At 49.7% G+C, this 115343-nt stretch carries 104 protein-coding genes and 3 pseudogenes; 45 read left to right on the forward strand and 62 right to left on the reverse strand.

Annotated elements, in window-relative coordinates; all coding sequences use genetic code 11:
* Window positions 1-604 precede the first annotated feature (604 nt).
* Window positions 605-817 (forward strand): hypothetical protein, encoded by a 213-nt coding sequence (locus H3001_RS01185; RefSeq protein ID WP_181213848.1) that lies wholly within the window; start codon window positions 605-607, stop codon window positions 815-817.
* A 59-nt stretch (window positions 818-876) separates the two neighbouring features.
* Here the strand turns inward: H3001_RS01185 and H3001_RS01190 are convergent, their stop codons facing one another.
* The 6 genes and pseudogenes from H3001_RS01190 to H3001_RS01210 all read right to left on the reverse strand — a co-directional run bounded on the left by H3001_RS01190 (window position 877) and on the right by H3001_RS01210 (window position 6143).
* A complete protein-coding gene (locus tag H3001_RS01190; RefSeq protein WP_181213849.1) occupies window positions 877-2442 on the reverse strand; it encodes a glycoside hydrolase family 43 protein in 1566 nt (521 codons plus the stop codon).
* A 536-nt stretch (window positions 2443-2978) separates the two neighbouring features.
* Window positions 2979-3548 (reverse strand): annotated as a pseudogene (locus H3001_RS01195) (metallophosphatase domain-containing protein).
* Window positions 3549-3569: 21 nt separating this feature from the next.
* Window positions 3570-3935 (reverse strand): (deoxy)nucleoside triphosphate pyrophosphohydrolase, encoded by a 366-nt coding sequence (locus tag H3001_RS19375; RefSeq protein ID WP_317170743.1) that lies wholly within the window; start codon window positions 3933-3935, stop codon window positions 3570-3572.
* An 18-nt stretch (window positions 3936-3953) separates the two neighbouring features.
* Window positions 3954-4700: pseudogene (locus tag H3001_RS19380) on the reverse strand (MBL fold metallo-hydrolase); the annotation flags it as partial.
* Between the two features lie 108 nt (window positions 4701-4808).
* A complete protein-coding gene (locus H3001_RS01205) occupies window positions 4809-5588 on the reverse strand; it encodes an arginase family protein (RefSeq protein ID WP_246368344.1) in 780 nt (259 codons plus the stop codon).
* Window positions 5589-5717: 129 nt separating this feature from the next.
* The gene (locus H3001_RS01210; RefSeq protein WP_181213850.1) at window positions 5718-6143 is read right to left on the reverse strand and encodes an Hsp20/alpha crystallin family protein; all 426 of its coding nucleotides are present in this window, start codon (window positions 6141-6143) and stop codon (window positions 5718-5720) included.
* Window positions 6144-6525: 382 nt separating this feature from the next.
* Between H3001_RS01210 and H3001_RS01215 the strand changes: the two genes are divergently transcribed.
* From H3001_RS01215 to yihA, 3 genes and pseudogenes are all read left to right on the forward strand, one after another.
* Window positions 6526-7482: an NAD(P)H-dependent flavin oxidoreductase gene (locus H3001_RS01215; RefSeq protein WP_181213851.1), complete on the forward strand. Its 957-nt coding sequence runs from the start codon at window positions 6526-6528 to the stop codon at window positions 7480-7482.
* A 91-nt stretch (window positions 7483-7573) separates the two neighbouring features.
* Window positions 7574-7726: pseudogene (locus H3001_RS01220) on the forward strand (SDR family NAD(P)-dependent oxidoreductase); the annotation flags it as partial.
* A gap of 28 nt (window positions 7727-7754) precedes the next feature.
* Window positions 7755-8369 (forward strand): ribosome biogenesis GTP-binding protein YihA/YsxC, encoded by a 615-nt coding sequence (yihA, locus tag H3001_RS01225; RefSeq protein WP_181213852.1) that lies wholly within the window; start codon window positions 7755-7757, stop codon window positions 8367-8369.
* A gap of 127 nt (window positions 8370-8496) precedes the next feature.
* Here yihA and H3001_RS01230 read toward each other — a convergent pair whose 3' ends face one another.
* Together H3001_RS01230 and H3001_RS01235 are read right to left on the reverse strand one after the other, a co-directional pair.
* Window positions 8497-9108 carry a trimeric intracellular cation channel family protein gene (locus tag H3001_RS01230; RefSeq protein WP_181213853.1) on the reverse strand — a complete coding sequence of 204 codons (612 nt, stop codon included), beginning with the start codon at window positions 9106-9108 and terminating at the stop codon, window positions 8497-8499.
* A gap of 41 nt (window positions 9109-9149) precedes the next feature.
* Window positions 9150-10802, reverse strand: a complete 1653-nt coding sequence (locus tag H3001_RS01235; protein ID WP_246368362.1) for a DUF3078 domain-containing protein — start codon at window positions 10800-10802, stop codon at window positions 9150-9152.
* Window positions 10803-11023: 221 nt separating this feature from the next.
* On the opposite strand from H3001_RS01235, the gene H3001_RS01240 reads away from it, so the two are divergent.
* From H3001_RS01240 to H3001_RS01250, 3 genes are all read left to right on the forward strand, one after another.
* The gene (locus H3001_RS01240) at window positions 11024-12622 is read left to right on the forward strand and encodes a CTP synthase (RefSeq protein WP_181213854.1); all 1599 of its coding nucleotides are present in this window, start codon (window positions 11024-11026) and stop codon (window positions 12620-12622) included.
* Between the two features lie 55 nt (window positions 12623-12677).
* A complete protein-coding gene (gene yidC, locus H3001_RS01245) occupies window positions 12678-14531 on the forward strand; it encodes a membrane protein insertase YidC (RefSeq protein ID WP_181213855.1) in 1854 nt (617 codons plus the stop codon).
* Between the two features lie 305 nt (window positions 14532-14836).
* The gene (locus H3001_RS01250; protein WP_181213856.1) at window positions 14837-16972 is read left to right on the forward strand and encodes a dipeptidyl-peptidase 5; all 2136 of its coding nucleotides are present in this window, start codon (window positions 14837-14839) and stop codon (window positions 16970-16972) included.
* 134 nt (window positions 16973-17106) lie between these two features.
* Here H3001_RS01250 and H3001_RS01255 read toward each other — a convergent pair whose 3' ends face one another.
* The 15 genes from H3001_RS01255 to ftsY all read right to left on the reverse strand — a co-directional run bounded on the left by H3001_RS01255 (window position 17107) and on the right by ftsY (window position 31964).
* Complete coding sequence (locus tag H3001_RS01255; protein ID WP_181213857.1) at window positions 17107-18252, reverse strand: universal stress protein; 1146 nt, start codon at window positions 18250-18252, stop codon at window positions 17107-17109.
* A gap of 89 nt (window positions 18253-18341) precedes the next feature.
* Window positions 18342-18596 carry a DNA-binding protein gene (locus H3001_RS01260; protein WP_181213858.1) on the reverse strand — a complete coding sequence of 85 codons (255 nt, stop codon included), beginning with the start codon at window positions 18594-18596 and terminating at the stop codon, window positions 18342-18344.
* A gap of 96 nt (window positions 18597-18692) precedes the next feature.
* A complete protein-coding gene (locus H3001_RS01265) occupies window positions 18693-19403 on the reverse strand; it encodes a phosphatase PAP2 family protein (protein WP_181213859.1) in 711 nt (236 codons plus the stop codon).
* A gap of 22 nt (window positions 19404-19425) precedes the next feature.
* A complete protein-coding gene (locus tag H3001_RS01270; protein ID WP_394367781.1) occupies window positions 19426-20145 on the reverse strand; it encodes a tetratricopeptide repeat protein in 720 nt (239 codons plus the stop codon).
* 57 nt (window positions 20146-20202) lie between these two features.
* A complete protein-coding gene (locus tag H3001_RS01275) occupies window positions 20203-22041 on the reverse strand; it encodes a BatD family protein (RefSeq protein WP_181213861.1) in 1839 nt (612 codons plus the stop codon).
* Window positions 22042-22104: 63 nt separating this feature from the next.
* On the reverse strand, window positions 22105-22803 hold the full coding sequence (locus tag H3001_RS01280; protein WP_181213862.1) for a tetratricopeptide repeat protein: 699 nt from the start codon (window positions 22801-22803) through the stop codon (window positions 22105-22107).
* Between the two features lie 8 nt (window positions 22804-22811).
* The gene (locus tag H3001_RS01285; RefSeq protein ID WP_181213863.1) at window positions 22812-23831 is read right to left on the reverse strand and encodes a vWA domain-containing protein; all 1020 of its coding nucleotides are present in this window, start codon (window positions 23829-23831) and stop codon (window positions 22812-22814) included.
* Between the two features lie 12 nt (window positions 23832-23843).
* On the reverse strand, window positions 23844-24842 hold the full coding sequence (locus H3001_RS01290) for a vWA domain-containing protein (RefSeq protein ID WP_181213864.1): 999 nt from the start codon (window positions 24840-24842) through the stop codon (window positions 23844-23846).
* Between the two features lie 18 nt (window positions 24843-24860).
* Window positions 24861-25961 carry a BatD family protein gene (locus H3001_RS01295; RefSeq protein WP_181213865.1) on the reverse strand — a complete coding sequence of 367 codons (1101 nt, stop codon included), beginning with the start codon at window positions 25959-25961 and terminating at the stop codon, window positions 24861-24863.
* 7 nt (window positions 25962-25968) lie between these two features.
* Window positions 25969-26838 carry a DUF58 domain-containing protein gene (locus tag H3001_RS01300; RefSeq protein WP_181213866.1) on the reverse strand — a complete coding sequence of 290 codons (870 nt, stop codon included), beginning with the start codon at window positions 26836-26838 and terminating at the stop codon, window positions 25969-25971.
* Between the two features lie 5 nt (window positions 26839-26843).
* Window positions 26844-27839, reverse strand: a complete 996-nt coding sequence (locus H3001_RS01305; protein WP_181213867.1) for an AAA family ATPase — start codon at window positions 27837-27839, stop codon at window positions 26844-26846.
* 172 nt (window positions 27840-28011) lie between these two features.
* Window positions 28012-29406: an HU family DNA-binding protein gene (locus H3001_RS01310; protein ID WP_181213868.1), complete on the reverse strand. Its 1395-nt coding sequence runs from the start codon at window positions 29404-29406 to the stop codon at window positions 28012-28014.
* Window positions 29399-29689, reverse strand: a complete 291-nt coding sequence (locus H3001_RS01315) for an HU family DNA-binding protein (protein WP_181213869.1) — start codon at window positions 29687-29689, stop codon at window positions 29399-29401. Before H3001_RS01315 ends, H3001_RS01310 begins: the two co-directional genes overlap by 8 nt.
* 14 nt (window positions 29690-29703) lie before the next feature.
* Window positions 29704-31002, reverse strand: coding sequence for a 30S ribosomal protein S12 methylthiotransferase RimO (gene rimO / locus H3001_RS01320; protein ID WP_181213870.1), 1299 nt, complete (start codon window positions 31000-31002; stop codon window positions 29704-29706).
* Window positions 30999-31964, reverse strand: a complete 966-nt coding sequence (gene ftsY, locus H3001_RS01325) for a signal recognition particle-docking protein FtsY (RefSeq protein ID WP_181213871.1) — start codon at window positions 31962-31964, stop codon at window positions 30999-31001. Before ftsY ends, rimO begins: the two co-directional genes overlap by 4 nt.
* 201 nt (window positions 31965-32165) lie before the next feature.
* Between ftsY and H3001_RS01330 the strand changes: the two genes are divergently transcribed.
* Complete coding sequence (locus H3001_RS01330) at window positions 32166-32819, forward strand: HD domain-containing protein (RefSeq protein WP_181213872.1); 654 nt, start codon at window positions 32166-32168, stop codon at window positions 32817-32819.
* 544 nt (window positions 32820-33363) lie between these two features.
* Here H3001_RS01330 and H3001_RS01335 read toward each other — a convergent pair.
* From H3001_RS01335 to H3001_RS01365, 7 genes are all read right to left on the reverse strand, one after another.
* Window positions 33364-33519 (reverse strand): DUF4295 domain-containing protein, encoded by a 156-nt coding sequence (locus H3001_RS01335; RefSeq protein ID WP_005841293.1) that lies wholly within the window; start codon window positions 33517-33519, stop codon window positions 33364-33366.
* A gap of 10 nt (window positions 33520-33529) precedes the next feature.
* Window positions 33530-33718 (reverse strand): 50S ribosomal protein L33, encoded by a 189-nt coding sequence (gene rpmG, locus H3001_RS01340; protein ID WP_005841291.1) that lies wholly within the window; start codon window positions 33716-33718, stop codon window positions 33530-33532.
* A gap of 19 nt (window positions 33719-33737) precedes the next feature.
* Window positions 33738-33998 carry a 50S ribosomal protein L28 gene (rpmB, locus tag H3001_RS01345; RefSeq protein WP_007569552.1) on the reverse strand — a complete coding sequence of 87 codons (261 nt, stop codon included), beginning with the start codon at window positions 33996-33998 and terminating at the stop codon, window positions 33738-33740.
* A 105-nt stretch (window positions 33999-34103) separates the two neighbouring features.
* Window positions 34104-34604, reverse strand: a complete 501-nt coding sequence (locus tag H3001_RS01350; protein ID WP_181213873.1) for a CinA family protein — start codon at window positions 34602-34604, stop codon at window positions 34104-34106.
* Between the two features lie 31 nt (window positions 34605-34635).
* Window positions 34636-35658: a tRNA (adenosine(37)-N6)-threonylcarbamoyltransferase complex transferase subunit TsaD gene (gene tsaD / locus H3001_RS01355; protein ID WP_181213874.1), complete on the reverse strand. Its 1023-nt coding sequence runs from the start codon at window positions 35656-35658 to the stop codon at window positions 34636-34638.
* A 39-nt stretch (window positions 35659-35697) separates the two neighbouring features.
* On the reverse strand, window positions 35698-36552 hold the full coding sequence (gene map / locus H3001_RS01360; protein WP_181213875.1) for a type I methionyl aminopeptidase: 855 nt from the start codon (window positions 36550-36552) through the stop codon (window positions 35698-35700).
* Between the two features lie 139 nt (window positions 36553-36691).
* Window positions 36692-37360 carry an MgtC/SapB family protein gene (locus H3001_RS01365; RefSeq protein WP_181213876.1) on the reverse strand — a complete coding sequence of 223 codons (669 nt, stop codon included), beginning with the start codon at window positions 37358-37360 and terminating at the stop codon, window positions 36692-36694.
* 192 nt (window positions 37361-37552) lie between these two features.
* Between H3001_RS01365 and H3001_RS01370 the strand changes: the two genes are divergently transcribed.
* Window positions 37553-38368 (forward strand): Cof-type HAD-IIB family hydrolase, encoded by an 816-nt coding sequence (locus H3001_RS01370; RefSeq protein ID WP_181213877.1) that lies wholly within the window; start codon window positions 37553-37555, stop codon window positions 38366-38368.
* Window positions 38369-38535: 167 nt separating this feature from the next.
* On the opposite strand, the gene H3001_RS01375 is transcribed toward H3001_RS01370, so the two are convergent.
* Complete coding sequence (locus H3001_RS01375) at window positions 38536-39063, reverse strand: ferredoxin domain-containing protein (RefSeq protein ID WP_181213878.1); 528 nt, start codon at window positions 39061-39063, stop codon at window positions 38536-38538.
* A 182-nt stretch (window positions 39064-39245) separates the two neighbouring features.
* Here H3001_RS01375 and H3001_RS01380 point away from each other — a divergent pair, with 182 nt between their 5' ends.
* Entirely contained in the window at window positions 39246-40019 is a 774-nt protein-coding gene (locus tag H3001_RS01380) for a hypothetical protein (protein WP_181213879.1), read from the forward strand.
* 117 nt (window positions 40020-40136) lie between these two features.
* On the opposite strand, the gene spt is transcribed toward H3001_RS01380, so the two are convergent.
* The gene (gene spt, locus H3001_RS01385) at window positions 40137-41321 is read right to left on the reverse strand and encodes a serine palmitoyltransferase (RefSeq protein ID WP_181213880.1); all 1185 of its coding nucleotides are present in this window, start codon (window positions 41319-41321) and stop codon (window positions 40137-40139) included.
* 331 nt (window positions 41322-41652) lie between these two features.
* Here spt and H3001_RS01390 point away from each other — a divergent pair, with 331 nt between their 5' ends.
* Window positions 41653-42687, forward strand: a complete 1035-nt coding sequence (locus tag H3001_RS01390) for a diacylglycerol/lipid kinase family protein (protein WP_181213881.1) — start codon at window positions 41653-41655, stop codon at window positions 42685-42687.
* A 5-nt stretch (window positions 42688-42692) separates the two neighbouring features.
* Here H3001_RS01390 and H3001_RS01395 read toward each other — a convergent pair whose 3' ends face one another.
* Window positions 42693-43397 (reverse strand): tRNA1(Val) (adenine(37)-N6)-methyltransferase, encoded by a 705-nt coding sequence (locus H3001_RS01395; RefSeq protein ID WP_181213882.1) that lies wholly within the window; start codon window positions 43395-43397, stop codon window positions 42693-42695.
* 208 nt (window positions 43398-43605) lie between these two features.
* Here H3001_RS01395 and lon point away from each other — a divergent pair, with 208 nt between their 5' ends.
* From lon to H3001_RS01410, 3 genes are read left to right on the forward strand one after another with little or no spacing between them, the layout of a single operon-like run.
* Window positions 43606-46092 (forward strand): endopeptidase La, encoded by a 2487-nt coding sequence (gene lon / locus H3001_RS01400; protein ID WP_181213883.1) that lies wholly within the window; start codon window positions 43606-43608, stop codon window positions 46090-46092.
* Between the two features lie 58 nt (window positions 46093-46150).
* Complete coding sequence (gene tgt, locus H3001_RS01405; RefSeq protein WP_181213884.1) at window positions 46151-47281, forward strand: tRNA guanosine(34) transglycosylase Tgt; 1131 nt, start codon at window positions 46151-46153, stop codon at window positions 47279-47281.
* Window positions 47282-47297: 16 nt separating this feature from the next.
* The gene (locus H3001_RS01410) at window positions 47298-48407 is read left to right on the forward strand and encodes an LptF/LptG family permease (RefSeq protein WP_181213885.1); all 1110 of its coding nucleotides are present in this window, start codon (window positions 47298-47300) and stop codon (window positions 48405-48407) included.
* A gap of 112 nt (window positions 48408-48519) precedes the next feature.
* On the opposite strand, the gene H3001_RS01415 is transcribed toward H3001_RS01410, so the two are convergent.
* A complete protein-coding gene (locus H3001_RS01415; protein WP_181213886.1) occupies window positions 48520-49848 on the reverse strand; it encodes a cobyrinate a,c-diamide synthase in 1329 nt (442 codons plus the stop codon).
* A 238-nt stretch (window positions 49849-50086) separates the two neighbouring features.
* Between H3001_RS01415 and H3001_RS01420 the strand changes: the two genes are divergently transcribed.
* Complete coding sequence (locus H3001_RS01420; protein ID WP_181213887.1) at window positions 50087-50890, forward strand: MBL fold metallo-hydrolase; 804 nt, start codon at window positions 50087-50089, stop codon at window positions 50888-50890.
* A 265-nt stretch (window positions 50891-51155) separates the two neighbouring features.
* On the opposite strand, the gene dapA is transcribed toward H3001_RS01420, so the two are convergent.
* Window positions 51156-52049: a 4-hydroxy-tetrahydrodipicolinate synthase gene (dapA, locus tag H3001_RS01425; RefSeq protein WP_181213888.1), complete on the reverse strand. Its 894-nt coding sequence runs from the start codon at window positions 52047-52049 to the stop codon at window positions 51156-51158.
* A gap of 127 nt (window positions 52050-52176) precedes the next feature.
* Window positions 52177-54180, reverse strand: a complete 2004-nt coding sequence (gene ligA / locus H3001_RS01430) for an NAD-dependent DNA ligase LigA (protein ID WP_181213889.1) — start codon at window positions 54178-54180, stop codon at window positions 52177-52179.
* 101 nt (window positions 54181-54281) lie between these two features.
* On the opposite strand from ligA, the gene trmD reads away from it, so the two are divergent.
* Window positions 54282-54962 carry a tRNA (guanosine(37)-N1)-methyltransferase TrmD gene (trmD, locus tag H3001_RS01435; RefSeq protein WP_178245522.1) on the forward strand — a complete coding sequence of 227 codons (681 nt, stop codon included), beginning with the start codon at window positions 54282-54284 and terminating at the stop codon, window positions 54960-54962.
* Between the two features lie 214 nt (window positions 54963-55176).
* Here the strand turns inward: trmD and H3001_RS01440 are convergent, their stop codons facing one another.
* The 5 genes from H3001_RS01440 to H3001_RS01460 all read right to left on the reverse strand — a co-directional run bounded on the left by H3001_RS01440 (window position 55177) and on the right by H3001_RS01460 (window position 60202).
* Complete coding sequence (locus tag H3001_RS01440; protein ID WP_178245520.1) at window positions 55177-56088, reverse strand: dihydroorotate dehydrogenase; 912 nt, start codon at window positions 56086-56088, stop codon at window positions 55177-55179.
* On the reverse strand, window positions 56076-56852 hold the full coding sequence (locus tag H3001_RS01445) for a dihydroorotate dehydrogenase electron transfer subunit (protein ID WP_181213890.1): 777 nt from the start codon (window positions 56850-56852) through the stop codon (window positions 56076-56078). The genes H3001_RS01440 and H3001_RS01445 overlap by 13 nt, the downstream gene beginning before the upstream one ends.
* Before the next feature lie 116 nt (window positions 56853-56968).
* A complete protein-coding gene (locus H3001_RS01450; protein WP_178245516.1) occupies window positions 56969-57400 on the reverse strand; it encodes a helix-turn-helix domain-containing protein in 432 nt (143 codons plus the stop codon).
* A gap of 1000 nt (window positions 57401-58400) precedes the next feature.
* Window positions 58401-59417, reverse strand: coding sequence for a DNA polymerase III subunit delta (gene holA, locus H3001_RS01455; protein ID WP_178245514.1), 1017 nt, complete (start codon window positions 59415-59417; stop codon window positions 58401-58403).
* A gap of 8 nt (window positions 59418-59425) precedes the next feature.
* The gene (locus H3001_RS01460; RefSeq protein ID WP_178245512.1) at window positions 59426-60202 is read right to left on the reverse strand and encodes an AMP nucleosidase; all 777 of its coding nucleotides are present in this window, start codon (window positions 60200-60202) and stop codon (window positions 59426-59428) included.
* Window positions 60203-60259: 57 nt separating this feature from the next.
* On the opposite strand from H3001_RS01460, the gene H3001_RS01465 reads away from it, so the two are divergent.
* Window positions 60260-60718 (forward strand): type I restriction enzyme HsdR N-terminal domain-containing protein, encoded by a 459-nt coding sequence (locus H3001_RS01465; RefSeq protein ID WP_181213891.1) that lies wholly within the window; start codon window positions 60260-60262, stop codon window positions 60716-60718.
* A 164-nt stretch (window positions 60719-60882) separates the two neighbouring features.
* On the opposite strand, the gene H3001_RS01470 is transcribed toward H3001_RS01465, so the two are convergent.
* The 12 genes from H3001_RS01470 to kdsB form a co-directional block, all read right to left on the reverse strand.
* Window positions 60883-61674: a zinc ribbon domain-containing protein gene (locus H3001_RS01470; RefSeq protein WP_181213892.1), complete on the reverse strand. Its 792-nt coding sequence runs from the start codon at window positions 61672-61674 to the stop codon at window positions 60883-60885.
* Window positions 61675-61680: 6 nt separating this feature from the next.
* The gene (locus H3001_RS01475) at window positions 61681-62775 is read right to left on the reverse strand and encodes a Nif3-like dinuclear metal center hexameric protein (RefSeq protein ID WP_181213893.1); all 1095 of its coding nucleotides are present in this window, start codon (window positions 62773-62775) and stop codon (window positions 61681-61683) included.
* Between the two features lie 161 nt (window positions 62776-62936).
* The gene (locus H3001_RS01480; RefSeq protein WP_181213894.1) at window positions 62937-63407 is read right to left on the reverse strand and encodes an MATE family efflux transporter; all 471 of its coding nucleotides are present in this window, start codon (window positions 63405-63407) and stop codon (window positions 62937-62939) included.
* Between the two features lie 239 nt (window positions 63408-63646).
* Window positions 63647-66457, reverse strand: a complete 2811-nt coding sequence (locus H3001_RS01485) for a hypothetical protein (protein WP_181213895.1) — start codon at window positions 66455-66457, stop codon at window positions 63647-63649.
* Window positions 66458-66830: 373 nt separating this feature from the next.
* Window positions 66831-67640, reverse strand: a complete 810-nt coding sequence (locus tag H3001_RS01490) for an MBL fold metallo-hydrolase (RefSeq protein WP_181213896.1) — start codon at window positions 67638-67640, stop codon at window positions 66831-66833.
* Between the two features lie 334 nt (window positions 67641-67974).
* Complete coding sequence (gene proS / locus H3001_RS01495) at window positions 67975-69465, reverse strand: proline--tRNA ligase (protein WP_178245498.1); 1491 nt, start codon at window positions 69463-69465, stop codon at window positions 67975-67977.
* Between the two features lie 93 nt (window positions 69466-69558).
* The gene (locus H3001_RS01500; RefSeq protein WP_181213897.1) at window positions 69559-70710 is read right to left on the reverse strand and encodes a DUF6057 family protein; all 1152 of its coding nucleotides are present in this window, start codon (window positions 70708-70710) and stop codon (window positions 69559-69561) included.
* Window positions 70711-70717: 7 nt separating this feature from the next.
* Window positions 70718-72727, reverse strand: coding sequence for an alpha amylase C-terminal domain-containing protein (locus tag H3001_RS01505; protein ID WP_178245494.1), 2010 nt, complete (start codon window positions 72725-72727; stop codon window positions 70718-70720).
* A gap of 15 nt (window positions 72728-72742) precedes the next feature.
* On the reverse strand, window positions 72743-73186 hold the full coding sequence (locus H3001_RS01510) for a YhcH/YjgK/YiaL family protein (protein ID WP_178245492.1): 444 nt from the start codon (window positions 73184-73186) through the stop codon (window positions 72743-72745).
* A 114-nt stretch (window positions 73187-73300) separates the two neighbouring features.
* On the reverse strand, window positions 73301-74425 hold the full coding sequence (locus tag H3001_RS01515; protein ID WP_181213898.1) for a phosphatidylinositol-4-phosphate 5-kinase: 1125 nt from the start codon (window positions 74423-74425) through the stop codon (window positions 73301-73303).
* 65 nt (window positions 74426-74490) lie between these two features.
* Window positions 74491-75777, reverse strand: a complete 1287-nt coding sequence (locus H3001_RS01520; RefSeq protein WP_181213922.1) for a M16 family metallopeptidase — start codon at window positions 75775-75777, stop codon at window positions 74491-74493.
* Window positions 75777-76541, reverse strand: a complete 765-nt coding sequence (gene kdsB, locus H3001_RS01525) for a 3-deoxy-manno-octulosonate cytidylyltransferase (RefSeq protein WP_178245488.1) — start codon at window positions 76539-76541, stop codon at window positions 75777-75779. Before kdsB ends, H3001_RS01520 begins: the two co-directional genes overlap by 1 nt.
* 71 nt (window positions 76542-76612) lie before the next feature.
* Here kdsB and H3001_RS01530 point away from each other — a divergent pair, with 71 nt between their 5' ends.
* Window positions 76613-77026, forward strand: coding sequence for a 2-amino-4-hydroxy-6-hydroxymethyldihydropteridine diphosphokinase (locus H3001_RS01530; RefSeq protein WP_181213899.1), 414 nt, complete (start codon window positions 76613-76615; stop codon window positions 77024-77026).
* Here H3001_RS01530 and H3001_RS01535 read toward each other — a convergent pair.
* Both H3001_RS01535 and H3001_RS01540 read right to left on the reverse strand, forming a co-directional pair.
* Complete coding sequence (locus tag H3001_RS01535) at window positions 77001-77858, reverse strand: exodeoxyribonuclease X C-terminal domain-containing protein (protein ID WP_317170742.1); 858 nt, start codon at window positions 77856-77858, stop codon at window positions 77001-77003. The genes H3001_RS01530 and H3001_RS01535 overlap by 26 nt on opposite strands.
* 120 nt (window positions 77859-77978) lie before the next feature.
* Window positions 77979-80306, reverse strand: coding sequence for a transglycosylase domain-containing protein (locus H3001_RS01540; RefSeq protein ID WP_178245481.1), 2328 nt, complete (start codon window positions 80304-80306; stop codon window positions 77979-77981).
* A 666-nt stretch (window positions 80307-80972) separates the two neighbouring features.
* Between H3001_RS01540 and trpB the strand changes: the two genes are divergently transcribed.
* The 13 genes from trpB to H3001_RS01605 all read left to right on the forward strand — a co-directional run bounded on the left by trpB (window position 80973) and on the right by H3001_RS01605 (window position 92928).
* Window positions 80973-82154 (forward strand): tryptophan synthase subunit beta, encoded by a 1182-nt coding sequence (gene trpB / locus H3001_RS01545; protein WP_178245479.1) that lies wholly within the window; start codon window positions 80973-80975, stop codon window positions 82152-82154.
* A 106-nt stretch (window positions 82155-82260) separates the two neighbouring features.
* Window positions 82261-83670, forward strand: a complete 1410-nt coding sequence (locus tag H3001_RS01550) for an anthranilate synthase component I family protein (RefSeq protein WP_181213900.1) — start codon at window positions 82261-82263, stop codon at window positions 83668-83670.
* A 76-nt stretch (window positions 83671-83746) separates the two neighbouring features.
* Entirely contained in the window at window positions 83747-84310 is a 564-nt protein-coding gene (locus tag H3001_RS01555; protein WP_178245475.1) for an anthranilate synthase component II, read from the forward strand.
* A 75-nt stretch (window positions 84311-84385) separates the two neighbouring features.
* Window positions 84386-85381 (forward strand): anthranilate phosphoribosyltransferase, encoded by a 996-nt coding sequence (gene trpD / locus H3001_RS01560; protein ID WP_181213901.1) that lies wholly within the window; start codon window positions 84386-84388, stop codon window positions 85379-85381.
* 15 nt (window positions 85382-85396) lie between these two features.
* On the forward strand, window positions 85397-86200 hold the full coding sequence (trpC, locus tag H3001_RS01565; RefSeq protein ID WP_178245471.1) for an indole-3-glycerol phosphate synthase TrpC: 804 nt from the start codon (window positions 85397-85399) through the stop codon (window positions 86198-86200).
* A gap of 21 nt (window positions 86201-86221) precedes the next feature.
* Window positions 86222-86848: a phosphoribosylanthranilate isomerase gene (locus H3001_RS01570; protein ID WP_181213902.1), complete on the forward strand. Its 627-nt coding sequence runs from the start codon at window positions 86222-86224 to the stop codon at window positions 86846-86848.
* Window positions 86845-87627: a tryptophan synthase subunit alpha gene (trpA, locus tag H3001_RS01575; RefSeq protein ID WP_181213903.1), complete on the forward strand. Its 783-nt coding sequence runs from the start codon at window positions 86845-86847 to the stop codon at window positions 87625-87627. Before H3001_RS01570 ends, trpA begins: the two co-directional genes overlap by 4 nt.
* A gap of 456 nt (window positions 87628-88083) precedes the next feature.
* Window positions 88084-89025 (forward strand): aspartate carbamoyltransferase, encoded by a 942-nt coding sequence (gene pyrB / locus H3001_RS01580; RefSeq protein WP_178245465.1) that lies wholly within the window; start codon window positions 88084-88086, stop codon window positions 89023-89025.
* 22 nt (window positions 89026-89047) lie between these two features.
* Entirely contained in the window at window positions 89048-89512 is a 465-nt protein-coding gene (gene pyrI / locus H3001_RS01585; RefSeq protein ID WP_181213904.1) for an aspartate carbamoyltransferase regulatory subunit, read from the forward strand.
* 7 nt (window positions 89513-89519) lie between these two features.
* Entirely contained in the window at window positions 89520-90092 is a 573-nt protein-coding gene (locus H3001_RS01590) for a flavin reductase family protein (protein WP_181213905.1), read from the forward strand.
* A 2-nt stretch (window positions 90093-90094) separates the two neighbouring features.
* Window positions 90095-90829: a porin family protein gene (locus tag H3001_RS01595; RefSeq protein ID WP_181213906.1), complete on the forward strand. Its 735-nt coding sequence runs from the start codon at window positions 90095-90097 to the stop codon at window positions 90827-90829.
* Window positions 90830-90857: 28 nt separating this feature from the next.
* The gene (gene glyA, locus H3001_RS01600; RefSeq protein WP_178245457.1) at window positions 90858-92138 is read left to right on the forward strand and encodes a serine hydroxymethyltransferase; all 1281 of its coding nucleotides are present in this window, start codon (window positions 90858-90860) and stop codon (window positions 92136-92138) included.
* A gap of 70 nt (window positions 92139-92208) precedes the next feature.
* Window positions 92209-92928, forward strand: coding sequence for an OmpA family protein (locus H3001_RS01605; RefSeq protein ID WP_178245455.1), 720 nt, complete (start codon window positions 92209-92211; stop codon window positions 92926-92928).
* A 309-nt stretch (window positions 92929-93237) separates the two neighbouring features.
* Here the strand turns inward: H3001_RS01605 and H3001_RS01610 are convergent, their stop codons facing one another.
* Window positions 93238-94023, reverse strand: a complete 786-nt coding sequence (locus H3001_RS01610; RefSeq protein ID WP_181213907.1) for a DUF4738 domain-containing protein — start codon at window positions 94021-94023, stop codon at window positions 93238-93240.
* Window positions 94020-95333 (reverse strand): UDP-glucose dehydrogenase family protein, encoded by a 1314-nt coding sequence (locus H3001_RS01615; protein WP_178245451.1) that lies wholly within the window; start codon window positions 95331-95333, stop codon window positions 94020-94022. Before H3001_RS01615 ends, H3001_RS01610 begins: the two co-directional genes overlap by 4 nt.
* 102 nt (window positions 95334-95435) lie before the next feature.
* On the opposite strand from H3001_RS01615, the gene H3001_RS01620 reads away from it, so the two are divergent.
* The 9 genes from H3001_RS01620 to H3001_RS01660 all read left to right on the forward strand — a co-directional run bounded on the left by H3001_RS01620 (window position 95436) and on the right by H3001_RS01660 (window position 106217).
* Window positions 95436-96590, forward strand: coding sequence for an HU domain-containing protein (locus H3001_RS01620; protein ID WP_178245449.1), 1155 nt, complete (start codon window positions 95436-95438; stop codon window positions 96588-96590).
* Window positions 96591-96613: 23 nt separating this feature from the next.
* The gene (locus tag H3001_RS01625) at window positions 96614-97150 is read left to right on the forward strand and encodes an FHA domain-containing protein (RefSeq protein ID WP_178245446.1); all 537 of its coding nucleotides are present in this window, start codon (window positions 96614-96616) and stop codon (window positions 97148-97150) included.
* A gap of 48 nt (window positions 97151-97198) precedes the next feature.
* The gene (locus H3001_RS01630) at window positions 97199-98674 is read left to right on the forward strand and encodes a 4Fe-4S dicluster domain-containing protein (protein ID WP_178245444.1); all 1476 of its coding nucleotides are present in this window, start codon (window positions 97199-97201) and stop codon (window positions 98672-98674) included.
* A 15-nt stretch (window positions 98675-98689) separates the two neighbouring features.
* Window positions 98690-99736, forward strand: coding sequence for a [FeFe] hydrogenase H-cluster radical SAM maturase HydE (hydE, locus tag H3001_RS01635; protein WP_178245530.1), 1047 nt, complete (start codon window positions 98690-98692; stop codon window positions 99734-99736).
* 2 nt (window positions 99737-99738) lie between these two features.
* Window positions 99739-101157, forward strand: coding sequence for a [FeFe] hydrogenase H-cluster radical SAM maturase HydG (gene hydG / locus H3001_RS01640; protein ID WP_181213908.1), 1419 nt, complete (start codon window positions 99739-99741; stop codon window positions 101155-101157).
* 26 nt (window positions 101158-101183) lie between these two features.
* Window positions 101184-102377 carry a [FeFe] hydrogenase H-cluster maturation GTPase HydF gene (gene hydF, locus H3001_RS01645; protein ID WP_178245440.1) on the forward strand — a complete coding sequence of 398 codons (1194 nt, stop codon included), beginning with the start codon at window positions 101184-101186 and terminating at the stop codon, window positions 102375-102377.
* A 154-nt stretch (window positions 102378-102531) separates the two neighbouring features.
* Entirely contained in the window at window positions 102532-103038 is a 507-nt protein-coding gene (locus H3001_RS01650; protein ID WP_178245438.1) for a 3'-5' exonuclease, read from the forward strand.
* A 115-nt stretch (window positions 103039-103153) separates the two neighbouring features.
* Entirely contained in the window at window positions 103154-103999 is an 846-nt protein-coding gene (locus H3001_RS01655) for a helix-turn-helix domain-containing protein (protein WP_178245436.1), read from the forward strand.
* An 82-nt stretch (window positions 104000-104081) separates the two neighbouring features.
* A complete protein-coding gene (locus tag H3001_RS01660; RefSeq protein WP_181213909.1) occupies window positions 104082-106217 on the forward strand; it encodes a porin family protein in 2136 nt (711 codons plus the stop codon).
* A gap of 112 nt (window positions 106218-106329) precedes the next feature.
* Here H3001_RS01660 and H3001_RS01665 read toward each other — a convergent pair whose 3' ends face one another.
* Window positions 106330-106857 (reverse strand): hypothetical protein, encoded by a 528-nt coding sequence (locus H3001_RS01665; protein WP_178245432.1) that lies wholly within the window; start codon window positions 106855-106857, stop codon window positions 106330-106332.
* A 333-nt stretch (window positions 106858-107190) separates the two neighbouring features.
* Here H3001_RS01665 and H3001_RS01670 point away from each other — a divergent pair, with 333 nt between their 5' ends.
* Window positions 107191-108318: a sensor histidine kinase gene (locus H3001_RS01670; RefSeq protein ID WP_178245430.1), complete on the forward strand. Its 1128-nt coding sequence runs from the start codon at window positions 107191-107193 to the stop codon at window positions 108316-108318.
* Window positions 108315-109028, forward strand: coding sequence for a LytR/AlgR family response regulator transcription factor (locus H3001_RS01675; RefSeq protein ID WP_181213910.1), 714 nt, complete (start codon window positions 108315-108317; stop codon window positions 109026-109028). Before H3001_RS01670 ends, H3001_RS01675 begins: the two co-directional genes overlap by 4 nt.
* 132 nt (window positions 109029-109160) lie before the next feature.
* On the opposite strand, the gene H3001_RS01680 is transcribed toward H3001_RS01675, so the two are convergent.
* The 4 genes from H3001_RS01680 to H3001_RS01695 all read right to left on the reverse strand — a co-directional run bounded on the left by H3001_RS01680 (window position 109161) and on the right by H3001_RS01695 (window position 111827).
* Entirely contained in the window at window positions 109161-109880 is a 720-nt protein-coding gene (locus tag H3001_RS01680) for a DUF5039 family protein (protein ID WP_181213911.1), read from the reverse strand.
* Window positions 109881-110043: 163 nt separating this feature from the next.
* The gene (locus H3001_RS01685) at window positions 110044-110751 is read right to left on the reverse strand and encodes a LytR/AlgR family response regulator transcription factor (protein WP_181213912.1); all 708 of its coding nucleotides are present in this window, start codon (window positions 110749-110751) and stop codon (window positions 110044-110046) included.
* A 12-nt stretch (window positions 110752-110763) separates the two neighbouring features.
* Entirely contained in the window at window positions 110764-110946 is a 183-nt protein-coding gene (locus H3001_RS01690) for a hypothetical protein (RefSeq protein WP_181213913.1), read from the reverse strand.
* Window positions 110925-111827, reverse strand: coding sequence for a sensor histidine kinase (locus tag H3001_RS01695; protein ID WP_181213914.1), 903 nt, complete (start codon window positions 111825-111827; stop codon window positions 110925-110927). Before H3001_RS01695 ends, H3001_RS01690 begins: the two co-directional genes overlap by 22 nt.
* 265 nt (window positions 111828-112092) lie before the next feature.
* On the opposite strand from H3001_RS01695, the gene H3001_RS19385 reads away from it, so the two are divergent.
* Genes H3001_RS19385 through H3001_RS01705 form a run of 3 tightly spaced genes read left to right on the forward strand, consistent with a single transcriptional unit; the run spans window position 112093 to window position 115212 of the window.
* Window positions 112093-112734: a carboxypeptidase-like regulatory domain-containing protein gene (locus H3001_RS19385; protein WP_246368367.1), complete on the forward strand. Its 642-nt coding sequence runs from the start codon at window positions 112093-112095 to the stop codon at window positions 112732-112734.
* A complete protein-coding gene (locus H3001_RS01700) occupies window positions 112709-114892 on the forward strand; it encodes an outer membrane beta-barrel protein (RefSeq protein WP_246368370.1) in 2184 nt (727 codons plus the stop codon). The genes H3001_RS19385 and H3001_RS01700 overlap by 26 nt, the downstream gene beginning before the upstream one ends.
* 8 nt (window positions 114893-114900) lie before the next feature.
* On the forward strand, window positions 114901-115212 hold the full coding sequence (locus tag H3001_RS01705; protein ID WP_178245418.1) for a hypothetical protein: 312 nt from the start codon (window positions 114901-114903) through the stop codon (window positions 115210-115212).
* The last annotated feature ends 131 nt before the right edge of the window (window positions 115213-115343 follow it).

The following is a 115343-nucleotide window of genomic DNA, read 5'->3' on the forward strand; positions in this document are numbered from 1 at the left end:
ATATCAAGGATCTATTTAGCCATGCTGAATACGACATCCTTTACAAAAATGACGGTCAGCTAGAATTGGATTTTACATCATAATGAGCCATATTGAGATGTTTTACATTTTTTAAGAGACACTAGTGACAATATTTATTGATTCGCTGCAAAAATAGGAACAATGATGCAGCCATGCCATTAATTTCATACACGGCGGAGCCCCCTCTTCACCTTCCGAAAGTTCATTCTCCACTTAAGCAGACCGCAGAAACGATCCGTCAACTGAGTTGTTTCCCCAGGTGTATGAAATTAATGGCACAGTTCGGACCGTTCTTCTATCTTTGCAGCAAAGAAAGACGACCGGGGGCCTCATCACAGCTAACACAATATGCTTATAGATTGATAAACAATATACTTATGAAGAAGAATATGAAAAAGATTATCAAGAAGATTTTAATTATCACTTTGTATGCGCTGGTTTTCATCCCGAACTTCATAAAGGGGTTCATAAAAGGATTTGCAAACGGATAAGGGCAGGAAAGCATGACTGTTCATCCTAACCGCTGGACATATCTCACCCGATTTCAGTATTCACATTACGCTCACATTAAATATCGACCATTATGAAATATACAAGAAAATTCTTAGACGGATACATTACGTACGATGAGAACGATGCAATCGTTAACGCCGACTCATTCTTCGGATTTATATTCAAGAGCATCGCGGCATTGATATACGGCACAATACTGGGACTGTTCTATACAGCCGTGCTCGGACTGCTGGCATACGTCGGCTTTGGCGCTTTGGGCTGGCTCTTATGCCTCATCGCCTAAACGGAGAATCATAAAAAAGGCTTTGTCTCGAGACAAAGCCTCCTGAACAATATATCCTTTTATTTCGCCTGATATTCAAGGCAACTGAAATCCGCATAAGCCTTTGATTTTCCGGATACGGACGTTGCATACAGCCCGATGACAACTCCAGTAAATCCACCCGCCGTTTCACTGCTTAAGTATCGGGTATTCATCTTGTCTATTTCCTGATACGCTCCATTGTGAATATAGCCGAAATAATAATGGCCCATATCTGACTTAACAGTCAGTTCAACCTGCTTCTTTTCCTTCAGCAAAATTTCTTTCTCTATGTGTTCCAGTTCTCCAAGTTTATATCTCAGAACGATGGATTGGGTATCATCCTCATTTTGCCGTACAAACAGGTCATAATGTGAATGATAATCCATATAGACAGTGATTCCGGCTTCATCACCCGGCTGCGCATCACGCAAGGTGAAAGAAGTGGCAGCATGCATGTCAAAATCGGTCTGGCGTATTCCGACAAAAGTGGGACTACCAATTTCCGACAATGATACGGGTGTGGCCTTCAGTCGCAGTTTCCCGTTCTTGAACTCATAATTTTCCATCCTGGGATTTTGCAGGAACATCCATTCGGAAGACAGCTTCCCGTTTTCAAAAGAATAGCGTCCTGAACTTTCGGCTATAGGATACAATGGCAGTGTAGGCACATCCATATCCAGCGATATAATGCCATTGCCATTGACCACCGGCCAGGCATTTTTATCCCATCTCACCGGAGAGAGGAATGTCTCTCTTCCCAATGTGTGATGGAAACCCGGCATATTCCGATAGCCCAGACATACCATCCACCACGAACCGTCCGAGGCTTCCACAAAATCGGCATGACCGGTACCTTGTACCGGATTTGTCTCGGCTTCCTGACAGGCATGGGTCAATATGGGATTGGCCGGATTACCCACATAGGGACCGTCTATATACCTGCTTCTTGCTATTGTGACACTATGGGCAACTTCCGTACCCCCTTCTGATATCAAGAGATAATACCATCCGTCTTTTTTATAAATATGAGGTCCTTCCGGATACCTTCCCCCTGTTCCGGTCCAGATTCTCTTCGATGGCGTCAACTGCTCTCCGGTCATCGGGTCTATCTCGCATAGCATGATACATCCTCCCGGATTGCTCACCATATAGCATTTTTCGTCTTCAAAATACAGCGAAGGATCTATTCCTCCCTGCTCCAGCCACACAGGCTCTGACCATTCTCCCCTGGGGTCGGTAGTATGTACCAGAAAATTCTTTCCCCGGTCCGATATGTTAGTGGTAATCATATAAAACACCCCTTTATGATAACGGAGGGTAGGTGCATAAATCCCTGAGACTGATGTCGCACCATCCAGTTTCACCTGTGAACTTCTGGTCAGACAGTTGCCGATTTGCTCCCAATTGACAAGATTACGGCTATAAAACAAGGGAACTCCGGGGAAGTACTGGAAACTGCTGTTTACAAGATAAAAACCGTCGTCGGCCCTACATACACTCGGATCAGGATGAAACCCTTTGATCACAGGATTCTTATATCCTTGGGCGTAGGTTTCAAATACAAAGAGTACAAGAGTTAAGAATAAGAATTTCAAACATTTCATAGTTATCAAATTTATTATGTTTACTACCAAAATCATTTCCGGTTACCCGTCATGCAAAATCACAGGTCTTCATGCTTTCTCATACCCGAAGTACAAGCATCATCTGGGAACATAAAACAGGGGCGGCACAAAGAGCAGGATGAGCAGAAGAGACTGTGCCTGCCTGAAATGTTACAGGAAACACAGGAAGCGGTACACAGCCCCCGCAGCGGTATAAATTGTATTTGTTTTTCATATATTCACGGTATTTTCTGCAAAAATAAACGATATGACTATGCGACTCTGATATTATATTATCACAGTTTTGTCATATTCTAAGAATGTAACGGGTCAACACGGCAGTAACATCTTAGTTCCTACGCCTCCCCTGGCAGTTCATTCCTCCTTGTATGCCCAACCGTAACCGGACCTGCCGTCAAAGTGGATGTGAACATCATCCACTCTTATAAAGACGATACCCATACAGGAAAATCAAGATACAATACGATCCGCAAAGAAAATACAGCTGCCACACCTGCCATAAGCCGACGTCCGGTTCATGACAGCATAAACAACCTGGGGCGACGGCACAATCTGTGGAAGTCATCCAGTAAAGCCGCATTCGAATAAACAGTACCTTCTGCTTTCATTACTCCATATGCATCGTGAGCATGGCCAAACAAATGATAGCGAGGCTTCACCTCACATACCCGCTGCCGGAGTGGAGCATTCCCCCAGTGCGTTCCGGCAGACTTATCCAGTATCATCACCGGAGGCTCATGCGTAATGACCACGTCTGTATCGGCCGGAATCAGACTTTCCGGATGATTATATGCCAGTCCGAAGAATCTGACTCCTTCAATCACGCATCCGCAATCCTGCAGGAAATGTACTCCTTCGGGCAAATTTTCGATGCCTTCCGCATCCCAAAGGCACAAGTCATGGTTTCACGTTACAAAAAGTTTGTGCGGATACGGAAGTCCTGCAAACCAATTCAGAAAGTCCAGCACCTCCTCTTCGGTTCCGTATTCCGTAAAATCCCCACAATGCACAATGACATCTGCTGCCGGAAGTTCCGTCAGTTCCGAATGATGATTATGCGTGTCTGATAATTGAAGTATCTTCATTGGGTCAGTTAGCGAATTTGATTAATCTTTGATTTTCTTCACCACTTCCACATCGGCCGGAAGCCACTTTACGCTGTCCAGTTCTTCCGGTCTCAGCCAGGCGGCATTTTCATGCTCCTTCAGTACCAGATGACCGGAAACAACGGAGCATCGGTAACAATGCATGGTCAGGTGGAACGAAGGATAATCATAGTCCACCGTCACAAGAAAATCATTCACCCGGATATCCGTATCCAGTTCCTCGCGAATCTCACGTACCAGTGCCTCCTCCGGACCCTCACCCGGTTCTATCTTTCCCCCTGGAAATTCCCAGTAGTCCTTAAACTCTCCATACCCGCGCCGCGTGGCGAAATACTTTCCGTCACGGTCAATGACTGCCGCAACCACTTCAATGTGTTTCCTTACTTCCCGGCTTTCTCCTTCCCGGCAAATGCTCCAGAAGGAAACACATTTGGCATCCGCAAACTCCTTCATCCGCCACGCCGATTCAAAGCCGCTGGCCACAAAATGCATGGGTACGAACAAACCCACCTGAAACCGGTCCAGAAACTGACGCGCTCCACGCGTGTAACCGTTGCCGATACGCCCGTCTACAGGAAACATCACCACATCAAAACGGTCCGTAAGTTTACGGATATCCTTCAGTTCGCCCAAGAAACGCTTTTCTTCTTTAGCCGGATCGATGTCAATGCCCCACTCCGGACTGTAAACCAGTCCTCCCTGATAATCATCCGTCAGGAAACGGGCATACCAGTTGTTCAGATCACCCGCATGAAAAAAACGGCTTCCGCCCGTTTCTACCACCCATGAGACACCGCTGTCATTGCTCCCGGTAGCGGTTACACGGATCAATCCGTCTTCCCATACAGCCCCCTTTCCCAACCATACGTCTGCATCTTCCTTCTTTGCCCGACGATGCTTCAAGATGTCTTTCGAGAGGATGTAGCAAAGATTGTCTTTCCGGGCCCGCCAGGAAAATATCTCAGGATTGAAATGATCTTCATGGAAATGACTCGAAAAGACATACATCGGTTTGGACGATTGCAGCAAACGGGGCATGACGTCTGCCGGATCCATCCAATAATCGAATATGAGTATACAGCGGTCTGTTTCCAACGCAAAGCCGCTGTGAAAAATATAGGTCAGTTGCATAACGGGTGCTAATTTAAGGGTTGTCGCAGAAGCCGGTCGCTTCTATCCGCAAAAATACAGATTATTCGGAAAACTTCCATTAAATCTTCCTGCCATTATGCCAAATCCTTACTCATCGCATCTGGCACTGACCAGGCGCAACAGGGCTTTATTGATCCGTCCATCAACCGTCGCATCCTTGAGGTTTTCCGTCAAATCCGAATCAGGAAGGAACTCGCCGCAGACATCTATTCCCAGCACCGGATGATTGCGCAGAATAATGTACAGCAGTTTTTCCAGTTCTTTCAGATCCATCGTACCCTGGTCCCAATTGGTCACCGCATATTCAGGAGACAGCACATCTTTGTCGATGGAGATATATACCGGATCAGCCACAAACTCCCTGGAGAACTTCCTCCAGCTTTCCTCCTTGTTAAGGTCGTTGTCGCTGTAAAAATGCACCTTTTCCTCGTATCCGTGAGGTACCGCCCGGATCAATTCATCCGAAGCACCCACAATTACCACATTGCGACAGTTTGTGTTACTGTCCAGCACGTCCTTTACCCAACTGCCACACGAAAGAATATGATCGAACAGAGAAGGCTGCATGTCCGGATGATGGTCGAATACCACCAGTGAGAACGGTCGGGTAATTCTGTCTGTCCAGAATTTGGTAAGGTAATGATAATTGCCGGAATCAATGAAGTGAACACCTCCTGCGGGGCATTCTCCGATAAGCTTTACCAGCGCATTTTTCCCTTCTTCATCACAATAGCAGTCGGTCCCCGACAAATGCCTGCAGTCCAACCATTTGTACCGGCTATTGTGCGGTAATCCCTCCATATCATATACTCCCGAAAAATTCATTATCACGACATTCCGTGAAAGCAGTCCATTCGTTTCATCCATATTATACAGTGTATTATTCTATCTTATTCTTTCATCTTTTCTTACTCTCATACAAATCTCCGGAGAAAATGTCATAAACATGACAGGGGGCGGTTGAACAACCGTCCCCTGTTTATGATTCAGCTTTGCTTATTTGATTTCAATGGTCTTGCATTCTTTGGCTTTTTCTTCCTGAGTCTTCTTCGGCAGATCAATGGTCAGTACACCGTCATTGACAGAAGCACTGATATGATCTTTCTCCACATCTTCCGGAAGTACCAGTGCCTGCTGGAACTTCGAGTAAGAAAACTCCCGGCGCAGATACTTGCTTTTGTCGTTCTTTGATTCGTTTTTCTTCTCCATCGTAATCACCAACTGATTGTCGTCGGCCAAATGTATGTTGAAGTCTTCCTTAGTCATTCCCGGAGCTGCAACCTCTATCTTATAATCTGTTTCGTTTTCAATTACATTGACGGCAGGTGCAGTAGTATTTGTCTTGAACATCCAGTCATTATCAAAGAAATCATTGAAGATACTTGGTAACCATTCCTGATTGTTTCTTCTAATCGGCATCATAATTGTAACCTCCTATTATTAAGTTTATTATTATCTTTTTTTCTTCATCGCTTTCGCGATTCACTATCAGTATGACAAACGATGTGCCCGACTTTCTCCGAAGACGCTCAGACCCAGATTGTTTAACTTGCATTACACTTTCATGCCGTGATTTTAAACCTATGCAAACATTCGGGTTGACAAACTGCCACCCGGCCGGACATTACGTCACAAAAACGCACATTATGACATACGTACTCTTCCGGACACCCTGAGGCAAGCAACCACCGACATACGGTCTCCCCCCGGCTTTGACAAGAGGTGGCCTATTTACTAGCATATTCCGGTTAAAATCCGTACATTTGTAGAAATTAAAAGTACGCAACCCGAAAACAAGACCGATATGAATAACAGAATTTGTCGTCTTTTCAACATACAATACCCCATCATACAAGGAGGAATGGTATGGTGCAGTGGCTGGAGGCTGGCTGCCGCAGTAAGCAATGCTGGAGGTTTGGGACTGATCGGAGCCGGTTCCATGCATCCGGAAACCCTGCGTGAGCACATACGGAAGTGTCAGGCCGCCACACAAAAGCCCTTTGGTGTGAATGTGCCTCTCATGTATCCGGAAATTGAGACCATCATGCAAATCATCATGGAAGAAGGGGTGAAAATCGTGTTTACATCGGCGGGGAATCCTAAAACCTGGACCGACAGATTGCACCAGCAAGGCATTCTAGTAGCCCATGTGGTTTCCTCTACCCGCTTTGCGGCCAAATGTGAAGAAGCGGGTGTCGATGCCGTCGTGGCCGAGGGATTTGAAGCAGGAGGACATAACGGGCGGGAAGAAACGACCACTTTCTGTCTGATTCCGGCCGTACGAAAACTGTGTGCCTTGCCCCTGATTGCCGCAGGTGGAATTGTAAGCGGCGAGGGCATTCTGGCTGCACAGAGTCTGGGAGCCGACGGCGTACAGTTGGGTACCCGTTTTGCACTGACCGCCGAAAGTTCGGCACACTTCAACTTTAAAGACCGGTGTCTGCAGTTGAATGAAGGAGATACCGTACTGACCCTCAAACAGCTCTCACCCACCCGTCTGGTGAAAAATGAATTCTACCGCCAGGTGGCAGAGGCAGAATCGAGAGGGGCTTCAGAGGACGAGATCAGAGAGTTGCTGGGAAAAGGACGTGCAAAAAAGGGAATCTTTGAAGGCAATCTGGAAGAAGGCGAACTGGAAATCGGCCAGGCTGCCTCCATGGTAAAGCAACTGCAGACAGTCAAGGAGGTCATGAGCGAACTCGTCTCGGACTACAACAGGGCCCTGCGGCGCATGCAGGATCACTTGTCATGGGGTGAATAAAGCTACAGAAAGGTACATACTGGAAGACTCCATTCAAAGCAGTATTCCAGGTTATGTCATCATGAATACTAATTATAAGACCGAATGAGATATGGCAGATAACTATCTTGAACGCCAGCGGGAACAGTACGAAGCCCGTAAGGCTGCCTGGGAAAAGGAAAAGAAACTGGGACGGAGAAAGGGAAATAAAACCTTGTCGGTCCGGAAACCCGCTACGCCGGCAGCAGAGAATGTGACCACAGAAAAAAAATGAATCAAACCAATAGTAAATTATGGAAATAACCAGTGCTGAATTTGTAATAAGTAACTCACGGGCCGATATGTGTCCGAAAGGGAATTTGCCGGAATATGCTTTCATCGGACGTTCCAACGTGGGAAAATCCAGTCTGATCAATATGCTGACCAAGAATCCGAAGTTGGCAATGACTTCTTCTACTCCGGGAAAGACGTTGCTCATCAACCATTTCCTGATCAACAAGGAGTGGTATCTGGTCGACTTGCCGGGATACGGATATGCACAGCGGGGCAAGAAAATGATGGAGAAAATACAGAAGCTGATTGAATATTATGTGCTTGAACGGGAACAGATGACTTGTCTTTTCGTATTGGTCGACAGTCGTCTGGAGCCTCAGAAAATCGATCTGGAATTCATTCAGTGGCTGGGAGAAAACGGCATTCCGTTTGCCATCATCTTTACCAAGGCCGACAAGCAAAGCGCAGGAAAGACAAAGATGAACGTAGCGCATTACCTGGATCGTCTGAAAGAGGAATGGGAAGAACTTCCACCTTATTTCATCTCTTCTTCTGAGAACCGGACCGGCCGGAAAGAGATTCTGGATTATATAGACAGTGTAAACCGCCAACTCAAAGAAGCTGCCACTGTCTGAGGCTTCCGGCTCATTTTTCCACAAGGGGAAAGTTGTGTAATAAAAGAAATCCCGGATCTGACTGATATGAAACAGTCAGATCCGGGATTTCTTTATCTCTCCACAGACAATAAATTATCGGCAGATGTCATTCATCTCCCTTCAATATTGGAAGGGTTATCTTATACTTGACAGCCAGCAGGCGCACAATAAACACTGTGATACCGCCAATCATCTGTGTCTGATAAGCTTCCATATCAAGCAACTGACAGATCCAGCATGCCAGGCCTCCTGCCACACAGGCCATCGCATAGATTTCCTTACGGAATATCAGCGGAATCTCATTGATAAAGACATCACGGATCACACCTCCTGCAGCTCCGGTTATGCTACCCATAATAATGGCTACCCAGAAAGGATATCCCAAAGCTATCGTCTTGCTGAATCCGACCACCGTGAACAATGCCAGTCCGATACTGTCGAAAAAGAAGAACGTATTGTTCAGGTGAATCAGGTATTTTCCGAAGATAATCACAAAAAACATGGCAAATGCCGTACATATCAAATAAATCGGGTCGGTCATCCACACGGGTGTCACATCAAGCAACACGTCCCTGATAGTACCGCCGCCGATGGCAGTAGCCAGTCCCACAATGTAGGCGCCAAACCAGTCGAACTGTTTGGCAGAAGCCAGACGGATACCACTGATTGCAAAGGCAAAGGTTCCTACAAAATCTAATATCTGTACAAAAGAGAGCATTATTCTTTAATATTACAAACCATCAAAATATCTCTATAATCTCACCAGGTATAATTGAATCCAAGACTCAACAGTTCCTGCAACTGGAAGTAACTTTTATCCGGATCACGTACTACTGAATCGTCGAAACGGGTGTGAACAAAGAGCTTGGTCGAAAAATACTTGTTAAAGGTAAACGTAAACGTATTTTCCCATTCCGAAAGCACCTTCTCATAGTTCGTTGTATAAGAGAAGCGGGATTCCCACAACAGGTTCTTGATGATGATCCAGCTTACGGTTGCCTCCAAACGTGAACCCAACTGATTTTTACTCTTGCAACCCGCATCGATATTGAACTTCGTAGGGTCGACCCGGTCACTTGCAATACTATAACGGGTGTAGTTGAACGGATTCACCAGTACAGAAAGGTTGCACACCCCGTCCTTGACGTATTTGTAGTCCATACCCAGACCGACATTCAGTTCGGCCGGAGAGAAGAACGTTGATACCAGATTCTCCGAGTTGGTTTCGTAGCTGGAAGCAAACTGTGTCTTGAATTCAGCCGAAAGAGTATAATACCAGTTCCAGATTGCCTTATAACCTAATTTGGAGCTGATACGGAACAGGTCGTTGTTGGGTTTATACTGATGCACCGTATCCGACGGAGTAGCAATAAAGCCCAGTTTCCATTCTATCCGGTTCTCAAACTGCACTTTCTGCTGGTCATTGTAATTGATCTGCCATACCAGTCCCGACAACAGTGATTTTGTACTTTCACCTCCTTTATACCAGTTTTTTGAAATAAAGTTCTGCGAGAACTGTACATATCCGTTTCCTCCCATTGTCCAGAAATTAGGCTTCACCACCAGCAGTTCGTTTTCATCCACCTGCTGTACCTGCATGGGAGTCCGCGACAGGTAGAAGACCTTCTCCTTGTTCGGACGCTTGATCTTATATTTATCTCCCAGAGGTTCCACTCCCTTCAGGTCACGCTCATTCTTGCGTACCATGTTCGGATAGTCCAGATAGAAACTCAGCAACTGACGGTTGATGTACTGGTCTATCTTTTTCGATTTCGTCAGCTGAGGCAACGGAGGAAGCAGTTTCTCTATCGGATCTTCCTTGACAAATGGAATTACCGGTTTCCAGTCGCTGATTGAGAAAGCCTCCTCAATCGGATCGGAATAATAAGTAGTAGGTATAATCAGTTTATAATAGTCGGCATCCGAACGGATCCATGCCGGAGCTGCAGGCAGGTAAATGTCGTCCCACCGGTCGAGCAGTTCCTTATATTCTCTGTGAAAGTTTCTGACATACAGGTTGAATTTCCACACACAGGGATGAGGAATATATGATTTTTTCATCTTCTCCACTTTCATCAGACTGTCCTGGAGCAGCGAATCACTGCAATAGGCATCCCTTCTTTGCTGTACCAACGTCTTCATCTTCGGATTCTCCGGCAAGGAATCTACCGGTTCCAGGCTCTCATACAATACAGACAGGGAATCTTCTGAAAGAGCAACGGTAGAATCCGCACGGACTCCCCCGATCGTATCTGTCCATATGGTATATGCCGTATCACCGGCTAAGGATAATGAAAGTCCGTTGATTGAAGTAAATATCGTGTCCCGTTGTGTCTGGACCGCTCCGACATGTCCCCCTCCTACCGAATAAAAAAGACCTCCTAAGAGCAAGGTATAAATCAATTTTTTCATCGCTATTATTTTTTCTGCAAAAATACGTTTTTTCTCATAAAATAAAAAAGCTTTCAATTATAACATTATACCTCGGCTTTTGGTTTTCACAATATGCGACTAAAATGCATTCTCGAATGTTTTATTGATGAATATAATGGGATATTTGGCTTTTTTTTATAATTTTGCAAACTTGAAATAAAAGTGTTAGAAACAACAACTATTTTAAAATATTCATAATTGTGGCAGAAACAAAGTACATTTTTGTAACAGGTGGTGTTGCCTCTTCACTGGGTAAAGGCATTATCTCATCATCTATCGGTAAGTTGCTGCAGGCCAGAGGCTACAGCGTAACCATTCAGAAGTTTGACCCGTATATCAATATCGATCCGGGTACATTGAATCCTTATGAACACGGAGAATGTTATGTAACAGTGGACGGCCATGAAGCCGACCTTGACTTGGGGCATTATGAACGCTTCCTGGGTATTCAGACTACCAAGGCCAATAATATTACTACCGGACGTATTTATAAGAGTGTAATCGACAAAGAACGTCGGGGCGACTATCTGGGCAAGACCATCCAGATCATCCCTCACATTACCGATGAAATCAAACGCAACGTAAAACTGCTGGGTAACAAGTACAAATTTGACTTTGTAATTACCGAAATCGGTGGTACAGTGGGCGATATCGAGTCATTGCCTTATCTGGAAAGTATCCGTCAGCTGAAATGGGAACTCGGACGCAACGCACTTTGCGTGCACCTGACTTACGTTCCTTATCTGGCTGCAGCAGGAGAGTTGAAGACAAAGCCTACACAGCATTCTGTAAAGGAACTGCAGTCGGTAGGTATCCAGCCGGATATTCTGGTATTGCGTACAGAACATGAACTGAGCCTGAACCTGAGAAAGAAAGTGGCCTTGTTCTGTAATGTAGATGAGAATGCGGTCATCCAGTCTAAGGACATGCCGACTATCTACGAAGTGCCTCTGCGCATGCAGGAACAGAAACTGGATGTAACCATTCTGGAAAAGATGGGACTTCCGGTAGGAGAAACTCCGACCCTGGGACCGTGGAGAGACTTCCTGAACCGTCGTCATAACGCGACTGAAAAGGTGAAGATCGGTCTGGTAGGCAAATACGACTTGCAGGATGCTTACAAGTCTATCCTCGAAGCATTGTCACAGGCAGCGACATACAACGACCGCAAGGCGGACATCCACTTCATCAACAGCGAGAACCTGAACGATGCCAACGTAGAAGAACAGCTGAAGGATATGGACGGTATCATCATCTGTCCGGGATTCGGCCAGCGTGGCGTGGAAGGTAAGTTCGTTGCACTTAAATACTGCCGTACACACGACGTGCCGACTTTCGGTATCTGTCTGGGTATGCAGTGCATGGCCATTGAATTCGCCCGCAACGTACTGGGATATGCAGATGCAAACAGCCGTGAGATGGATGAAAAGACTCCGCACAATGTGATTGACATCATGGAAGAACAGAAATCAATCACCAACATGGGTGGTACCATGCGTCTGGGAGCCTACGAATGCGTATTGGATGTTCATTCAAAAGCATATCAGGCTTATAAGAGCGAGCACATCCAGGAACGTCACCGTCACCGCTACGAATTCAACAGCGACTACCGCAAGGAATACGAGGCAGCCGGCATGAAATGCGTGGGTGTAAATCCGGATTCAGGTCTGGTGGAAATCGTTGAAATCCCTGAACTGAAATGGTATATCGGTACGCAGTTCCATCCGGAATACAGCAGTACGGTATTGAAACCTCACCCATTGTTCCTGTCATTTATCAAGGCGGCCATCGACAAATAAGCAGCCTGGTAGCAGACGGATGATTAAAATGTATAATAAAAAATTGATATAGTAAATGGATAAAAACACGTTAGTGGGATTTGTCTTGATTGGAGCGGTTATTGTAGGTTTCAGTATCTACAATCGCCCCAGTCAGGAGGAAATGGCACGTGCTCAACATTATCAGGACTCGGTCCGTGCGGAATTGCAGAAGCAGGAGCTGGAGCAGAAGGAACAGGAACTGAATGCTGAAAAAACGGCTCTGACGCTGGATTCGACTTCTCTGTTCTACCAGGCTTCTCAGGGTACGGAACAGTTTACCACGCTGGAAAACGAGCTGGTACAACTGACACTCAGCAACAAGGGAGGACGTATCTGCAAGGCAATGCTGAAGGAATACAAGGACCAGCAGCAGCAGCCTCTGGTACTGTTCGACGGCGAGGATGCCTCATTGAACATCGGACTGGAAGGCAAGAATGAGAACATCATGAGCAGCCAGATGTATTTTGAGACGGTGAATGTAACCGACAGTACCGTAACCATGCGCCTGAACGCCGGAGACGGTTGTCTGGATTTCAATTACAAACTGCTGCCTCATTCTTATATGGTCAACTTTACGGTTGAGGCAAAGGGGTTGCAGAACTTCTTCTCGCCTTCAGCGAAGAGTATGAGCATCGACTGGAAGCAGCGCGCACGCCAGACTGAAAAGGGATATACCTTTGAACAGCGCTATACTTCGCTGACCTACAAGCCGGTCGATGACGATTTCGATTACCTGAGCGAGACCAAGGACGAAAAGGAAAGCATTCCGGAAGTACTCGACTGGGTAGCATTCAAGAACCAGTACTTCTCATGTGTATTCATGGCCGAGAAGAGTTTCGAGAATGCCACACTGGAGTCTAAGATGGAACAGAAAGGCAGCGGTTACATGAAACGCTACCATGCGGACATGACTACCGCCTTCGACCCGACCGGTGCGGAACCTTCAAGATTCCAGTTCTACTTCGGACCGAACCATTTCAAGACCTTGCTGGCAAGCAATGACCTGAGCATCAACCAGAATGATCCGGAACTGGAAGACCTGGTTTACCTGGGATGGCCGATTATCCGCCTGATCAACCGCTGGTTTACCATCAACCTGTTCGACTGGTTGTCAAGCTGGGGACTGAGCATGGGTATCGTACTGTTGCTGATGACCATCATTGTGAAGATTCTGGTACTTCCTACTACCTGGAAGTCGTTCATTTCTTCTGCAAAGATGCGTGCCCTGAAGCCTTACGTAGACAAGATCAATGCCAAATATCCGAAGCAGGAAGATGCGCTGAAGAAACAGCAGGAAACCATGGCGCTTTACAGCCAGTACGGAGTCAGCCCGATGGGTGGCTGTCTGCCGATGCTGATCCAGACCCCGGTATTCATGGCTTTGTTCTTCTTCGTGCCGAATGCAATTGAACTGCGTCAGCAGAGCTTCCTGTGGGCAAACGACCTGTCTTCTTACGATGACCTGATCAGCTGGAGCACCAGCATTCCTTTGCTGGGCAATCACCTGAGCATCTTCTGTCTGCTCTTCAGTATCACGACCGTGCTGAACCAGATTGTCATGATGAAGCAGCAGGATATGGGCAACAATCCTCAGATGGCTGCCATGAAGTGGATGATGTACATCATGCCGGTGATGTTCTTCTTCATCTTCAACGAGTATGCATCGGGATTGAGCTACTACTATTTCATCTCCGGTCTGATCGGTATCCTGACCATGTGGATCATGCGCCGCATGACGGACGAGAAGAAGTTGCTGGCACAGCTGGAAGCCAACAAGAAGGAGGCGAAACCGGGTAAGACCAGCGGACTGATGGCCAAGTTGGAAGCCCTGCAGAAAGAGCAGGAACGTCTTCAGAAGGAACGTCAGGAAAGAATGAACAAGAAATAAGGCTCGGCTTCTCCTACAGGGAGACCCTTCAGAATGACGAGGCGGTCTCAAGAAACCGGGAGCAGTCAGGCATTACCAATAGTGAAAAGAGTTCGGTATTATACCGGACTCTTTTTCTTTTTTCCCGGTCCCGTTATTTGCTCCCCCATTCAATCATCCGTCAGTTGCCCCCACGCCAGCAGATAGCCCATGTTTCACAAATTACGGCGCTGCCCTCACAATCTGTCAAATGCCCTCCGTTTATTCCCTAAGATTTGCTATCTTTGTTTTCAGTTTATTTTCAATTTCATAAAAACAATATAAATATGAACAAAGCAGACTTAATGAGCATGACTGCAGCGATGATGCTCGCCGCTACGGCCTGTGTCAGTCCGGAACAGTCGGCTACGGATGCCGGTACGCCATTCATCGGCAAACAACAGATCGAGATAAAGGATGGCAAGCTGACTCCGGAAGCGTTATGGGCCATGGGACGTATCGGCAGCACGGCGGTATCCCCCGACGGCAAGCAGATTGCCTATACCGTATCGTATTATAGTGTAAAGGAAAACAAGAGCCACCTTACCATCTACGTAATGAACGCTGACGGCAGCAACAACCGCCAGCTGACCACCACTTCCGACAACGAAGGAGAACCGTGCTGGATAAAGGGAGGAACGAAAATCGCCTTCCTGACAGCGGCCGGCGGCAGCAACCAGATCTGGGAAATGAATCCGGACGGAACCGGAAGAAAGCAGTTGTCGCAGTACGAAGGAGACATTGAAGGATTCAAGTTCTCTCCCGACGAAAGCAAGGTACTGTTCATTTCACAAGTGAAATACGGAGAACGTACCGCAGACCAATATCCGGATCTGGACAAAGCCAGCGGTATGGTCATCGACGACCTCATGTACAAGCACTGGGACGAATGGGTACAGTCGGTTCCTCATCCGTTTGTAGCTTCCTTCGACGGAAATCAGGTGGGTCAGGCTACTGATATCCTGGAGGGAGAGCCTTATGAATCACCGATGAAGCCTTTCGGAGGCATCGAGCAGCTGGCATGGAGCAACGATTCGAAACAGATTGCCTATACCTGCCGCAAAAAGACAGGACTGGAGTATTCGGTATCTACGGATTCGGACATTTACCTTTACGACCTGAGCACAGGCCAGACACGCAACCTGTGCAAGGAAGATGCCACCGACAAGAACATGGGCTATGACACCAATCCGAAATTCTCACCCGACGGAAAAAGCATTGCCTGGCAGAGCATGGAACGCGACGGTTACGAAAGCGACCGCAACCGGCTGTGTGTCATGAACCTGGAGAACGGCAAAAAGACCTATGTCACCGAAGCCTTCCAGTCGGGAGTAGATGATTACTGCTGGGCACCCGACGGAAATACGCTGTACTTTACCGGAGTATGGCATGCCACCAGCATGATCCACAGCACCAACCTCCAAGGAGAGGTGAAACAGCTCACCGAGGGCATGTACGACTACGGTACGGTCAGCATGCTCGAAGACGGTAAACTGCTGACCAAGCGTCACGCCATCAGCGAGGCCGACGAACTGTTTACGGTCGACCTGAAGGCTGAGAACAAAGTAACCCGCATCACACAGGAAAACGACCACATCTTCAGCCAGCTGAAGCTCGGTAAGGTAGAGCCGCGCTGGACCCGTACGGTAGACGGCAAGCAGATGTTGTCGTGGGTGGTATATCCTGCCGACTTCGACCCCAACAAGAAGTATCCTACCCTGCTCTTCTGCGAAGGCGGACCGCAGTCACCTGTCAGTCAGTTCTGGAGCTATCGCTGGAACCTGCAGATCATGGCAGCCAACGATTACATCATCATTGCTCCGAACCGTCGCGGACTGCCGGGATTCGGCATGGAATGGCTGGAAGAAATCAGTACGAACTACGGCGGACACTGTATGGACGACTACCTGAGCGCCATCGATGACATCTCTAAGGAAAAATACGTTGATAAAGACCATTTAGGCTGCGTAGGAGCCAGCTTCGGAGGTTATTCGGTATATTGGCTTGCCGGACATCACAACAAGCGTTTCAAGGCCTTTATTGCCCACGACGGATTCTTCAATATGGAACAGCAGTACCTGGAGACCGAAGAGCTCTGGTTTACCAACTGGGATCTGGGTGGCCCGTATTGGGAAAAGAACAATCCGGCTGTCAAGCGCAGCTATGCCAACTCACCTCACCTCTTTGTCGACAAGTGGGATACGCCGATTCTCTGTATCCATGGAGAAAAGGATTACCGCATCCTGGCTTCCCAGGGTATGGCGGCATTCAATGCGGCCAAGCTGAGAGGGGTACCGGCACAGTTGCTGATTTTCCCGGATGAAAATCACTGGGTACTCAAACCGCAGAACGGTATTCTCTGGCAGCGTACGTTCTTTAACTGGCTCGACAAATGGCTGAAGCCGGGAGAGAATAAACAGTAAGCCGTGACTGCACAAGTTGCCCTGTAATAAGAAATCCCCTTATTTTCCGATAGAGATTTTCGGGAAATAAGGGGATTTTTGTTGGTCTGCGGCCGGCGGACCGGAAACAGCGTTACCTGTCACCGCCTGTAGTCTCAACGGATCACCAGAATCGGTGTCTTGGAATGGAACAGCATCTTGCGGGCCACACTCAGGTTGAAGAGGCGGGCAAAAATGTTCCTCCGGTAATTGGCCACACAGATGGCATCGATGTGTTTCTCGGCCACCATCTTATCCACCTCATTCAGCAGGTTCTCATCATCGAGCACGGTATATTCCACCTTCAGGTGCGGATACTGCTTTCTGAAATAGTCCTGCAGGGCCAGCAGCCTCTTTTCATTGCTTTCCCGCTTTTCGGCATGGGAACTGATGTGCACAAAGGTAATCTCAAACTGCTGCTCCTTGAAACTGGTTACCAGGGAATCGAATGCAATCAGGTCGCGCTGGTCGAAGCTGGTAAATACCGCAATGCGTTTCAGTTCTTCCACCGATTTGATCGTGGCAGCCTCGGGGATCACATACACAAAGGCGGAACTCCGTTCCACAATCTCGGCCGTCACACTGCCTATCAGACTCTGTTCCTTCTCGTTCTCTCCTCTTGTGCCCATTACGATGATGAAGGGCTTGTGACTTTTGGCATAGCGCAGAATTTCTTCTTCTGCAACTCCCTCTTTCAGCACACAGGTATATTTCACGTCCGGATATTCGCCTGAGGCAATCTTGGCCGCTACCTTTTCTGCCAGTTCCTTGAACTGCGTATGTACCCGCTGCATCATGTTGCGCACCGAAATCATTTCTTCGGGCATGGCAAACTGGTAAAGTTCCGTATCATAGGAAGTTCCCGGGAAATAAATCGGACTGTAATAGACATGCAGCAGGACCACTTCTGCATGGAACTGGTCGGCCAGCTTGAATCCAAAGTCGCAGGCTCTCTCCGAATAGGCAGAGAAATCGACCGGAATCAGTATCTTGTTTTCCTTCGATTCACTTCCCCATAAGGCAGTGTCGTTTTCGTTCAGCACCTCCGACTGGAGCCATACCGAACTTTCCACCACCTTCAATGCCTGTGGCAGGTCGTGCTCATTGATGCGCACCCTTACTCCCGATGAAATCACCGGCTGGATCAAATTCACGTTCTGAATATAAGACTCTATCCCTTCATTCTCCAGGATTGTCTGTAAAATCTGAGCTTTAGAATAAGTCAGAATCGCCAGGGTTACCAATTTACTGTCATTATTCATAGTTCATGGAATTAAAAGTGAAAAACTCAGATAAACAAAAAGTCCTGATCCGGTCATAACGAACCGATCAGGACTCCTTGAATGATAAATCAATTATTCTGTTCTTTTAAAATCTCAATTGCCTTGTCCAGTACGGTGGTGTCATCCAGCATGACCAAACCTCCATCAGGACCAGCTTCCAAATGAATACCCACGCTCTTTCCATCCTTGAAGTTCTGACCGCCGAAGAAATTACGGACCGTCTCCACACTGATACCTAATTCATCGGCGATGCGATGCATGCTTCCGGTTGGTAAAGAATCTTTTATTTTACGCAATTCGTTAAAGGTTATTGTTCTGTTCATAGTATTCCAATTTTAGCGTTACACCATTGTATTTGTTAAATCACGATATAAATATAGTAAATTTTATAAAACGGAACAATAAAAAGGAATTTATTTTTAGAAATTCAAAATTTTGCAACAAATCATTCCTGCAACCCCTGCATACAAGTAAGTGAGCAACAGGACAAAGTGCAGCATTCTGATTCCTGAGATTTCATAGCCCGACGAAGTATACTGGTTGGATATGAATTGGGAATGTCCTCCCAGATAGCGTTTCTGAATAAAAAGATACAATGCGTAGACAAGGGAAGCAATGATGCATCCGGCCAGCGCACCTCCCAGTACATCTCCGGGATAGTGTACCCCCAGGTACATCCGGGAATAGGAAGGAATGGCTGCCCAAAGGAACATCATTACTGTCAGCGCACGGTGACGGATGAGCAGTGAGACAAACGTAGCCACCGCAAAGGTATTGGAAGCATGGCTGGACAAGAAGCCGTACAGCCCTCCCCGGTAACCGTTCACGATGTGTACGTACTGCATCAGTTCGGGGTCATTCGACGGACGGAAACGGTGGAAGTACGGCTTGCAAAGCCCCGAGGCAAACTGATCGGCCAGGGTTACCACCAATGCAATCATCACCAGAATGACTATCCCGTGCGTTACTTTGGTATTCTTAAAAATGATATACAACAACATGGCAGCCGCAGGAATCCAGATCTTCGTGCCGGACACTGTCCACATGAATCCGTCCCAAAACAACGAATGGCTGCTGTTGATTTCCAGCAACAGTTCTTTATCCAATGCTATCAGTTGTTGTATATCCATAATCAAATTAAAACTAAAATAATCAGATCTTTTCTATTGCATTTGCCGGAAGCCAGCCTTTCTTTCCATCTTCCAGACGGATTTCCTTCCAGCTTTCCATCGAATTGTCGTCAATGTAGACTTTGGTTCCCTCATGGATGACGAACAGGTCCGTTCCGCTCTCATCCGGGGTACTCTTGACCGTAATGCTGGGCGACATCACAATCGCTCCGGTACGTTCCGTCAGTTTTTCTTTCTGCTCAGCTGCAAACAGGTTGGCAAAAACCGTCACAATCAGAAAGACTACCGCACCGATAAAACCGATTTTGCGGATAACCACCCGGCTGCCGAAAATATAGACAGCCAGTCCGGCCAGCAGTAGAAAGAAAGCCATAATACCAATTACCGACCATTCCTTCTCGCTGCAACTGTTGGTCAGTGCCTTTATCCAGGTAACGATGAACACCTCACTGGTCGGAGTAATCTGGTCTACCGACTTGGCCCGTGCCATCTCCAGGTTGAAACGGATATCCGCATCCCCCGGGCTCAGCAGCAAGGCACGCTCGTAGTTCAGTACCGCCTTCGCCACGTTCTTCTCCTTGTAATAGCTGTTTCCCAAATTATAGTATATGTCAGCCGATTCCCCCTGTGTATTCAGTATCTCCTCATACAACTGGATGGCTTTGGCGTAATCATTTGCCTGATAAGCCTGATCCGCTTCTGCCTTTCCGGCTGCAGCCCATATCTGCTGGGCTGCCAGCATGATGAATATCAAAATGAAAGACCATTTTCTCATATTTCGAATCTCCTCTTTCCGCTTTTAATGTTTAATACTATTTTCCATCTTGCTGATTACCTCAATGGAAGCTCCGTATACCTTATCCATTGCTTCGTTTTCATCTCCCGGAGCATAACGGGCAAACTCACACTCATTCAAGGCGTGTATGAATTCCTTTGTCAGTTCTTCCGATACACCGTATCTGGCCAGTTCCGACTCGATGTTATCTTTAGACAACTGTGAAACCGGAATGTTCAGTTTATCGCTGATGTAACCCCACAAAGCCTTCAATACCTCGTCATAGAACTCGTTCTTCTGGTTGGCAGCCAGGAGTTTTCCGGCCTGTTTCATACGTTTCGTAGCTACCTTGTTGGCCTTTTTCGTCTTCATCTTGGCCACATTCGCATTTTCAGCAGCCTGCTTGCGGAAGAAGATGATGGCTGCGACAAACAGTATCAGCGGCAATACATACCACAGGATATAGGCAACCGTTCCGTAGAAGAACTCACCCTTAGGAGACAGACTGGTTTCTCCAAGTTTGATGAAGCGGATGTCCTGTCCCAGCACCTTGATGCTTTCCTTGTTGGTAAAGTCGGAAATCACCTGACTGGCATTGCCTTCTCCCTCTCCTTTGGCCACCTTCAGTTCGTAGGCTTCCGTCTTCAATGTCTTGTAAGAAGAAGTCTTCAGGTCGTAATAAGTGAATTCCACCGGAGGGATGGTAAAGTTGCCGGCATGACGCGGTATCGCCAGGTATTCGATGGTCTGGCTTCCGGTCATTCCCTGACGGGATACCTCAAAGTTGTTGGTTACCTTCGGGTCGTACACCTCAAAGTCCTGAGGGAACTTCACTTCCGGCGTACTGATCAGTTTCATGTTTCCCGATCCGCTGATGGTCAGTTTCACCGTAACCGCATCGTTGGTCTTCAGTTCCTTGGTATTGATGGAAGAGGCAATCGTAAACTCACCGACACCTCCCGAGAATCCCGCAGGCTTCGCCGGCAGCGGCTTCACGTTGATGGTCAGTTTCGGAGTCACAATCTTCTTCTTCACCTCGATGTATCCTCCCCCGTTGAAGAAAGCATCGAACGGATCATCCGGAATGGTCTGCTGAGCCACTACCCCTTCAAAAGTAATGGCCGGAATCTCCAGTTTGCCGCTCTGCTGAGGGAAGAGAATATACTGGCTCCATACGGTCGTGTTATAATTTCTTCCCTGATAATGCTCCAGTGAGAAGGTCTTCTGCTGCGGAAGCTCCACTTCCTGCGTATGGAAGCCCTTCAGGTCGGGCATCTTGCCGAGCAACTGGCGCAGGTTGACCAGGGTATACACTTTATAAGTCAAGAGAATAGCTTCCTGCTCGTGTACCGTAGTCTTGCTGGCAGTGGCCGTAATAAACAGGTCCTTGTCGGTAATCCGGCTGCCTGCCATCTGTCCGCGTGAAGAAGACGCGCTTCCCCGCTGGCCTCCCTGTCCTCCCGACTGCTGCGTATTGTCGGGCGGAAGTACCTTGATGGTAAGAGCGTTCGAGAAAATCTTCTCTCCTCCCACCTCGATGCTGGCTGCAGGAATGGTATAGGTTCCCGCCTCATTCGCCATCAGAATATAAGTATAAGTAATGGAACTGCTCGAAGAAACCTTTCCATTAATAATCTGTGTACTGCTCTGCTGGGAACGGCTAGGTCCCATCAATACATCAAACCCCTTGATTGAAGGAGCCAGAAAGTCCCTCACCTTCTGTGTGTTTACTGTAAAAGTAAGTCTGAACTGGTCTCCGCTCACCACCACGTCGGGCGCTTCGGCAGTCAGCGTTGCCTTGTCATTCGCCCAGAGGCCCAGTGTGGAAACCATCAGAAATAAAAAGAATACCAATTTCTTCATCTGCTTATTCTCTTTTCATTGTTAAATTGCACATATTCATTGCCATTGCCTGTTCCGGACCCCTTACCAGTCTTTCTCCAGTTTCTGTCCCTGTACCTGAATGGCCTTCTTTACCTTATCCTGCACATCCTTCTCATCCTGCATGGCAGCCTTCAGCAACTGTTCGGCATTTTCTTTAGACATTTCGTTCTGGTTCTGCTGCGGATTCTGCTGGTTCTGCTGATTCTTCTTTTCCTGCTCCTGCTGGTCCTTATTCTGCTGTTGCTTTTCGTCTTCCTTCTTTTCCTGCTGCTGTTGCTGCTGATCCTGGTTCTGCTGCTGTTGCTGCTGGTCTTTCAGCTGCTTCTGTGCCAAAGCCAGGTTGTAGCGGGTCTCATCGTCCTTCGGATTGTTTCTCAGTGCCTGCTTGTACGCTTCAATGCACTGCGGCAGCTGCTTGGACGACTGAAGGATCACTCCCATGTTGTGGTAAATCTGGGCAAGTTTCTCCTTGTCCTTCTCCACCCTCGAAGCCGCTTCAAACTGCTCCATCGCTTCCTTGCCCTTCTGTTGCATCAGGAGTGCGTTCCCCAGGTTATACATTGCATCCGAAGACTTCGGATTCAGTTCCAGTGCCTTCCGGTAATCAATTTCAGCCTTGACAAACGTACTGTCCTTGTACAGCCGGTTTCCGCTTCTCAAGTAGTCGCGTTCCGTTTTCTGACCGTACATGGTTCCGGCCAGGCATACCAACGCAACCGTCATATATCCTTTAAACAACATATCTTGTCTCATTTAAAAAGTTTCACATTCTTGAAAATCGGATTTTTCCGCTCCAATATCATCAGTTCGACTGCCAGCAGGATCAGTGCCATCCATGCCAGTACCTGGAACTGCTCGTCAAACTCGGTGAAGACCTGTGTCTCCACATCGGCCTTGGCCAGTTTGTTGATTTCCGCATTCAGCGCACGTTCCGCGTTGTTGGTATTGTCTACCCTCACGTACATGCCGTTTCCTGCTTTCGCAATTTCCTGACACATCTGCTCATTCAGACGGGTAATCACCACGTTGCCATCCTTGTCGCGGCGGAACTCGTTGCTGCCCTCTACCGGAATCGGTGAGCCGTCGGGAGATCCCACTCCCAATACAAACACCCGTATTCCCTTGCTGGCAGCTTCCTGAGCCGCTTCCACAGCTCCTCCCTCATGGTTTTCTCCATCAGTGATCAGGACGATGGCCCGTCCTACCCCTTCATTGGGAGTAAAACTCTTCATACCCAGGTTGATTGCCTCCCGGATATTGGTACCCTGAGTGGAAATCAGTCCCGGATTGATGCTCTCCAGGAACATCTTGGCAGAGATGTAATCACTGGTAATAGGCAACTGCGTAAAAGCCTCTCCGGCGAATACGATCATGGCCACCTTATCGTTGTTGAAAGTCTCCACCAGACGCGAAATCAGTTTTTTCGATTTTTCCAGACGGCTCGGTGTCACATCCTGTGCCAGCATGGAGTTGGAGATATCCAACGCCACCACCGTTTCCACCCCCTGACGTTTCACGGTTTCCATCTTCGAGCCAAACTGCGGACGTGCCAGCATGAAAATCAACATTGCCAATGCCGCAAACACCAGCCAGAACTTCACATCCGGACGGTACTTCGACACATCCGGCATGAGATGAGCCAGCAGTTCCGGATCACCGTACTGACGGATTTTCCTGCGGCGGCGCCAGTTCCCGTACAGATAGATTCCCACCAGGGCCGGAAGAATAATCAATAGATATAAATATATCGGTTCTCCAAATCGAAACATAATTGCAAAGTTTTAAGGAATTTTCTTTAATACAGTGTTACGCAAAAGCACCTCCAGCAGGATACAGCAGAAAGCAATCAGTCCGAATACGGCAAAAGCCTCCTCACGCTTGCTGAACTCCTTCACGTTCAACTTTGTTTTCTCCAGTTTGTCAATCTCCTCATAAACCTCCTCAAGCTTCGAGTTGCTGGTTGCACGGAAATAGTTTCCGTTGGTCGTGCCTGCAATCTGGCTCAAAGTCTGTTCATCAATCTCTACGGGAGTCTGCACGTACTGCACACCTGCATACGTCTGTACCGGGTAAGGTGCCGTACCGTTGGTACCTACTCCGATGGTATATACACGGACTCCGAACTGCTTGGCAATGTCGGCAGCCATCAGCGGTGAAATCGCTCCCCGGTTGTTGACACCGTCGGTAAGCAGGATCACCACCTTCGATTTCGCCTTGCTGTCTTTCAGTCGGCTCACCGCATTGGCCAGTCCCATACCCAGTGCCGTACCGTCTTCAATCAGTCCCTTCTGTGCGATATCCCCCTTCACGCTGTGAAACAGGTTCAGCAGGACACCGTGGTCTACCGTCAGCGGGCACTGCGTAAACGCCTCTCCGGCAAAGATGGTCAGACCGATGTTGTCGTTCGGGCGTCCGTTGATGAACTCCGATGCCACCTCCTTGGCCGCTTCCAGACGGTTCGGCTTCAGGTCCTCGGCCAGCATACTGGTCGACACGTCCACCGCCAGCATGATGTCAATACCTTCAATCTCCGTATTCTGCCAGTTGTCAGTCGTCTGAGGCCGTGCCAGCACCAGTACAATCATCACAAATGCCACCACCCGCAATACAAAAGGCGCGTGCAGCAGATATACCTTCCAGCTTTTCGGAGCCTTCATGTACATGCGCGTAGTAGAGACCTGCAACGTAGGCTCTGTCTTCTTTCTCCGCATAAAATACCACGCGATATAGGGTATCAGCAGGATCAGCAGAAACAGATATTCAATATTTGCAAAAATCATAATTCCACGAATTAAAAATTAAAAGAACAGATCAACGATATGACGGATAGCCAGATACAATGCCACAGCCGCTCCGATAACCGCGAGCGCGATGCATCCCATCAGCACCAGACGACCCTGCTTGGAGCGTTTTTCCTCTACCCTGATTTCGGTAGGCTCCTTCTTCGCGTTCGGGTCTTCCTCCACCTTCGTCTCATTGATAAACTCAATGGCATTCACCAGGTTCATGTCGTTCTCATTCATCATCGGCGCATGCTTGGCAAACTTCACCAGGTCGGCCGTCTCAAACAGCAGTTTCAAATCCTTGACCGATTCCTTGTCTCTCTCCTCCAGCAGGCGTTCGATAATTTCCGAAGAGGTCATCTCCATGGCATTGAAGCCGAAACGCTCCCAGATGTACGTACGGAGCACATCGGTGAGTTCCGTATAATACAACTTCGGATCTTCGCGCTGCACCTGCTTGTCGGCCTTGATTTCCTCGATCTTCTTCATTGCCGTCTGATGAGGAGGCAACTTCGGTTCCACCTTTATAATCTTGATGATCGGCTTGTTGTCGCGGTAACGGATAATCAGGAAGACGGCAAGCGCTCCCAGAATCAGCAGGCACAGGCCACTATATACCAGGGGAGCCACGTCTTTCCACACAATCGGCACCTCACGCACATCCTTCGGACCAAAGAACTGGTCGGGATGCAGGGTATCCACCGGAATGGAATACACCTTCAGGGCCAATGCCTCCGACCGGTAGGCCTGGTTGTCTACCATCACCTCGAAAGGCGGCAGATAATACAGTGCCGAGTCAAAGGAAGTCACCGTATACTCCTGCGAGATCAGCCACCGCTTCTTGTCGTTCAGCAACTGCGTGTCGGGCTTGGCGATATCCAGAATCTCCACGCCCCTCACCAGGGTATCTTTCAGAAAAGGAAGCTGCAGCTTTTGCCCGGCATCCATGCTCACCTCCAGCTTGATCTTGGCCTGTTCGCCGATAAGCAGCTGGAGCGAGTCGATACGGGCTTCCACCGTCACCTGTGCACTCGCTGCCGATGCCATCAGCAGCATGGCACCGCAGCACACCGCCTTCAGTATCTTCTTTCCACTATATAGTAAAGTAGATTTCATAATCATATCAGTTTCGTTTGGCAAATAAATTCAGCAATGCCTTTACATAGTCCTGGTCCGTGCGTACAGACACCGAATCCACGTTGCAGTGGGTAAATGTCTCGTTCAATTTCTGCTTGCGTTCCATCCACCAGGCATGGTGGGCGTTGCGCAGGCTCTTCGAAGAAGTATCAATCCACTGTTCATGTCCGGTTTCCGCATCACGCACCTTCATCAGTCCCACATCCGGCAACTCTTCCAGACGGCGGTCGTACACCTGGATAGCCACCACATCATGCTTGCGGTTGGCCACCGTCAACGCATTCCGGAAATCATGCTCATCAATGAAGTCGCTCAGCATGAAAGCCGTACAGCGCTTCTTGATGACGTTCGTCAGATACTCGATCGCTCCCTGGATATCCGTCCGTGTACTCTCGGGCTGAAAATCCAGCAGTTCCCGGATAATATACAGGATATGCTTCCTTCCCTTCTTGGGAGGGATGAACTTCTCGATACGGTCGGAAAAGAAAATCACTCCGATCTTATCGTTGTTCTGAATGGCGGAAAAAGCCAGCGTAGCGGCAATCTCCGTCAGCATATTCTTTTTGGTCTGACGTACGGTACCGAAATCCAGACTGTTCGACACGTCGACCAGCAGCATCACCGTCAGTTCCCGTTCCTCTTCGAACACCTTCACGAAAGGCTTGTCGAAACGGGCTGTCACGTTCCAGTCTATATCACGTACATCGTCGCCATACTGATACTCGCGCACCTCGGAGAAAGCCATACCGCGTCCCTTGAATGCAGAATGGTACTGTCCGGCAAAGATATTGCTGGACAGTCCCCGTGTCTTGATCTCAATCTGGCGGACACGTTTTAACAATTCACTCGTTTCCATATAAATCAGGGCACCTCAACCTTATTTAAAATTTTGCTTACGATTTCATCTGAAGTCACGTTGGTAGCCTCTGCCTCGTAAGTCAGTCCGATACGGTGACGCAATACGTCATGAGCTACCGCACGTACATCTTCCGGAATCACATAACCGCGACGCTTGATGAAGGCATAGCTGCGGGCAGCCAGTGCCAGGTTGATAGACGCACGCGGAGAACCACCGAATCCGATCAGGCTCTTCAGTTCCTTCAGGTCGTATTTCTCAGGGTAACGGGTAGCGAACACGATGTCAGCAATATACTGTTCAATCTTCTCATCCAGATATACCTGACGTACCACCTTGCGGGCTTCGATGATGTCGGCAGCCTTCAGTACCGGACGTACCTCAATCTTCTCGCCCGAAATATTCTGACGGATAATCTTCTTTTCTTCTTCCAGTTTCGGATAATCGATGATGACCTTCAGCATGAAACGGTCGACCTGTGCTTCCGGCAGCGGATAAGTACCTTCCTGTTCAATCGGGTTCTGAGTAGCCATTACCAGGAAAGGTTCCGGCAGACGGAAAGTTTCCTTGCTCAGTGTCACCTGACGTTCCTGCATGGCTTCCAGCAAAGCACTCTGTACTTTGGCCGGAGCACGGTTGATTTCATCAGCCAATACGAAGTTGGCGAAAATAGGCCCCTTCTTGGCGATGAACTGTTCGTCCTTCTGACTGTATATCATGGTACCGATTACATCGGCCGGCAACAAATCGGGGGTAAACTGAATACGGCTATACTGCGAGTCAATCAGAGAGGCCATCGTCTTGATAGCCAATGTCTTTGCCAGACCCGGAACACCTTCCAGCAAGATATGTCCATCCGAAAGAAGTCCGATAAGCAAGGATTCAACCAAATGTTTCTGACCCACAATAACCTGATCCATTCCGGTCATCAAGTTAGTAATAAACGCACTCTGGCGTTCAATTCGTTCGTTTAATTCACGAATGTCAATAGCTTCAGCCATAATTTCTATGTTTAATGTTTTCAAATATCTATTTTACACCCCATAAAGGGAAGATTGTATTATCGAACCCAAAAGTACGGCATTATATTAACAGAAGCAACTAATTTTTATTAAAAAAAACTAGTTGCTTCTGCGGTTTTCAGTCTTGTTGGACTAAAGATATTTAAAATTCTTACTGCCGGTCTTTCTTGGGTGTCAGGACCGGAATCTGTATGGTAGCTCCTATCGGTATCTGGTTGGCGTTACGGATGACCGTAGGATTGTGCTTGACCAGATAAGGCCAGAGTTTCTTGTTGCCGTAAAACTTCTGGGAAATCTTCACCAGGCTTTCTCCCGGACGGATGGTATAGGAGGCCTGTGTACCGGTAATCTGGTACTCCACCGTATCCGAAAGGGTCTCACGGCGTTCCGGAGTGGTTTTACCTGCTTCTTTCGTCGTTCCGGCAGCAGGCTGCTCCGGCTGTTTCGGGGCAACCGTTGTGGACGGTTTCTCCGGCAATGTCACTGTCACTTCCTTTTTCACCTCCTTGCGGACCGTATCGGCCTGGGATGCTGTGGCAGCTGCAACCGTGTCTGCAGTTACTGCCGGCAACTCCTGTCTGGCGGCAACCGATGCCTTCTGAGTGACGGCAAACAGGCTGTCGAGCAGATGTTCCGAAATAAACCGTTTGTCGGAAAGGAAACTCCATACCATTCCTCCTCCTATCAGGACACCTGCCAGCATCACCGTTGCCAACATGCACCACGGGAAGCGTCTCTTCCGCCCGGTCTCTGCCACCGGAAGCTGTTCCGGATGCCCGGTTTCCATCATCGGTTCCTCACTGCCGGTTCCGGACGATGATTCGTGACCCTGGATTACAGGTGCCGCTTCCTGAGCGTCAGTTTCTACAAGAGATTCCGGTTTGAGTTCCTGAGCATCAGCCTCTACAAGGGGCTCCGGTTCGGGTTCACGACTGTCGGGCCATGCAACGGTCTCTGTCTCCGGTGCGGCCGGCTCACCTGCAGCAGCGGGGTCATCCACGGAATCCCCTTCCTCCACAGGCACAGTCTCATCGGTCTCTTCAGCAGACTCGGACACAGGAGAAGTCGTCTGAGGCACCTCCTCCTTACTTTCCAGTTCCGGACTCTCCGACGGTTCCTCCGGTAACACCTCTGTTTCCGCCGTTCCCTCTTCCAGATCGGCCGACATTTCAGCCGAAAGCACTGAAGTGCCCTCCTCCTCTTCCATGTCGTCGAAATGCGTACCCTCGTTCAGCACCACGGTCTCAAAATGAGAGAAAGGCCGGTTCACCCAGTCGCGCATACTTGCGTCCGGCGTAAAGGAAATCCGCGAATATCCCTGGATTTCAATCCGTTCTCCCGAATTGACACTTACGCTTTCCCGAGCTTCCACCCCGATCAGTTTGAACGTTCCCAGTCCCTTCACCTTCACATACTTATCCGTTTCCAGCGCCTCCTTGATCAGCGTAAAGAACAGTCCGACAAAGGCTTCCGCGTCTTCCGGATTCATGTCGTGGCGGCGGGCCAGCTGCTCAGCCAACTCCTGCAAAGTAAACTTTTCATTCATTTGCCTGCATTTTTTTGAATTTCTCTTTCAGGGAATTATCGGGTTTGTAACTCAGTACCAGCTTGGGGGGAACCAGCAGACGCTGACGGGTAGCCGGATTGACCACAATCCGCTCCAGTTTCTTTTTCACTTCAAAAGTACCGAATCCCTGAAACGTCAGGGTCTTCCCCTCCTGAAGCTCTTCTCCCATAATGGCCACCATGGATGCCACCAGCTGGGCCGCATCCTTGTTGGTGTAGCCCAGTCTTCGGGCCAGTTCGCCTGTCAGTTCCTTATTGTTCATTGTCTAATGTCTTCTTATACCAAACTTGCATACAGGTCAAAGTCGTCGGCATCATATACCTTCACACGATGGAAGGAACCCACTCTCAGGGTACGGTCTCCGGCTGGGATGAGTACCTCCGGATCCACTTCGGGCGAATCGAACTCCGTACGTCCGATGTAATACTCGCCTTCCTTCCGGTCGATGATTACCGTAAACTCCTTGCCGATTTTCGCATGACTCAATTCGGCAGAAATCTGCTGCTGAATCTCCATCAGTTCGTCCAGACGGGCCTGCTTGACTTCCTGCGGCACCTCGTCCTTATAGTGGCGGGCGGCATACGTACCCTCCTCTTCCGAGTAGGCGAAGGCGCCCATCCGGTCGAAACGTACCTCACGCACAAAGTCCTTGAGTTCTTCAAAATCCTGCTCCGTCTCTCCGGGGTGACCTACCATCAGTGTCGTACGCAGGTGGATTCCCGGCACTTCCTCGCGGAACTGACGGATCAGCTCGTAGGTATCGGCCTTGGTGACATGTCTCCGCATCTTTTCCAGCATGTTGTCACTGATGTGCTGCAGGGCAATGTCCATATACTTACATACGTTGTCGTTCTCACGCATCACCCGGAAAAGGTCTTTCGGGAAATGTGCCGGATATGCATAGTGCAGACGGATCCATTTCACACCCGGAATCTGCGCCATCTGCTCAATCAGCTGCGGCAGCATCTGTTTCTTGTACAGGTCTACTCCGTAATACGTCAGTTCCTGTGCAATGACCTGAAACTCCTTCACACCTTCCGACACCAGGAGGCGCACCTCGTCCAGGATTTCCTCCATCGGACGCGACACATGCTTTCCGGTAATGATCGGAATGGCACAGTAAGAACACTTGCGGTCGCAACCTTCCGAAATTTTCAGATAGGCATAGTGCTTCGGAGTCGTCAGATGACGCTCGATGGCAAATTCGGAATGATAAGCCTTGCCCAGGTCGTTCAACAGGTCATTCCAGTTGAACTTACCGTAGAATTTATCCACCTGCGGAATTTCCAGCTGCAGTTCTTTCAGGTAGCGTTCCGAGAGGCAGCCCATGACGTACAACTTCTTGAGCCGTCCCTCCTCCTTTGCCTGGCAGAACTCCAGTATCATGTTAATGGACTCTTCCTTCGCATCACCGATAAAGCCGCAAGTATTGATCACGGCAATCTCTCCCTGAGGATTCTCGGAATCGTGGGTTACCCGATATCCGTTGGCCTCAAACTGCTTCATCAACTTTTCCGAATCAACCAGATTCTTTGAACACCCTAAGGTGATGATATCAATCGTATTCTTTCTCATTTACCAGTATCTGTTCCAAATAAAGAATCAACAAACTCACGACGGCGGAAAATCTGCAGGTCTTCCATGCCTTCACCCAGACCAATGTACTTTACAGGAATCTTGAACTGATCGGAAATACCGATGACAACTCCTCCCTTGGCCGTTCCGTCGAGCTTGGTAATGGCCATAGCATTCACTTCAGTGGCCAGCGTAAACTGCTTGGCCTGTTCGAACGCATTCTGTCCGGTAGAGCCGTCGAGTACCAGCAACACTTCGTGAGGCGCATCCGGTACCACCTTCTGCATCACATTCTTGATCTTGGTCAGCTCGTTCATCAGTCCGATCTTGTTGTGCAGACGTCCTGCCGTATCGATGATGACCACATCGGCCTGGTTGGCTACTGCCGAGCTCAGGGTGTCATAAGCCACAGAAGCCGGGTCAGAACCCATTTTCTGCTTGATAACAGGCACTCCTACCCGTTCACCCCAGATTACCAGCTGTTCCACCGCAGCGGCACGGAAGGTATCGGCAGCTCCCAGATACACCGATTTTCCGGCTTTCTTGAACTGATAAGCCAGTTTACCGATGGTAGTGGTCTTTCCCACTCCGTTCACTCCTACCACCATGATCACATACGGCTTCTTGCCTTCGGGTACACTGAAGTCTTCGGCGTCCACCGTATTGTTTTCGGTGAGCAGGGCCGCAATTTCCTCACGCAGGATATTGTTCAGTTCCTGAGTATTGACATACTTGTCGCGGGCCACTCTGTTCTCAATTCGCTTGATGATATTCAGCGTGGTCTCCACTCCTACGTCCGAAGTGATCAGCACTTCTTCCAGGTTGTCCAATACTTCATCGTCTACTTTCGACTTTCCGGCTACTGCGCGGGCTATCTTCCCAAAGACACTTTCCTTGGTTTTAGACAGTCCTTTGTCCAGCGTTTCTTTCTTTTCCTTCGAGAAAAAACTAAAAAATCCCATACGCGGCTTGTTATTTATTATCTATTTTGTGACAAAGATACAATATTTTTCAAAATTACCGCACTGTTTTATCCCGATGAACTGCTTTTTATCTTGCGGAAAGTTGCACAACCCGAACATTCTACTTAATATTGTAAAGCAAAAACACGGAGAGCCTCCGGTTTCTCCGAATATCTCATGTCTTTTTAATTCTTACAGATTATGAATCAATCCATACCCGAAGATTTAGTCCGATATGTGGAAGAACACATCCTGCCGCAGTATCACGGCTTTGACAAGGCCCACCGGCTGGACCATGCGGCAAGGGTCATCGAGGAGAGCCTGCAACTGGCGGCACTGTACAAGGCCGACCTGTCCATGGCCTATGTCATTGCGGCCTATCACGATACGGGACTGTGCGAAGGAAGGGAACTGCACCACCTGGTTTCCGGAAAAATACTGGCGGAAGACGCCTGCCTGCGCCAATGGTTCACCCCCGAGCAGCTGCAGGTAATGAAAGAGGCCGTAGAAGACCACCGGGCTTCCTGCGACCACGAGCCCAGGAGCCTGTACGGCAAAATTGTGGCGGAGGCCGACCGCATCATCGATCCGGAAATCACACTGCGTCGGACCGTACAATACGGATTGTCGCATTATCCGGAAATGACGGCCGAAGAGCAGTACGCCCGGTTCAAGGAGCACCTGACCGTCAAATACGGTCCCAACGGATACTTGCAGCTGTGGATACCGGAGTCCAGCAATGCCGCACGCCTGGCCGAATTCCGCAAGATCCTGGCAGATGAGGAGCAGTTGCGCAGCACGTTCCGCCGGCTTTACGAAGCAGAACAGCAAGCGGCATCCGCAAACGCCCGCTGACAAAAAGACAAAAGTAACAAATTGACAAAGAAGAGCCTTGAGAATCCGTTCTTTCAACGCCGTAATGGAGCCGACTGGAAATTCGGGATTCTCAGCGCTCCTCTCTGAGCATATTCCATTACCAGCCAGCGCATTACCCTCCCAAATTCATCGCTACCCTTATTCCTTTTCCGCAGAAAAGCAGAGAAAGACCGGCCCGCATCAGCGTATTTTCCCTCACACATCAGCAAAGGAGACGAAAAAGGCCGCCATCTTTTTCAAAAACCTCGCGAGGTTTTCGGCACACTTTCCTTATCCGCAACGCCACACACCATTGTGCGATTCCATTTTCTTCACCGCCCTGCTCCGTATCAACGTCTTTTCTTCCCTTCTCCACCCCTTTCAGGACACTTCCCGGCCTCCTGTACTCCCATTCCGGGGAAAAGTCCCTGTCAGCCAAAACCGCGTTTCACCGACAAAAAGAAAGCCATCCGGCAGAAACAAAAAAATCCCCTCATCCAAAAGGATGAAGGGACCTTTATATAGCATCATTAAAATCCGCTAATTATTTTTTGAAAAAGTCCTGAACTTTTTCGTTAGGAACCATCTGTTCATCAAAGATGTAAGCACCAGTTTTCGGAGACTTCACCATTTTGATAACCTTAGTATAAGAACGTCCTTCTTTACCTGTCTGAAGGGTTGCGACTGTTTTCTTTGCCATGGTCTACTTATTATTTAATTTCTTTATGAACTGTTACTCTTTTCAAAATAGGATTGTACTTCTTCAATTCCAATCTTTCAGTGGTATTCTTTCTATTCTTAGTTGTAATATAACGAGAAGTTCCCGGCATACCACTGTCCTTCATCTCTGTGCATTCAAGGATTACCTGTACTCTGTTACCTTTAGCTTTCTTAGCCATAGTCTTTTTCTCCTTTTAATTAACCAATAATTTTGATAGTTTTCCAATCACAGTAACCTTTGGCAACAGCTTCATTCAGCGCAGCGTCCAGGCCTTTCTTATTAATAACTCGCAAGCCGTTAGCACAAATATTCAGGCTAATCCAGCAATCCTGTTCTACATAGTAGAATTTCTTAGTAAACAAGTTCACATCGAAAGTTCTTTTAGTTCTTCTCTTTGAGTGTGAAACATTGTTGCCAATCATGGCTTTCTTTCCGGTAATTTGACAAATTTTCGACATTTCTATCTAGTTTTTATAGTTCTATTTCCTTCGTTCTCTCAAACGGAGTGCAAAATAAGTGATTTTATTTTATATATACAAGTCTTTCTCTAACTAATTGCATTTTTATTGCTCATTTTCTTTATTTTGACACAATTCCAGCAATAATTGGAGGGCTTTTTTGGTCGCAGCCTGTATATTTTTCTCTCTTCCGTTGTCTTCGCTCAGCTTAGCCGTAATCACAGTCTCACGATTGCATGCAGCGATCCATATCGTGCCCACCGGCTTGTCGGGTGTTCCTCCCGCCGGTCCGGCGATACCGGAAGTAGCGATTGCATGATCTACATTCAATGTCTCCATTACCCCTTTGGCCATTTCTACGACAACCTCTTCACTTACCGCCCCATGCTGTTCCAGCGATGCTGCCGCTACGTGCAGCAGGTCCTGCTTCACCTCATTGGCATAAGCGATGATTCCGCCTTTATAGAAACGAGAACTACCAGGGATAGCAGTTATGATAGCTGCCACATTGCCTGCGGTGCAGCTTTCGGCTGTAGCCAATGTAAAGCCTTCTCTCCAGAAGATCTCACTTATCTCCTTACTGAGTGTTTTTGTTTCTACTGACATAATTACAATTCGAATGTTTTATTTAATGTTCTTACTTGATTATCACCCTTGAGTAAGCGGGTTGATCTATTGTGCAAAAATCCTTGTCCAAAAACTTATAATAGCCGGTGATGGCGATCATGGCTGCATTGTCGGTGGTATATCCGAATTTCGGAATATAGATTTTCCAGCCATATTTTTCGGCATGTTCACGGTAGGCGTTACGCAGTCCGTTGTTGGCAGATACCCCTCCGGCCACGGCCACTTCGTTGATTCCGGTATCCTTCACCACCTTGCGCAACTTGTCCATCAGGATATCCACGATGGTCTTTTCCAGTGAGGCTGCCAGATCCACCTTGTGATGCTCCACAAAGTCCGGATCTTCCTTCAGCCAGTCGCGCAGCGAATAAAGGAACGAGGTCTTCAGTCCGCTGAAGCTGTAGTCATACCCCGGAATGTGAGGCTTGCTGAAGGTAAAGGCCTTCGGATTTCCCTGACGCGCCAGCTTGTCGATAATCGGTCCGCCCGGATAACCCAGCCCCATTACCTTGGAACACTTGTCGATGGCCTCTCCTGCCGCATCGTCGATGGTCTGTCCCAGTACCTCCATGTCGTTGTAGGCATTTACCCGGATAATCTGGGAATTACCGCCCGAAACCAGCAGGCAGATAAAAGGATAGTGAGGCTTGTCATTGTCGTCTTCCGACTCCTTGATGAAGTGCGCCAGCACATGTCCCTGCAGGTGGTTGACATCAATCATCGGAATACCCAGCGCACGCGCCATACCCTTGGCAAACGATACTCCCACCAACAGCGACCCCATCAGTCCCGGTCCGCGGGTAAAGGCAATGGCACTCAACTGCTCCTTGGTCACTCCGGCTCTTTTCAGTGCCTCGTGCACCACCGGAACGATATTCTGCTGATGGGCACGCGAAGCCAGTTCGGGCACCACCCCTCCGTACGATTCGTGTACGGCCTGACTTGCAATCACACTCGAAAGCAGTACTCCGTTCTTGATCACCGCTGCCGAAGTATCATCACAAGACGATTCTATACCTAATATAATAGTATCCATATATCGTTCTATTTCTAATCGTTAAGTTGAATTGTTAAATCAATAAGTTAAGATTTCCAGCCCGTTTTCCGTCATCAGGAACGTATGCTCCCACTGGGCAGAAGGCAGTTCGTCTTCCGTAACCACGGTCCATCCGTCTTCTTCGTCGACAAACACTTCATAAGTACCCATGTTGATCATCGGCTCGATGGTAAAGACCATTCCCGGCACCAGCAGCATTCCGGTTCCCTTTCTTCCGAAATGCTCCACATCAGGTTCCTCGTGGAATTCCAGTCCCACACCGTGGCCGCAGAGATTCCGCACGACAGAGAAACCGTTTTTCTTGGCATGTTTCTCGATGGCATGACCGATATCGCCTACAAAGCCGAAAGGACGGGCTGCCTGCATACCGATTTCAAGACATTCCTTGGCCACATCGACCAGCTTCTTCTTTTCCGGAGTAGTTTCTCCGATGATGAACATACGCGAAGCATCCGAATAATATCCGTCGAGGATGGTAGATACATCGACATTGATGATGTCTCCCTCTTCCAGAATCTCTTCTTCCGAAGGAATACCGTGACATACGACCTCATTGATGGAGGTACATACGCTCTTCGGGAACCCTTCATAATTCAGAGGAGCCGGTATGGCACCGTGTGAAACCGTATAGTCGTATACCAGTTTGTCGATTTCCGCCGTACTCATTCCCGCATGAATCTCACGCGCAACCAAGTCCAGCACTCCGGTATTGATGATACCGCTTTTCCGGATTCCCTCAATCTGTTCGGGAGTTTTGATGAGCTTCCGCGAGGGAACCAGATGACCTTTTTCCTGGAAATAAAGGACCTTTTTATCTAGTTCTGTCAGTTCCGCACCTTTAGGAACCTTCCAGTTTATTTTGTTCCTTCTCATAAGTTGTATATTAAGTAATGTTGCAAAGGTAACAGAAAAAAATGACAGGAAAAACAGCTCCTGCAGAAAAATTATCATCTTTTAGGGTCATTTTTCCCGCAGAAGGCTGGCCCGGGCAGGCATAAAAGAAGGTTTCTGTTTACGTCAGTTTGGTGACCGTCACCCCCGGAAATTCATTCAGAAACATCAGCAGCAGGGCTTCCTCGTTCATGTGCTTGGCCTTCACCGTCATGCTTACCTGATAGATTTCTCCGTTCACAGAAGCACTTTCGGTCATTTCATAAGAGACCACGATAAACCCTTTTTCGTGAAAACGCGACGTCACCCGCTTCAAATCGTCCTTATCGGTCAGCGTAAACTCAATGATCATGTTCCTCAGCCCCATACTCTTGAAGAAGAAGCTCAAGGCCTCCAGTCCCAGCAGCACCAGTACCGTTGCGGCAATCCCCACCCCGTACATACCGGCACCGATTGCCAGTCCGATGCCCGAAGTGGCCCAGACACCGGCAGCCGTGGTCAGTCCCCGCACAATCTGTTTCTGCAGGATGATGGTACCGGCACCGATAAAACCGATTCCGCTCACTACCTGTGCGGCGATACGGCTCGGGTCAAGGCGAACCAGGTCGGCCGCCAGCACGTCACTGAATCCGTATTGCGAGACAATCATCAGCAGGGCGCTTCCCAAAGCCACCAGGAAATGCGTCCGGTAGCCGGCTTCCTTCGCCCGGTATTCACGCTCCACTCCGATACAGACTCCCATTGCCCCGGCAATCAGCAGCCGCAGCATAAAATCGTAATGCAATTCCATAACATCCTCTCCTTTTTAATAAACGATTCATACAAGTCCGCTTTCCGCAAGCCACGGAATCCATCCGTTGCACAAAATCACCCCCGTTTTTCCGGAACTTGCGGAAAAATTCATCCGACTCTTATGCGAAATAAAGAAAAAACTTCGAATATTCTATTATCTTTGCGAAGAAATAACAAGCTATACAAATCTATGGATTATAAACTTTTAGTACTTGATCTGGACGGAACGCTGACCAATCCGAAAAAAGAAATTACCGAACATACGAAAAACACATTGATAAAGGCTCAGCAGCAGGGCGTGAAAATCGTGCTTGCGTCCGGACGTCCGACTTACGGAATCGCTCCTTTGGCCAACCAACTCCAGCTGGATGAATACGAAGGATACATTCTTTCTTACAACGGGGGAGAAATCATTGACTGGAAAACCGGTGAAATCATGTACAAGAATCTGCTCGACCCGGAAGTCCTTCCTTATTTATATGAGTGCGCCACCAAGAACCAGTTTGCAATCGTGACTTACGACGGGGAATATGTGCTCACAGAATATCCGGAAGACGAATATGTACTGAAGGAGGCCTTGCTGAACGTGATGAAGATTAAAAAGGTGGACAATTTCCTGGATGCCGTGAAGCATCCCATCGCGAAATGCCTGATTGTGGGAGAACCTACCCGCCTGGCCGAGCTGGAAAAGGAGATGTACGAGCACCTGAAAGACCGTATGGGGGTATTCCGTTCCGAACCTTATTTCCTGGAACTTGTTCCCAAGGGTATCGACAAGGCACAGTCGCTGTCGGTATTGCTGAAGGAAATCGGACTGACCAAAGACGAGATGATTGCCATCGGCGACGGTTTCAATGACCTTTCCATGATTCAGTATGCGGGCCTTGGAATTGCCATGGAGAATGCACAGCCGGTAGTGAAGGAGAATGCGGATTTCATTACCCGTTCGAACAGTGAAGACGGTGTGGCTTATGCGGTAGAACGCTTTATCTTCAAGCAGGAATAAGACACCGTGACATTTCTTCTGCAATCGCTGCATGATTACAGAAAAGATGATTCAGAAATGATTGCGGGCACATTGCCCTGATTACTGATAAGTTACAGAAGCATTTTTCATCTGTTGACAGAATGGAAAATGCTTCTGCCTGTTTGGCACCCGGCTTTCCAGGATGGCTACATCGGTTTCCGGTCGAAGAACGGATTCTTGGAAGAGGCACTTACCGGGATGGCAAAGACACGGGTACAGCCGTCCAGCCAGTCCAGTTGCTGTGCAGCCTGTCCGGCAGAAAACATGACACGCGTATCTACGCGATGATCGGCAGCCACTCCACAGGCAGAACCGATGGCAATACCCACATCAATGGTATTCAGGGCACAGGGAACGCCCTCTTCCCTTTCCACACAGGCAGGAAAGCCGCAATATCCGCAGTTCAGCCCCTGGCATTGTTCCCGGGTACCGATCAGGACCACACAGGCTGCCTCGAGGATGTTCTCGGCATCGCGAAGGAAAAACTTGAACCCGTTCTCTTCATACATCTGTTTCATGGTATCCGACAGGATACGGATGTTGCTCTCTGTAACCAAAGCCACTTCTATCACGTCGACTCCCTTTGCCTTCGGGGCGGTACGGGCGGCAATCATCATCTGACGTGCCACATCCAATACCAGTTCGTGATTGCATTCTCTTTCATTCAAAATCATAATGCCCGTTATTTATTAACATATATACAGTTGTCTCGTTTCTCTGTTACGACAAATTTATCGAATTATTTCTTTTTTTCCACTCTTTCGCATCAGTCTTTTTCAAAGGATTGGTTATATTTGTAACATTCAGGTTATGAACATAATCCCTGTAATACGTTTATCCTTTACAAACAACGACTATGAACATCAAGCATTCTGTAAAAATCAAATTGCTCATTGTATTACTTGGCCTAGGAACAGGCACCACCCTTTGGGCTTCTCCTCCACACACCGTACCACAATCTACCTTATATCGAGAAATCCGCTACAAGCCACAGTTTCACCTCTATATAGGCGGGGGTATGAACACCAACCTGGCCCGTTTTTCAAGCAATCAACCTGCTGCCGCACTTTTCGCTCAACGCACGGCTATAGCCCCTTATTACGATTGTCGACTGACCCACTTGTTCTCCCCACGATTTGGATGGTATGCCGATATCCGTCTGAAGTTTTTTGATATGCAAAGTTCTAATCCGCTAATAGATGCCCTGCTGGATCTACTCATACCAGGAATCACCAAAATACATCCTGCCTGCAGCGCCGGACTGGTGTACCGCTTTGAAGGAGAGAGATGGCAATGTTATCCTCGTATCGGCATCGGCAAAAGCTATTACGGAGGCGACTACGAAAAACAAAGCACCTGGGATAAAAGAACTCATGAGGAATGGTGCCGAAGTTCCTCTCTCTGCATGAACCTCGGTGTTTCCACCCAATATCGTCTGACTCCCAAGATTGCACTGATGATGGATATTTTCTTTCAAGAGCCCCTCACCCGGGCAAAGAGTTACCTGGTAGACAAGAACGACGGAATCACCTTGCAGGAGTACGCTTACAGCAACCGAAGTATCGGAAGAGAATTGAATGCCAGCCTAGGAATTGGCCTCTGGTTCGGGAAGGCACTGAAAAAGAAATGAAAGTATTAGTCCTTGCGAATTCAAACAGGACAGCAAAAAAACAAGAGTTGCACAACCGGTTGTCCGGTCCTGCAACTCTTGTGCCGTATTCAGATATATAAAATACCGAAATATCGTTTACAGAAGTTCCAGCTGCTTGAAGCACTTGGTCAACTTCTCGATGGCAAAGTCCACCTGTTCCTTGGTGTGAGTAGCCATCAGCGCGAAGCGTACCAGTGTATCCTGCGGATGACATGCCGGCGGAATAACCGGATTGATGAACACACCTTCATCGAAAGCCATCTTAGTCACTTCGAAAGTCTTGTCTGTATCGCGTACGTAAAGCGGGATAATCGGGCTTTCAGTGTCACCGATTTCGAAACCGCGTTCACGGAAGCTGTTCAATGCATAGTTAGTGATTTCCCACAGTTTTTCCTGACGTTCCGGTTCAGTCTTCAGGATGTTCAGTGCCTCCATGGCAGCTGCAGTAGCCGCCGGAGTGTTGCTGGCCTGGAATATATAAGAACGGGCATTGTGACGCAACCAGTTGATTACATCCTTGTCGCCGGCTACGAAACCACCGATAGAAGCCAATGACTTACTGAATGTACCCATGATCAGGTCTACCTCGTCTGTCAGTCCGAAGTGGTCGCAGACACCGCGTCCGTTTTTACCGAACACACCCAGTCCGTGCGCTTCGTCTACATATACAGTCGCATTGTATTTCTTCTTCAGGCGGATAATTTCCGGCAGATTAGCCAAGTCACCTTCCATTGAGAATACACCGTCCACCACAATCAGCTTGATGGCATCCGGCTCGCACTTCTGAAGTTCTCTTTCGAGCGCCTCCATGTCATTGTGCTTGTATTTGATCTGGTTGGCAAAAGTCAGACGACGTCCGTCCACAATCGAAGCATGGTCACGATCGTCACAGATGATATAATCACCGCGTCCTACCAACTGCGGTATCACTCCTTCATTTACCGTAAAACCGGTAGAGAAACACAGGGCTTCATCCTTACCTACAAATTCAGCCAATTCTTTTTCAAGCTGAACGTGAATGTCCAGAGTTCCGTTCAACAGGCGGGAACCGGCACATCCGGTACCGTACTTACGGGTTGCAGCAATTGCAGCCTCAATAATGCGTGAATCGTGCGTCAGCCCCAGGTAAGAGTTTGAACCGAACATCAACACCTTTTTTCCATCCATCAATACTTCAGTATCCTGCGCACTGTCTATTTCACGAAAATAAGGATAAACGCCTCTTTCCATGTACATCTGAGGCAATCTGAATTTACTTAGCTTTTCTTGTAATAATCCCATATTTTATAATATTCGTAAGTAGTTACACTTAACCTTTATATTTGTCTTATTCCTTTTATATTTGGCAATCCATATTTCAGCGCACGGCCATCCGGTTCAGTCAGAGTTCCTTGACATCCGCCCGAACGCTCTTTTCATTACAAACGATGCCCATAAATACATTCAAGCCAAACTCATTTCAAAAACATCGCGCAAAGATAATAATTAAAATCATTTCAGCGGATTAAATGGACAAAAAAAACATCTATTCAGATTTCTATTGCAAATTTCGTGCATTATAATTAAAATAATCGTATTTTTGTCGACACAAGACGAGAAACCCTTAACTAAAATGAGTTCCAAAAAACAAATTATATTCATCGTTAATCCTATATCCGGCACACACGGTAAGGAAAATATCCTGCGTCTGATAGAAGAACGTCTGGACCGCTCGGTCTATGACTATGTGATTAAGAAGACCGAATATGCCGGACACGCTTCGGAGCTGGCCCTGGAAGCAGCCCGGAACCAGGCTGATATCGTAGTTGCCATCGGAGGAGACGGCACGGTCAACGAAATCGGACGCTCCCTCGTGCATACCCAGACTGCCATGGGAATCATCCCCTGCGGCTCGGGCAACGGCCTGGCGAGACACCTGCACATTCCGCTGGAACCCAAAGGGGCCATACAGGTGCTCAATGAAGGAATATGCACTCAGATGGATTACGGAAAAATCAACGACCGGCTGTTTTTCTGCACCTGCGGTGTGGGGTTTGACGCCTTCGTAAGCCTCAAGTTCGCCAACTCGGGGAAAAGAGGCTTGCTGACTTACCTGGAAAATACACTGCACGAGAGCCTGACCTACCGGCCGGAAACCTACGAAATAGAAAACGAATCGGGAAGCGTAAAATACAAGGCTTTTCTGATTGCCTGCGCCAACGCGTCGCAGTATGGCAACAATGCCTACATTGCCCCGCAGGCCTCTCTGACCGACGGACAGATGGACATCACCATCCTGGAGCCGTTCAATGTGCTTGACGTACCGGCACTTTCCTTCCAGCTGTTCAACAAGACCCTGGACCAGAACAGCCGGATCAAGACACTGAGAGAAAAGAAAATCATCATCCACCGTGCCAAGGAAGGAGTATTCCATTTTGACGGAGACCCGGCAATGGGCGGCAAGGATATTGAAGTGGAAATCATCCCTGCCGGCCTGAAGGTGATGATTCCCAAAGAGCAGGAAAAGCCTTACGCCTATCCTCTTAACGTATTCCAGTACTTTACGGAGTTTGTAGGAAAGAAACCGATTACCTCGGAGATCGCCAAGAAGCACAAGGAGCTGCTGCAGCTCAACCAGAACCTGTTGCGCCGCCTGTCAAAAAAATGACAGGCTTACATGGCCAGGTAAAAATCCCGGGTCAGACGGATGTACTCCGGACTGTAGACGTGACGCTCCAGCTCGACCACCAGACTGTCTTCCCTGCAAGGCAAGATGCAACGGCTGAATCCCAACAGCGAGCGTTTTGACGGCACATCGGGCTTGGTATGTACCCGGGTATGGCGGCACGGATAAAGGTGCCTTTCGGCAGCAAGGCCGACGAAACGGTCGACTGCCCCTGCCGGCAATACAACATAAAAAACTCCCTCCGCCGTCAGTAGTCGCGAAACCGCCTCCAGCAGTTCCTCGAACGACAGTCCGTCCGTATGACGGGCCCCGTTGCGCTGCGAATCCGGACAGAATGTCTGTTCCTGGAAATAAGGAGGATTCGATACAATCACATCAAACCCCGCCTCATCGGCATATGCCTGCACCGGCTTGCAGATAATACGGATACGGTCCTTCCAGGGAGAGGCGTCCGCATTCTCGCATGCCTGTCCGGCAGCCTCTTCATCAACTTCTACCCCACATACTTCCGCCTGGCTGCGCTGCGCAGCCATCAAGGCAATCATCCCCGTTCCGGTGCCGATATCCAGTACCCTCCGGGCCTGCTCCACATCGGCCCAGGCCCCCAGCAGCACCCCGTCGGTACCGACCTTCATGGCACACCGGTCCTGAAACACTGTAAACTGTTTAAACTTGAAAAAATGATTTGGCATAATGTCCGCAACTTGATTTTGTGCCAAAAATAGATAAAACTCCTCATTTTATACTAATAAACCTTTTTTTATTTCATCTTACAGAGCTATTTGCACCTGTTCCATTTCCATATTAAGTACATATTGATTAAATTTGTACCCGTTTTGGGGTAAAAAATCCCCGACTTATTTTAAGAGAGAAGTTTATAATAGAACTCAAATTTAAACGATGGACAAAAAAAGAAATATAAAAGTCGAATTTTCCGAATCAACACATAATGACATGTCAATGATAGCAGAAATAAGTACAAGCCCATCTGATTTGCAAGTAGATGACTTTGATCAGGAATTCGCGATCATGACCCTGCGGAACATGGTGGTGTTTCCCTCATCAATATTGCCGGTATCCATCGGACGTAAAAGTACGCTGAAACTGGCCAAGAATGCTGCCAAGAACGAGGAGCACATCATTATTGCCACGCAGAAGATTGCTGAGGTGGAGGAACCGGGCTTCAACGACCTGCATCCGACAGCCGTAATGGGACGGGTGCTTCGCGTGCTCGATCTTCCGGGAGGTGAGATCAGCGCCATCATACAGACCAGCAATGTCAAGGTCAAGATAGAAGAAGTCACCGCCGTACGCCCTTACCTGAAAGGACACGTGTCGGTAGTAGAGAAACAGGAAGACCCTGAGGAATCAAAAGAAATCAAAGTATTACTGGATACCTGTCGGGAAACGGCACAGAAATTCATTGAGAGTTCTGACCGCATGAATCCTGACTTTGCGTTCGCACTGAAAAACTTCAAGCAGCCTACCCTGCTTGTCAACTTCATCTGTACGAACTTCCCGCTTCCGCTGGAAGACAAATTCAAGCTGCTCGACCAGCTGTCGTTCAAGGACTGCATCTACAACCTGATACAGGTGCTCGACCGGGAAACCCAGCTGGCTGCGCTGAAGCAGAGCATCCAGATGAAGACCCGCGAAGACCTGGACCGCCAGCAGCGGGAATACTTCCTGCACCAGCAGATCAAAAACATACAGGACGAGCTGGGCACCGGCGAAAACGATGAGATCGAAGAGCTGAGAGAGAAAGGCAAGCAGAAGAAATGGAGCAAGGAAACGGCAGCCACTTTCGAGCGTGAGGTAGCCAAACTGGAACGGATCAATCCGCAGTCGCCCGACTACAACGTGCAGCTTTCTTACCTGCAGACATTGTTGTCGCTTCCGTGGGGAGTCTACTCGGCCGACTCGCTGAACATTCCGAATGCTGAAAAAATCCTGAACAAGGACCATTACGGACTGGAGAAGGTGAAGGAGCGTATTCTGGAGCACCTGGCAGTACTGAAACTGAGAGGCAGCCTGAAATCGCCGATTATCTGTCTGTACGGCCCTCCGGGGGTAGGTAAAACCTCTCTGGGACGTTCCATTGCTTCGGCACTCAAGCGGAAATACGTACGTATGTCACTGGGGGGTGTCAGAGACGAGGCTGAAATCCGCGGACACCGCAAGACCTACATCGGTGCCATGCCGGGACGTATCATCAAGAGCCTCATCAAGGCAGAGACCTCCAATCCGGTCATCATTCTCGATGAGATAGACAAACTGGGCAGCGACCACCGTGGAGACCCGAGTTCGGCGATGCTGGAAGTGCTGGATCCGGAACAGAACAATACGTTCCACGACAACTACATCGACATGGACTACGACCTGTCGAATGTGATGTTCATTGCTACGGCAAACAACCTGGGAACCATCCCGCAGCCGTTGCTGGACCGTATGGAACTGATTGAGGTGAGCGGATACATCACCGAGGAAAAAGTGGAAATCGCCAAGCGCCACCTGATTCCGAAAGAGATGGAGGCATCGGGACTGAAAAAGGAACACCTGAAATTCTCCAAAGCGGCCATTGAATACATCATTGAAAACTATACCCGTGAAAGCGGTGTCAGACAGCTGGAAAAGACCTTGAGCAAGATCATGCGTAAGGTTGCCCTGGAAATTGCCTGCGACAAATTTGACGGTACGGTGGAACTGAAGCCGGCAGATGTGTCCAAATACCTGGGTGTGCCCCTGTATTCACGCGACAAGTACCAGGGAAATGAATATGCAGGTGTGGTAACCGGACTGGCCTGGACGGCGGTAGGCGGAGAAATCCTCTTCGTGGAAACCAGCCTGAGCAAGGGCAAGGGAGGACGGCTGACTCTGACTGGAAACCTGGGAGACGTGATGAAGGAATCGGCCATGCTGGCTTTGGAATACCTGAAGGCACACTCGCACTTGCTGGAGCTGCCGGATGGCATTTTCGACAACTGGAACATCCACATTCACGTGCCCGAAGGAGCCATTCCAAAAGACGGTCCGTCGGCAGGTATCACCATGGTCACCTCACTGGCTTCTGCCCTGATCCAGAGAAAGGTACGGGCCAACCTGGCAATGACCGGAGAGATTACCCTGCGCGGAAAAGTGCTTCCGGTAGGAGGTATCCGGGAAAAGATTCTTGCTGCCAAGCGTGCCGGAATCACCGACATCATCCTGTGTGAGGAAAACCGCAAGGATATCGAGGAAATCCAGCCGATTTACGTAAAAGGACTGAACTTCCATTACGTAAACGACATCAAGGAAGTCCTGGCACTGGCATTGACCGATGAGAAGGTGAAGGATGCGATAGACTTTACCGTTACTGATAAAACAGAAGAACCGTCTCCGGAGAAATAAACCGGAGGCAGGTTCCCTGCAAAAGATAATTTATTGACCACCCAATTTTACCAAGCTAATGAAATTTGAATTACAACATACCGATCCGAAGTCGAATGCACGTGCCGGTCTGATCACCACGGACCACGGACAGATTGAAACTCCGATTTTTATGCCGGTGGGCACACTGGGCAGTGTCAAGGGCGTTCATCTGCATGAAATCAAGGATGACATCAAGGCACAGATCATTCTGGGCAATACGTATCACCTCTATCTGCGTCCGGGACTTGACATTATCGAAGGTGCCGGAGGATTGCACAAATTCAACGGATTCGACCGCCCGATGCTGACTGACAGCGGTGGTTTCCAGGTATTCTCACTCTCCGGAATCCGTAAGCTGAAAGAAGAAGGCGTGGAATTCCGCTCGCACATCGACGGCTCCAAGCATCTCTTTACGCCCGAACGCGTGATGGACATCGAACGTACCATCGGAGCGGATATCATGATGGCCTTCGACGAATGTGCTCCGGGAACATCCGATTACAACTATGCCAAGCAGTCGATGGAACTGACGCACCGCTGGCTGGACCGCTGCCTCGTCCGATTCAATGAGACGGAGCCCAAGTACGGCTACCAACAGTCGCTCTTCCCGATTGTACAGGGCTGTGTGTATCCCGACCTGCGACGCCGCTCGGCAGAATACATTGCCTCAAAGGGTGCCGACGGAAATGCGATCGGCGGACTGGCAGTGGGCGAACCGACCGAAAAGATGTACGAGATGATTGAGGTTGTCAACGAAATCCTGCCGACCGACAAGCCACGCTACCTGATGGGCGTAGGTACTCCGGTCAACATTCTGGAAGGAATCGAACGCGGAGTGGACATGTTCGACTGCGTGATGCCTACACGCAACGGACGCAACGGTATGCTGTTTACCAAAGACGGTATCATGAACATGCGCAACAAGAAATGGGAAAACGACTACGCTCCGATAGAGGCAGACGGCGCATCGTACGTAGACACCATGTACAGCCGTGCCTACCTGCGTCACCTCTTCCATGCCCAGGAGCTGCTGGCCATGCAGATTGCGTCTATCCATAATCTGGCATTCTACCTGTGGCTGGTCAAAGAGGCCCGCAAGCACATCATTGCCGGCGACTTCTCGACCTGGAAGCCCATGATGGTAAAACGCCTTTCTACCCGACTGTAATCAAGACACCTGAGACATGAACAAAGAGTTTTTCAAAACCAAATGGCTGAAGAGACTTGACAGGTATATCATCGTCAAGTTTCTGGGAACTTATTTCTTCGCTATCGCATTGATTATCTCCATTGCGGTGGTATTCGATGTAAATGAGAATATCGACCATTTCATCAACAATAAGGCTCCGCTGAAGGCTATCGTATTTGACTATTACCTGAACTTCATTCCGTATTATACGAATCTGTTCAGTCCGCTCTTCGTCTTCATCGCCGTGATTTTCTTTACCTCGAAGCTGGCGGAGAACTCCGAAATCATTGCCATGTTCTCTACGGGCATGAGCTTTAAAAGAATGATGTTCCCCTACATGGTTTCGGCAGCCATCATCTCGGTGGTGACGTATGTGCTGGGAACGGAAATCATCCCGACGGGAAGTGTCACCCGACTGCAGTTTGAAAAGGTGTACAAGAACAAGAAATCGGCCGATTACGTCCGGAACATCCAGCTTGAGGTAGACAGTGGAGTCATTGCATACATGGAACGGTATGAGGACTACAACAAGACGGGATACCGTTTCTCGCTGGATAAGTTCGAGGACCACAAGCTGGTGTCTCACCTTACGGCACGACGGATTACCTACGATACACTGACTTATCATAAATGGATTGTCAAGGACTACATGATCCGTGAAATGAAGGGCATGCGTGAATACATCACCAAGGGAGACCGGCTGGATACCATCATCAACATGGAGCCGCAGGATTTCCTGATTACCCGCGGACAGCAGGAAACCATGACAAGCCGCCAGTTGAGCGAATACATCTCCAAGCAGAAACAGCGCGGATTCGCCAATATCAAGGCGTTTGAGGTTGAATATCACCGACGGATTGCCATGTCGTTTGCGGCCTTCATTCTGACGGCCATCGGGGTTTCCCTCTCCTCGCGCAAGGTGAAGGGAGGTATGGGACTGCACCTGGGTATCGGACTGGGACTGAGTTTCTCCTATATCCTGTTCCAGACCATTTCGTCGACCTTTGCACTGAACGGAAACATGTCGCCTGCACTGGCCGTATGGATTCCGAACATACTCTATTTGTTCATTGCGATATACCTGTATAGAAAGGCTCCGAAATAAGGATTACGTGGCCTTTATACCTTATACCAACAAGCCGGTCTGCATCTTTCTGCGGAAAGCATGCAGACCGGCTTGACAGTTTATGATAAGCGGATTGATTCTCCAGGCAGACTTATTTCCACAAAGACCAGAGATCGGTTTCTCCCCAGTACCACTGGACATCCCCGGCAATCACGTTCTTGTAACGGTACAAGGAGGCCCCTGTCTCCACCCCTTTGGGAGTCAGTATCCGGGCACAGGAGCCGCAAGTCTCGGAAGGTGAAGCTGCCGGATAATGAAACTCATATCCCTTCAGGGACTCTCCCTGAACGACGGCTGTACGGTAACCCGAATTCAGGCGCGTGCCGGCCATGGTATAATCCAGCGGGAAGATACCGGCCATCTCGTAAGCCGTCCCACCGGGACGAACGGTCAGCGAACGTGCAAGCAGCAGCGTGCCTCCCCCTTCAGCCAGAATCTTTCCTCCGGCCTCCGCATAATCACGCAATTGCTGCATCAAGCGCTTCCTGCGGTGCAGCTGACGGGCAAAGAGTTCCGGAAAACCTCCGGGAAGATAGACCAGATCGGCTTCCGGAAGGTCACTTCCATACACCGGGCTGAAAAACTTGAGTTCCCCCATCGCCGACCACCGGTCGAGATGCTCCCGGAAGAGGAAGCAGCATGCAGGGTCACGGGCTACGGCAATCTTCAGCGGCTTTTCCCACATCGGCTTCATGGGCTCCTCATCGAGTTCGGAGGTAAAAGGCAGGGTATAGCGGCAAGGGAAGATACGGGTGCAACGGCTTTCCAGCCGGTCCAGTGCAATGTGTTTCTCCAGGACATCGGCGATACGGTCAATCTGTTCGTTCATGGATTTCCTGACCGACAAGGTGATTCCCGAATGACGGGCAGGCATCTTCACCTCGCTGATTACAGGAACGTATCCCAGACATTCCAGTCCCGCATCCGTACAGGCCTCACGCAAGACCGCATAATGCGCCACAGAGGCAACCTGATTGAATATAACCCCTGCGATACGGACCTGCGGGTTAAACGCCTTGAATCCATACAGCAGCGGTGCCACAGAGTATGAGACAGCCCGCGCATTGACCACCATGACCACCGGGATACTCAGCAGAGAGGCAATCTCCGCACAACTCCCCTTCTGAAGGTGGTAGCCGTCGTATAACCCCATGGTGCCCTCTACCAGACAGATATCGGCACGCTCTCCGTAACGGTTATACAAATGCTGGACATGACCGGAAGATGCCAGCCAGCTATCCAGGTTGACCGAATCATTCCCGGAAGCCAGTGCATGATATTGCGTATCAATGGAGTCAGGGCCGCATTTAAAAGGCTGCACCTTTATGCCCCGGCGCTGCCACACCCTCAACAACCCCAATGCAATCGTTGTCTTTCCGCTCCCGGCAAAGGGAGAAGCTAGCAAAAACTGTGGTTTCATTCATTTAAAATTTTCCCGCAAAGATAGGTATTTCGACGATAACAGCGGTATAATCGGGCACTTTTATCTGCATTTCCGTGCAAGTATATCGCATCAAGTCGGGAGGAGATGTTTGGTCAACTTCCATTCTTTTTGTACCTTTGTTTGAAATCGTCCGAAGGCCAATCAGGGTACAGACAGGCTCAGAGAGGTTTCGGACTGATTTCCATACACTTCTAACAGCAAAAAACGAAAATAGATGAAAATACGATTTATGAGCCTGGGCAGCGGCAGCAGCGGCAATTGTTATTATTTGGGGACCGAGACATACGGATTATTCATTGATGCAGGCATCGGCATCCGCAGCATAAAAAAAATCTGTAAAGAATATAACCTACCGCTGGAGACGATAAAGGGCGTATTCGTGACGCACGACCACGCAGACCATATAAAGGCCGTCGGTCACCTGGCGGGCAAATACAACATCCCCATTTACACCACGCCGGAAATCCACCACGGAATGAGCCGGAGCTACTGCATGACCGAAAGAATCAGTGAGGCAAACACCCGCTTTATCCATAAGGAGGAGAGCCTGCAGATAGAAGACTTTACCATCACCTGCTTCGAGGTGCCTCACGACGGAAGCGACAACGTAGGATACTGCATCTCCATTGACGGAAAGGTATTTTCTTTCCTCACCGACATCGGACACATTACGGAAACTGCCGGCAAGTACATCGGCTGTGCCAACTACCTGATCCTGGAAGCCAACTACGACGAAAGCATGCTGCAGATGGGGCCTTATCCTGCCCATCTGAAAGCCCGGATTGCAAGCCCTACCGGACACATGAGCAACCGGGAGATGGCCGAGTACCTGGCCAACCATTTTCCGGAAGGCCTGCAGTACCTGTGGCTGTGCCACCTGAGCAAGGACAACAACCATCCGGATCTGGCCTTCAAGACTGTAGAACTGGCACTGAAAGAGAAAAACATCATTGTAGGAAGGGATGTTCAGGTCATTCCGCTGAAACGGACCTCACCCTCTGAAATCTATTCTCTGTAAGGCTGCGGACAAGTCCGCAAAGACGGACAGAACAAAGCAAGTCCTGAACCGGAAGTCACTCAAAAAAGAATATCCCCTTATAAATCCGGATTCACTCAGAATCGACGAATTTATAAGGGGATATTTGTATTTGGATCCGGATACTGCAAAGTGTTCCGCATGCCGCTTAAACAAACAGGAACGGCTCTACAATGGACCTATCGGTCAAGCCTCCTGCCACGAATGGAATCACTTCACCCATCCTGTCCCGCCGATGAACCATTCATCAGCATTTAATCTTCAGTTCATCCAGGATACGGCGCATCTCCTCGAAGGTAGTAATGCGTGTCGGTACCAAAGGCAGACGCAGACGGTTCTTGATCATTCCCATCATATTCAGCATGGCCTTTACACCTGCCGGATTACCGTCGACGAACAACAGCTTGAACAATTCCGTAAACTTATGATGGATATCCAGGGCACTGCTGTAATCCCCGGCCAGGGCCAGACGGGTCATGCGGCTGAACTCACGCGGAAAAGCATTTCCGATTACCGAAATGACACCTACGGCACCCAAAGTAATCAGCGGGAAGGTGATACCGTCATCTCCGGAAATCACGTCGAAATTCTCCGGCTTGTTCTTGATGATATCATCCATCTGGGTAATGTCTCCCGAAGCCTCCTTGATGGCCACGATGTTCTCGAAGTCGCGGGCCAGACGCAAGGTAGTAGCGGCAGTCATGTTGACTCCCGTACGGCCAGGTACGTTATACAGCACCACCGGCAGTTTGGTAGCCTCAGCAATGGCCTTGTAATGCTGGTAAATGCCTTCCTGAGAAGGTTTATTGTAATAAGGGACGGCAACCAGTACCGCATCCACCCCTGTAAAATCATCGTTCTTCAAGGTATCGACCACTGTCTGCGTACAGTTGCTGCTTATTCCCAACAGGATAGGAATACGTCCGTTAACGCGCTCTATGACAAGTTCCTTAATCTTTTTCTTTTCCTCAGCAGTCAATGTCGGTGTCTCGGCAGTAGTTCCCAGCACACACAGGAAATCGGTCCCGTTCTGTACCTGATACTCTACCAGACGTATCAGGGAATCATAGTCCACACTGCCATCTTCATTGAAAGGAGTAATCAAAGCTACTCCCATTCCTTTCAATCTTCTTCGTATCATAAGTTATATTATATGCTTAATAGGATATGCAAAAATATAAATATTTTCTATTTTTAATAATGAATTTTTCTATTTTTTGCTTTTCAAATATTAGTTTGAAAATTATCGGAAGTCCTCAGAGCCACTTTCAGGCCTCCTGAATCATCTTCAGGAATTCGTCTTCCTCCACCAGGCGGATACCCAGTTTCTCTGCCTTCTCCAGTTTGCTGGGGCCCATATTGTCTCCCTTCAGAATAAAGGAAGTCTTCTTGGATATGCTTCCCACGTTCTTTCCGCCATGCTTCTCGATCAGCGCCTTGTATTCATCGCGCGAATGGTGCTGGAACACCCCGCTGATTACGATAGACTGACCGGCAAGGTTGTCGGTATATCCGCTTCTGTCTTCCTCATCGGCCTCCATTTTCAATCCGGCTTCCTTCAGACGCGCCACCAGCTGACGGTTCTTTTTGTTCGAGAAATAAAGCAGAATGCTTTGGGCAATGCGCGTTCCGATTTCATCAATCTGTATCAGGTCTTCCAGAGTAGCGGCCGCCAGCAGGTCGATGGAAGGAAAGGCACGGGCAATCTTCTTGGCTACCGTCTCGCCTACGAAGCGTATTCCCAGGGCAAACAACACGCGCTCGTACGGCACTTCCCTGGAACGGGCCAGTCCCGCCATAATGTTTTCGGCCGATTTCTCTCCCAGACGCTCCAGACGGGCGATGTCCTGGCTCTGCAACTGATACAGGTCGGCCACGTCGTGAATCATCCCTTCCTGATAGAACAGGTCCACCGTTTCCGGTCCAAGGCCTTCAATGTTCATGGCACGCCGGCTGATGAAATGCTCTATCTTGCCCTTGATCTGAGGCGGACACTGGGTTTCATTCGTACAGTAATGGGCAGCCTCATCCTCGTAGCGTACCAGCGGACTGCCACACTCCGGACAGTGGGTGATGAACGTAACCTTCTCACTGCCGGCCGGACGCAGGGAGGTTTCTACTCCCGTAATCTTCGGGATAATCTCACCGCCTTTCTCTACATACACACTGTCTCCGACGTGCAGGTCGAGAGAAGCGATGATATCGGCATTATGAAGGGAGGCACGGCGCACCACGGTACCCGACAGTTGTACCGGCTCCAGATTGGCCACAGGAGTAATGGCTCCCGTACGACCGACCTGATACGTTACTTTCAACAGGCGGGTAAGGGCCTGTTCGGCCTGGAACTTATAGGCAATGGCCCAGCGGGGGGACTTGGCGGTATAGCCCAGATTTTTCTGCTGACGGAGCGAATTTACCTTCAGTACGATGCCGTCGGTGGCTACCGGAAGGTTCTTGCGTTCCACGTCCCAGTAATTGATAAAATCAAATACCTCCTGCAGGGAATGCACCTTGCGGGTAATGTCGGAAATCTTGAATCCCCATTTTTCCGCTTCCTTAAGGTTCTCGTAATGTCCGTCGCAGGGCAGATTGTCTCCCAGCAGGTAGTACAGGTAAGCATCCAGCTTACGGGAAGCCACCTGAGCCGAATTCTGCAGTTTCAGGGTACCCGAAGCTGCGTTGCGTGGATTGGCGAACAACGGTTCCTCCCGGCTTTCCCGTTCCCGGTTCAGTTCCTCGAAAACCACCCAGGGCATCAGGATCTCTCCGCGGATTTCAAACACATCCGGATAACCCTCTCCGTGCAGTTTCAACGGGATGGAACGTATCGTCTTCACATTGTCGGTCACGTCATCCCCCTTTGTACCGTCACCACGTGTCACGGCACGCACCAGTCTGCCATGCTCATAGGTGAGGGAAATGGAAGTTCCGTCAAACTTCATTTCACAGCAAATCTCGAAATCCTCGTTCAGTGCCTTGCTCACCCGTTCATAAAATTCCGTTACCTCGGCCTGAGAATATGTATTGCCCAGAGAGAGCATCGGGTATTTATGTTCGATCTGCGTAAAGTTCTTGTTGATGTCGCTTCCCACCCGCATTGTAGGAGAATTCTCATCCATGTACTCCGGATGACGTGCCTCCAGTTCCTGCAGTTCCCGCATCAGGTCATCAAATTCCTTGTCCGAAATTACCGGAGCATTCAACACGTAATAATTATAATTATGAAGATGAAGTTCTTCACGCAATTGGTCAATTCTTTCTATATCTGTCATAGCATACATATGATGTTTCATGCAAAATTACGAAAAATGTCGGGCATACGGTATGTGGTGCAGCGGAATCTTTGTACTTTTGCAAAAAATAACAAGAGATTATGAGAATAGATATTATAACCGTTTTACCGGAAATGATAGAGGGCTTTTTCAACTGCTCCATCATGAGCCGCGCGCAAAAAAAGGGAATTGCAGAAATCCACATCCATAATTTAAGAGATTATACCCAGGACCGCTACCGCAGGATAGACGACTATCCTTTCGGAGGATGTGCCGGCATGGTCATGAAGATAGAACCGATCGACCGCTGTATCTCGGCACTGAAAGCGGAGCGTCATTATGACGAGGTGATATTCACTACGCCCGACGGAGAGCAGTTCAACCAGAAGATGGCCAACTCTCTTTCACTGGCAGGCAACCTGATTATCCTGTGCGGACACTTCAAGGGAATCGATTACCGTATCCGCGAGCATTTCATCACAAAAGAAATCAGTATCGGAGACTACGTACTGACCGGAGGAGAACTGGCTGCGGCAGTCATTGCCGATTCCATCGTGCGCATCATCCCTGGAGTAATCTCCGACGAACAGTCGGCCTTGTCCGATTCGTTCCAGGACAACCTGCTGGCTCCGCCTGTATACACACGTCCGGCAGAATACAACGGATGGAAGGTGCCCGATATCCTGTTGTCGGGTCATGAAGCCAAAATCCGGGAATGGGAATTCCAGCAGTCACTGGAACGCACCCAGCGGTTGCGCCCCGACTTGCTCGAAGAAAAATAAGTCGGAAGACCAAGGAAAGGCAAGCATCAAAAAAGATTGACATTCCCCTCGCTCCTGACTGCATCAGGAAGGCAGTAGAGGGGAATAAAAAAATCATGCATGAGCGAAGGTTGCAGAAACGGGTTCTGATGAAGAACCGCATTTCACACAAGCCGTCCGACTCATGCATGATTTTTATTTGTAAATATATTTAACCAACATCTTACGATACGAATCAGACTTCCAAGGCTCCGATAATATCGCGCACAGAAGAGTAACCGTGACGGTCAAGATAATCATTGATACCTTCAGCTACCTTTACAGTAATAGCCGGATCGATAAAGTTGGCAGTACCGATCTGAATGGCTGTCGCACCTGCCAGCAGGAATTCCACGGCATCCTTCCAGTTCATGATACCTCCCAGTCCGACTACCGGAATCTTCACCGCCTTGGCTACCTGCCATACCATGCGCAGGGCAATCGGCTTGACTGCCGCACCGCTCATACCACCGGTAACCGTAGACAGTATCGGCTTGCGTTTTTCCGCATCAATGGCCATTCCCAGCAACGTATTGATCAACGACACACTGTCTGCTCCGGCACCTTCCACCGCACGGGCAATTTCGGTAATGTCTGTTACGTTAGGAGAGAGTTTTACGATCAGTGTCTTGTCGTATACCTTACGTACTGCACTCACCACTTCGGCAGCACCGCTGGCTGTGACTCCAAAGGCCATACCGCCCTGCTTTACATTCGGACAAGAAATGTTCAGTTCAATGGCAGGAATGTGTTCCAGTTCATTGATGATACGGGCAGTTTCCGCATAGTCCTCAATCTGCGATCCCGATACATTCACGATCATGTTCGTGCGGATATCCTTGATCTGCGGATAAATGTGCTCAGCAAAATAGTGTACGCCCTTGTTCTGCAGTCCCACCGCATTCAGCATCCCCATAGGAGTTTCTGCCATACGCGGATAAGGATTTCCCTCACGATGGTGGAGTGTAGTACCTTTTACTATAATGCCTCCAATCTTTTCAAGATCTACAAAATCCTGAAACTCCAGACCATATCCAAATGTACCCGATGCCGTCATGACCGGGTTGGACATTTTCAAATTACCGATATTTACACTTAAATCTGCCATAACAATTTCTTTATATTAAATACAGGACCTTCCTTACATACACACACATGACCTTCATCGGTCTTCTCTACACAGCAAAGACATGCACCTACACCACATGCCATTGTATTCTCCAGAGACACCTCGCATTCAATCTGGTTGGCATGCGCATACTTGGCCACAGCCATCATCATCGGTTTCGGACCACAGGTATAGATCATATCAAACTGACGTTCCTTCAATATGCTGTGCATGGTTACATAACCCTTTTCTCCCATGCTTCCGTCTTCGGTTGTCGTATATACCTCACCGAAACGTTCAAAGCTGTCGAGCTGGAGCAAGTCGTTCTTGGAACGGGCTCCCAAAAGGAATACCGGCTTGCATCCCATCTTCAGCAAGGCTTCTCCCAAATACAGCATCGGAGCAGTTCCCACGCCTCCGCCTACCAGCAGCACCTTCTTTTCGGCCGACTGAGGAAGTGTAAATCCGTTACCCAAAGGCAAAACCACGTTCACGATATCACCCTTCTGTACGGTTGCCAGTTTACGGGTACCGTCGCCCACCAGCTGCACCAGGAACCATACTTCATTAGTTTTACGGTCTACATAATTAATAGAGATAGGACGTCTCAGGAAGGTAGAAGCAGAGCCGTCTATCCGGATCTCAGCAAACTGTCCGGGAAGCATTTCGGGAAGAGGAGCTTCCTGAGTCAGTTTAATCAACACATAGTTTGCATGCAAACGAATGTTTTCAGTAACTGTCAAATCTAATATGTACTTTTTCATAAAAAAATTGGGTAAATTCATTCTTTGCGGACAAAGATAACGAATTTACCCCAAATATACGGAGTTAGATAAAATTTCTCCATACTTTCCCTCTTACCGTCTGCGCGGGAGAGACATCATCCATGCTTTTCAGGCTTGAAGACCTCGTAAGTCCCGTTATCGAAGAAAATTCTTATTTCAGTGATTTTCGGATGAGGCTTTTCGATGTACTTAACAGTCTCTCTGTCAGTAGGGTTAGAAGGATTATACCCATTTTCAAAGCCCCTGTCATTCTCAAAATCAAAATTCACCGACACGGGATGCATATTTTCCGAATTCTGAGACACTTGCGAGGGGAGGGCCTCCTCCATCTCACCCTCACCATAAAGCAACCAGTACAGATTGATCTCCGGATATGCCTTATGAATACGCATGACCACTTCAAGGCTGGGCTTGTTACGGCCATTGAAAATATGAGATAACGAAGAAGTGGAAATCCCTATCTTCTCGGCAAATTCCGCATTACTCACTCCTTCTCTTTCCATTATCTGTAAAATTCGATCTTTCATTTACAATTGGCATTATATTTTCAGTAATACAAATGTAAACATTATTATTTACATATACAAATTTACATTTATAAAAACTAATTCATATATTATCTTTTCATTCTTTACATTTGTAATAGCCACAACCGTACACATTTGTAAATGTATAAAAATAAATTAAGATATTCACTTTAACGAATTCCTACAAATAACTGATTATATCAATATTATATATTATAAAATAAAAGAAATCCGAGAATTAGCGAACATTTGGCACATTCTCCGATTTTCCTTTAAAGTACTACCTATATAATAAACTTTACTAGACTGGTTTACAAATTATTAATCATAATCTTTCCATGCGGATATTATTTCATTTACATATGCGAATTTTACATCTCTATAATTACACCAAAAAAGAGAATTATTTCCAAAAATAGATAAAATTTACATCTGTATCATCTTTCTATTTACATACATACAAAACAAGGGAAATAACAAATGTAAATCGATACATTTATACATAAGAAACGAAGAAAATTACGAAATCGCCTTAATTTTTCACTGCCCCCACTTTCTCCTGCAACCTTTGCTGCCACTCCCCCACCATCCTTTTATCACGACCTCTACCCTTTTGATCCGGATATCGGATCGGGAAGCCTGAAGTTCATCGGACCGATGGTTCGCCGGACTTTCTTCAGCCAGCCTTCAGCTTTTCCTTTTTTCTCCCCGGACACCCCGTTTTACCCGCTTTCGTGAGATTTGAAAATTCACGGATAAAAGCACACTCGCTCTCAAATTCTGCAATCTCATTGCTGTCCATGAAGCCCCCAAAAAAACATCAGTCAAAACGCCATTAAAACAACCGTTCCTTCCACCGTTCTTCCGGAGGTCTCCGAATTCCCTGATGCCCTCTTTTCATCACCGGAAGGACGAAAAAAATCAGGAGGAAAGACAGCCTTTCATATCCGTCTTTCCTCCTGACCTTAGTCCAATCTTCTTTCCCTATGGAAAAGAAAAATCAATGCAGGATCACATACACCAATTCCTTCAGCAAATCCCCATCCGACATGGACGAGTTATCGATACCTTTCGATTTCGCATCGCAGGTTCTGATAGCCTCAATAATCTGCATAACCTTTATTCCTTTGTAGCGCCTCATTGCCGCCATATACTCACGCGACTGCCACGGCGAGCGAAGTCCCAGCTGTGCAGCAATACCCTGCTCCGTTTTTTCGGGAGCATAATACGCCAGCATCAGGTTCGAGAAGAAATTAAACAGAACCGCCAAGGTCAGCTGCAATGGATTATTCTTGGGATTATCGTTAAAATATTTTACTATCCGATTAGCCTTGAGCACATCCTTTTCAATCAGTGCGCTTCGCAATTCAAAATTATTATAATCCTTGCTGATGCCGATATTCCGTTCAATCTGCTCAGGAGTAATCCGGGTAGCCCCCGGCGGAAGCGTGATAATTAATTTTTCCAATTCTCCGGCCAGACGGTTCAAATCCGTACCCACAAACTCCGCGATCATTTCCGAAGCCTTGGGTTCGATTTCCACCTTCTTCCGCTTCAAGAAAGAAGAAATAAAGCCCGGAAGCTGCGTATCCTTGAGTTTTTTGGATTCAAACAGCACCCCTGCTTTTTCGATTTCAGCCGTGATTTTTTTCCGCCGGTCCAACGTACCGTGCTTATAACAGAACACCAGAATGGTAGACAACAAAGGCTTCTGCAGGTAATACACCAGGTCTTCCATCCCTTTCAGTCCCTGCGCCTCCTTCACTACGATTACCTGATGTTCCGACATCATCGGATACCGTTTTGCCGCGTTGATCACCCCGGCCATATCCGTATCAGCCCCGTACAGAACCGTCAGATTAAACTCCTTTTCGACCTCCGACAAGACTGTATCCATGATATAATCCGAGATCCGGTCAATATAGTAATCCTCTTCCCCCATCAGAAAATAGACAGGAGAATACACCCGGTTCTTCAGATTACGGACAATCTCTTCGTAAGTTATTTCCTTAGCCATTATTCCAGTTACCAGTCAAATTTCAGATGCTTAACCGTCTTCTTCTCGTCTACAATCATCCGCAGCGCATCGATACCGATCTCGACATGTTCGTGCACGTATTTCTTGGTCACCATCGAGTCACTCTTGTCGGTTTTCACACCCTCCGGAATCATCGGCTGATCGGATACCAGCAACAGCGCCCCGGTAGGAATGTGATTCGCAAAGCCCGTAGTAAACAGCGTAGCCGTCTCCATATCCACGGCCATTGCGCGGGTCTTGAGCAGATACTCCTTGAAGTTGTCGTCATGCTCCCAGATACGGCGGTTGGTCGTATACACCGTACCGGTCCAATAATCCCGAGAGTGGTCACGGATGGCCGAAGAAACCGCACGCTGCAGCATAAATGCCGGCAAGGCAGGCACCTCAGGCGGATAATAATCGTTCGAAGTACCCTCACCACGGATGGCCGCAATCGGCAGAATCAAATCCCCGATCTGATTCTTCTTGCTGATACCCCCACATTTACCCAGGAACAGACAAGCCTTCGGATGCACCGCACTCAACAAGTCCATGATAATCGCCGCATTGGGACTACCCATTCCGAAATTAATGATGGTAATTCCCTCGGCATGTGCAGAAATCATATTGGCATCACGGCCCAGAACCGGAACGTTAAAACGTTCGGCAAATATCTCCACATAGTTATTAAAATTGGTCAGCAAAATATATTCACCGAAATCCTCTAGTCGACGTTTTGTGTAGCGTGGCAGCCAGTTAGCCACAATTTCTGCTTTCGTTTTCATAATCTTTTCGTACTTTTGTGTAAAATAACAAGTATCTATTATTGCAAATTTAATAAAATGTTAGCATTAAACTTACCAAGTTTCCCACTTAAAATCACCAATAGAGAAGGAAAAAGATACATTTTCGACACTTTACGCAAAAAATACGTCGCCCTGACCCCCGAAGAATGGGTCCGGCAGCACTTCACCCACTACCTGCTTGCTTACAAAGGATACCCCCAGGGACTCCTTGCAAACGAGATTCAGATCAACCTGAACGGCACCCGGAAGAGATGCGACACCGTGCTGTACCGCAGAGACCTTTCGGCCCTGATGATTGTGGAATACAAGGCTCCCAGCGTAGAGATTACCCAAGCCGTCTTCGACCAGATTACCCGCTACAACATGGTCTTGCGCGTCAAATACCTGATTGTCACCAACGGGCTCCAGCACTACTGCTGCCGGATAGACTACCGCACACAGACGTATACCTTCCTGCCCTCGATTCCTGATTATCCGTCACTCGAAACCGAATAAACAGTACCGGCCTCCGTACGGCTTTTACAGGCCCAGGCAGACACAGGCCGGAACAACAAAGGAGCATCCGCTGCCCATCCTGCGATGCAAGCAGCGAATGCTCCTTATTTATGCTACTATCTACGGAAGAATCCCCCGCAGCTTCTTTCATTCCACGCCCGGAATTACTTGATTTTAGTTTCCAGATGCTTTTCTGCAACCACACCTGCCAATTCAGGGTCGATCATGATACGGCCACAGTATTCGCAAACGATGATTTTCTTTCTCATACGGATATCCATCTGCTTCTGAGGCGGAATCTTGTTGAAGCAACCGCCACACGCATCACGCTGTACGTAAGTGATACCCAGTCCGTTGCGTGAGTTCTTGCGGATACGCTTGAAAGCCTGAAGCAAACGAGGTTCGAAAGTTGTTTCCAGGTTCTTCACCTTGTCTCTCAACTTTTCTTCCTCCTGTTTGGTTTCCGCTACGATCTCGTCAAGCTCGTTCTTCTTCACTTCCAGGTCCTTCTTTCTTTCTTCCAGTGCATGCTCGCTCTTCACGATATCCTCTTCCTTCGACTTGATGGAAGCCGTATATTCACGGATACGCTTTTCGCAGAGTTCCACTTCCAGGCTCTGGAACTCGATTTCCTTGGTCAGCACGTCATATTCGCGGTTGTTGCGCACATTATCCTGCTGAGCCTTATACTTTTCGATAGAAGTCTTTGCCGTTTCGATCTCAATCTTCTTGGCAGCTACATTCGACTTCAGCTCCTCAATTTCCGACTTGATTTTCTCGATACGAGTACCCAAGCCTTCCACTTCGTCCTTCAAGTCCTGAACTTCCAAAGGCAGTTCACCTCTCAAAGTCTTGATTTTGTCGATTTCAGACAACATGGTCTGCAACTGATACAGTGCTTTCAGTTTTTCCTCAACGCTCAATTCGCTCGGATCTTTTTTTGCTTCTTTAGCCATAAACGATTACAAATAATTAATTGGATTCGTATTTACGGAGGTCATTTCCACCTTCAGTCCCGGAAATACATCCTTTATAATTGAATAAAAAATTTCCTTGGTATACTGTTCACTCTCATAATGACCGATTTCGGCCACCAGAATGTCTTTCTCGTAATTGAAATACTCGTGGTACTTCACCTCACCCGTGAGGAACACATCGGCACGGCTGGCTACGGCACGCGGCAACAGAAACGCTCCGGATCCCCCGCACAGGGCCACAGTCCGGATCTTCCGGTCCTGAAAACGGGAATGTTTCACACAGCCCACCTCAAACAGGTCCTTGATACGGCCCAGAAACGCCCTTTCCTCCTCGGCCTCAGGCAATTCACCGACCACTCCGGCACCCACCTGACTCCATTCATTCTGCAAAGGATAGAAATCATAAGCCGGTTCTTCATACGGATGCGCCTGTATCAGGGCGGCAGTCACCTGCCTTCTCAGATAAGCCGGCAGAATGGTCTCTATCCGCGTCTCGCACTCCTCGTGCACCACTCCCTGCGTACCGCAGTACGGATGCGTACCTTCTCCGGCACGGAACGTACCCTTTCCTTCCACGTTATAGCTGCAGGAATCATAATTGCCGATACATCCGCAGCCCGCCTCGAACAGCGCCTTACGCACCTCGTCGGCCCGGTCAGCCGGAACAAAGGTCACCAGCTTGAGCAACGCCGCTTCCTTCGGTTCCAGGATACGCACGTTCTTCAGTCCGATCTTCTCCGCAATCTTATAGTTCACTCCCTGCGGAGCATTGTCCAGATTGGTATGCATGGAGAAAATCACGATATCGTGCTTGATGGCCTTCATGATACAGCGTTCCACATAGTCACGCCCCGTCAGCGACTTATATCCCTTAAAAATCAGCGGATGATGCGACACAATCAGGTTATACCCCCTCTCGATGGCCTCATCTACCACTGCTTCGGTCACGTCCAGACACAACAAAGCCCCTGTAGCTTCCGCGTCTGTCAATCCTACTTGCAGTCCGGCATTGTCAAATCCGTCCTGCAATGGCAGAGGCGCGAACATCTCAAGGGCAGTTACAAATTCCTTAATTTTCATGTTACGCGAAAATTTATATGCAAAGGTAATAAAATTCCGACAAACAAAAAAGCGAATCGGCACGAAAAGCGATAAAAATCACAGATTGCGGGAGGCCCGGAAAGGGCTTCCCGCAATGCCATTGGTCCGGACTTCCAAATGTCTTTGCTTCGGATTTCCTTTCACCGGAACGCTCCGGGAACACTCACCCGGCTCTTCATTCTTCCATACAATACATAAGCCACGATGCAGCAGGTCGTCAGTATCTCCGACAATGCAAGTGCCAGCCATATTCCCTTAGCCCCCAGTAGCAGAGGCAGTCCCATAAAACTCGGAACAAGGAAGACCAGTCCCCTGGCCAGCGCAAAGCAAACGGACGGCCTTACCCTCTCCACACTCTGGTAATACCCTATGACGGCCAGATTGATAATAAAGAAGACAAAGGCCACAGAAAAATACGGGAAGCCTTCCACCGCTATCCGGGCAGCCTCTCCCTCACCGGCAATGAAGAGCGAGACCAGCCACTGGGGACAGCACGTAAACATGGCAGCCACCACCGCTCCGCACACCAGCGCCGTCACGACGGCAATCCGCTCCGTATCCCTGCCCCGTTTGTACAGTATACATTCGTTTGCTATTCCCCATTTTCGCATAAAAAAAGCCGGATAAGATGATGGAACAGTCCACTCATCTTATCCGGCCCTATCTTTAGCCCTCCGATGCGGATAAAATCTTTTATCAACTCTTTCTGTTGATTACGGACGCAAAAATGGGTCTTTTATGCGACATATACAAATTATTTCCGTCTTTTTTTGTTCCGGCACTTCGGCATGTCATCCGCATCCAGGGTTATCCCGTTGAGGCTTCCCCCGCTCACCTTTCCACAATCGGCCTACTTGAACACATACCAGTTGCAGCCATAAGGTGGAATTTCAATTTCCAGCGTAAGCGAATAGTCCCTGTTCAACGACCTCTTCACTTTGTTCCCCTTCGAATCATGCACCCATACCTGGCCGGTCAGTCCCGTATAATACAAAGGAACACTGATCACCCTCCGGACCGCTTCCGGCAGGGGATTATAAACCATCAGCAGTCCTTTTTCATCTATCGACGGATTCACATGCACAAAACCATCCCAGTCCGTACCGTCCGGGCGCCTCAGGTGCACCAGGTCCGAATCCAGAATCTGCCGGTGAGCCTTGTAAAAGTCAACCCACTTCTTCACAACCGCTTTCGTCTCAGGAGCATCAAACAACTGCGGCCCTCTATAGCACGCAATCACACCCGCTCCAAAATTATTGGCCAGACGCATCTCATAATGCGGCAGATGCTCCTTCAAAGGCTCAATCGTAGCCGCTTCTCCACCTCCATGATATTCCACCAGAGGCACCATCATCCATCCCATTGAAGGCGTCTTGAGCCATGTTCCGTCATAAATATTCTGCCGCTCGATGATTTCCTGCTGCTTGCGGGGCAGAGACCAGTTGGCCTCCCTGTATCCCATAGCCGTCTTGTTCTGTCCGTTCATGAAATACCAGTCGGGAATATTCAAGAAGATACCTTCCGACTTACAGTCCTGATAGAACTTCTTGATTTCCTGATACTGCTTCCATTGCGAGTCGGCCAAGCCCTTATGTCCCGGATGAGTAGTGGCAGCACACTCATCTCCCGGGTAACTGCCGTCATGTTCCAGAATATCCTGTCCCGTCACCTTGAAATAATTTCTCAGCTTATGCAAATACTCCTGTCCCCACCGGCTTTCCACACAGGGAGAAGCCCCAAACTGCGGAGTATGTCCTTCAGGCATCACCACGTCGTTTTCCGGGTCGATGCTGCGGCTGGCCAGGAGCGAATAACCTCCGAGCGCAATCCCTTTTGAATGTGCATAATCGGCCAGTTTCCTCATCCTTTCCAGGTTCTCCGCACTGTCATCCTCCAGATTCACCCCACTCCAGAAGGTCATGATGACCATCTCAAAGCCTACTTCCGCACACTGGTCGATGGCCTTTCTTACCGAGGCATCGTCGGCATTGCGCACATGCATGAAAATCGGGTTCTCAGCCGTCCACGGAGCCGCAACCCGATACATTTTCCTGATCTGCATCGTCTTGCGCTCACGGTCCCAGGTATCGTGAAACAGTTCCCAGATCCGGTGACTCGAGAAAACCTCTCCCTTGCCCACACTCTCTGCCAGTCCGTATTCCGGATAGCTTTCCAGCAGACAGGGAGTCTTCATGAGCCAGTCGACCTGCGTATTGTACAGCGGGTCCTTGTTCCAGTGTACATGACGCTGATACATCTGATTGTCCCTCGCATCCATCAGGTCCTGCTGGTTGGCATGGGCAAAGTCCGATTCCACCGTGATGTTCGGCGTCATGAAACTCTTGTCGAAAACAGCAGTGTTTTCGGGTTCCATTACGGCCAGGATCTCACTCTTGTACGAATCGAGGCACAGGGTATCCGAAGAATGGTTGGCCAGCGTAAACCATTTGCTGATCAACGGAATACCGTCATAAATTTCATAATGCACATCCACCTCCAAAGACTTCCAGTAATCCAGACCGGCCGTTCCGTTTCCCTGCTGCAGTCCTCCCAGGACAGTCAGCGCATCCATCCGGCAACGCCCCGGCCTTCCCTTCTCACCGGCTTCGGTATTCCCACCACCGGCATCCATTTTTCCGATTCGCACACAGCGGGAAACCGCCCCTTGAGGCAGAGACACCTGCTGCAGCTCCGTCCATTTTACACCGTCATAAGAAAAACTGCTGGTCAGTGTATTCCCCATCCGCTGCATCCGGATATAGACCGGTACTCCCGGACGATAACCCGAAAAGTCGGTTCCGTGTTCCAGGCCGGTACCTGTCATCCCGAACTTCCCATCTGAGGTGCGTAAATAACACTTTATATATCCCTTATCAAACACCCACGCAAGTCCCGGTCCCCAATGAGACGACTTGTCCGTACCCGGATTGATCCGGGCAATCAGCACTTCCGCATTTGCCGGCAAGTCCCGTTCTGCATAGGCACAGGTATTGGAAGGAACGAGAATCTCTCCGACCTTCCCTTCGTTTTCAAAGGCATTGGCCTTATTGGTTGCTGAGGTAACGACCTTCCATCCCTCCGGCAGGGTTTTGGTAAAGTCCGCGTCCACCACCTTCTGCCGGTTCTGGTCGGAAATCAGGAAGCGTTCCCACCGTCCGACAAGCGCCTCGTCGGCCCTGTACTTCAGAATCAGTTCCTTTCCCTTCGGTGGCCAGACCGCATTTCCCGATATCCACCCCTTGCGAGGTTTCCAGGGGAAACGTGCGGCAATCGGCCGGACTTCATAGCCCGCGTATTGCAAGGCCATCGAGTCCCTTTGCATATCCGCCAGCCATTCGGGCAATAAATAATTATGGACCGGCTGCCCCGACAAGCCTCCCACTCTCACCGGCAGGGAATCCATGCACAGTTCAACTTCGGGACGGACCGAACGCAGCAGTCCTTCCCCTGTCATGAGGTTGTTCAAACGGACGGTCGTACCTTCCTGAAAGACCCGTTCCACCAGTCCGTTACTCAAAATCAACTGATTATTCTCCTGATACACCCTTGCCTTAAACCCGTCCGGATGCAGCATCCAGTCTTTGTCCGATTCTCCTGCAGAAGCGAAGACTTCCACCGAACCGATCAGACACAATCCCCATAGGATAGTCCATTTTTTCATAGCCGTTTTTCTTTAATAGTTGCTTAAACCCATAGATTAAGATTCACATTTGACAAGACCGGTGCTCAACGTTTCTTCATGCCGTAATACCGGATGAATATGCATCCGCAGATGAATGACCGGCCCGGATTCATTATATCTATACCACTATGCAAGTTAAGCAAAATTTCTCAATATGTGCAAACAAAAGACCGGCAATTAAGTACCTGAATCTGCCTGCCCCCTTGACATATCCTTATGAAAACAGGAAACGCCTGTCTATCTGCAGTGCAGGCACATACAGACAAACAGGCGCTCCATGCCAGTCTTCATCATCCGGACAATGGTCGGAGCCGATGAAGTAATTCTTTATTACAATCTGATTATCAATTATTTACAAAGAAATACGTTCCAGGTCATCAGGAACGAAGACACGTCCCTTAAACTCCCCTGCCGCTTCTTCGGTATATTTCAGTTTCCGGGTATCCAGCGTTTTATCCTCGGTGTGATAAAGTACCAGGTGCTTCACCTTCAGCCCTTCGGCCAGGCGTCCCGCATCCATGGCCGTACTGTGATGCTTCTCGTAAGGCTTGAAGCGGTCGCGGTCGGCATACAGGCAGAAAGCCTCACACAAGAGCCAGTCGGCTCCCTCCACCTCACTGCGGTTGCGCTCGTTGTATGGCTCGTCTCCCAGGCAGACCAGCCGCTGTCCGTCGGGCAGGTACGCACGGAAACCAAACTGCTTTTCCTTTGTCGAGAAGATGTCAAACGCCTTGAATTTCAATCCGCAAGCCTCAAATTCCTCACCGTCCTTCACCTCACACAGGTGGATTCCCACACCCAGGCGGGCCACAATCTTTGCGGGCAGTGTCATGCGGCAAATCCAGTCGATTACCTGCAGGGCCTTGTCGTGCCCCCACACCCGCAATTCTCCTTCATACTTTCCCTGCTGCATCTGCTGCGCCACGGTACGAATCATCCAGATAACTCCCAATACATGATCGGTGTGTGCGTGGGTTACAAAAATATCGTGAATGTCAGTCACGGCGATACCGGCCTTTTCCAGTTGTACCAGAATTCCGTTTCCGCCTCCCGCATCCGTCAGCAGTATTCCCCTGTCTGTACGCAGTGCAAAACAGGTATTGTAGCAACGGGTCACGGCTGCATTCCCCGTGCCCAGCATAATCAATTCAGTCTGTCTCATCGTTTTATTCAATCGTTTTCATTGTCCGCCCCGGTTTGTCTGACGCATAAGCCACCGGCACATCTGCCCGTTCTCATTCAGGCAAAATCCTGCGGTACGGCATCCATTCTGCCTGCTGAAACGGTCATTTTCTCTCCCCGTCTCAAGGATAAAAAGGATGCCCCACGTCCTTCCTTCGGTTCACGGCACTGATTCAATAATCCACGCTTCAGATTAATTAATCCGCGCCGCTAACCAATAAAGATTCCGTATCGGACAAAAAAATGGCTGCACATTTATGATAAAATTCATGTGCAGCCATCGTATTATTCATATCAATACAAAAATGTCCTGATTAATAAGCGCGTGCAAAGAGGACACGGCGGGCAGACGGTTTTCCTGTAACCATGTCCACACCCGGAGTCAGGCTCTCTTCATCAGCTTCGAAAGGCAGACAGCGGATAGTAGCCTTGGTTTCTTCCTTGATACGCTCTTCAGTTTCGGTAGTACCGTCCCAGTGAGCCAGGATGAATCCACCCTTCTCAATCTGTTCCTTAAACTGCTCGTAAGTATCCACCTTCACTGTATTTGCCAGACGATACTTCAGGGCTTTCTGGTAGATGTTGTTCTGGATGTCTTCCAGCAGGTTCTGAACGTATTCTTCGATGCCGTCGCAAGAACGTGTTTCCTTTTCCAGGGTATCACGACGCATGATTTCCATGGTGTTGTTTTCCAGGTCACGGCCACCCATAACCAGACGTACAGGTACTCCCTTCAGTTCGTAATCAGCGAACTTGAAGCCCGGACGCTTGTTGTCGGCGTTGTCGTATTTCACTGAGATACCCATGCTGCGCAACTTGTTGACGATGCCTTCTACCTTTGCATCGATCTGACGCAACTGTTCGTCGTTCTTGTAGATAGGCACAATCACTACCTGGATAGGAGCCAGATGCGGAGGAAGTACCAGACCGTTGTCGTCGGAGTGAGTCATGATCAGCGCTCCCATCAGACGGGTAGATACACCCCATGAAGTAGCCCAAACATAATCCAGCTTGTTGTTCTTGTCTACAAACTGTACGTTGAAAGCCTTGGCAAAATTCTGTCCCAGGAAATGAGAAGTACCGCACTGCAGTGCCTTTCCGTCCTGCATCAGTCCTTCAATGGTATAGGTATCCAATGCACCGGCGAAACGTTCGTTGGCCGATTTCACACCTTTTACTACCGGTACAGCCATGTATTTCTCGGCGAAGTCACCATATACGTGCAGCATCTTCTGTGCTTCAGCTTCAGCTTCCTCACGGGTAGCATGAGCCGTATGTCCTTCCTGCCACAGGAACTCAGCCGTACGCAGGAACAGACGGGTACGCATTTCCCAGCGCATTACATTGGCCCACTGGTTGCACAGGATAGGCAGGTCACGGTATGAATTGATCCAGTTCTTATAAGTACTCCAGATAATGGTTTCCGAAGTCGGACGGATAATCAGCTCTTCTTCCAGTTTGGCTGCGGGGTCGACAATCACTCCAGAACCGTCTTCTGCATTTTTCAGACGGTAGTGAGTCACTACGGCACATTCCTTGGCAAATCCTTCCACGTGTTCTGCTTCCCGGCTCAAGTATGATTTCGGAATCAGCAGCGGGAAATAAGCGTTGACGTGTCCGGTTGCCTTGAACATATCGTCCAGGATACGCTGCATCTTTTCCCAGATTGCATAGCCGTAAGGCTTGATTACCATACAGCCACGCACCGGCGACTGTTCTGCCAGGTCGGCCTTTACCACCAAATCATTATACCACTGTGAATAGTTTTCACTTCTTTTGGTAAGTTCTTTCAGTTCTTTTGCCATAACTTATATGTTATTTTACTTGTTCTCTGTTTTTATACGGAATGCAAAGTTAGCAAAAAAGAAAATAGCAGCCTATAATCGGCTGCTATTTTCTTACTGCTGGTAATCAAAATACCACCAATAGGTATCTCCGAAATCTTTCCGCAACAGGTTCTTCCCTCCCGGGGTGGTCTGCAGCCGGGTGCGCTCTGCACGGTAGTCCTCAAACCGGCGGAGCATCACCGAGTCGGCAATGGCCCAGGTAGTGTCGGCATGCTCGGTCTGATAGAGCAGTACGGCCTCACGGTAGCACCGGGGCAGCCCCGTTTCGGGTTCGTAAAAATCCGAGAGTCCTCTGAAAAAGTCATCCAGTCTTTTATCCAGCAGCAGCGACGACAGGTAATAGTCGACAGCCAGGTGACTGCCTTTTTCCTGATAACAGATGTCTCCCAGGAAATCAGTGAAACGCTGCTGGAAGGAAATGCGCTCTCCCAGAAGGGCACTGATGGAGTCGTTGGTGTAACGCAGCACGGTGAGTGAGTCACTGGCAAAGAAAAGACCGTCGGAAGCATAATACTGAGGATACTGGAAAAGCCGTTCGCCGATCTGTCCGGAACGGAGCATCGCATAGCTCCGCAAGGCTGTCAGCGTGCGACTGGCCTCGAGCGAACGCCGGCCGGTGTTGAGTGCGCCTTCATAATCTCCGGCACGCAGGCAACGCTCCACCTGCAGTTCATGATGGAAGTCACGGTCTGAATTGCCCATGGCAACCGTCATTCCACAGAGAACCAGCAAAAAGAATACGTTCCAGTTCAGCGTACCGAACATCTCCCCCTCACCGCCGGTACGGACAGGCCAGAACCGTCTGAGAAGAAAAGCCAGTCCCGCATACAGCACCAGCAGCAGCGGCAACAGCCATCCCCATGACGTATGGTACTGCGAGGTATACACGTCCCGTCCGACATCGGTCAGCACTCCCAGCAACAGACACGAAGGGAAATAAGACAGGGTCTGTATCTCATTGCGCAACTTGAGCAGGGCATTTACCCCCCAGCGCAGCAGCAGCAATACCAGCGTAATGATCAGGGCACTGGCCAGAGGAGCAAAACTGGTTTTTCCGTGGGCCAGCGAAAAATGAAGCGCCTCCAGCACGTCGCGCTGAAAGACATATAAATAGACGACGCTGAAGACAGAGAAAAGAAAGCCGCACACAACGGTCTGTATGCGCGCGGCTCTCTTATAGGTTTCGGATATAAATTCACTCATAAACTATTTATTTCTGACGTTTCAACACAACTGCCGAACGAGCGGGAATATACAGTTTGAGCCATTCTTTCTTCTCTTTCTTGTACAACGGATCGGCACAGGTGAAATGTTCTACCGAATCATCCGCAAAGCCGAATCCGCCGAATTCCTTGCTGTCGGTATTCAGTACCACCTGATATTTTCCACGTGGAACCAAGAAGCCGTAATCGGTAAACGAGCGTGTCGGACTGAAGTTGAACACAAACACCAGATCGTTGCGGCGATAAGCCAGTACCTGGTCGCCGTCGTTATGCCATACCTCTATCACATCGGTCTTCTGAATGTTCTTGGTACCCTTGATCAGGTTTACCATAGCCTCATCGAAATCTCCCAGATAGTGATAGCAGAGTTCCTTGTTATCTACCAGGTTCCACTGACGGCGGGCATATTTATACGACCATCCGTTGCCCTCGCGCGGGAAGTCAATCCATTCCGGATGACCGAACTCATTTCCCATAAAGTTCAGGTAACCGCCATTGATGGTAGAAGCCGTCAGCAGGCGGATCATCTTATGCAAGGCAATACCGCGCTGTACCGTACCGTTCTCATCTCCCTTCTTGAAGTGCCAGTACATATCGGCATCAATCAGACGGAAGATAATGGTCTTGTCGCCCACCAGTGCCTGGTCGTGGCTCTCGCAATACGAAATGGTCTTTTCATCCTTGCGGCGGTTGGTTACTTCCCAGAACATGCTCGACGGTTTCCAGTCTTCATCACGCAGTTCCTTGATGACCTTGATCCAGTAGTCAGGAATGTTCATGGCCATACGGTAGTCGAATCCGTATCCGCCATCGGCAATCGGTGCAGCCAGTCCCGGCATACCCGAAACTTCCTCTGCAATGGTAATGGCTCTCGGATTCACCTGATGAATCAGTTTGTTGGCCAGTGTCAGGTAGCAGATGGCATTGTCGTCCTGTCCACCGTTATAATAATCACCGTAGTTGCAGAAAGCCTCACCCAGTCCGTGACTGTAATACAACATTGAAGTCACCCCGTCGAAACGGAATCCGTCGAAATGGAATTCCTCCAGCCAGTAACGGCAGTTGGACAACAGGAAGTGCAGCACTTCATTCTTTCCGTAGTCGAAGCAGAGCGAATCCCAAGCCGGATGCTCACGTCGGCCTCCACTGTAGAAATACTGACAAGGATCACCGGCAAAATTGCCCAAGCCTTCCATTTCATTCTTCACGGCATGAGAGTGTACAATATCCATGATGACTGCTACTCCCATCTGATGAGCCGTATCAATGAGCAGCTTCAGTTCGTCCGGAGTACCGAAACGGGAAGAAGGCGCAAAGAAACTGGACACATGGTATCCGAAGCTTCCGTAATACGGATGTTCCTGGATGGCCATGATCTGAATGCAGTTGTAACCGTCTTTCACGATACGCGGCAGCACGTTCTCACGGAATTCATTATAGGTTCCCACCTTTTCCGCATCCTGCGACATACCGATATGGCATTCGTATATCATCAGAGGCGAAACGTTCGGGATAAAGACTTTCTTCTTGAACTTATAAGGTTTTTCGGGGCACCATACCTGGGCACTGAAAATCTTGGTCTGTTCATCCTGAACCACCCGGTTGGCCCATGCCGGAATACGTTCTCCGCATCCGCCTTCCCAGTATACTTTCAGTTTGTACAGGTCGCCGTGCTTCAGCGCATCAGCCGGCAAGTTGATTTCCCAGTTATCGCTTCTTCTCAGGCGTTTCAGCTTGTACGCATTCTGTTCCTGCCAGCCGTTGAAATCACCGATCAGGTAAATGGCAGTCGCGTTCGGCGCCCATTCCCTGAACGTCCAGCCCTTCTCCGTACGCTGGAGTCCGAAGTAGAGATGACCGCTTGCAAAATCAGCCAGGCTCTTCCGTCCGGTCAATTCTTTTTCCTTATCCATCACATGCTGGTAACGACCAGTAATTGCTTCCTTATAGGGTTCCAACCAAGGATCTCTTGCAATGATGTTCAATGTCTCTTCCATAGTTTCCGAAATTTATCAGTTAACCCGAACTTTTACAATAACCTTTTTAACACCTTCGGCCGTAACACCCGGAGCATGTCCGTCTTCCGGGAAGAAGATGGCAAACATTCCCGGTTTTACAGCAAAATAATCTGCCGCCAGGCCTTCATAGAAAGTAATGTCTTTTTCAGCATTATATTCGTTTTCCGGCAGGTCGGCACGCGGAGTATACCCCATTACCTCCACTCCGGAGAGAGGTATCTGTATATCAATGAAATCATTATGAGTTTCCAGTTTGGCCTCTTCCTTGGTTTTCGGACGAGTCTGAGCAAAATTTACAAGCAGTTCGTTCTCTTTCAAAACAACCTTACCGATTTCGTGTCCGTTCAGTTCAGTCGACTGCAAGAACGCTACCGCCTGTGCAAACAGCGGATTCAATGAAACATATTTTCCAATGTTTTCTAATTTGTCTATAACCATAACTATATCTATTTTTAATCTGTTTTCCGATTCCGGCACACGCTGCCGTCCTCTTTTTACAAATTTATGAATTTTTTACTTTTCGGCGAACAAACTATACTGAAAAATATCGGATTACGGTTTTTTTTCTTCCAACAACCGTCCGTACCGGAAGGTTCCCTGACGGATAATCTTTCCGGATGCATCCTTTTCGACAAACGGACCGTCTTTTTTACCCTGACGGAAACTTCCCTCAAAGCGGGTGCCGTCGGGAGTGACCAGTACCCCCTTGCCGTCTTCATGTCCTTTCACGAACGAGCCCGTGTAGACCGATCCGTCGTTCGTACGCAACTCGCCCTGGCCGTCGGCCATGTTGTTCTTCCAGCTGCCTCTGTACTCGTCGCCGTTTCCCCATTTATAGAAACCTTGTCCGGAACGCTGGTTCTTGACCCACTGTCCGTCGTATACCGCACCGTTGGTCCAGGTGAACACTCCCGTTCCCTCCTGCCATCCGGCCTTGAACTGTCCTTCATACTTGTCGCCGTTCGGATAGATGTACACCCCATTTCCGGTACGTTCTCCGCCCACATAATCACCCTCGTAACGCTCTCCATTCTGGAAATAGTACACTCCCTTGCCGTGCTGTACGTCCGCATTCCAGTCGCCCACGTACTTGTCACCGTTCGTATAGTAGAAAGTACCCTTTCCGTGACGTTCTCCGTTTTTCCATTCGCCCTCATATTTTGAGCCGTCTTCCCAGATCATCACTCCGGTACCGTTCTTCAGGTCATTGGTCCATTCGCCATCGTATTTGGCTCCTCCCTTCCAGGTATAGACTCCCTTTCCGTTGCGCTTGTCATGGTGCCACATTCCCACATAGCAGTCGCCGTTGTAATAATACATGGTACCTTCCCCTTCCTGTTGTCCGGCATACCACATACCCTCATAACGGTTGTTGTTCATGAAATAGCAGGTACCCTTTCCATGCTGCAAGTCCTGAAACCAATGGCCCACATACCGCTTTCCGTCACCGAAAGTCAGTGTACCCTCACCTTCACGTTTACCCTTCACATATTCACCTTCGTAAACGTCACCGTTCTTGTAGACTGTCTTTCCTTTTCCATTGGGGCGCCGTCCTTTCAGCTCGCCGGTATATTCCGCACCGTTCTTAAATTTGTAATATCCCAGCGAAATCTGGGCAGAAGCGGTCATTCCTCCCCACGCCATCAGGGCCAATAATAAATATGTATGTTTTGTCATTGGTTCTTTCTTTTCAATTAATTACCGCCAAAAGTACTTCTTTTGACGTATACTTCACAATCTGATTACATTTTTTTACCTGCCACCACTTCTATTAAAGTTTCTTTGCAGAAATACCGTTGCGCAAGGTCGCGGATTTCCTCGGCCGTCGTATCACGGATGGCTGTCAGCGAGCGTTCAAAGAAGTCATCCGGCAGTCCGGACGTTTCCGTAAAAATCCAGGCTTCCGACAGGGAGAAGGCACTCTCGTACGAACGGCACATATCGCCCAGCATGTAATTGCGGACCATTTCCATTTCCGCCTCCGAAGATTTCTCCTGACAAAGCAGGTCCATTTCCTTATAGATTTCTCCGATAATCGGCTCGATGTATTCATTGGCTGCTTCCGTACTGATGCCCAGCACACTGACTTCCGGATAACTCACCACACCGGCTCCGATGCCATACGTATATCCCTTGTCTTCACGGATGTTCGACATCAGCCGGCTACCGAAGTATCCCCCGAACAGAGTAACCAGCACACGCAGCTTCAGGTAGTCCGGATGATTCCGGTCTACGGTAAAGCCTCCCATCTTCAGTGAACTCTGCAAGGCATCCTCCTTCTCGAAAAACAGACGCTTCCGGTTGTCCGAAACCCGCGGATAATGCAGGTCGGGAAGCACCTCTGCCGTATTTCCCCAGGCCGCATCTCCGAAATGAGACTCGATGCACCGCACCACCTCCGGAGTAACCCTGCCCGACACATAAGCCGAACAGTTGCCCGAATGGTAATATTTCCGATAGAAATCCACCAGCACTTCCCGGCGGATACGGTCATAATCTTCCGCCTCCGCGTAACGTCCCAGCGGATGCCCGATGCCGAACAAAGCCCGGTTGAGTCCCTTCCGTGCCATGACATCCACCCGCTGCGCATTCACCTTAAACTGCTGACGGTTCATCTCCACCACTACCGACAGTTCCTTTTCAGGGAATACCGGCTCCTTCACCATCGACGCCAGGACTTCCAGCGTCTGCGGAAAATACTTTCCCAATGAATAAAGGGTCACAAACCCGTAGTTGACGGAAGAGGAAAGATCCAGCCAGGCTCCGTAATAATCCAGTTTCTCCGCAATCTCCGAAGAAGTCATACCGGCACTTCCTTCGCGAAGCATCCGGTTGGTGAACATGGCCTGCAACGGATATTCCTGGCACCACTGTCCTCCCCGCACCAGCAGGTCGAAACGCACCACATCCTCACTGCCTGTACGAATCACATTCAGCGGCATTCCGTTCTGCATGACACGGCGTTCCGGCAGTGGGATTTCAAAATGGGCAACAGGCTTAATGGCGGGCGGAACGGTCCGGTCTAGCATCATAAGCCCCCCTCCGTCTGTTTCTGAAGGAAAAGTTCGGCACGCTGCAAGTCTTCGGGAGTATCAATGCCAATTGTCTCCACATCGCTGATACCCACCTTGATACGGAATCCGTTTTCCAGCCAGCGAAGCTGCTCGAGTGATTCCGCCAGTTCCAGACTCGACTGCGGGAGCGAAGTAATCTGCTTCAGCACTTCCGCGCGGTAAGCGTACAGACCGATGTGCTTGTAGTATACATGTCCCTCCAGCCACTCTTTCTTGTCGCGGTTGCGCTGGTAAGGAATGATCGAGCGACTGAAATACAGGGCATTCATCTGCTTGTCGACCACCACCTTCGGAGAGTTCACATTCTCCAGGGCAGCCCAGCCGTCGGAAGGAGTAAACGGTTTCACGAGGGTTGCGATATCCGTACCCGCATCCTCAAAGCAACGCTTTACCGCCTCCAGCTGCGAAGGCTGGATAAAAGGTTCGTCACCCTGAATGTTTACCACCACATCGTATCCGTTGCCGATTTTCGTATAAGCCTCGTAACAGCGGTCGGTTCCGCTGCGGTGTTCGGTAGAAGTCATCACCACCTTGCCGCCGAAAGCCTGTACGGCAGCCTCGATGCGGACGTCATCGGTAGCTACGTAAGCCTCGTCCAGTACGCCGGCCACTTGTTCGTATACTCGCTGAATCACTGTTTTTCCTCCCAGAATCGCCAACGGTTTGGCAGGGAAGCGCGTAGAAGCATATCTTGCAGGAATAATTCCAATAAATTTCATGGTAAATCTGTTTAATATTGATATGCAAATTTATAAAAAAAATCTATTTTTGCACCCTTAACATGACAAATATGAAAATGCTGCACCGATATATTATCTGTTTGGGTTCGAATTTTCAGGCCGGCGAACACCTGGCCGCTGCCCGGAAAATGATTGCCGTACTGGCCGGAGATGTGGTATGGGGAGACACACTGACCACAGCTGCCGAACCGGCCCGGGACAACGTCACCTACCAGAACTGTGCGGCCCTCCTGACGAGTGAAAAAGAAATAGAAGAAGTAAAAGCCCTGTTCAAGGACATGGAACGGCAGGCCGGAAGAACTCCCGAAAGCAAACGGCTCGGAATCATTCCCCTGGACATTGACATCCTGACCTACGACAATCAGGTGATTAAAGCTGAGGATCTACGCAAAAAATACGTACAACTCATACTGAGGTCACTCCCCGATACCGGAATCCTCACCACTTTACATATCCCAGTTTAGTATAGCACACGCCATTGTGTTCGTAATGCCTCATTACCTTGGCCGATTTCAGCAGCAGTTCTTCCTGCAACTGGATTTTCCGGCTCCGGCAGTTCAGCACTTTCGGTGTCAGGCTCACCCCGGCGGCCTTTACCAGGAACGTAAAGCGGTTGCCGTCACGGTCGGCTGCCAGCACATTCTGGTCCACATAAAAATCGGGCTTGTAGAAATCAATCTGCAGACGCACATTCAGTACCACCAGCGAAAGGTCTTTCAGTTTTTCACCCACCTCTCCCACATAGCTGCTCACCGAACTGATCTTACGCTTGGGCACCGTCAGTTCAAAATTAATCTTTACAAAATATTTTGCCAGCACCACCAGCTGCTCATTACGGCGGGAATCGGGCGTATACTTATGCGCCAGCCACATCACATAGGCAGGGTCTACATAATAAATCTCCGCCATACGCTTTCCCCGGTATTTGCCGAAGGTCATGACATCGTCCGAACGGCCGTATACCCCCTCGAAAAAGGAAGGCGCCTCTATCTCCAGCCACACATTACAATACTGGAGCATCTGCATGGCCCTCTCCAAGGCCGTCTCCACTCCCATGGCCAGTGTCCGCACATACACCAGCATCCCGTCCGGGAAAACCCTCCAGAAGCCGCAGTAAGGACGATAAGCTGTCGGCAGACTGACGGCATAATGGCCGTTCTGAGCACTTCTTCCCTTATTGAAACGATCCAGGGCCGCCCCTATCCGCGCCGCCTGTTCGGAAGAATATTGATATAAAGTCAGGTCGCAAGTCATAAGTATCCCTCCTTCCCCTGCAAAGGCAGTTTTTACTTGCACGACAAGATAATAAAAATTTAGCAAATATGCATATCCAGGCACAAAAAACAGGCAGCGGATGAAAGAATTTACCTCTTTCACCCGCTGCCTGCCATCAGGAAGTCCATCCGTCACCTGCTCTTACTGGAAGAACACGTCGTCCAGACGGCTTGTATTTTCTTCTTCTATTTCCGTCAGCTTATCCTTGCACGGATCAAAATCATCCGGTATTTCAAACCTTTCATCCTGCGAGTATCCCAGACTCTTGTCCGCATATACCTTCTGCATGAAGATACCCCATACCGGCAATGCCATAGAAGCTCCCTGTCCGTCACGCATCGTATCGAAGTGGATATCCCGTTCTTCACCTCCTACCCAGCAACCTGAGACAAGCGAAGGCGTAAAGCCCATGAACCATCCGTCGGAGTTGCGGTTGGTAGTACCGGTCTTACCTCCCATATCGGCTGTAATGCCATACAGACGGCGCACACGTCCACCCGTACCCTCATTGATTACCGCCCGGAGCATCACCAGCATCTTGTAGGCACTCGATTCACTGATTACCTCCTCTACCTGCGGCGTGAAGGTGGCGATTACATTTCCTTCATTGTCCTCGATGCGCGAAACAAAGAGCGGAGCCGTACGGATACCCCGGTTGGCAAACGCCGTATAGGCACTCACCATCTCGCCGACCGAAATCTCACAAGGACCCAGACAAAGCGAAACCGTCGGCTGGATATCCTTATTCAACACACCGAACGAATGAATCAGACGGGCCAGCGCATACGGATTCAGTTTACTCATCAGGTAAGCCGAAATCCAGTTGTTCGAATTTGCCAGTCCCCACTTCAGCGTCACAATCTCACCGTAGTGTGATTTCGAACTGTTTCTCGGCGACCAGGCCTTACCGTTCTCATCAAAGAGAGTCTGTTCCACGTTGCGGACCTCGTCACACGGAGAGAATCCGTTTTCCATGGCCAGGGCATACAGGTACGGTTTGATGGTAGAACCCACCTGACGCCGGCCCACCATGGCCATATCGTACTGGAAGTAATTGTAGTTCGGTCCTCCCACATACGCCTTCACATATCCCGTAACCGGATCCATCGACATAAATCCGGCACGCAGGAAGTGCTTGTAATACTTGATTGAATCCAGCGGAGTCATCACCGTATCCTTTTCGCCCTCCCAGGAGAACACCGACATCTCATGCTTCGTATTGAACACCTTGAAGATTTCCGCATCCGAATGTCCGGCAGCCTTCATCACCCGGTAACGTTCAGACTGGCGCACCGAGCGGGCCAGTATCGCATCCACCTCTTCCTGTGTCAGCTGATTGGTATACGGAGCCGTCTTCCGTCCCTGTTTTTCCTTGAAGAAACGCGGCTGCAGGTACTTGGCCACGTGTTCGTAAACTGCCTCTTCCGCATACTGCTGCATCCGTGAGTCGATCGTCGTATAAATCTTCAGACCGTCGGTATACAGATTATAGTTTGTTCCGTCCTTCTTATGGTTCTTGGCACACCATCCGTACAGCGGATTGGTCTCCCACGCCAGTGAATCCTCGTAATACTTCTGCATCTGCCAGCCCCGGTACTTGCTCTTATCCGGTTTCTTGGCCGTCATCACCCCACGCAGATACTCTCTGAAATAAGTCGCCAGACCGTCCTTATGGTCTACCGGCTGGAACTTCAGCGTCAGCGGCAATGCCTGCAGCGAATCACATTCGGCCTGAGTCAGGTAACCCGCCTTCCGCATCTGGTCGAGCACCGTATTGCGCCGTCCCCGTGAACGCTCGTTGAAGCGTCTCGGATTATACAGCGAAGGATTCTTACACATACCGATCAGCGTAGCCGCTTCCTCGATCGAAAGTTCTTTCGGATCCTTCGAGAAGTACGTCTTGGCTGCCGTCTTGATACCCACCGCGTTGTTCAGGAAGTCGAACTTGTTCAGATACATCGTCAGGATCTCCTCCTTGGTATAGTAACGCTCCAGCTTCACGGCAATCACCCACTCTATCGGTTTCTGCAGCAGACGCTCCATCATGTTGTCCGCTACCGGCGAGTAAAACTGCTTGGCCAGCTGCTGCGTGATGGTACTACCTCCTCCGGCCTCTTTCTGCAGGAAGATACCTCTTTTCACCACCGCACGCATGAAGGCACGCGCATCGATGCCCGAGTGCTCGCTGAAGCGCACATCCTCGGTAGCCACCAGGGCATGCACCAGATGAGGTGACAAATCTTCATAACCCACATACACACGATTCTCCTTGCTGTAAGACCAGGTTCCCAACAGCTTTCCATCATCCGATATGATCTGGGTTGCAAACTTCAGGTTCGGATTCTCCAGTTCCTCTACCGGAGGCACATAGCCTATCCAACCTTCCGCAATGGCTGTGAACACAGCCGCCACAGACAACAATCCCAAAATCACCAGCGACCATAACAGGTATAAAAACTTTTTTCTCATATATTCAATGAAAACTATTTTCTAAAGTTGATTATCCAAATGTCTACTCTGTTTTTGCTTTTATAGTATATAAAAATTAGTGCAAAAGTATAGAAAAGCCGTGTAATAAGCTAATTTCTCGTACGAGAAAGATGTTTTTTAAGTAAAGAAATTCAATCATTTTCTCCAGCGGCAGCCGGAATCCGTATCCGGGACGGGATTCCGGTCTCATTTTCACCCTCTTTTCCGTTTCTTTTCCGCACCCCGGACGGCCGGACAAAAGTCCCTTCAAGTGCCTGACCGACAACGGAAAAGCCTTTTCACCCATGGAAAACCCAAAAAAAATAAAGCCATTTTGTTTGGAATAACAATTATTTTCTATACATTTGCAAAACGATGCAGGTGAAAGACGACCTGCTGTAAGTTAAATAACAATAAGATTAAGCAAATTAAAATTATGAGACATTCTTTGGCAAATACATTCTTCTGGTGGCGCCTCTTACAACTCCATAAGTCGTAAGGGTGATCAGTCGCGTGTATATACCAAGGAAAATCATAACAAGTATAGCATAGAAGGGCTGTCGTACTTTACGACAGCCCTTTTTTTATCCGCTTATGCACGCCACCCGCCCGGGGCATCAGCCCCTGAGAAATCAACCCATGTAAAACTTAACCCAAGATGAAATTATGAGTCCCTATCAAATAAACCAAGAAGGCTATTACGGAGAATTCGGCGGAGCTTATGTCCCCGAAATCCTTCACAAATGCGTCAGTGAACTGCAGCACGCTTACCTGAACGTGCTGGAAGATCCCAGTTTCAAGAAAGAGTTTCACCAACTGCTCAAAGATTACGTAGGACGCCCGTCGCCCCTGTACCTGGCCCGCCGGCTTTCCGAAAAATACGGATGCAAGATCTACCTGAAGCGGGAAGACCTCAACCACACCGGAGCCCACAAAATCAACAATGCCATCGGCCAGATTCTCCTGGCACGGAGGATGGGAAAGAAACGAATCATCGCCGAAACCGGAGCCGGCCAGCACGGCGTAGCCACCGCCACCGTCTGTGCCCTGATGGGAATGGAATGCGTGGTCTATATGGGAAAGACCGACGTGGAGCGCCAGCACGTCAACGTAGAGCGGATGAAGATGCTGGGAGCTACCGTACGCCCCGTCACCTCCGGAAACATGACATTGAAAGATGCCACCAACGAGGCCATCCGAGACTGGTGCTGTCACCCGTCGGACACCTTCTACATCATCGGCTCTACCGTCGGACCTCATCCCTATCCCGACATGGTGGCCCGGCTGCAGTCGGTCATCAGTGAGGAAATCCGGAAACAGCTGCTGGAACAGGAAGGGCGGGATTACCCCGATTACCTGATGGCCTGCATCGGAGGCGGCAGCAACGCGGCGGGTACCGTTTACCATTACCTGGACGACGAGCGGGTGAAAATCGTACTGGCCGAAGCCGGAGGACTGGGCATCCACAGCGGAAAGTCGGCCGCAACCATCCACCTCGGCAAGGTCGGTGTACTTCATGGATTCAAGACCTACATCATGCAGGATGCCGACGGACAGATCCTGGAGCCTTACTCCATCTCTGCCGGACTGGATTATCCGGGCATCGGACCGATGCATGCCAACCTGGCGCAACGGAAGCGGGCTACCGTACTTGCCGTCAACGACGACGAAGCGGTGGAGGCAGCTTTCGAACTGACCCGCCTGGAGGGTATCATCCCCGCCCTGGAATCGGCTCATGCCCTGGGTGCCCTCAATCGGATGCAGTTCAAGCCGACGGACGTAGTCGTACTGACGGTTTCAGGCAGAGGCGACAAGGACCTCGACACCTATCTGAATTATCATAAATAAAGAGCCCGGAGACCTGCCGGCGCTTCACTTTTTCCTTACAGAAAGAGAAAGCATCCGGCTTCTTCCGGGAATCAACCATATGTACCACAAAAAAAGAAACAAACTCATGCAATCTACCCGATACAAATACACTACCGCCTACAAGACCCTGCCGGGCGACCTCCATACTCCCGTCAGTACCTACCTGAAGGTGCGCGACCTGTTGCCACAAAGCATACTGATGGAAAGCTCGGATTATCACAGCACCGAGAACAACAAGTCGTTCATCGGCTTCGACCCGATTGCCAGCATCTGCATCAATCGCGGAGAAGCAACGCTCCGGTATCCGGACGGAACCACCGAATGCCGGCCGGTATCCGGCAAAGAAGAAGTCGAACACGCCATCAACGGTTTCCTGTCGGCCTTTGACATCGAAGGAGAATATGCCAACTACTGCGGAGTATATGGATATACCACCTTCAACGCGGTAAAATATTTTGAACACATTCCGATCAAGGAAAGTTGCGACCCGCTCAACGACGCGCCGGAAATCTGCTACATTCTCTACCGGTACCTGATTGTGTTCCACGGATTCAAAAGCGAGATGGTCCTGCTGGAACTTCAGTCGCCCCACGAAGAAAAACGGATAGACGAGATTGAAAAGGCCATTCGCAACCGCAACTATACGGCTTACCGTTTCAAGGCCGTCGGAGAAGCCTACAGTACCCTGAGCGACGAGGAGCACCGCGAGAATATCCGGAAAGGAATCGCCCACTGCCTGCGCGGTGACGTCTTCCAGATTGTAATGTCCCGGCGCTTCATCCAGAAATACGAGGGAGACGATTTCACCCTTTACCGGGCCCTGCGGAGCATCAACCCCTCTCCCTACCTCTTTTATTTCGACTTCGGCGGCTTCCGGATTTTCGGTTCTTCTCCCGAGACCCACTGCCGGATTGAAAACGGGACGGCCTACATCGACCCGATTGCCGGAACGGTTCCCCGGCAGGCCCACAAAGAGGCCGACCGGCAGGCTGCAGCCACATTGCTGGCCGATCCCAAGGAAAATGCCGAGCACGTCATGCTGGTCGACCTGGCCCGGAACGATTTGAGCCGCAACTGCCACAACGCCCGGGTGGAGAGCTATAAAGAACTGCAGTTTTACAGCCACGTCATCCACCTCGTCAGTCGGGTAAGCGGTACCCTCGATGCCGATACCAATGCCCTGCGGACCTTCATCGACACCTTTCCGGCCGGCACCCTCAGCGGCGCCCCGAAAGTAAAGGCCATGCAACTCATCAGTCAGTACGAACCGCACAACCGCGGGATTTACGGTGGCTGCATCGGCTTCATCGGGATAAACGGAAAAAGCCTCAATCAGGCCATTACCATCCGTACCTTCGTCAGCCGCAACCACGAACTGTGGTTTCAGGCAGGAGGCGGCATCGTTGCCAAGAGTCAGGTGGAAAACGAACTGCAGGAAGTCCACAACAAGCTCGGTGCACTCCGCAAGGCCATCCGCCTCGCCGAGAACTTCTGAGCGGAAGCAGCTTGATTGTACAATAAAATAATCAAACAAAAACTTAGATTACAAACTCAAACAAACGAATCATCTTATGGAAATTGCCATTATCGATAATTACGACTCATTCACCTACAACCTCAGTCACCTGCTGAAAGAACTGGGGGCCACGGTTACCGTACTCCGCAACGACCAGTTCCGCCTGGAAGAGCTGGAACACTTCGACAAACTGCTGCTTTCTCCCGGTCCCGGCATTCCGGAAGAAGCCGGACTCCTGCTCGACGTCATCCGTCACTACTCCGGTAAAAAACCGATACTGGGAGTCTGTCTGGGAGAACAGGCCATCGCCGAAGCCTTCGGAGGCAAACTGATCAATCTGGAGGAGGTCTACCACGGCATACAGAGTCGGGTAAGACGCATTGCAGACGACCGCCTCTTCCGCTCCCTCCCCGATGAATTTCCGGTCGGACGGTATCACTCCTGGGTCGTATCCCCGGAAGCCTTTCCCGACTGCCTGGAAGTCACTGCCGTCAGTCAGGAAGGCCATATCATGGCACTGAGGCACCGGACACTGGACGTACACGGCATTCAGTTCCACCCCGAATCCGTCCTTACCCCAGACGGTAAAACAATGATACAAAACTGGCTGGAAAGCTAACATCAGGCCGAAGAGCCAAGTCCGCCGTCCGCTCACACAGCGGAAAATTCTTGCTAACAATAAAAACGATTCACCATGAAACAATTCTTGACTAGACTTTTTCATCACGAAGAACTGAAACGGGAAGAAGCCTGCCACCTCATGCAGGGCATCACTGCCGGCAAGTACAATCCCACACAGATAGCCTCCCTGCTTACGGTATTCCAGATGCGCGGAATCACCGTAGAGGAACTGATCGGTTTCCGGGAGGCCCTGCTCAGCACCCGCATCCCGGTCGACCTGAGTGCCTGCCATCCCATTGACATTGTGGGAACCGGAGGCGATGGAAAAAATACCTTCAACATTTCCACCTGCGCCTGCTTTGTAGTGGCCGGTGCCGGATACCCGGTTGCCAAGCACGGCAACTACGGCAGTTCATCCGTCAGCGGTGCCAGCAACGTACTCGAGGCACACGGAGTGAGGTTTACCGCCGACCCCGACCGGCTAAAGGCCTCCATCGAAGGCTGCGGCATCGCCTACCTTCATGCTCCCCTCTTCAATCCGGCCATGAAAGCAGTGGCCGCCATACGGAAGGAACTGGGAGTCAGAAGCATCTTCAACCTCCTGGGCCCGCTGATCAACCCCAGTCTGCCCGAGAAGCAGTTGCTTGGGGTAGCCGACCTCCAGCTGATGCGCCTGTACACCAATACCCTCCAGCGGTTGGGCATCGAATTTGCCGTAGTAAATAATCTGGACGGATACGATGAAATCTCGCTGACCGACGAGTTCAAGATCATGACCAACCGTTACGAAACCATCCGCAAGCCCTCCGACCTGGGATTTACCCTGGCACGGCAAGAGGACCTCTACGGTGGAAAGGACGTGGCAGAAGCGGCACGCATCTTCGACAACGTGCTTGAAAACAAGGCAACAAAGGCACAGACCGACTGTGTTCTCATCAATGCGTCGTTTGCCATTCAGGTGCTGGAGCCGCAGCTTTCCATCGAAGAATGCGTAGCCAGATCACGCCGGTCGCTGACCAGCGGAGAGGCCTTGAGAACCTTCCGTAAATTCATTATCCTCAACCAATAAACAAGTACATCAATTATGACACATCATACAGACATTCTGACCACCATCGTAGCCCACAAGCGGCGTGAAATCGAAATGCAGCAGGAAGCAGTTTCCTTCTCTCACCTGGAACATCTCATCTCCACCTACCATGCTCCTCCCCGGCGGAGTCTCCGCCAGGCACTCCTGGAATCTTCCACCGGCATCATTGCCGAATTCAAACGGAAGTCGCCCTCCAAAGGCTGGATCAGCCGGCACGCAGAGGCGGAGACCGTCGCCACCGGATACACCCGGGCCGGGGCCGCTGCCCTGTCGGTACTCACCGACGAGTTTTTCTTCGGCGGGAACCTCAGTGACATCAAGGCTATCCGTCCGCATACCGACCTTCCCATCCTCCGGAAAGACTTCATCCTTTCGGAATACCAGTTGTACCAGGCACGGGCCATTCAGGCGGATGCCGTCCTCCTCATCGCCGCCGTTCTCAGTCGTAAAGAATGCAGACAACTAACACGGAAGGCGCACGAGCTGGGACTGGAGGTGCTGCTGGAGATTCATTCGGAACACGAACTTGAATACCTGGAGGAGGAAGTAGACCTGGCAGGCATCAACAACCGCCACCTGGGCAGTTTCACAACCGATGTGGAACACTCCTTCCGACTCGGAGCGCAGTTGCCGTCCGGCCTTCCCCGAATCTCCGAAAGCGGCATCTCAAGTCCCGAAACCGTACGGGCACTGAGGGCGTCCGGCTTTTCGGGTTTCCTGATAGGAGAAACCTTCATGAAAACCGAGGATCCGGGAGAAACGCTAAGTAATTTTATCGAACAAATACAAACTGTATAATTTACAAACACAACCATAGCCATGCTTGTCAAAGTCTGCGGCATGAAAGACCGCCATCAAATCCAGCAGCTGGAAAAACTCCGTCCCGATTTTATCGGACTGATTTTTTACGAGAGGTCTCCCCGCTTTGTCACCGAACCGCTTGACGGCCTTTCCAAAGAGGTGCAGCGTGTCGGCGTATTCGTGAATGCCGACCTCGGTTACCTTCAAGAAAAAACCGGACAATATCGGCTCGACCTGATACAGCTTCACGGGAACGAATCGCCCGAATACTGCCGTAAGGTACGGGCACTGGGATGCGGCCTCCTCAAGGCCTTTTCCCTGACTGCCCCCTGTGCCGACGAGGTGACCGCTCCGTACGAAGGGATTTGCGACTTCTTTCTCTTCGATACTCCCTGCAAGGAATACGGCGGATCGGGAAAGACCTTCGACTGGAACCTCCTGCAGTCGTACCACGGAAGTACCCCCTTCCTGCTGAGTGGAGGGATACGCCCCGACAGCCTGGAGGCGCTCTCCCGCTTTCACCACCCGCGGTTTGCCGGTGTCGACCTCAACAGCGGTTTTGAGACCGCTCCCGGGGTAAAGGACATCTGGACCCTCGAGACATTCATCACTCAAGTTAAACACCTAACCCCTATTCAGCCATGAACCGAATTACCCGACTTTTCAACGAGAAAAAACAACGCATCCTGTCAGTCTATTTCTGTGCAGGAGCCCCCGTAGCCGACAATACCGCCGAAGTAATCACCGCCCTGGAAGCACACGGAGTGGACCTGATTGAAATCGGCATCCCCTTCAGTGACCCGATGGCCGACGGACCCGTGATACAGGCGGCAGCCAACACGGCCCTGCGCAACGGCATGAACCTGTCGCGCCTTTTCGGGCAACTGAAAGATATCCGGCAGCAGGTGCGCATTCCACTTATCCTGATGGGTTACCTCAATCCCATCCTGCAATACGGCACAGAGGCTTTTTTCAAGAAATGCCAGGAGACCGGCATCGACGGAGTTATCCTTCCGGACCTTCCCCTGCAGGAGTATATAAATAAGGTGAAAGCCGTTGCCGAAGCCTGTGGCGTCAAGGTTATCCTCCTCATCACGCCCGAGACCTCCGACGAAAGAATCCGTGAGATTAACCGCCAGACCGACGGATTCATCTACATGGTGTCATCGGCCGCCGTCACGGGTGCCCGGAAGGATTTCGACGAGGCCCAGCAGGCATATTTCCGACGGATAGACCGGATGGGACTGAAAAATCCGAGGATGATCGGATTCGGTATTTCCAACCGGCAGACTTTCGAGACGGCAGCCCGCCATGCAGTCGGATGCATCATCGGAAGCCGGTTTGTCGACCTGCTGACCCAGGAGCACGGAGATGCCGGACGGGCCATCGGCAGGCTCCTCGACGACTTGCGCAAAGAGGAGTGAGCGGACGGCGCTGACAGAAACGGACACACATAACGATGCGTGCAGCCACGGACGGTTATGCGTGAAGGAAAAGCCCGCGGGCTTTTTTTCATGCGTCGCCGTCTTTTTTTAAAAGCCCGCCATCTTTTTCCTCATGCATAACGATGTTTTCCTACACCCGCCTTGTTGCGTTACCCGACGGAAGCCGGGGAGGAATCCGCCACCGGGCACACACCATAACCTTCCCCCTCTTCTCCCGGATTACCCCTTTTCCCACAAAGACTTGCCCCTTCTTTCTCCCTGTCAGCCAACAAAATGTTCCGGAATAAGGCCGAATCATTACACCTGGACCTCTCCCGAAGCGAAAAAGCAGCAAGAAGAAAAAGCCCTAAATATTCTGCAAAAAAAATGGCAATGTCATTTTTTTTGCCTACCTTTGGACTTCGGTATTATAAAAACAATCATAAAACCGTGAACATGGAAAATAGAAGTTTAGTAACCATTGCCAACCATTCTAAGGAACGTATTCTTTATTTATTGGAAATGGCAAGAGAGTTTGAAAAGAAACCAAACCGCCGCTTACTGGCCGAAAAAGTAGTTGCAACCCTTTTCTTCGAACCTTCTACCCGAACCCGTCTGAGCTTTGAGACGGCAGCCAACCGCCTGGGGGCACGAGTAATCGGATTTACCGATCCGAAAGTTACCAGTTCTTCCAAAGGGGAAACGCTGAAAGACACCATCATGATGGTAAGCAATTATGCCGACATCATCGTCATGCGTCATTACCTGGAAGGTGCTGCCAGATATGCGAGCGAAGTAGCACCGGTGCCCATCGTCAACGCAGGCGACGGAGCCAACCAGCATCCTTCTCAGACCATGCTAGACTTATATTCCATCTACAAGACACAGGGTACGCTCGAGAACCTGAACATCTACCTGGTAGGTGACCTGAAATACGGACGTACCGTACACTCCTTGCTGATGGCCATGCGCCACTTCAATCCTACCTTCCACTTCATCGCACCCGATGAACTGAAGATGCCGGATGAATACAAACTGTACTGCGAGCAGCATCACATCAAATATGTAGAGCATACCGACTTTACGGAAGAGACCATCGCCGATGCGGACATTCTTTACATGACCCGTGTACAGCGCGAGCGTTTCACCGACCTGATGGAGTACGAAAGAGTGAAAGACGTATATATCCTGCACAACAAGATGCTGGAGCACACACGTCCGAACCTGCGCATCCTGCACCCGCTGCCCCGTGTGAACGAAATCGCCTACGATGTGGACGACAACGAAAAGGCATATTATTTCCAGCAGGCTCAGAACGGTCTGTACGCACGTGAGGCCATCCTGTGCGACGTACTGGGCATCACCCTGGATGAAGTGAAAGCGGACACGAACAAGTAAAAAAAGGATTGTTAATACACGATTGATTATGAGCGAAAAGAAAGAGTTACAGGTAGCTGCTCTCGAAAACGGAACAGTTATCGACCACATACCATCGGATAAAGTATTTACGGTTGTTTCACTGCTGGATTTGCAGCACATGAGTACCAACATCACCATCGGCAATAACCTGGAAAGCAAGAAACTGGGCAAGAAAGGCATCATCAAGATTGCCGACCGTTTCTTTACGGACGAGGAAATCAGCCGCCTTTCAGTGGTAGCGCCGAACGTGAAGCTGAACATCATCCACAACTATGAAGTAGTGGAGAAGAAAGAAGTGGTAATGCCCGACGAACTGAAGGGTATCGTGAAGTGCAACAACCCGAAGTGCATCACCAACAACGAGCCGATGCAGACCTGGTTCCACGTTACCGACAAGGCACAGGGTATCCTGAAATGCCATTACTGCGAGAAGGAACAGCGCAAGGACAATATCAAACTGATCTGACACGCCTATGAAGCAAGACTGGAAACCCGGCACGATGATATATCCGCAGCCCGCCGTACTGGTCAGTTGCGGAAGTTGTGAGGAGGAATACAACCTCATTACCGTAGCATGGACCGGCACCATCTGCAGCAACCCGCCGATGTGCTACATTTCGGTACGGCCGGAAAGACATTCCTATCCGATTCTGAAAAAGAACATGGAGTTTGTCATCAACCTGACCACGGAAGAGATGGCGTATGCCACCGACTGGTGCGGGGTGCGTTCCGGAAAGAACTTCAACAAGTTCAAGGAAATGAACCTGACTCCGGGAAAAGCTGCTGTGGTCAGCGCCCCCATCATTGAGGAATCGCCGCTGTGCATCGAATGCCGCGTAAAGGAGATTGTCTCCCTGGGTTCGCACGACATGTTCATCGCCGACGTGGTCAACGTAAAGGCCGATGAGAAATACCTGGATCCGGAAACCGGAAAATTCGATCTTGCCAAGTCCGACTTACTGGTATACGCCCACGGAGGATATTACGGTATGGGCCGGAAAATCGGCAAGTTCGGCTGGTCGGTAGAAAAGAAAAAAACAGAATAGTCATGAAGAAACCTGCCTTAATTCTCTCAGCCGTGTTGTTGTTGTTTGCAGCTGCAGGCAGCACGCAGGCACAGGGGTTCCGGCGAAACGCCGTCAAGGACCCGAAGGCCAATATGGGAGTTAAGGTAGGTTTTAATTCAACCATGTTCTTCATCGACCACTTCGCTATGGGAGGAAACGAACTGAGCCACATCCAGAACAATTACAAGGTGGGGTATTTCGGAGCCTTTTTCTGCCGCTTCAACCTGAAGAAGCATCATTTCATCCAGACGGAGGTGTCCTACAATGTGCTGCACGGCAGTATCTCCATCCCCAACACGGAGGAACACAAGGAACTGCTGCAGGACAACGCACTGATCAAATCGACCATGCACACGGTCAACGTGCCTCTGCTGTACGGATATAAATTCATCGACTCCTACCCTTACGGCATGGCTTTCTTCATCGGACCGCAGGTGACGTACAACTGGGAAAGATACAGCAAGAACGAATACTCGGGCTTTTACCAGCAGGGTGTCTGCGAGAAAAGCAGGCCCTTCTCTTTCAGCGGTGTCATCGGACTGGCCGTCAACGTGTCGAACATCTTCTTCGATTTCCGGTACGAAGCCGGACTGCAGAATACTTCTTCGAACGTGACTTTCGACACTTCACAAACCCCGGCTCCCCATAATCAGTATCCAATAGAGATCAAGCGCCGGAAGAACATTCTGAGTTTTTCGGCAGGAGTTATTTTTTAAAGATTTTTCACCCTTAAAAAAGCATAACATGAAAAGAGACGACTTAATTTTCGATATCATCGAAAAGGAACATCAGCGACAACTGAAAGGTATTGAACTGATTGCTTCCGAAAACTTTGTAAGTGACCAGGTGATGCAGGCAATGGGATCTTGCCTGACCAACAAATATGCAGAAGGATATCCGGGAAAAAGATATTACGGAGGCTGCGAGGTAGTCGACCAGAGCGAGCAGATTGCCATCGACCGCGTAAAGCAGATTTTCGGTGCTGAATGGGCCAACGTACAGCCTCACTCAGGCGCACAGGCCAATGCGGCTGTGTTCCTGGCAGTGCTTAACCCGGGAGACAAGTTCATGGGTCTGAACCTGGCACACGGCGGACACCTGTCACACGGTTCGGCTGTCAATACTTCGGGAATTATCTATACGCCTTGCGAATACAACCTGAACAAGGAAACCGGAAGAGTGGATTACGACCAGATGGAGGAAATCGCTCTCCGCGAACGTCCGAAGATGATCATCGGTGGAGGTTCGGCTTATTCACGCGAATGGGACTACAAGCGCATGCGTGAGATTGCCGACAAGGTAGGTGCCATCCTGATGGTCGACATGGCTCATCCGGCCGGACTGATTGCCGCAGGCTTGCTGGACAATCCGGTAAAATATGCACACATTGTGACCTCTACCACTCACAAGACACTGCGTGGTCCGAGAGGAGGTATCATCCTGATGGGCAAGGACTTCCCTAACCCATGGGGCAAGAAGACTCCGAAGGGAGAAATCAAGATGATGTCACAGCTGCTGGATTCAGCCGTGTTCCCGGGCATACAGGGCGGACCGCTTGAACACGTCATCGCTGCCAAGGCAGTGGCTTTCGGCGAATGTCTGCAGCCGGAATACAAGGAATACCAGATGCAGGTGAAGAAGAATGCGGCTGCACTGGCACAAGCATTGATGGACCGTGGCTTCACCATCGTTTCCAACGGTACGGACAACCACTCCATGCTGGTAGACCTGCGCTCCAAGTATCCCGACCTGACCGGTAAGGTAGCCGAGAAGGCACTGGTATCTGCCGACATCACCGTCAACAAGAACATGGTGCCGTTTGACAGCCGTTCGGCTTTCCAGACTTCAGGTATCCGTCTGGGTACTCCGGCCATTACTACCCGTGGTGCCAAGGAAGACCTGATGGTGGAAATTGCGGAAATGATTGAAACCGTTCTGTCGAACGTAGACAACGAAGAAGTAATTGCTTCCGTTCGTGCCCGTGTAAACGAGACCATGAAGCAATATCCTATTTTCGCTTATTAAGAAACACAGGAAAGCGGTGGTCTTTGTGACCACCCCGAAAATGATAAGTTCAATTTAATATTATAAGATTATGAAAGCAATGAACTGCATGGCTATTCTGCTGAGCGGAAGCCTGCTATTAAGTGGATGTGGCACTTTGAATAATACTGCCAAAGGAGGAATGTTGGGCGCCGGAAGTGGTGCTGCACTGGGAGCGTTGATCGGTGGTATCGCCGGACATGGAAAGGGAGCTGCTATCGGAGCAGCAGTAGGTGCTGCCGTAGGTACCGGTGCCGGAGTACTGATCGGTAAGAAAATGGACAAGGCTGCAGCACAGGCTGCGGAGATTGAAGGAGCACAGGTGGAACAGGTAACCGACAACAACGGACTGCAGGCTGTGAAGGTGACTTTCGACTCCGGTATCTTGTTCAATACCAGCAGTTCTACACTGAGCACTTCTGCCAAGGCTTCTCTGAGCAAGTTTGCCAACAACGTACTGAACCAGAACCGTGACATGGACGTAGCCATCTACGGATATACTGACAACACCGGATGGAAGAACAGTACCCGCGAACAGAGCGTACAGAAGAATCTGGAACTGTCACAGGCACGTGCACAGAGTGTATCGACTTACCTGATGCAGTGCGGAGCCGCTTCTACACAGATCAAGGCCGTGGAAGGTATGGGAGAATCAAACCCTGTAGCCGACAACAATACCGCTGCCGGACGTCAGGAAAACCGTCGTGTGGAGGTATACATGTATGCCAGCCAGCAGATGATTCAGCAGGCCGAAGCCGGAACACTGAAATAAGCTGCAGCGTGACGGACCACGTACACATTGCGTGAGGCCGCTATGCCCCGCGCCGTGAAACAGAAGCAGGATTCAGAAAGGGAAGAAAGATTTCCCGCTGAATCCTGCTTTTTATATTTTCTGCCCCCTCGTCTTCCGCCTCCTCTCCGGCCGACAGGGCCGGGCCCGGAAAAAAGAAAGCCCGGCCGCATAGCGGTCAGGCTCTTATGCTGAAAATTCCATCCGGCTTCCGGAACCTGTTTCCTGCCCTCTCCGCTGCCGTTGCTTCCGGCAGACTTGAACAGGAGGCACCTCTGTGACCGGCGGCTCTTATTGCTTCAGGGTATAATGAATCTGGTCGTCCTTGTCGATGAGCAGGTCCACGTAATAACACGTCATTCCGTCCGGTATGCAAATGGTGGCCCGGTAATGATATCCCTTGGCCGACACCCCCATGAAGTCCATGTCGGAAAGAATGGACATCTTCAGAAAATCATCGGGAATGGTACCGGCAAACATCTCCTTGTGGAGGTCCTTGGAATACAGCCGCTGCTTCCCCTGATAGACACAGATATGAATGACGTTGTCGAAGTACACCTTATCCACAATCAGGCCTTCCTCCGTAATGCCCGGACGGATCACCTTCTTGGTAGAAGGGTTGATGTACGCATATCCGCGGAACCTCTTTCCCTGGAACATGAAGACCGAGTCTTTCTCAATCACCTCCCTGACCGGCTCAGCAGCCTCATAACCAAAAGGAATGGTATCCGTCTCTGCCTTGTGCAGGGTAATCAGGTCGCCGATGGACGTATAGAACTGAAAGCTGTTCTTCTCCAGCTGATGGATGTAATAGGTGATCCGCTCCGTACCGCCGGCAATCAGCGTATCCCCCTCAATCCGGAAATGGAGCGGAATATCAAACCGGCCGGACGTATAAATGCTGTCGCCGCAAATCTTCAGTACCGGCTGCTCCGTATAATCATCCAGCCAGACTCCCTGCAGCAACTCCCTGGACAGCGAATCATGTTCTTCCTCCTCGGCCGTTTCATCCTTCTCCCCGCCTGTGCAGGAAGCAAGACCGGCGGCAAGCAACCATATGAATATTCCTTTTTTCATCTTCCAATGCAATGATAAGTAATTCCAAGTTCCTGCAGTTCATGGGCATCGTAAATGTTGCGTCCGTCGAAAATGACACACTGGTTCATGGTCTTCTTCATTACTCCCCATGCCGGCAGACGGAAGGCTTTCCACTCTGTCACCAGCAGAAGGGCGTCTGCATTGAGCAGCGCATCATACATATCCCGTGAATAATAGACCGAATCGCCTACCCTGCGCTTGGCCTCGTCCATGGCTACCGGGTCGTACACCCTGATCTGACAGCCTGCAGCCAGCAGTTTCTCGATCAGCACCAGTGCCGGTGCCTCGCGCATGTCGTCGGTTTCCGGCTTGAAAGCCAGTCCCCACATGGCAATGGTCTTTCCCTTCAGGTCGTTGTGATAATATTTCTGCAACTTGCGGAACAGGATGTCTTTCTGGGATTCGTTCACTTCCTCCACCATCTTCAGCACCCGCATCGTATAACCGTTTTCCTCGGCCGTCTTGATCAGTGCCTTGACATCCTTCGGGAAACAGCTGCCTCCGTATCCGCATCCCGGATACAGGAACTTACGTCCGATACGGCTGTCCGAACCGATACCGCTCCGTACCATATTGACATCCGCCCCTACCAGTTCACAGAGGTTGGCAATGTCGTTCATGAAACTGATGCGGGTAGCCAGCATGGAGTTGGCCGCATACTTGGTCATCTCGGCAGAAGGAATATCCATGAAAATCACCCGGAAATTGTTCAGCAGGAAAGGACGGTACAGCTTGCTCATCAGGTTCTTGGCACGCTCCGATTCCACTCCCACCACCACACGGTCGGGAGTCATGAAGTCGTTGATGGCATTTCCTTCCTTCAGGAATTCCGGATTGCTGGCCACATCGAACTCAATGGCTGCCCCGCGCTTGCGGAGTTCCTCCTCGATGGCTGCCTTCACCTTCTTGGCCGTTCCTACGGGCACCGTACTCTTGGTCACCACCAGCACGTACTGATTCATGCAAGCACCGATCGTACGGGCCACATCGAGCACATACGAGAGATCCGCGCTTCCGTCTTCGTTCGGAGGGGTTCCTACCGCACAGAACACGATACTGACCTCATCCAGGCACTCTACCAGTGACGTGGAGAAATGAAGCCGGCCCGCCTTTACATTGCGCAATACCATATCTTCCAGCCCGGGCTCGTAAATCGGGATAATCCCTTTCTTCAAGCCTTCAATCTTATCCGCATTAGTATCAATGCAATACACATTAGCTCCGGTCTCGGCAAAACAAGTTCCGGTTACCAAACCCACATAACCCGTTCCGACAATTGCTATATTCATACGCTAAGTAACTTTATATTTTTTCAGCACAAAAGTATAACAAAAAAAGATTTCGTCCATGAATATATTTAAAAATAAGAGAAAAAATAGTACATTTGCACTATGATAGAATTAGCGAAACATATAGAAGTATTATTGCTGGAAAATGATTGCGTGATTGTTCCGGGACTGGGAGGATTCATCGCGCACCATCATTCTTCGGCTTTCAATAAAGAAACCGGAGAGTTTCTTCCCCCTATGCGCAGCATCGGGTTCAATCCGCAACTGATCATGAACGACGGTCTGCTGGTACAGTCGTACATGCAGGCCTACAATACGGACTTCCCGGATGCCACACGCAAGATTGAGAAAATCGTGGAACAGCTGAAGGACGACTTATACAAGCGCGGGCAGGTCAGCCTGAACCGCCTGGGAACCTTATATTATAACATGAACGGTTCGTATGAGTTTGAACCGACCAGCAGCCGTTTCTTCACCCCCTCGCTGTACGGACTGGAGAATGTGGTCCTGCCGCGCCTCGAAACGCGCCGGGTACAGGAAACTGCCGAAGCACCGCGCCGTCCGCGGGTCATTCCGATGCATACGGAACCGCCGCGCCGGAAGAGAGCGGGCATGAGATGGATCGGCAATGCCGTAGCCGTAGCTGCTGCCATCCTGATGTTCTTTCTGATGTCGACACCGGTAGAGAACACGTACGTGGACAACATGGAGTACGCTTCGCTGGGCTCTACGACCCTGTTCGACATCATCCGCAACGAATCGGCCGCCTCGTATGTTGCCGGTTCCAAGGCAGTCCAGCCCCAGTCACAAACCATCAAGAACAATGTCAACACCCTGAAACCCGTACGGGTTAAGACCGAGAAGATAGCGGCCAATGCACACCCTGCCCAACCTGGCAACGTGCAGGCAAAGGCCGGTACACCGGCTGCCAGCCAGACCGCTGCTCCAAAGAAAGCAGCCGACAACAAGGCAGCTGAGACCAAAAACGTCAAGAAGAACGGATCTCCGGCAGCAAAAACGGTCCAGGCACAGAAAGCCTTCATCATCGTTTCCAGTCTGGCTACCCGCAAAGACGCGGAAGATGAGGTGAAGAAACTGGCCGGCAAGGGATTCAAGGGCGCACAGATACTGGAGTCCAACGGACGGTTCCGCATCGCACTGGAACAGTTTACCCAGAAATCGGATGCCTACGAAAGAATTAAGATCTTAAAACAGAACGAAGACTTCAAGTCGGCTTGGGTGTTCGTTTCTAAATAACTACAAGACTGACTGAATCGATTATGAAAAGAGTAAGATGTCCCAAATGCGACAATTATATTCAGTTTGACGAGACCAAATACGAAGAGGGACAGTCCCTGATATTTGTCTGCGACAACTGCAACAAACAATTCGGTATACGTATCGGAAAGACCAAGCTGAATGCAGCCAACCGGAAGGAAGAAGTGGTAGATGAGAAAGAAGGCACAGACGACTGCGGAAACATTGTGGCCATCGAAAATGTATTCGGATACAAACAGGTACTCCCCCTGCACGAAGGTGACAACGTCATCGGACGCCGCAGCAAGGGAACCGAAATCGATATCCCCATCGAGACCAATGACCCCAGTATGGACAGAAGCCATTGCGTCATCAATGTAAAGCGCAACAAACAGGGAAAAATCATCTACACCCTGAGAGACAATGACAGCATCACAGGTACTTTCCTGATGAACGAACTCCTGGGCAACAAGGAAAGGGTCCGCATTGAGGAAGGAGCCATTATCACCCTGGGAGCCACTACCCTGATTCTGCGGGCAGCGGAAGAAAAGGAAGACTGAGAAATTCAAATAATAGGATAACTAACTAATTAAAGCTAACTTTTATTTATGGCATTTACGAACAACGTAATGATAGTGCGCCACAAACTCCTGGAAAAACTGGTTGCACTTTGGAAGGAAAACCAGCTTATCGAACAAATCGACCGTATTCCCATTGAATTCAGCCCCCGCCGTTCTCAGCCGGTAGGCCGATGCTGTATCCATAAGGAACGTGCAGTAACCAAATACAAGTCTCTTCCGTTGCTGGGATGGGATATGTCTGACGAGACAGACGAGTTGACCCCCCTGTCCGAATACGCTCGTAAGGCCCTTGAAAGAAAAGAAAGAATCAAAGAAAACATATTGTGCGTCATCGACGAAGCGTGCTCTTCCTGTGTACAGGTCAACTATGAAGTAAGTAACCTGTGCCGCGGATGTGTGGCCAGAAGCTGCTACATGAACTGTCCGAAGGGAGCTGTTCACTTCGACAAGAAGACAGGACAGGCCCATATCAACCACGATACCTGTATCAGTTGCGGACTCTGTCACAAGAGCTGTCCTTACCACGCCATCGTATACATCCCTGTTCCTTGTGAGGAAGCCTGCCCGGTGAAGGCCATCAGCAAAGACGAGCACAACATCGAGCACATCGACGAGAGTAAATGTATCTATTGCGGAAAATGTCTGAATGCCTGCCCGTTCGGAGCCATCTTCGAAATCTCACAGGTATTTGACATCCTGGAAGCCATCCACCGCGGAGAAGAGGTGGTTGCCATCCCGGCTCCTTCTGTATTGGGACAGTTCAACGCTACCATCGAGCAGGTATACGGCGCATTGAAGGAAATCGGTTTCAGCGACGTGATTGAAGTGGCCGAAGGTGCCATGCAGACTACCAGCAACGAGGCTCACGAGCTGCTTGAAAAACTGGAAGAAGGACAGAAGTTCATGACCACTTCCTGCTGTCCGTCGTACATCGAACTGGTGAACAAGCACATCCCGGGCATGAAGCCGTACGTATCGTCTACCGGTTCACCGATGTATTATGCCGCACGCATCGCCAAGCAGAAATATCCGAATGCCAAGGTGGTATTCATCGGCCCGTGTATCGCAAAACGCAAGGAAGCACAGCGCGACGAATGCGTAGACTACGTAATGACTTTCGAGGAACTTCACTCAGTATTCCGTGGATACGGTATCGAACTGGCAGAGACCGCTCCTTATAAAGTGGCTTACGAATCAGTTTGTGAGGCTCATGGATTTGCACAGGCAGGCGGTGTGGCAGGTGCCGTAAAAGCTTACCTGGGTCCGAAGGCCGACCACATCAAGATCCTCCAGTTCTCTGACTTCAACAAGAAGAGCATCGGACAGCTGAGAGCGTGGGCGAAGACCGGAAAGGTAGATGCACAGTTCATCGAAATGATGGCCTGCGAAGGCGGTTGCGTCACCGGTCCGAGCGCATTCAACGACCCGATGTCCGGAAAACGTCAGTTGAACCAGAGCTTGCTGAAATGCACGCTGAAATATGAAAACGGAGACGGGAAATAACATCTCTCCATGCAGATCAGCGACATTATAGAAAAACTTCATCGGGAGCGCACAGCGACTCCCGATGAAATTTATTACCTGCTGCAACACTGTGACGAGACTCATCTGGCTTTCATCAATGAAAAGGCACGGGAGGTTGCACGCATCCATTTCGGCAATAAAATATACATCAGAGGGCTGATTGAGGTCGGAAACTGCTGTCGCAATGACTGCTATTATTGTGGAATCAGGAAAAGCAACCGCCACATAGAGCGGTACCGGCTCGACAAGGAAACCATCCTTGCCTGCTGCGAAGAAGGATACCGGCTGGGATTCCGTACGTTTGTCCTCCAGGGAGGAGAAGAAGGAAGCCGGTCCGACAACTTCATCATTGACACAGTCTCCTCTATCCGGAAAGCCTTTCCGGAAGTAGCCATCACACTCTCACTCGGAGAAAAACCGACATCGACTTACGAAGCATTTTTCCAGGCAGGAGCCAACCGGTACCTGTTGCGTCATGAGACCCATAACGAGGCTCACTATCGCCGGCTCCATCCGCAGGAAATGTCACTGGCCAACCGACTCAGGTGTCTGAACGACCTCAAGCGCATCGGCTTCCAGACCGGAACGGGTATCATGGTAGGCTCTCCGGGACAGACACTGGACAATTTGCTGGAAGACATTCTCTTCATCCAGGAATTACAGCCGGAAATGATCGGCATCGGTCCCTATCTGCCACATCATGACACTCCTTTCGCACAGATGCCGCCGGGAAACATGGAGCAGACCTTGCTGCTGCTGTCCATCTTCCGCCTGATGCATCCGCAGGCCCTTATCCCTTCGACCACCGCACTGGCCACCCTGGCCGAGAACGGCCGTGAAAGAGGGATCCTGGCAGGAGCCAACGTAGTCATGCCCAACCTCTCGCCTGTTTTCCAGCGAAGCAAATATACCCTGTACGACAACAAGGCTTCCATGGGAGCAGAGGCAGCGGAAGGTTTATTGCTGTTGGAGCAGAAATTGAAGAAAATAGGTTATACAATTGATATGGGAAGAGGAGATCATCCCACTAAAATAAAATGATTATGTATCAAGCAGACTCATCCAAAGCCGAAGAATTCATCAATCACGAAGAAATTCTGGCAACCATCAAATACGCACAGGAAAACAGTCAGAACAAAGAACTGGTCCGTTCCATCCTGGAGAAAGCCCGTCAGTGTAAAGGACTGAACCACCGGGAGGCCATGGTACTGTTGGAATGTGAAGACGAAACCCTGATCGAAGAGATCTATTCACTGGCCCGTGAAATCAAGCAGAAGTTCTACGGCAACCGGATTGTGATGTTCGCACCGCTGTACCTGTCCAACTACTGCGTCAACAGTTGCGTGTATTGCCCCTATCATGTAAAGAACAAGCACATCGCCCGGAAGAAGCTCTCTCAGGAGGAAATCCGGCAGGAGGTAATTGCCTTGCAGGATATGGGACACAAGCGCCTGGCTCTGGAAGCGGGCGAAGATCCGATACACAACCCGATTGAGTACATCCTGGAATCCATTCAGACGATTTACAGCATCAAGCACAAGAACGGAGCCATCCGGCGGGTGAATGTCAACATTGCAGCCACGACCGTAGAGAACTACCGCCGTCTGCGCGATGCCGGTATCGGTACGTACATCCTGTTCCAGGAAACTTACCACAAGGAGAATTACGAGAAACTGCATCCGCGGGGCCCGAAGAGCAACTATGCTTACCATACGGAGGCCATGGACAGAGCGATGGAGGCAGGAATCGACGACGTGGGACTGGGAGTGCTGTTCGGTCTCAATACCTACCGGTATGACTTTGTGGGACTGCTGATGCATGCCGAGCACCTGGAGGCAAGGTTTGGAGTGGGACCGCACACCATCAGTGTGCCCCGTATCTGTTCGGCCGATGACATCGATGCCTCTACCTTCGAGAATGCCATTTCCGATGAAGTATTCCAGAAACTGGTGGCCGTTATCCGTATCAGTGTGCCTTACACCGGCATGATCGTGTCGACACGTGAATCACAGAAATCGCGTGAGAAGGTGCTGGCCTTGGGAATCTCACAAATCAGCGGCGGCTCACGGACCAGTGTGGGAGGCTATGCCCACGAAGAACTTCCGGAAGAAAACTCCGCCCAGTTTGACGTGAGTGACACACGAAGTCTGGACGACATCGTGGCCTGGCTGCTGCGACTGGGATACATCCCCAGTTTCTGTACCGCCTGCTACCGCGAAGGCCGCACTGGCGACCGCTTCATGTCACTGGTCAAGACCGGACAGATAGCCAACTGCTGTGCCCCGAATGCCCTGATGACCCTGAGAGAGTATCTGGAAGATTACGCATCGCCGGAGACCAAGGCGCTGGGTACGGAAATGATTGTGCAGCAGATGCAGTACATTCCTAATCCGGCCATCAAGAAACGGGCACTGGACTACCTGAAGCAAATCACAGAAGGTAAACGAGATTTCAGATTCTAAACTACTTACACTAAAGCCTTATCAGTATGGTAAACAATACCCCAATGGCCAACCGCCTCCATATCGGACTTTTCGGCAAGCGCAACAGCGGAAAGTCTTCCCTTATCAATGCCATCACCCACCAGGAAGTGGCATTGGTTTCCGACATTCCGGGCACCACTACCGACCCGGTGTTCAAGGCAATGGAAGTGTTCGGGCTCGGCCCGTGTGTCTTCATTGATACCGCAGGTGTAGACGATGAAGGCGAATTGGGCGAGCTCCGTGTCAAGCAGACGTACCGGGCCTTTGAGCGTACGGACCTGGCACTGATTGTCTGCACGGATGCCCACATTGAAAAAGAACTGGAAATTGCGGCACGCCTGAAGGAACGGAACATACCGGTGATATGGGTATTGAACAAAACCGATCTTTACGGAGAGGCAGAACGGGAAACGATTTCCAGAGAGATCGAACAACAGTGTCAGACAGCCCCCATGGCCATAAGTTGCCGGAACCGGGAAGGAATCCATGAACTGCTTCAGCGACTTGCTTCTTCCCTCTCGGGCAAAGAAACCGAAGTCAGTATCCTGGGCTCTCTGGTAGAAGAAGGTCAGGTCGTCATGCTGGTCATGCCGCAGGACATACAGGCCCCCAAAGGGCGACTGATCCTGCCACAGGTACAGACCCTGCGTGAACTGCTCGACCGGAAATGCATCGCAATCAGTTGCACGACCGACAAGATCGACCAGACACTGGCCAGTCTCTCACGTCCCCCGCACCTGATCATCACAGACTCACAGGTCTTCGATATCGTCTTTCAGAAAAAGCCGGAGGCAAGCAAACTGACCTCTTTCTCCGTACTGTTTGCGCAATACAAGGGAGACATCCACTACTACATTGAGGGAGTGAAGAAAATGGCTTCCCTGAATGCCCATTCCCGCATTCTGATTGCAGAAGCATGTACCCATGCCCCACAGAGCGAGGATATCGGTACGGTCAAGATTCCCCGGATGCTGCACAAGAAATTCGGACCGGAACTGCAGATTGACCACGTAGCGGGCAATGACTTCCCGGAGGACCTGACGCCTTACGACCTGGTCATACATTGCGGAGGATGCATGTTCAACCGCAAGCATGTCCTGAACCGTATCGACAGGGCACGGCAGCAGGGAGTAGCCATGACCAATTATGGCATCTTCATTGCCTACATCCATCAGATTCTGGACAAGATTGACTATTAACGGATTTATCCTGCAGGCCGGTGAACATCACCGGCCTGTACGGTTTCCGGGCCAGATAATAACCGGTTTTCCGGGAGCCACAAGGAATCATCCCGTTTTTTATCCGGCCCCATCCACCGGAAACAACCAACATAAGATAACAACCAACAGACCAATGAAACCACTGAATTTTATTGCCATCGATTTTGAAACGGCCAATGCCAAACGGTCTTCCATCTGTGAAGTAGGTATCTGCGTCGTACGGAACGGAGAAATCTCGGAGACACGTTCCTGGCTGGTCCAGCCGGAAGACAATTTCTATCATTACCGGAACATACAAATACATGGAATCCGTCCGGAAAACACGGAAAACGCTCCCGACTTCAAGCAGGTATGGGAGGAAATCGAGCGTACCTACCTGGACGAGTTCGATACGCTGGTGGCCCACAACGCCCCCTTCGACCGCAGTTGCCTGCAGCAAGCAGCCGAGTTGCACCGTCTGCTGTTGCCCGACCTGAAATGGGACTGTACTCTCAAGCATGCCCGTCGTCTGTATGCCTTCGGAAGTTATACGCTGGATTACCTGTGCGACTGCCTTGACATCCCTTGCGGCACTCATCATCGAGCAGGAGACGATGCGGAAATGTGTGCCCGGCTGTATCTGAAAGAAAATTCTTTGTAAAAATCTGCCGCCGTACCATAAATCTCCGTAACTTTAGCTGCTGAGAGCCCCAGCGGACCATCTGCTGACGGTTGTCACAAAAATCACAAACCACTTATTTAATAACCCAAGACTCATGAACAGCAGGCTCATCTCTATCGGAGTGTTTATGGCACTGATGCTGACCTCATTACTGGCCGGTCATTACAGTTTCCGAACCACCCGGCACGAAATCACGGCCGACCTGAACCAGGCACTGGCCTCCCTCATAGAAAAGGAAAGTAAGGCTCCTTTTGTCATCAGCCAGGATACCATCCGTGCTTACCGGCAGCTCCGGAAAGTATCGGAAGGCCCGGTTATGATTGCCATTTCCGACAAACGCTTCAGCCGGTTTCTGAAAAACAAGGCGCTGAGAGAAAAAGCCTTTATCACCTTCGACCTGGTGGACGAAAACACCCCTGCACCAGTCGCCGACCGTCCGCTGGTCTGCAGTGATACCCTGTTCATCCGGGCTGCAGACTCACAGGATGTTCTTGCACTCAGGGGGTATGTGCAACTCTCGGCTGCTACGATATTCGGTCTTTCCGACCAGCGTTATCCGGCTTTGCTGATTATCCTTGCCCTGCTGTGGCTGGCAGGTACCGAATACATGATCCGGAAACGGAAAGCCGCTCCTTGCCTGGGAGGCATCTATTATTCGGAGGACGAAGACCGCTTCTATACTGCTGCGCACGACACCGTCCGCTTCACCCCCATGCAGCAACAGCTCATGCTGCTTTTCTGGAAAGCCCCTTCACATTCCCTTTCCAAAGAAGACATCTGTGCGGCACTCTGGCCTAAAAAAGAAGATGCCAACGACACGCTCTATACCCTCATCAAGCGGATCAAACCGATTCTGGAGGCACATACAGACTTGAAAATCGTAGTCGACCGAGGCCGGAAATACACACTGACAGACAGTCCGTTAGACGAAAGACCGTAAAATGTCAGACAAATGTCATCCATTGTTTTCGCCTGCCTGTGCCCGATAAGATACTTTTGTTTCCGAACCAACACTCAGATGAATGAAACAGATAATCGGAAACAGAAACACCAGGATCCCTGCGCAGGAATCCAATGAGAAAAGAACCACCGGTTTCGCCCTGACGGGCAACTGGGCAGTGAGTTGTCTTGCATTTTCCCTCTTCATACTTTATCATGTTCCCATGGCCGCACAACAGCAGGAAACCCATGTGACACTGGATGAAGTGGAGGTAAAGGCGGCACGCATTATTCCACAGACAGACGGATGGACACTCTATCCGGTAGATGAGGTGAAGAAGACTTCCCATTCCGGGTATGCAGTCCTTCAAAAACAGAATCTTCCCAATATCCGCATTGACGATACCGGCTACCAGATTTCCACCATCGACAACCGTGGAAAGGTACAGATCCGCATCAACGGCATTCCGGCAGGCAAACCGGAATTGCTTTCCCTGAATCCGGCCGATATCCGAAAAATCGAGTTCATCGACCAGCCCGGAGTCCGCTATGGAGATGATGTGGCCTATGTGATTCATATCTATACGCATTCGCAACCGAGGGGGTACCAGACAGGTGCCGAGGCCTCACAGACCCTGAACTCTCATAAAGGAAGCTACAGCCTTTACGGCAAATGGAATAAGGGAAAAGGGGAATTCTCGCTGAACTATGATTTCAACTACCGGAATACCGCCAACGAGTTCATGGAAGAAAAGGCGGACTACCACCTGACCGACGGCAGTATACATACCATTTCGCGGAACGATGAAGAAGCCTTTCAAAAGAGCCGCAACCACCAGTTGAAACTGACCTATCACGCTGCCGATTCGGCCCGCTATGTATTTCAGGTCTCACTCGACGGCAGCCTCAGTCAGACACCCGAAGATTTCAACAGAAAAAAAGTACACGACGGTACGGAAACCTATACGGCCTGTCAGTCGCAGACCTACCGGAGCGGCAGTCCGGTCCTTGACCTGTATTACTTCCGGCAGCTGACTCCCCACCAGTCGCTCACCTTCAACACCGTAGGTACCTATATCCACACGGAATTATCCAACCAGTACGACGAAGGCACTCCTTATGCCTACCGCGTAAACGGGAACACCGGCTCCGTTGTAAGTGAAGGCATTTATGAAAACCGCCTGTCTCCTTTCACGGTCTCGGCGGGTATCAACCACCGTTTCAAGTACATACACAACGAATACAGCGGGGATGCCGAATCGCAGAACCGCATTTACAATCAACGTATCTATGCCTTCAGCGAACTCAAAGGCGCCTGGAGAAAATTCCGCTACACACTGGGAATCGGAGCCAGTTATACCCACTACCGACAAGGAGAATACACATACGATTACTGGCTCTTCACTCCGAAACTGTCCGTCACCTACCGTTTTACCGACCCGCTTCAGCTCAGCTACCACTTCCAGTCGAACGACCGGGTGTCACAAATCGCATTGCTCAGCGACGTGATGCTCCGCACCAACCGCATGGAATGGATCCAGGGAAGTCCGACCCTGAAGCCCAACCGGGATGTGACGCACACCCTCCGGCTCAGCTACAACCGGGCACGGCTGCAGTCGTACCTGCAGGGTTTCTATAAAATATGCCACCATCCCAATATGGCAACCTACGAACGGACAGACGACAACCGGTTCATTTACTCACAGCATAACCAGAAAGAGATTAATGCGCTTCAGGCAATGGCTTATGTCAACTACTGGATGATTCCGGACAGGCTTTCCGTCTCTGCATACGGCGGACTCTTCCGTTGCTTCAATTTCGGGGACGACTATACCCACTGCTATACCTCCTATTTCATCACCGGCAATGTAGGAGTATACTGGAAGAATTTTTCCCTGCTGGCCTATGCCGACAACGGATGGCGGTTCCTGGAAGGAGAAACCAAGGGATACAACGGAATGGAAACCGCACTGAGAGCCTCCTACACCCTCCGGCAGTGGAAGTTCTCCCTCACGTGGCAGCACCCGCTGATGAACCAGTACAAGAAATTTGAATCCGAAGTCCTCAACCGCAACCTGCAGAAAACGACGACACTCTACAGCAGGGAATCCAACCTGGTCAGCCTGGGAATCAGCTGGCGGTTCAGCAAAGGACGCCGCTTCCAGCCGGCAGACAAGACCATTCAACTGAAAGACAACGATACCGGTATCATCCGATAACGGGAAGATACCCTTCTCTGTCAGACAGACACACCTGCACATTTACATTCAAGCCTCGGATTTCTCACGCCGTCTTACCGCTCGTGATTCCTCCGAGGCATCACATTTTCATTTAATCATTATCAGTTCCGTTTTCTTCCTCCCGAATATTAAAGCGGTTGACAGTAACGGCAATGGCATACTTTGTCTGACCGTCACTGTACGAAGCCCTTCCCCCGCTCCGTATGCACATCCTTACGGTCATATTGTCATTGGCAGTCAGCAGAAACTCCCCCGAACGGCGCTGTTCGTTGATGGTATACCATACCCCATTCTGCCCGTACTGCACCTCCACATAACTTCCATCCGTCTCGTAATCCCAGGAAATCCAATACCTGGAAGTCTTTCCAGGATGGAAGGCAAATGCACAGGCAGCCTCATCGTACGACATATACGGAAGTGAGGTAACCTCCTCCGGATAAAAATTCAGGACGATACGGCTCACCGTATCCGTCGTCACCACATTATTCATCACATATTCCGTATAAGTTTCTCCCAAATGCTTCTTTCCGATAGGATAATAACTGATTCCCTCATTCTGACAGGCACCCAGCCAGAGCACCGTACACAGGAACCACAAGATTCCATACTTCGTTTTCATAATCTAACCATCTTATCATTTGGCGCAAATGTAAACAGCCAGGACCGGAATGCCAAAAAGAATCAGCCAACTGCCTGATCCTATCAGTCAACCGGCAGAATCTCAGATTTACGGAAGCTATTCCTCATGCAGAATACCTGTGCAGAATGCCCATACCAGGAGGCTGCCCCCTTTCCTGAACAAAAAGAGGAAAACAAAAACGCTCCAAGAAAGACCGGAAAAGATATACGATGAAATACTCTCGCTTGGTCTGTAAAAAAACAGCATTCGTCGATTTTAGTTGCACGAAACCCCTTCCTCCTCCTATTTTTGGAAAGAAAAAAACGCCAATATATGAAATATCTGCAAAAACAACAGCTTTTAGAACAAATCATTTACGCCACGATGTGGATACTGATATTAGGAACTCCGCTCATCGGTCTGCTGCTGGACGACGAACATCCGCTGGAAATGTCACAAATAGGAAAAGAGATTACGGATACATGGCTCATGGTCCTTCCCTTCTTTCTCCTGTTCATCGTCCACAATTACGTGCTGATTCCTTACCTTCTACTTAAAAAATATTACACACGATACGTACTGTCCCTCATATTTGTGATCGGCATCCTCTTCCTGTATCTGCCGGGATGCATCCAGGTATTCCACCCGCATCCCCTCTTCCATCAGGAGCAGGAGTTTGCGGTGACCGACTCCATGTACGAACAGATGTATCCGCAGGTTCTTCCGCATACCCCTCCGGTAGTGAAAGAAGTGCCTCCCGTACATCCCCCCTTTCTGCTGATACATATCATCATTGCCATCCTGCTGGTAGGATTCAACCTCACCATCCGTTTCTTCCTCAAATCGCTTCACGACGATGAGATGCTGAAGGAACTGGAACACCAGCACCTGGAATCAGAACTGAAGTACCTTAAATATCAGTTGAATCCGCATTTTTTCATGAATACCTTGAACAACATTCATGCGCTGGTAGACATTGATTCGGAAAAGGCCAAGAAAACCATTATCGAACTCTCGAAGTTAATGCGGTACGTACTTTACGAAGCCAACAAGAGCCAGATTTCCCTAAAATACGAAATCCAGTTTCTTGAGAACTACATTGCCCTGATGAAATTACGGTACACCGAGCACCTGGACATACAGACGGAATTTCCCCTCATCGTACCCCACGTGCAGATTCCCCCACTGTTGTTCATCTCCCTGCTCGAAAATGCCTTCAAGCACGGAGTAAGCTACCGGGAAAGTTCATACATCCATGTCCGTATTACACTGACAGACGGGTTAATTTCCTTTACATGCAGCAACAGCAAGCATACCAGTTCCGACGACTCGCATCACGGTATCGGGATTGACAACATCAAGAAACGGCTCCATCTCCTGTTTGGGAACAACTATACCTTTACCATTACGGAAGACAATGCCTCATACAAAGTTTTACTCATAATTCCACCCCTGTCATGAAATGCCTGATTATAGACGACGAACCGTTTGCACTTGCCCAACTGAAGGGTTACATCGAACGCATTCCTTTTCTCAGCCTGACCGCCTCGTGCCAGGATGCCTTCCAGGCTTCAGAAGTCTTGTCGCACACGACGGTAGACCTGCTTTTCGCCGATATCAATATGCCCGACCTCAACGGCATTGAGTTTGTCCGCTCCCTGCCCGTCCCCCCGATGGTCATCTTTACCACTGCTTATTCGGAATACGCCATCGAAGGCTTCCGGCTCAACGCCATTGACTACCTGATGAAACCCTTCAGTTTCAGCGAATGCCTGAAAGCCGCCGAAAAAGCCCGCCAGCTGTACAGCCTGACGCATGGCAGTACCGCAGAAAACGGACCGAAGAATGATGCCCTTTTCGTAAAAAGCGAATACAAGATGGTACGTATCGACAAAGAAAAAATATTATACATCGAAGGAATGAGTGAATATGTCTGCATTTACCTGGAAGACCGTCCCAAACCCGTAATCACCCTCAACAGTCTGCAGAAAATCCTGGCGATGCTGCCTTCCATTTTCATGCGTGTACATTGCTCGTACATTGTCAACTTACAGAAGATTACCGAAATATCCCGTTTCCGGATTCTATTCGAGAAAGATGTCTATATCCCGATAGGAGAAAACTATAAAGAACAATTTATGGCTTACATCAACCAGACAGGTCTGCTATAACGCAGTTTCCCGGGAATTACCCCGGGAAACCACTTAAAAAAAATTCCACATTAAAAAAAGGACAAAGACCTCGGACAGCCATCTGCAACTTACCGTTGAATGCCACCAGCGAGATCCCATTCCCCTCACCGCTTACTCCTCGGATTCCACCTCCGGTTCCAGTCCATACTTCTCCCGCGTAACGTTTTCCTGCAATTTCCGCTGAAGATTTTCAAGAATCCGAAGTTCCGATTTCATCAGTTCCAGTTCCGATCCCTTATACTGCAGTTCAGACAATACCGAATACGAGATATACGAAACCGGCATCAGTCTCTGCTCCTGCCTGTAAACATTGACCATGTATTTCAGCACCTCCGCCCGATAGGTACAGAGAGCCTCCTGATTTGTCGCATACAAGGGAGCATAAGCCTCCTTTTCCGTCTTTCTCAATTCCCGGTAGAACACATCAAAAGCCGCTTTGTTCACTTTCTTATCCTCTTCAGTAAACGCCCGCTTATTCTCTTCCACCAGTCTGACATATTCCTCATGCGCATTCAAGAAATCATCCAGTTTCTTTTTACATTCTTCAGATTTCAAACGATAAGGCTCCAGTTCTTCAGGATGGTCAAATTCAATAATCTCCCTGAAAGCAGACGGCATATTGTTCCAGCTGATGAATTTGGTATTCTCCTTACAGTATTCCGCATAAGCCTCAGCCAGTTTCCAGTTATACTCCAGCGTTTTGGTCTTCAAGTCGGCAGTAACCGCTACCAACTGCTGTTCGGTGGTCTGTTTCGCCTGCGCAAAACCACACAACACACTGCCAAACAATAACAATCCCAGACAACACACTTTCCAGATAAGGTTTTTCATTTCACTTCAAATTTAAGGTTACACATACTTATGTTATAATGTCGCATTTTTTCAAAAATACACAAAAAATACATATCAATAAAAAAATACGTATTTTTTATACTTCATAACCTGCGGAAAGCAAGGGACTACCTCGCAGAAGCCCGGCGACAGGCAGGAAACATCAATACGACAGCTGGCTCATCCGGCTGACAAACTCCTCCGCATACACACGCCCCACAGGAAGTTCCACCGAACGGTAACGCAACGTAAGCTGCCGGCGGTTATACGAGGCCACCTTATGCAAGGGAACAATATAAGACTTGTGAATCCGCATGAAACGGTCGGCCGGCAAGAGGTCCATGACCGCTTTCATACTGGTCTGAGACAACACCGGCCTGTCGGATACCAGAATGATACGCACATAGTTGTCCATTGCCTCGATGTATTCGATATCCGCCAGCCGTATCTTGACATTCTTGTACTCCACCTTCAGCATGATTTCCTCGTCGGAGAAGACCGGCCGTGCCTGCAGCCGCTGCAACTCCTGCAGCCGTTTCACCTTCTCAAGGGCCCGTTCGAACCGGCTGTAGGAAAACGGCTTATGCAGAAAATCCACCGCATCAAGATTAAACCCGTCCACTGCAAACTCGGCATAGGCTGTGGTAAAGACCAGAAACGTACCTGCAGGAAGCTGCCCCGCCACATCCAGTCCATTGATTCCTCCCATTTCGATGTCGAGAAAAACCAGTTCAGGCTGCATTTCCTTTATACGCTTCAAACCCTCCACGGGATCCGTGAATACGGAAAGCTCGATGTCCCCGCTGCGCTGACAAAACTGCCGGATAATGCTGAGTGCCACCGGTTCATCGTCTATGGCTATACATTTCATAAGTCCTGTATCTTACTGATTCTTATACCGCAATAAATTGATTTTCAAGTTTACCCTATACCACCCTTCCGTTTCCGTAATTTCCAGACTATGAGTCGAAGGATACAGCAACTCCAGTCGTTTACGGCAATTACTGATACCGATTCCGGGAGCCTTGTCAGCCGGACGCGGATTCACCACCTGATTCTCTGCCATAAAACAAAGAACCCCTCCTTCAGTCCGACAGAAATACGGATCTCACTTTCCAGGTGCGACGAAGTACCGTACTTCAAGGCATTCTCCACAAAGGTGACCAGCAGCATAGGCGCAATCTGAGCCTGCGGACAAGACCGGTCATTCGCATATACATAGTCCACGTGCGTACGCGACTCATCCATCCGGTTCTTCTGCAGTTCGATGTAACGGCGGATGTACTCAGCCTCCTCCTCCACACTTACCCTGTCTTCCGTAGCACGGGTATACATGTATTTCACCAGGTGGATAAACTGCATGAAAGCCGTTTCAGCCTTTTCCGACTGTGTCAGCATCAGTCCGTAGAGCGTATTCAGCGTATTGAACAGAAAATGCGGATTAATCTGTGCCTTATACAGCGCCAGTTCGGCCTTCTTTTTTTCGAATTCAATATTCTGCCGGACACTCATCTGCCGGTAAAGCTCCGTAAGCAAGCCCACGGCGACACTGAAGCACAGAGTGACAAGATAAAGAAACCACGTAGCCTGCTGATGCAACCGGATTTTCGACAGATTGGCCATTTTCTTCACCCTTTCGGGACGCGGATGGCTTCCCCGGAACGGGTATTCCAGCTGATACTGGGTAATCAGCCAGGTAACCAGCAGGGTGACTGCCAGGATACCCAACACTACCAGTTGCCGCCGGTGCGACTGAAACAGCATGGGCACACACACCTTGCGCGTCAGGAAATAAACCGCATACAGCCACCCCACCAGCAGGATGACGAACGTTGAATTATTTTCCAGCCACCTCTCTACCGGCAGCAAGGCTATCATGGCCGACAACAGGGCCACGCAAAAGAAGAGGTCGATTCCCCCGGGCAGGTATTTATGGTTTATCATCATCGGTATCTCACATAAAATTAAAGTTTCAGTTACACAAATATACAAAAGGCAGACAGACAAAATACAGTCGGCCGCATTTTTTTCAAGTTTGACTGCAATCCGGACGGCAGTTTGCGTACCTCTCTTTCAAATACGTCGGTGACGTCCGTTCCGTTCACCACTAATTCCGTGTCGTTTGCCACCGCATCCGGACGACGGTATTTCATGAGATCTTTGCTTTGCGTAGCTTTGTCTCAGAAAACCATAATCAACATCATCTACAGATATGAAACCACTGATTTTAGTTTCCGTCCTTACCCTCAGCCTGCTTCCCTCGGCCCTGATTGCCCAGGAGAGAGCCACCGTAAGCGGTACGATCACCGACCGGTCCAAGGGGTATGCACTTCCTTCTGCCACGGTGAGCATCGCTCCCGTTTCGGATACAGGTGCCAAGACTTATACTTCTTCCGATCTGAAAGGTGCATTTTCATTCAATGCCATCGCCACTGGCGAATACATAATCAGCATCACTTACGTCGGTTACAAGCCGGCTGAAAAGAAACTGCGTGTAACCGGAGACCAAACGGCCTACACCCTCCGCTTCCAACTCGAAGAAGATGCCCAGTTACTGGACGAGGTATCCGTCCAGGGACGTGCCACACGTGCCGAACAGAAAGGCGACAGTCTGCAGTACAATGCAGAAGCCTTTCAGGTCATGATGGGCAGTTCCGCCGAAGACCTGCTGGCCAAGATGCCCGGCATTGTCGTAGAAGGCGGTACGATACAGGCACAGGGCGAACAGGTGCAGAAAGTCCTGGTAGACGGCAAGGAGTTTTTCGAAGGCGATGTCAACCTGGCCATCAAGAACCTCCCGTCAGACATCATTGCCAGCATTGAGGTATTTGATAAAAAAAAGCGAACAAGCTGAATTTACTGGCTTCGACGACGGCGAGGAAATAAAGACCATCAACATCGTTACCAAAAAAGGATTCCAGCAGGGAACCTTCGGTGAGGTATCCGGAGGATACGGAACAGACGGTCATTACAAGGTGAACGGCAATGTCAATTTTTTCAACAACGACCGCCGGATTTCGGTACTGGGAATGTCCAATGATGTCAACCAGCAGAACTTCTCACAAGAGGACCTTGCCGGTGTGATGTCTTCTCAGTCCAGCGGACGCGGTGGACGTGGCGGACGCAGCAAAGGCGGAAGAAACGGAGGAGGCAGTACCACCAACTTCATGGTGGGCAGCCTCGGAGGAATTACCTCTGCCAATGGGTTCGGTCTGAATTATGTGGACCAGTGGAGCGACAAATGGAAGGTGACCGGCAGTTACTTCCTCAATCAGTCGGATAACCTGACGCAGCAGCAGACGCAGCGGGAGTATTTCGAACCGGTGACTCCGGGGATGACCTACAGCGAATATAAAGAGAATAGCATGAAAAACTGGAACCACCGCCTTAACCTGAAGCTGGATTACCAGATAAGCGATCGTACTTCGCTGCAGATCCGTCCTTCACTGAACTTTCAAAGCAATGACAGCCACGGTCTGCTGCAAGGTGCCAGCCGCACCGGAGACAGTCTGGAGGGAGAAACCGAGACTTCGACCCGGGAGGAAACCGGCGCTTATAACGTAGGAGCCGACCTGATGCTCCGTCACCGCTTTTTGAAGGAGGGACGTACACTCTCCTGGATGGTCAGCGGGAAAATGAGCAATACCGACAAGGATACCTATACGGATTACCTCAATACGGTTTACGGGGCGAATATCCAGCCCGTAAGCGAGAGTTACAGTCAGTTTGCACAGACCGCAAATAACCAGTTCAGCCTGCGTTCCAATCTGAGCTATACGGAGAAACTGACCGACCGTCTGCAGCTGCAGTTTGGATACAAGTTGAGTTACTCCGATACCGACAACGACCGCAAGACCTACACTCCTTCGGCCGTAAGTGATCTTTACGAGCAACTGGACGAAAGCCTGTCGAATGAATACCAGTCGGGCTACCTGACACAGGCCGGAAACGCAGGCCTCCGTTATCGTGCAGGCAAATTCAATGCGACGCTCGGCGTGGATGCCCAATGGGCCGAACTGTCGGGAGACCTGGTGTATCCGCAGCCGGACCAGCTGTCACACCGTTATTTTTCCCTGCTCCCCTCATTTACGATGCGCTATGCCCCGAGTTCCGCCCACTCCCTGCAACTGCGTTATCGCAGCAAGTCGGTCTCTCCTTCGGTCACCAGTCTCCAGGACGTAATCGATAACTCCAATCCACTGTTTCTGTCGGCAGGTAACCCGAACCTCGACCAGCAGGTATCTCATACCGCCAATCTGCGGTATATCCATACCACAAAGTCGGGACAGACTTTCATCGCCATGGTCGGTGCGACCATCCAGCAAGATTATGTTGCCGACAGCACTTTCATCGCCAAAGAGGACATCAAGCTTTCGCCGACCGTAACCCTGAACAAGGGATCGCAGTTCACCCGTCCGGTGAACCTCGACGGATACCGCAGTTTCCAGTCCATGCTGACCTACGGTTTTCCGGCCGACTTCATCCGCAGCAACATCAACCTCAGTCTGTCGGCCAATTATGCCAACGTACCGACGATTTTCGACGGAGTGAAGAGCCAGACACGGGAACTGAATCTGATTCCTAAAATCATTATCGGCAGCAACATCAGCAAGAATCTCGACTTTACGGCTTCTTACGCTGCCGGAATCAATAAAATGTTCAGTTCTTCGGGCACAGGGGCCGGAAGCGACTATACGACCCACACGGCGGCTGCCAAACTGGGATGGACTTTTTTCTGGGGACTTACTTTCCGGAGTACGTTCAACTATATCGGTTATACCGGACTGGAGAATGAGGCGGAAGATTATTTTCTCTGGAATCTGTCGCTGGGTAAAAAATTCCTGAAAAATGAAGCGGCGGAAATAAAGATTGAAGCCTTCGACGTGTTAAGGCAGAACCGGTCTTTTACGCACCAGACCGGAAGCAATTATTACGACTACGTAAGCAGCAATGTACTGCAGCCGTATGCAATGATCAGTTTTGTATATACCATTCGACAACTTAAAAAATAGCTTACAAAATGAAAAAGATGATTATTTTTGCCCTCGTGGCACTGCTGGGCGTACAATATGCAGATGCTCAACAGAAAAACAGGAAAACACGCACTCCCGAACAGATGGTGGAAAATCTGGATAAGAAACTGAATCTGACGGACGAACAGGAGAAACAGGTCCTCCAGCTTTACACGGAGTTCTTCGCCAAAAAACAGTCAAAGGAAGTATACAGAAAAGCGATGCAGGAGTTGAACGATCAGGTAATGTCCTTGCTTGATGACAAACAAAAGGAGATTTACAAGCAGATGAAGGAAAAACGGACAAAACGCAGCAAGTAAAAATCTCTGGAACGGTTTATTTTACACTTCCTTGGCAGAGTGAAGACCTACTTAAACCGATGCAATCTGTGTATCCATTTTGTATGTGCCAGAGAAATATTTGTCCAGAAAAATATTTGTCAGGCTCTATT

The sequence above is a fragment of the Phocaeicola faecicola genome, assembly GCF_013618865.1.
Lineage (GTDB): Bacteria > Bacteroidota > Bacteroidia > Bacteroidales > Bacteroidaceae > Phocaeicola > Phocaeicola faecicola.

Excerpts from the sequence above, each read along its gene's own strand:
- H3001_RS01450 (WP_178245516.1), bottom strand. The coding sequence starts at position 57,400 with ATGAAAGATCGAATTTTACAGATAATGGAAAGAGAAGGAGTGAGTAAT.
- H3001_RS01630 (WP_178245444.1), top strand. The coding sequence starts at position 97,199 with ATGGCATTTACGAACAACGTAATGATAGTGCGCCACAAACTCCTGGAA.
- hydG (WP_181213908.1), top strand. The coding sequence starts at position 99,739 with ATGTATCAAGCAGACTCATCCAAAGCCGAAGAATTCATCAATCACGAA.
- H3001_RS01615 (WP_178245451.1), bottom strand. The coding sequence starts at position 95,333 with ATGAATATAGCAATTGTCGGAACGGGTTATGTGGGTTTGGTAACCGGA.
- holA (WP_178245514.1), bottom strand. The coding sequence starts at position 59,417 with ATGGCTAAGGAAATAACTTACGAAGAGATTGTCCGTAATCTGAAGAAC.
- hydF (WP_178245440.1), top strand. The coding sequence starts at position 101,184 with ATGGTAAACAATACCCCAATGGCCAACCGCCTCCATATCGGACTTTTC.
- H3001_RS01590 (WP_181213905.1), top strand. The coding sequence starts at position 89,520 with ATGAAGCAAGACTGGAAACCCGGCACGATGATATATCCGCAGCCCGCC.
- rimO (WP_181213870.1), bottom strand. The coding sequence starts at position 31,002 with ATGAGAAAGAATACGATTGATATCATCACCTTAGGGTGTTCAAAGAAT.
- H3001_RS01665 (WP_178245432.1), bottom strand. The coding sequence starts at position 106,857 with ATGAAAACGAAGTATGGAATCTTGTGGTTCCTGTGTACGGTGCTCTGG.
- H3001_RS01570 (WP_181213902.1), top strand. The coding sequence starts at position 86,222 with ATGCTTGTCAAAGTCTGCGGCATGAAAGACCGCCATCAAATCCAGCAG.
- H3001_RS01335 (WP_005841293.1), bottom strand. The coding sequence starts at position 33,519 with ATGGCAAAGAAAACAGTCGCAACCCTTCAGACAGGTAAAGAAGGACGT.
- H3001_RS01280 (WP_181213862.1), bottom strand. The coding sequence starts at position 22,803 with ATGTTGTTTAAAGGATATATGACGGTTGCGTTGGTATGCCTGGCCGGA.
- tgt (WP_181213884.1), top strand. The coding sequence starts at position 46,151 with ATGAAATTTGAATTACAACATACCGATCCGAAGTCGAATGCACGTGCC.
- rpmG (WP_005841291.1), bottom strand. The coding sequence starts at position 33,718 with ATGGCTAAGAAAGCTAAAGGTAACAGAGTACAGGTAATCCTTGAATGC.
- H3001_RS01470 (WP_181213892.1), bottom strand. The coding sequence starts at position 61,674 with ATGGCTAAAGAAGCAAAAAAAGATCCGAGCGAATTGAGCGTTGAGGAA.
- H3001_RS01265 (WP_181213859.1), bottom strand. The coding sequence starts at position 19,403 with ATGGATATACAACAACTGATAGCATTGGATAAAGAACTGTTGCTGGAA.
- spt (WP_181213880.1), bottom strand. The coding sequence starts at position 41,321 with ATGGGATTATTACAAGAAAAGCTAAGTAAATTCAGATTGCCTCAGATG.
- H3001_RS01300 (WP_181213866.1), bottom strand. The coding sequence starts at position 26,838 with ATGGAAACGAGTGAATTGTTAAAACGTGTCCGCCAGATTGAGATCAAG.
- H3001_RS01230 (WP_181213853.1), bottom strand. The coding sequence starts at position 9,108 with ATGCTCTCTTTTGTACAGATATTAGATTTTGTAGGAACCTTTGCCTTT.
- H3001_RS01505 (WP_178245494.1), bottom strand. The coding sequence starts at position 72,727 with ATGGAAGAGACATTGAACATCATTGCAAGAGATCCTTGGTTGGAACCC.
- lon (WP_181213883.1), top strand. The coding sequence starts at position 43,606 with ATGGACAAAAAAAGAAATATAAAAGTCGAATTTTCCGAATCAACACAT.
- H3001_RS01275 (WP_181213861.1), bottom strand. The coding sequence starts at position 22,041 with ATGAAGAAATTGGTATTCTTTTTATTTCTGATGGTTTCCACACTGGGC.
- H3001_RS01460 (WP_178245512.1), bottom strand. The coding sequence starts at position 60,202 with ATGAAAACGAAAGCAGAAATTGTGGCTAACTGGCTGCCACGCTACACA.
- H3001_RS01675 (WP_181213910.1), top strand. The coding sequence starts at position 108,315 with ATGAAATGCCTGATTATAGACGACGAACCGTTTGCACTTGCCCAACTG.
- H3001_RS19385 (WP_246368367.1), top strand. The coding sequence starts at position 112,093 with ATGAAACCACTGATTTTAGTTTCCGTCCTTACCCTCAGCCTGCTTCCC.
- H3001_RS01210 (WP_181213850.1), bottom strand. The coding sequence starts at position 6,143 with ATGATGCCGATTAGAAGAAACAATCAGGAATGGTTACCAAGTATCTTC.
- H3001_RS01365 (WP_181213876.1), bottom strand. The coding sequence starts at position 37,360 with ATGGAATTGCATTACGATTTTATGCTGCGGCTGCTGATTGCCGGGGCA.
- H3001_RS01680 (WP_181213911.1), bottom strand. The coding sequence starts at position 109,880 with ATGAAAAACCTTATCTGGAAAGTGTGTTGTCTGGGATTGTTATTGTTT.
- tsaD (WP_181213874.1), bottom strand. The coding sequence starts at position 35,658 with ATGGATACTATTATATTAGGTATAGAATCGTCTTGTGATGATACTTCG.
- H3001_RS01350 (WP_181213873.1), bottom strand. The coding sequence starts at position 34,604 with ATGTCAGTAGAAACAAAAACACTCAGTAAGGAGATAAGTGAGATCTTC.
- H3001_RS01290 (WP_181213864.1), bottom strand. The coding sequence starts at position 24,842 with ATGATTTTTGCAAATATTGAATATCTGTTTCTGCTGATCCTGCTGATA.
- H3001_RS01690 (WP_181213913.1), bottom strand. The coding sequence starts at position 110,946 with ATGGCAGAGAATCAGGTGGTGAATCCGCGTCCGGCTGACAAGGCTCCC.
- trpA (WP_181213903.1), top strand. The coding sequence starts at position 86,845 with ATGAACCGAATTACCCGACTTTTCAACGAGAAAAAACAACGCATCCTG.
- rpmB (WP_007569552.1), bottom strand. The coding sequence starts at position 33,998 with ATGTCGAAAATTTGTCAAATTACCGGAAAGAAAGCCATGATTGGCAAC.
- H3001_RS01395 (WP_181213882.1), bottom strand. The coding sequence starts at position 43,397 with ATGCCAAATCATTTTTTCAAGTTTAAACAGTTTACAGTGTTTCAGGAC.
- H3001_RS01215 (WP_181213851.1), top strand. The coding sequence starts at position 6,526 with ATGAATAACAGAATTTGTCGTCTTTTCAACATACAATACCCCATCATA.
- trpD (WP_181213901.1), top strand. The coding sequence starts at position 84,386 with ATGAAACAATTCTTGACTAGACTTTTTCATCACGAAGAACTGAAACGG.
- glyA (WP_178245457.1), top strand. The coding sequence starts at position 90,858 with ATGAAAAGAGACGACTTAATTTTCGATATCATCGAAAAGGAACATCAG.
- pyrB (WP_178245465.1), top strand. The coding sequence starts at position 88,084 with ATGGAAAATAGAAGTTTAGTAACCATTGCCAACCATTCTAAGGAACGT.
- H3001_RS01685 (WP_181213912.1), bottom strand. The coding sequence starts at position 110,751 with ATGAAATGTATAGCCATAGACGATGAACCGGTGGCACTCAGCATTATC.
- H3001_RS01485 (WP_181213895.1), bottom strand. The coding sequence starts at position 66,457 with ATGAAAAAATGGACTATCCTATGGGGATTGTGTCTGATCGGTTCGGTG.
- H3001_RS01695 (WP_181213914.1), bottom strand. The coding sequence starts at position 111,827 with ATGATGATAAACCATAAATACCTGCCCGGGGGAATCGACCTCTTCTTT.
- H3001_RS01255 (WP_181213857.1), bottom strand. The coding sequence starts at position 18,252 with ATGAATAATGACAGTAAATTGGTAACCCTGGCGATTCTGACTTATTCT.
- H3001_RS01650 (WP_178245438.1), top strand. The coding sequence starts at position 102,532 with ATGAAACCACTGAATTTTATTGCCATCGATTTTGAAACGGCCAATGCC.
- dapA (WP_181213888.1), bottom strand. The coding sequence starts at position 52,049 with ATGATACGAAGAAGATTGAAAGGAATGGGAGTAGCTTTGATTACTCCT.
- H3001_RS01610 (WP_181213907.1), bottom strand. The coding sequence starts at position 94,023 with ATGAAAAAAGGAATATTCATATGGTTGCTTGCCGCCGGTCTTGCTTCC.
- H3001_RS01540 (WP_178245481.1), bottom strand. The coding sequence starts at position 80,306 with ATGAGAAAAAAGTTTTTATACCTGTTATGGTCGCTGGTGATTTTGGGA.
- H3001_RS01445 (WP_181213890.1), bottom strand. The coding sequence starts at position 56,852 with ATGAAAAAGTACATATTAGATTTGACAGTTACTGAAAACATTCGTTTG.
- H3001_RS01315 (WP_181213869.1), bottom strand. The coding sequence starts at position 29,689 with ATGAACAATAAGGAACTGACAGGCGAACTGGCCCGAAGACTGGGCTAC.
- H3001_RS01510 (WP_178245492.1), bottom strand. The coding sequence starts at position 73,186 with ATGGTTATAGACAAATTAGAAAACATTGGAAAATATGTTTCATTGAAT.
- H3001_RS01295 (WP_181213865.1), bottom strand. The coding sequence starts at position 25,961 with ATGAAATCTACTTTACTATATAGTGGAAAGAAGATACTGAAGGCGGTG.
- H3001_RS01310 (WP_181213868.1), bottom strand. The coding sequence starts at position 29,406 with ATGAATGAAAAGTTTACTTTGCAGGAGTTGGCTGAGCAGCTGGCCCGC.
- H3001_RS01390 (WP_181213881.1), top strand. The coding sequence starts at position 41,653 with ATGAGTTCCAAAAAACAAATTATATTCATCGTTAATCCTATATCCGGC.
- H3001_RS01660 (WP_181213909.1), top strand. The coding sequence starts at position 104,082 with ATGAAACAGATAATCGGAAACAGAAACACCAGGATCCCTGCGCAGGAA.
- ftsY (WP_181213871.1), bottom strand. The coding sequence starts at position 31,964 with ATGGGATTTTTTAGTTTTTTCTCGAAGGAAAAGAAAGAAACGCTGGAC.
- H3001_RS01620 (WP_178245449.1), top strand. The coding sequence starts at position 95,436 with ATGATAGAATTAGCGAAACATATAGAAGTATTATTGCTGGAAAATGAT.
- H3001_RS01250 (WP_181213856.1), top strand. The coding sequence starts at position 14,837 with ATGAACAAAGCAGACTTAATGAGCATGACTGCAGCGATGATGCTCGCC.
- map (WP_181213875.1), bottom strand. The coding sequence starts at position 36,552 with ATGAGAAGGAACAAAATAAACTGGAAGGTTCCTAAAGGTGCGGAACTG.
- kdsB (WP_178245488.1), bottom strand. The coding sequence starts at position 76,541 with ATGAAATTTATTGGAATTATTCCTGCAAGATATGCTTCTACGCGCTTC.
- trmD (WP_178245522.1), top strand. The coding sequence starts at position 54,282 with ATGAGAATAGATATTATAACCGTTTTACCGGAAATGATAGAGGGCTTT.
- ligA (WP_181213889.1), bottom strand. The coding sequence starts at position 54,180 with ATGACAGATATAGAAAGAATTGACCAATTGCGTGAAGAACTTCATCTT.
- H3001_RS01440 (WP_178245520.1), bottom strand. The coding sequence starts at position 56,088 with ATGGCAGATTTAAGTGTAAATATCGGTAATTTGAAAATGTCCAACCCG.
- H3001_RS01490 (WP_181213896.1), bottom strand. The coding sequence starts at position 67,640 with ATGAGACAGACTGAATTGATTATGCTGGGCACGGGGAATGCAGCCGTG.
- H3001_RS01305 (WP_181213867.1), bottom strand. The coding sequence starts at position 27,839 with ATGGCTGAAGCTATTGACATTCGTGAATTAAACGAACGAATTGAACGC.
- H3001_RS01420 (WP_181213887.1), top strand. The coding sequence starts at position 50,087 with ATGAAAATACGATTTATGAGCCTGGGCAGCGGCAGCAGCGGCAATTGT.
- H3001_RS01235 (WP_246368362.1), bottom strand. The coding sequence starts at position 10,802 with ATGAAAAAATTGATTTATACCTTGCTCTTAGGAGGTCTTTTTTATTCG.
- H3001_RS01515 (WP_181213898.1), bottom strand. The coding sequence starts at position 74,425 with ATGACAAAACATACATATTTATTATTGGCCCTGATGGCGTGGGGAGGA.
- yidC (WP_181213855.1), top strand. The coding sequence starts at position 12,678 with ATGGATAAAAACACGTTAGTGGGATTTGTCTTGATTGGAGCGGTTATT.
- H3001_RS01595 (WP_181213906.1), top strand. The coding sequence starts at position 90,095 with ATGAAGAAACCTGCCTTAATTCTCTCAGCCGTGTTGTTGTTGTTTGCA.
- H3001_RS01375 (WP_181213878.1), bottom strand. The coding sequence starts at position 39,063 with ATGATTTTGAATGAAAGAGAATGCAATCACGAACTGGTATTGGATGTG.
- H3001_RS01380 (WP_181213879.1), top strand. The coding sequence starts at position 39,246 with ATGAACATCAAGCATTCTGTAAAAATCAAATTGCTCATTGTATTACTT.
- H3001_RS01670 (WP_178245430.1), top strand. The coding sequence starts at position 107,191 with ATGAAATATCTGCAAAAACAACAGCTTTTAGAACAAATCATTTACGCC.
- H3001_RS01190 (WP_181213849.1), bottom strand. The coding sequence starts at position 2,442 with ATGAAATGTTTGAAATTCTTATTCTTAACTCTTGTACTCTTTGTATTT.
- H3001_RS01480 (WP_181213894.1), bottom strand. The coding sequence starts at position 63,407 with ATGCGAAAATGGGGAATAGCAAACGAATGTATACTGTACAAACGGGGC.
- H3001_RS01185 (WP_181213848.1), top strand. The coding sequence starts at position 605 with ATGAAATATACAAGAAAATTCTTAGACGGATACATTACGTACGATGAG.
- H3001_RS01465 (WP_181213891.1), top strand. The coding sequence starts at position 60,260 with ATGTTAGCATTAAACTTACCAAGTTTCCCACTTAAAATCACCAATAGA.
- H3001_RS01705 (WP_178245418.1), top strand. The coding sequence starts at position 114,901 with ATGAAAAAGATGATTATTTTTGCCCTCGTGGCACTGCTGGGCGTACAA.
- H3001_RS01285 (WP_181213863.1), bottom strand. The coding sequence starts at position 23,831 with ATGTTTCGATTTGGAGAACCGATATATTTATATCTATTGATTATTCTT.
- H3001_RS01270 (WP_394367781.1), bottom strand. The coding sequence starts at position 20,145 with ATGCTGGCAGCCCAGCAGATATGGGCTGCAGCCGGAAAGGCAGAAGCG.
- H3001_RS01655 (WP_178245436.1), top strand. The coding sequence starts at position 103,154 with ATGAACAGCAGGCTCATCTCTATCGGAGTGTTTATGGCACTGATGCTG.
- H3001_RS01205 (WP_246368344.1), bottom strand. The coding sequence starts at position 5,588 with ATGGATGAAACGAATGGACTGCTTTCACGGAATGTCGTGATAATGAAT.
- proS (WP_178245498.1), bottom strand. The coding sequence starts at position 69,465 with ATGGCAAAAGAACTGAAAGAACTTACCAAAAGAAGTGAAAACTATTCA.
- H3001_RS01475 (WP_181213893.1), bottom strand. The coding sequence starts at position 62,775 with ATGAAAATTAAGGAATTTGTAACTGCCCTTGAGATGTTCGCGCCTCTG.
- trpC (WP_178245471.1), top strand. The coding sequence starts at position 85,397 with ATGACACATCATACAGACATTCTGACCACCATCGTAGCCCACAAGCGG.
- H3001_RS01530 (WP_181213899.1), top strand. The coding sequence starts at position 76,613 with ATGAAAATGCTGCACCGATATATTATCTGTTTGGGTTCGAATTTTCAG.
- trpB (WP_178245479.1), top strand. The coding sequence starts at position 80,973 with ATGAGTCCCTATCAAATAAACCAAGAAGGCTATTACGGAGAATTCGGC.
- H3001_RS01550 (WP_181213900.1), top strand. The coding sequence starts at position 82,261 with ATGCAATCTACCCGATACAAATACACTACCGCCTACAAGACCCTGCCG.
- H3001_RS01415 (WP_181213886.1), bottom strand. The coding sequence starts at position 49,848 with ATGAAACCACAGTTTTTGCTAGCTTCTCCCTTTGCCGGGAGCGGAAAG.
- H3001_RS01500 (WP_181213897.1), bottom strand. The coding sequence starts at position 70,710 with ATGAGTGAATTTATATCCGAAACCTATAAGAGAGCCGCGCGCATACAG.
- H3001_RS01410 (WP_181213885.1), top strand. The coding sequence starts at position 47,298 with ATGAACAAAGAGTTTTTCAAAACCAAATGGCTGAAGAGACTTGACAGG.
- H3001_RS01370 (WP_181213877.1), top strand. The coding sequence starts at position 37,553 with ATGGATTATAAACTTTTAGTACTTGATCTGGACGGAACGCTGACCAAT.
- yihA (WP_181213852.1), top strand. The coding sequence starts at position 7,755 with ATGGAAATAACCAGTGCTGAATTTGTAATAAGTAACTCACGGGCCGAT.
- H3001_RS01520 (WP_181213922.1), bottom strand. The coding sequence starts at position 75,777 with ATGCTAGACCGGACCGTTCCGCCCGCCATTAAGCCTGTTGCCCATTTT.
- H3001_RS01330 (WP_181213872.1), top strand. The coding sequence starts at position 32,166 with ATGAATCAATCCATACCCGAAGATTTAGTCCGATATGTGGAAGAACAC.
- H3001_RS01605 (WP_178245455.1), top strand. The coding sequence starts at position 92,209 with ATGAAAGCAATGAACTGCATGGCTATTCTGCTGAGCGGAAGCCTGCTA.
- H3001_RS01260 (WP_181213858.1), bottom strand. The coding sequence starts at position 18,596 with ATGAACAGAACAATAACCTTTAACGAATTGCGTAAAATAAAAGATTCT.
- H3001_RS01625 (WP_178245446.1), top strand. The coding sequence starts at position 96,614 with ATGAAAAGAGTAAGATGTCCCAAATGCGACAATTATATTCAGTTTGAC.
- H3001_RS01555 (WP_178245475.1), top strand. The coding sequence starts at position 83,747 with ATGGAAATTGCCATTATCGATAATTACGACTCATTCACCTACAACCTC.